Raw genomic sequence first — 110500 nt, forward strand, 5'->3', positions numbered from 1 at the left:
GGTCGATGCCTCTACCGCCGGTAGGTCTAGGCGTTGATGTCCGAGGGGTGCGTCGCCAGCGGCGTGACCTCGACCGTCATGTACGCGAACAGCGGCAGCCCCCAGAGGATCTCGTGGAGCCGCTCGTTGCTCTCGACGTCGAAGATCGAGATGTTGGAGTACTGCCCGGCGCACCGCCAGATGTGCCGCCACTCACCACCGCGCTGCAGGTCCTGGGAGTACGCCTTCTCGCGGGCGATGGTGGCGTCCCGCTCCGCTGGATCCAGGTCGTGGGGGATCGCGACGTCCATCTTCACGGCATACAGCATGGTGGTGCTCCTCGGTGCAGGTGGTGGGTGACGGCAGGGGCGGTCAGGCGCGGACCGGGTCGATCACGAAGTCGTAGTCGACGACCTTGCCCTGGCCGTCGGCCGCCGGCTTGGGGTCGAGCATGAGCTCGGGCTTGACCGCCGTCGCGATGTCGTCCTGGTTGTGCGGGTCGCCGGGGAAGTAGAGCTGCGCGGTGAGCAGCTCGTGGTCGGGCGCCGACACCTTGAGGTGCAGGTGGGCGGGGCGCCAGGCGTGCCAGCCGGCGGCGGCGATGAGCTTGCCGCACGCGCCGTCGGTGGGGATCTGGTAGGGGGCGGGGACGATCGAGTGGATCTCGAAGCGACCCTCGTCGTCGGTGGTGAAGCTGCCGCGGAGGTTCCAGTCCGGCAGGCCTGGGGCGTACTGGCTGTAGAAGCCGTCCGCGTTGGCCTGCCACAGCTCGACCTTGGCGTGGGGGAGGGCGGAGCCGTCCGTCGTGCGCACCTGGCCCTGGAAGGTCATGGCCTCGCCCGGCTCGTCGTCGCGCATCGGGATGGTGCCGTGCGAGCCCTGCTCGGGCGACCCGGGCACGTAGTACGGACCCTCGATGGAGCCCTTGTTGCCCTCGCGGTGGTCGGTGTTGACGTCCTCGACGACGTGCTCGAGCCACACGTCGAGGAAGAGCGGCCACTCGCCGTCCTCGCCGACCTGGATCAGCCAGCTCTTGAGGGCGTCGTACTCCTCGTAGGTGAGGCGGTGCTTGCGGATGACCTCGTGCAGGGCCTGCAGCGCGTCGGTCGCGATGGCGTCCACGCGCTCCGTGGGCACGTCGAGCGCGCGCGGCTTCTTGCGGAAGGCGGCGGTCGCGTTGGCGCCGGAGTCGGCGGCGCGAGCCTCGAGCGTGGCCTGGGAGGTCGGGTTGGTGTCGGTGCTCATGATCTCTCCTTCGGGTGGCGTCGGTGCCACCTGTCCGTGGTGGGTGCGGTGCGGTTCGTATGTCGTGCCCGGCGTGAGCCGGCGTGGCGTCAGAGGTCGACGCGGTAGTGCTCGAGCTTGTCCTCGTCGACGGTGACCCCGATGCCGGGGCGGCCGCTGACGGCGAGGGTGCCGTCCTGGATCTGCAGGGGCTCGGTGAGCAGGTCGTCGCTCATGTCGAGGAAGTTGGACAGCTCGCCCGCCCGCCGCGTGGTCGCGTCGTAGGCCGAGCCGAACGCGACCGCGCAGGCCGTGCCGAGCTGCCCGTCGATCTGGTTGCCCATGACGACCTCGACCCCGAGGCCCTCGCACTGGTGCAGGATCCGACGCGAGTCGGTGAAGCCGGTGCGGGCGGTCTTGATGCTGATGGCGTCGGCCGAGCCGCCGAGGATCTCTCGGGTCACCTCGCCGGGGGTCGTCGCGCTCTCGTCGGCGACGGTGGGGATGGCCGTATGCCGGGCCAGCCACCGCCGTCCGAGCACGTCGTCGGCGGGGCACAGCTCCTCGGCCAGGGTGAGGTCGAGGTCGGCCATGGCGTCGAGGGCGCGGGCGGCCTCGGAGGGCGTCCAGCCGCGGTTGCCGTCGACGTAGAGCTCCACGGCGTCGCCGAAGTGCTCGCGCAGGGCTCGGCACACGTCGACGTCGAGGCGGAAGGGGCGGCGGCCGACCTTGACCTTGAAGGTCGTGATGCCGTAGGTCGAGCGCATCCGCTCGGCCTCGTCGACCATGGCCGCCGGGTCGGCGAAGCCGAGCATGTGGCTGACCCGCATCCGGTCGGAGTAGCCGCCGAGCAGCTCGGTGACCGGGCGTCCGAAGGCCTGGCCGATGACGTCCCACAGGGCCATGTCCAGGGCGGCCTTGGCCGTGGGGTTGCCGACGGTGCGGCGCAGGCGGGCGTGGATCTGCTCGCGGTGCAGGGCGTCGGTGCCGAGGACGGCGGGGGCGAAGATCTGCTGGATGACGGCGACGATCGAGGCCTGGGTCTCGCCATACGTGAAGGGACGAGGCGGAGCCTCGGCCACCCCGACGAGCCCACCGGCGGTGTGGACCCGCACGAGCACGTGCTCGGCCACGGAGACCGAGCCGCTGGCGAAGGCCAGGGGCTTGCGGTAGGGGATGGCGAAGGGGATCGTCTCGACCTCGGTGACCGTGAGATCGGCGGTGGCCGGGCGCGTCGGGCTGGTCGCGCTGGTGGCGCTGGTGGGGCTGGTGGGGGTGCTGGTGGTCATCGGGGGGCCTTCCGGCTCGGGTCGGCCTGCAGGAGGTCGTGCTCCTCGAGGGTCTGCACGAAGGCCTCCACCAGGGGATTCGGCTGGTCTGCGCGCCAGGCGAGCGCCAGGTCGACGGTCGCGGTGCCGGGCAGGTCGGCGAAGGTCACGCCCTCGAGCCCGGAGGCGCGGGTGGACGCGGGGACCAGGGCGATGCCGAGGCCGCCGGCGACCAGCGAGAGCAGGGTCGACATCTCGGTGACCTCGTGCTCGACGGTGGGATAGAAGCCGGCGTCGAGGCAGGTGCGCACCACGGCGTCGGTGACCACGGAGCGCGAGCTCGGCGCGAGGACCACGAAGGACTCCTCGACGAGGTCGTCGACCGTGACGTCCGGGTCGCCGACGAGGCGGTGGCCGGAGGGGAGCGCGAGCACGAGCGGCTCGCGGGCGATCAGGTGGGTGCGCAGCCGGTCGTCGCGGACGGGCAGCCGCAGGATGCCGACGTCGATGCGGCCGGCGTCGAGGTCCTGGACCTGCTGCGGGGTGAGGCGGTCGGTCTGGAGCTGCAGGCCGACGCCCGGCATCCGGGTCTTGACCAGGGCGGCCATGCGGGGGAGGTAGCCGTAGGTGGCGGACCCGGTGAGCGCGATGCGCAGGACCCCGACCTGGCCGCGGGCGATGCGGCGGGTGCGCTCGACGGTGTCGTCGAGGGCCGCGAGGGTGCGTCGGGCGTCGCCGACGAAGACCTCGCCGGCGGGCGTCAGGGCGACGGTGCGGGTGGTCCGCTCGAACAGCTCCACCTGCAGCTCGTCCTCGAGCTGGCGGACGGCCTGGGACAGGGGCGGCTGGGAGATGTGCAGCGATCGTGCGGCGCGGCCGAAGTGGCGGTGCTCGGCCACGGCGACGACGTAGCGCAGGTGACGCAGCTCCATCGGTGACCTCCTCGTCAGCTGTCGGCGGTGCGTTCGACCTCCACGGTAGGCCGGGTGGATTGATCTACACAAATACCTGATTCGGCCTCATTGATAGGCGGTGCGTGTCAATGGCACCCTGGGTCAACCCTGGGCAGATGACCGGGGCGGGGGTGCCTCACGACCGTGAGAGTGGAGAGGAGCACGCGGCCAGAACGCCTCTGCCGCATCGCAGTCCGTGCCGACGACGCCACAGGAGGAACCATGCCGTACCCCACCGGCACCCCGAAGTTCGATCTGGACCAGGCCGTGGTGGAGCGCCCCGAGGAGGGCATCTACCGCGCCAACCGGGCGATCTTCACCGACGAGGAGCTCTTCGAGCTCGAGATGAAGCACATCTTCGAGGGCAACTGGATCTACCTCGCCCACGAGTCGCAGATGGCGAACCCGGGCGACTACTTCACGACCTACATCGGCCGGCAGCCGATCGTCATCACGCGCGACAAGGACGGCGAGCTGCACTGCCTGATCAACGCGTGCGCGCACCGCGGCGCGATGATCTGCCGCCGCAAGACGGACAACCGCACGACGCTGATCTGCCCCTTCCACGGCTGGACCTTCCGCAACGACGGTCGCCTGCTCAAGGTCAGGGACCCCGACGGCGCCGGCTACCCCGAGCAGTTCAACACCGACGGCTCGCACGACCTGACCAAGGTGGCCCAGTTCGAGAGCTACCGCGGGTTCCTGTTCGGCAGCCTCAACCCCGACGTGCCCTCGCTCGAGGAGCACCTCGGCGACGCCACCAAGGTCATCGACATGCTGGTCGACCAGTCGCCCGAGGGCCTCGAGGTCCTGCGCGGCGCCTCGACCTACACCTACGACGGCAACTGGAAGGTCCAGGCGGAGAACGGCGCCGACGGCTACCACGTGTCCGCGACCCACCGGAACTACGCGGCCACCACGTCGCGCCGCTCCACCGGCGAGTCCGCCAACACCACCAAGGCGCTGGACGCCGGCAAGTGGGGCAAGTCCGGCGGCGGCTACTGGTCCTTCGAGCACGGGCACCTGTCCCTGTGGACCTGGGCCGGCAACCCCGAGGACCGCCCCCTGTGGGACCAGATGGACCGGCTCAAGGCCGAGCAGGGCGACGCCAAGGGCGAGTTCATGGTCAAGGGCTCCCGCAACCTGTGCCTCTACCCGAACGTGTACCTCATGGACCAGTTCTCCACGCAGATCCGGCACTTCCGCCCGATCGCGCCGGACCAGACCGAGGTCACGATCTCCTGCATCGCCCCCAAGGGCGAGTCCGCGGAGTCCCGCGAGTGGCGGATCCGGCAGTACGAGGACTTCTTCAACGCCTCCGGCATGGCCACCCCGGACGACCTGGAGGAGTTCCGCTCCTGCCAGAAGACCTTCCTGGCCACCGCGGCCCCCTGGAACGACATGAGCCGCGGCGCCGAGCACTGGCTGACCGGCCCGGACGACGTCGCCCGCTCCCTCGGCATGACCAACGTCCGCAGCAGCGGCATCAAGAACGAGGACGAGGGCCTGTACCCGTCCAGCACGGCTACTGGCTCGAGACGATGCGCCGGGCCGTCGAGACCGAGCGCGAGGCCGCGGCCGCGCGCACCGAGCCCGCCGGCGCCTGAGGAGACGACGATGACCACCACCGAGCTGACCACCACCGCCCAGAGCACCAGCGCCCAGAGCACCATCACCCAGACCAGCATCGAGCAGTTCCTCTACCGCGAGGCCCGCTACCTCGACGACCGCGAGTTCGAGAAGTGGCTGAACTGCTACGCCGACGACGTCGTCTACTGGATGCCCACCTGGGCCGACGACGACCGCCTGACCAGCGACCCGCAGCGCGAGATGTCGCTGATCTACTACGGCAACAAGGGCGGCCTCGAGGACCGGATCTTTCGCATCCGCACCGAGCGGTCCAGCGCCACGAGCCTGCCCGAGCCGCGCACCAGCCACAACATCACCAACGTCGAGGTGATCGAGCGCCGGGGCGACCTGGTGGACGTGCCGCCCCGGCCGAGCCCGGCGAGGGCGGCGACCGGGCACCCGGCGGGACGCCCGCCGACGAGACGGTGACCGACGCGGACGCGGCATACGGCAGTGGCACGGCAGCCGCCGCCGACGGGACCGTGGGTGGAGCAGCCGAGCCGGCCGTCCAGGAGACCGACCCCGAGACCGGCCTCACGCAGGTCGCGGCGCCCACGGTCGGCGTCCAGGTCACGGGCGCGGGCGCGGTCCTGCTCGAGGACCCGAGCGGTCGCGGGCTGGCCGGCCAGGAGATCTTCGCGGCCGACGCCGAGCTCGCCCCGCTGGGCTCCGGCGGGTCTGGTCCGGAGCGCACGGACCCCACCGACCCCTCAGACCCCACCGAGCGAACCGCCACGGCCCGGACCCTCATGGGTCAGGACCTCTGGCCCGCCCGCGAGGGCGACGCGGGGCAGCCCGCCGCGCTCGACGAGGCCTCCACGCTGGTCACCGACCCCGACGCGCGCAGCCTCGCCGGTCAGGCGATCTTCGCCGCCGGGGAGATCGAGCCGCTGCACGAGCCCCGGCCCGTGCCTGCGGCGGCGACGACCGACGCGGGCGGGACCACGGCCGGCGCCGGGAGCACCGACGTCACCGGGACCGGCACCGGTGGCTCCGAGATCGGCGAGGAGCACCCCGACGTGGGGGAGTCCGACGCGATCTTCGAGGCCCGCGAGGCCCTGGAGCTCGGGGCGCTCGCCCTCACCATCGGCCGGCTGTCCACGACGCAGCTCGCGGGCTACCGCCTGCTCGCCGAGGCGACCGTGCCCTACGTCCAGGGCGACCGGTTCGTGGACGCGGCGGCCTACACCGAGACCAACGCGGCCTTCCACGACTACCTGTTCACGCTGACCGGCAACGAGCACCTGCTCCAGGCCTACCAGCGGCTCGGGGTGCGCGGTCACATGGACCAGACCCTGCGCAACGCCACCTGGTGCGACCCCCGCTGCGCCCAGGACCACCTCGACATCGTGACGGCCTTCGAGGGTGGCGACCGGGACGCCGCTCGCACCCTGATCAGCGAGCACGCGGCCCGGTCCAACGAGACCACCCGGCGGGCCATGCGCGAGCAGGCCGCCACGCGCCGTCCGGCGTTCGTCACCCCGGGCCGGTTCGCCGGCCAGGTCGTGGTGGTCACCGGCGCCGCGCAGGGCATCGGCGAGGCCGTCGCCCGGCGGATCCACGCCGAGGGTGGCGCCATCTGGTTCAAGCCGTTCCAGGAGTTCACCCCCGAGCAGATCGACGCGGAGATCGCCCGGTCGCTGATGACCACGCTCTACGGCTGCCGCGCGGTCCTCGAGCCCATGGTCGAGGCAGGCCGGGGCACGATCGTCAACGTCTCCTCGATCGCCACCGGAGGCATCCACCGGGTGCCGTATGCCGCGGCCAAGGGCGGCGTCAACGCCATCACCCGGGCGCTCGCGGTCGAGGCGGCCGAGCACGGCGTGCGCGTCGTCGCCACCGCCCCTGGCGGCACCGAGGCGCCGCCGCGACGGGTCCCGCGCGGTCCCTCGCCGGAGGGCGAGGCCGAGCAGGAGTGGTTCCAGGCGCACATCGACCAGACGCTGGCGTCGGCGCCGATGCACCGCTACGGCACCCTCGACGAGCAGGCCGCGGCGATCACCTTCCTCGCCTCGCAGGAGGCGGGATACATCACCGGCACGGTCCTGCCCGTCGGTGAGGAGACCTGGGCTAGCGCGTGCCCTAGCCTGTGGCAGATGAGCGACGGTGCCACGGCGAGCCGATGGGTCGACCCGGACCAGGCGGCGAGCCTGCGGGACGCCCTCGGTGAGCTCGTGGCCCGCCCGGGAGGACTGGTGGTCGTGATCGGGCCGCTCGGATCAGGACGCGATGCCCTCACCGACGCCGCCGTCGAGCAGGTGTCCCGACGGTCGGGCCAGCAGCCGCACGTGCTGCGGGCCCGACCGGGGGACGAGAGCTGGGCCGTGGGCGAGACCGTCGTCCAGACCGTGGGCGGCGGCGGGACCGTGGGCGGGGACCGCCACGAGGCCCGCCAAGGCGATGCGAACGCCGCCAACCCTCCCTTCGTCGTCGTGCACGACGCCCACCTCGCCGACCCCGACCTCCTGGTCCCGCTCGTGGACCGCGCGGGAGCTCCCGGACCCGACCGCCCCACGGTGGTCCTCGTCCACGACGGCACCCTCGGCCTGCCCCTCGTGCCGGACCACCGGTGCGTCGTGCGCCCCCTCGACGTCCCCCGCGTCCAGGCGAGGATCGACGCGCACGGCCTCGGGCACCGGCTCTCCGCGATGCGCCTGGTCGAGCACACCGCCGGGCTCGCCGACCTGGTCGAGGACCTGCTCTCCCACCTCGCCACCGACCTGACCGCGTCGACCCACGACGTCCGTCTGGGATCGACCCCGACGGCGCGGTCGGACGCTCACGCGGTCGTCTCCCGGCTCGACGGACCCGCCCGCGACGTCGTGGAGCTCGTCTCGGTGCTCGGCACCCTCGACCTGGACGACCTCGCCGCTCTGACGGGCAGGGCCGACCCCACCGCGTCGGTCGACGACGCCGTCCGCAGCGCGCCGGTGCGGCTGGTCGACGACGGCTACCGCGTGCGCGTCGCCCCCGTGGCGCCCATGCTCGCGGCCGCCGTCGTCGAGGCGATGCCGCTCGCCCGACGTCAGGCGGCCCATCGACGGGCAGCCGCCGTCCCGCAGGACGACCTCGAGCGGGCCCGGCACGTGCTGCGCGGCAGCGCGCTCGTCGACGAGGCCGCCGTCGAGGAGGTCGTCCGGCTCGGCCGAGGTGCCGCCCAGCGCGGCGACTGGCGGCGCGCCTCGGCCGCCCTCACCCTCGCCGTCCGCACCACCCGCGAGGCGGACCGGCGCCAGAGCCTGCTGCCCGAGGCGCTCGACGCGGCCGCCGGCGCGGGGCAGCTCGTCACCGCGGACGAGCTGGTCCCCGCAGTCTCGGCCGGCCCGCCGAGCGTGCTGCGCGACGCCGCCCTCGGCTACCACGCGATCATGGTCGGCCGCCCCGACCGGGCCGAGGTCTGCCTCGACCAGGCCTGGCGGCAGTGCAACCCGCGCACCCGCCCCGCCCAGGCCGTCCAGGTCGCCGGTCGTCGCGCGCTGCACGCCCTGTGCAGCTGGGACGGGGCCGAGCTGGAGCAGTGGGGCGCCCGCGCCGCGCTGCTCGGCGGCGACGACCACGCGTCCCGGCTCGAGGCCGAGTGCATCGGCGCGATCGGCACCGCCATCCTCGTCGACGCCGGACGCGCGCGCGCCCGCCTGGCCGAGATCCTGCACGACCACCCCATCGGCCCCCACCGGCAGCGGGTCGCCCTCGCCGCGGGCTGGGTCGAGCTGGCCACGGGCGACGCCGACACCGCCGCCCACCGGCGCGAGGACGCCTGCGGCCGCCCGGGCGACGAGGGCTCCGTCCGCATCGCGATGTGGGCCCTGGGGTGGCTGGCGTGAGCGCGGTTCGACGCCGGGCAGTGGGCCGCCGCCATACGGCTCGTGGAGCGCGGCAGCGCGCTGGGGGACACCACCCAGCTGAGGCTCGGCGAGCCCCTGCTCCACTGGACCGGCGCGCAGGTCAACGCCCTGATGGGGCGGTGGGCGGCCGCCGACCGGCACGCCCAGCGCGCCGCCTGCCCGGTCGACGCCTACCCGGTCATGCGGATCCCCGCGGCGCTGGCCCGCGCGCAGGTCTGCGAGGCGCGCGCCGACGATCTTCGGGGGTGCGGTGAGGGGTCACGGTCAGACGAGGGACACGGTCAGACGAGGGACGCGGTGCGCGAGGCCGCCGCCGCGGCGACCTCCGCCTCGTGGGCCGACGCCACGGCCGCCTCATCCCGCTGCTCGCGCCACCAGCGCTGCCCGCTCTCGGGGAGGGTGTAGATCGGGTCGTAGTAGGCGTAGTCGGTGCTGGTGACGTCGACCTCCTCGCCCTCGATCGAGGTGCGATAGTTCTTGCGCCACAGCGAGATTCCGCGCTCGCGGTCGTACTCCTCGACCTGGTGGACCCACCGCTTGCCGACGAACGGCACGTCGCACACGATGCGCGGCGTGGCGAAGCCCGGCAGGTAGCCCATGATCGCGTGCTGCAGGTGCTGGGCCTCGGACAGGGACAGCCGCCAGTGCTCGCTGAACGGGATCATGTCGCACATGTAGAAGTAGTACGGGTTGATGGCCGCCTCGTCGCGCATGGTGAAGCACAGGTCCAGCAGGGCCTCGGGGGTGTCGTTGATGCCGCGCATGAGGACGCCCTGGTTGCGGATCGAGCGCACCCCGGCCTCGTGCATCAGCCGGGTCGCGTGGGCGACCGAGGGCGTGACGGACTGGGCGTTGTTGATGTGCGTGTGGACGGCGAGCCCGACGCCGCGGCAGGCGGCGGTCCAGGAGACCCGGCCCAGGCCCTCGACGACGTCGGGCGCGGACCAGTGCTGGGGCAGGCCCATGAGCGCCTTGGTGGCGAGCCGGATGTCGCGGATGTTGTCGATCTCCAGCAGGCGCATGAGGAAGGACTCGAGGTTCTTCCACGGCATGTTGGCGACGTCGCCGCCCGAGACCACCACGTCGCGGACCTGCGGGGATCCCTTGAGGTAGTCGATCATCGCGTCCAGCCGGTCGACCGGCTTGCCCGCCAGCTTGAGCTTTGTGACCTGCGCGGTGGAGTTGCCGACGAGGTCCATGCGCGTGCAGTGACCGCAGTACTGCGGGCAGGTGGGCAGCAGCTCGGCCAGCACCTTGGTGGGGTAGCGGTGGGTCAGCCCCTCGGCCACCCACATGTCGGCCTCGTGCAGCGAGTCGCGGGAGGCGTGGGGGTGGCTCGGCCAGTCGGTGCGGCGGTCGGAGTAGACCGGCAGCATGTAGCGGCGGACCGGGTCGGCGAGGAACGCGGCGCTGAACTCCGCGCCGGCCGCCGGCATGGGGGAGTCGACGGCCGGGACCATCGTGTTGAGCATCTGGGGCGGCACGAGCATCGACATCGTGGCGCGCTCGGCCTGGTCGCGCTCGAGGTCGGCGTAGACGTCCTCGGTGAGCAGGTCGCCCATGAGCTCGCGCAGCTGCTTGACGTTCTTGACGCATCGGGTGCGCTGCCACTGGGCGCTCGCCCAGTCCTTGTCGGTCACGTCGCGCCAGCCCGGCAGCCGCCGCCAGTCGGGCTCCACGAGCTCGCGCCGACGGTAGACGTATGGTTGCTCCATCGCACTCATGACCCCTACGGTAGCGGAGAGTTTGCGGCCTGCAACACTGCGGGCAGAAGGTTTTTCATAATCACCCGTCTCAGAGTGGAGAATCGGCATGGAGAGCGCACAGGTCGCCCGCCCCGGCAGCGGTGCCCCCACGCCCCCTGCGACCAGCTCGTCGCCATACGGCCTGCACCGCGTGATCGTCGGCCCGGGGGAGCGCCCGACCCTCCCGCAGGCCGCGCGCCGGCTCGACGACCGGCCGGAGATCTGGCCGGACGAGGTCCGCGTGTCCGTCGAGACCCTCAACCTCGACGCCGCGAGCTATCGCCAGCTGAGAGGGTCGTATGCCGGGAGCGCCCTGCGCCAGGCGGTGCTGGACATCGTCGGCGAGCGCGGCAAGATGCAGAATCCCGTGACGGGGTCCGGCGGCATGCTGATCGGCACCGTGGACGAGGTGGGGCCCCAGAGCCCCCTGGGGCTGCGGCCCGGGGACCGCGTGGCCACCCTCGTGAGCCTGTCCCTGACGCCCCTGCGGATCACCGACGGCCTCGAGCGGTGGGACGGCGAGGACGAGCGCGTCCCGGCGCAGGGCCACGCCATCCTCTTCGGCCGCTCGATCGCCGCGACCCTGCCGGACGACCTCGACCCCGAGCTCGCCCTGATGGTGATGGACGTGTGCGGTGCCCCCGCCCTGGTCGATCGGGTCGTGCGCGAGCACCGGGCCCGCGCGGGGGAGCCGCCCGCCGTCCTGGTCCTCGGCGGTGCGGGCAAGTCCGGCTCGCTGTCGCTGGCCGCCGCCCGGCGGGCCGGGGCCGACCACCTCACCGCGGTGGTGCCCGTCCAGGCCGAGGCGGACCTGCTGCGGGGCACGGGGCTGGCGGACGACGTGGTCCTGGCCGACGCGCGCGACCCGCTCGGGCTGCTCGAGGCGGTCGAGGCCGCGCACGGCCCGGCCGACGTCACGGTGGTCTGCGTCGACGTGCCGGGGTGCGAGCACCCCTCGATCCTCGTCACGCGCGACGGGGGTACGATCATCTACTTCTCGATGGCCACCAGCTTCAGCGCGGCCGCGCTGGGCGCGGAGGGGCTGGCCGCCGACGTGCGCATGCTCGTGGGCAACGGCTACACCCCCGGGCACGCGGCCCTCGCGCTCGACCTGCTCCGCTCCGACGCGTCGGTGCGCGCGTTGTTCGAGGGTCGTCTCGCGCCACGGGCAGACTGAGCCCATGCGACGACGCACCCTCTACCGCAACGGCCACGTCTACGTCCCGACCCGCGGCTTCCCCACGGCCATGCTCGTCGACGACACCCGGGTGCTCTGGGTGGGGACGCAGTCAGAGGCGGACGGGCAGGTCGACGAGGCGGACCGGGTCGTGGACCTGCACGGAGCGCTGGTCACCACGCCGTTCGTCGACCCGGTCCACTTCGTCACCGAGACCGCGGAGTGGCGCGCGGTGACCGGGTCCACGGAAACCCGCTCGTTGACGGAGGCCCTGGACCGGCTCGCGGAGGCCGCCCGCCGGACCGGCGGCCCGGTGACCGGCTTCGGCCACGACGAGGGACGCTGGCCCGAGCAGCGCCCACCGACGCCCGAGGAGCCTGGACCGCGCGGTGGGCGGTCGTCCCGCCGTCATCCTGCGGGCGGACAAGGGGGCCTGCGTCAGCTCGCCGGCCTTCACCGCCGCGGCCGAGCGCCTGGGGGTGGACACGTGCGACCTGTCGGACCGGAGCCGCAGACCCAGCGTCGGGGCCCTGCTCAAGGTGCTCGTCGCCCTGCGCACGCCCGCCCAGCAGCAGGCGATCCTCGACGGCGCCCTGTCCGCCGCCGCCGGCTACGGCATCGGGTGCCTGCACGACCACATCTCCAGCCCCCGGCTCCTGGACGGTTTCACCACCGTGCGCCCGCAGCTGCCGGGGCCCGTCGTGCAGCGCTACCTCCGTCACGTCTGCCGGCCCGGCGAGGACCCCACCGAGCTCCTGCGCGAGCACGACCTGCACGGCTTCACGCTCCAGGTCGACGGGCCGGTCAACAGCCACCGGGCAGCCCTGCACGAGACCTACATCGACCTGCCCGGCCAGCTCGGCCCCGACCCGATGCCCGCCGGCATGATCGCCGAGCACCTCGTCACCGCTTCGCTGGCCGGCGTCCGCACCAGCCTGGTCGCCCTGGGAGACCGCGCGGCCGACGCCATGATGACGGCATGCGCACCGCGGTGCGGACCGTGGGGCTGGACCGGTTCCGCTCGATCCGGCACCGCACCGTCACCTTCGCCCTGGCCGACCCCCGGGTGCTGGGCACCCTCATCGACCTCGGGGTGGTGGCCGTCCGCATGCCCCAGGTGGACAGCAGGTGGGGCGGCCCGGACGGCGAGTTCACCCGCAGCCTCGGCCCGGCCCGGGCCCGCGAGATGATGCGCCTCGGCTCGCTCGGCGTCGACGGCCTGGTCACGGCCCTCGCCAGCTCGTCGCCCTGGCTGGAAGCCGACCCCTGGCAGACGCTGCGCTCCGCCCGCTGGCACCGCTCGGAGGAGGACCAGATCTCGGTGGGCGAGGCCTTCCGGGCCCACACCGTCGGCGGCTGGCACGCGTCCGGCCACGACACCCGGGGCTACCTCGACGTCGGGCTCCCCGCCGACTTCGTGGTGTGGGAGGTGCCGCCGGGCGAGCTCGGCGGGGGATCGCGCTCCCCGCTCGAGACGCCGGGCCTGCCGCGGCTGACCCCGGACGTCTCCACACCCCGAGCCCTGCTGACCGTCGTCGGCGGCCGCACGATCCACGAGAGCGAAGGAGCTCTGACATGACCCGCACGCCCGCGCCGGGTGCGCGCGCCCACCTCGACCTGGACCCCCAGGTCGTGCGTCGCGCGAGGAGCCTCGCCCGCCGGGCTGGTCGACCCGTCGTCCGGCTGGCGCAGGAGCACACCACCGTGTCGGTCGAGCGCGCGACGCTGCGCCTGGCGGGACTCGCGGGCGCCGACCACGAGCGCGTCCCGTGGGTCAACCACCTCGTCCAGGGCGTGCGCGACCAGGTGGGGCTCGAGGCCGGCGTCACCACGCCGGTGCACGACGCCCTGGCGCGGGGGGAGGCACCGGACCTGCTCACCCTCGCCCAGAAGTCCGCGGCCGGCGCCGTGACCTTCCGCCTCCCGGAGGGCAAGGACCGCACGGCGGCGCGCCGCCTGGCCATGCGCTCGGTCAAGAAGGGGATGACGCGCATCGACCGGCAGCGCGCCGCACGGGAGCGCCTGATCGCCAAGGTCGGCGACGCGCCCGCCCGCCCGTGGGTCTACCTCATCGTGGCGACCGGCGACATCTACGAGGACATGCCCCAGGCGCAGGCCGCGGCCCGCGGGGGAGCGGACGTCATCGCGGTGATCCGCTCGACCGGGCAGTCCCTGCTCGACTACGTCCCCGAGGGCGCGACCCGCGAGGGCTACGCCGGGACCTACGCGACGCAGGAGAACTTCCGCCTGATGCGGGCCGCCCTGGACGAGACGAGCAAGGAGCTGGGCCGCTACGTCCGCCTCACCAACTACGCGTCCGGGCTGTGCATGCCGGAGATCGCGGCGCTGGCCGGCCTCGAGCGGCTGGACATGATGCTCAACGACTCGATGTACGGCATCCTCTTCCGCGACATCAACCCCGTCCGCACCTTCGTGGACCAGCGCTTCTCCCGCCAGGTCCACGCCCGCGCCGGGATCATCATCAACACCGGCGAGGACAACTACCTCACGACCGCGGACGCCGTCGAGGCCGCCCACACGGTGACGGTCAGCCAGCTGCTCAACGAGTACTTCGCCAAGGAGGCGGGGCTCGCGGACTGGCAGCTCGGTCTCGGCCACGCCTTCGAGATCAACCCGGACGTGCCCGACTCGTTCCGCATGGAGCTGGCCCACGCCATGCTCGCCCGCGACCTGTTCCCACGCGCGCCCCTGAAGTGGATGCCCCCCACCAAGCACATGACAGGGGACGTCTTCCGCGGCTACCTGCTCGACGGCTTCTTCAACCTCGTCGGGGGGCTCACCGACCAGGGGATCCTGCTGGTGGGCATGATGACCGAGGCCGTCGTCACGCCCTTCCTGTCCGACCGCGACCTGGCGCTGCAGAACGTCCGCTACGCCCTCGAGGCCGGGCGCGGGCTGCGCGAGGACTTCCGCCCGCCGCCCGACGGCTTCGTCCAGACGCGGGCCCGGGCCGTGCTGTCCGAGGCCGTGGACCTGCTCGACCGGATCGCCGACGACACCCTGCTCGACGCCATCGCCGACGGGACCTTCGGCCTGATGAAGCGTCCGGCGGACGCCGGCAAGGGCCTGGACGGCGTGGTCCGCAAGGGCCCCGACTACGACAACCCCGCCACGACCCTGCTCGAGGAGGGAGCCACCCGATGAGCGACATCATCAGGCCGTATGGCGACACCACCGGTGACGGCATGATCCAGGTCTCCTTCACGCTGCCGGTGCCCCACGACAAGCGCGCGGAGGGAGCCGCCCTGCAGCTGGCCGACAAGATGGGGATCCGGCCCGCCCTGCTCGTCCACGCCAAGCCGATCGGTCCGGACTTCACCTTCTTCGTGGTCTACGGCTCCGTGAACCACCTGGTGGACCTGCGCGACGTCCACGTGATGGAGCGCGACTACCCGCTGCTCCCGGCCAAGGACGTCAACGCCGCGATCAAGCGCCAGCTGCGCCGTCCGCTCGTGGTGGTGGGGGCGTGCATCGGCACCGACGCCCACACCGTCGGGATCGACGCGATCCTCAACATCAAGGGTTTCGCGGGGGAGAAGGGGCTCGAGTACTACTCCGAGATCACCGTGGTCAACCTCGGCGCCCAGGTCCTCGTGCCCGAGCTCGTGGAGCGGGCCCGCGCGGAGCAGGCCGACGCCGTGCTGGTCTCGCAGGTGGTCACGCAGCGGGACGCCCACCTCACCAACACCCGGGAGATGTCGGCGGCCTTCCGCGAGGCCTATCCCGCGGGCACCGCGCCGCTGCTCGTCGTCGGCGGTCCGCGCTTCGACGAGGCGGCCGCCGGCGAGCTCGGCGTGGACCGCGTCTTCGGCAAGGGGACGACGCCCGGCGAGGTGGCGTCATACCTCGTCCACGCCATCTCCCAGCGCCACGCCCGCCCCCAGGCACCCACCCGCACCCGGACCGCAGCCGAGGAGCCAGCCCGATGACCACCACCCCCGCGTCCCCGCCCCAGGTCGGCATGACCCTCGTCCACCGCCGCTACGTGCCCTACAGCCACGCGCACTACGCCGGCAACCTCGTGGACGGGGCCTACTCCCTGGCCGCGTTCGGCGACGTGGCGACCGAGATGTGCATCCGCACCGACGGGGACGAGGGGCTGTTCGCGTCCTACAGCGACGTGCAGTTCTCGGCACCGGTGCGGGCCGGCGACTGCCTCGAGATCAGCTGCACCCTGGTCCGGGTAGGCTCCCGGTCGCGGGAGATGGACTTATCGGTGCACGTGGTGGCCCGTGGCACGCCGGACCGGGGCGCCTCGGCGGCCGAGGTGCTCGACCCACCGGTGGTCGCGACGACGGCCCGTGGAGTGGTGGTCGTGCCCCAGCGTCACGAGACCTGACACGCAGGTTCACCCTCCGTCCGGAGCGCTGTGGCACAGGGTCATTGCCTCCGCTCGTTCGGCCGAACGCGCCGATGGTGTCCGCATGCTGGCGACACGCCGACGTCAACCGACTATTTTCGATTCAGGGTCACGCCCCTGACCAGCGGATCTCTGCGTCGTCGCAGGTCAGCGGCTGTTTGACAGCCGCTGTGGGGGAGGCTCTAGGTTGGCCGAGGTTGTCCGACCATTCGAGTGGGGTCCGATCCGGGTCTCCGACGTGGGCGGTGGTGATCACTCCCTGGGGGGAGCGCCCGATCGGGTGAATCCAGGTCATCGTGCGTGCCCGTCGGTGCCACCTCCGCGATCACCCCACCTCGGACAGCAGCACGACCCGCACGCCTAGTAGACAACGGCGCAGCCCCGGCATCCGGTCGGGTCCGCGCCGGCCCCAACGGCCTGCGGGTCGTGCTGTGCCTCAGCGGCGCGCGCTGGCCCCGTGGCGGTGCGCAGGGACCTACCCGCCCGTACGGCTAGGGTGTCGCCGTGCGTCGACTCCTCCTGGCCCTCCCGCTCGCGATCGGCGCGGGTCTGGCCCTGTGGCTGTCCTGGCCGGACCACGACGTCTGGTGGCTCGGCCCCGTGGGGATCGCCCTGCTGGCCCTCGCCACCCACGGAGCCGGCGCCCGTCGTGGCTTCCTCCTCGGCGTCGTGACCGGCCTCGCGGCCTACCTGCCGGCGCTGCACTGGTCCGGGATCTACGTCGGCGACCTGCCCTGGGTCGCCCTGTCGGTGCTGCAGGCGCTCTACGTCGGGATCACCGGCGCCCTGTGCGGGCTGCTCTCGGCCCCCGACGACACCCGGCCACGGGGACGGGCGCCCCGCCGGTTGCCCTACCCCGTCGTCGTCGCGGCCGCCTGGGCCGTGGGGGAGTGGCTGCGGTCCACGACCCCGTTCGGTGGGTTCCCCTGGATCAAGATCGCCTTCGGGATGGCCGACGCACCGATCCTGCCCCTGATCCGGTATGTCGGGACGCCCGGCCTCACCGCGGCGGTGGCGCTCGTCGGCGGCCTCCTCGCGGTGGCCGTCCGCCATGCGCCGGCCACCCGACCCGGCCGGCGCCCGCGCCGCACCGCGGGACGGCATACGGCCCTGTCCCTCGGCTCCCTCGTCGCCGCCGCCGCGCTGGTGTGGGGCCCGCCCCTGCTGCCCGTGCCCACCGACGGCCGGACCGTCGACGTGCTGGCGGTCCAGGGCAACGTGCCGCGAGCGGGGCTGGACTTCAACGCCGAGCGGCGCCAGGTGCTCGACAACCACGTCGGGGTCACCGTCGAGGCGATCCGCTCCCGCACGGCCGCCGGCACCCAGCGCCCCGACCTGGTCGTCTGGCCCGAGAACGCCTCCGACATCGACCCCGTCCGCAACCCCGACGCCGGTCAGGCGATCACCTACGCGGCCCGGACCGCCCAGGCGCCCATCCTGGTCGGCACCCTGCGCACCGACGACCAGGCGCGCATCAAGAACACGACGCTGCTGTGGGACGCCGACCGGGGACCGGTCGCGGACTACGCCAAGCGGCACCCGGTGCCGTTCGCGGAGTACATCCCCTACCGCAGCTTCTTCCGTCACTTCAGCGACAAGGTCGACCTGCTCACCCACGACTTCACCGCGGGCGACACCGTGGGCGTGATGGACGTGCCGACCCGCGCCGGTGCGGTCCGGGTGGGGCTCGGGATCTGCTTCGAGGTCGCCTACGACGACCTGATGCGCGACGCGGTGCACCACGGCGGGCAGATCCTCGCCGTGCAGACCAACAACGCGACCTTCGGCTACAGCGACGAGTCCTACCAGCAGCTGGCCATCTCGCGGATCCGGGCCGTCGAGCTCGGTCGCTCGGTGGTGCACGTCTCGACCGTCGGGGCCTCCGCGATGATCACCCCCGACGGCGTGGCGCACGACCGGACCGGGCTGTTCACCGCGGCCGCGCTCGACGCCCACCTGCCCCTGCGCTCCGAGCTCACCCCCGCGGCCCGGATCGGCGACCTGCCCGTCTGGGTGTGCGTCGCCCTGCTCACACTCGGCCTCGCGCTGCGGCTGCGGCGCCCGCGCCGACACTAGGCTGGCGGAACCATCGGACCCCACGGACGGTTGACTACGACATGCGCACCCTGGTCCTGATCCCGACCTACAACGAGCGGGACAACCTCCCGCTCGTCGTCGAGCGCCTGCGCCGCGCCGTGCCCGGGGCAGACCTGCTCGTCCTCGACGACAGCTCGCCCGACGGCACCGGCGAGGTGGCCGACGCCCTGGCGTCCGCCGACCCCCGGGTGCGGGTGCTGCACCGCGCCGGCAAGGAGGGCCTCGGGGCCGCCTACCTCGCCGGATTCGCCCGCGGGCTCGACGAGGGCTACGACGTGCTGGTCGAGATCGACGCCGACGGCTCGCACCCGCCCGAGACCCTGCCCGCCATGCTGGCGACCCTCGACGACCCCACCGTCGACCTGGTGATCGGGTCCCGGTGGGTGCCGGGCGGCGGCATCGTCAACTGGCCGCTGCACCGCAAGGCCCTGAGCCTCGGCGGCAACCTCTACATCCGGCTGCTGCTGGGCATGCCCGTCCGCGACGCGACGGCCGGGTTCCGCGCCTACCGCGCCTCGACCCTGCGCAGCATCGGCCTGCAGGACGTCGAGTCCCTCGGCTACTGCTTCCAGACCGACCTCACGTGGCGCACCGTTCACGCCGGCCTGACCATCCGGGAGGTCCCGATCACCTTCGTCGAGCGCGAGATCGGCTACTCCAAGATGAGCGGCGACATCGTGCGCGAGTCCATGCTGCGGATCACCCGGTGGGGTCTGCGCTACCGCCAGGGGCAGGTGCGCGACCTGCTCGCCGCCCGCCAGGTCGAGCGATGGGAGTCGTTGTGAGCACCCCGACCCGACGACGCCCGCGCTGGACGTGGATCGCCTTCGTCCTGCTCCTGGTCGTCCCCGTCGCCGAGATCGCCGTCATCATCGGCGTCGGCAAGATCATCGGCGGCTGGCCCACCATCGCGCTGCTGCTCGTCGAGTCCGCCCTCGGCGCCTACCTCGTCAAGCGCGAGGGCCGGGCCGCCTGGGCCGCCCTGCAGCGTGCGCTGACCGGCGGACGCATGCCGGCGGGCGAGCTGTCCGACGCCGCGCTGGTCCTCGTCGGCGGCACGCTGCTGCTGGCCCCCGGCTTCCTCACCGACGTCGTGGGCTTCTTCTTCGTCCTGCCCTTCACCCGGCCGCTGGCCCGGCGGCTGCTGACGACGGTCATCACCCGGCAGCTGCTCGCGAGCGGGCCGGGGGTCGTCCTGTGGGGAGCCGGTATGCCGCCCCGCAACCCGGGCCCGGGTCAGGCGCCGCCGACCTGGCAGCCCGGTCAGCCGTCAGCGGGCCAGCCCGGTCAGCCGTCAGCGGGCCAGCCCCGGCAGCAGCAGCCTCGGCGTGACGGCAGGGACGACGACGTCATCGAGGGCGAGATCCTCTGACCTGGCCCATGCACTCCACCCACCCGCTCCACCCACCACCAAGATCGTGAGGGTTTTGTCCAAGAATGTTGGACAAGACCCTCACGATCTTGGTCTAGCGGGACACGGTGCGGGGATGCGACGAGGCCCGCCTCCCCTGACGGGAGGCGGGCCTCGATGTCGTCCGGCGCTGCTCAGGCGCTGCGCTTGGGCCGCGGCTTCTCGCCACGGGACTGACGCAGCAGCGTGAGGCGCTCCTCGAGCAGCTCCTCGAGCTCCTTGACGGAACGGCGCTCGAGCAGCATGTCCCAGTGGGTGCGGGCGGGCTTGGTGGGCTTCTCCTCGGGGGCGTCGCCGCCCTGGAGCCGGCCCAGCTCACCACAGCGGCACTCCCACGTCGCGGGCACCTCGGCCTCGATGGAGAACGGAAGCTCGGTCACGTGGCCCTGCGGGCAGGTGTAGGACACGAGCTGGCGTTCGCTGGGGACGACGCCGTCATCGGTCTCCATGCTGAAGGACCCGAGTCGCGAACCTCGAAGTGAACGCTCGGCCATGTCTGATCCCCTTTCGTCGGCACCGCGAGCCCGGTGGGACTGACTCGCGGCATACCCCCATCAACGTCGGCTGATCCGGGGGATGTTCCCGGGCGCGGTGGTTGGCACCCAAAGACACCATCCTAGACGACGGCGGGCGCCTCGTTGCCCGCCGCGCGGATCCCCTCGCGCATGTCGACCCGCGACAGGAGCACCCCGCCGATGACGAAGAACGCGACCAGGGCGACGATCGACAGGCGGTAGGAGTGGGTCAGCTGGTGGACGACGCCGAACAGCAGCGTCCCGAACCAGCTCGTCCCGCGCTCCATCGCCTGGTAGAGGCTGAAGAACTCCGACTCGCGACCCCGCGGCACCAGCTGGCTGTAGAGCGACCGCGCCAGCGCCTGCGTCCCTCCCATGACCAGGCCGATGAGGATGCCGAGCGCGAGGAACGCGGTGAAGACCCCGGACGGGACGAAGTAGGCCACCCCGACGACGAGCGTCCACACCACGAGCCCGCCGAGCACCGTGCGCCAGGCGCCGATCCGACCGGCGACCCGGCCGAAGATCAGGGCGCCACCCACGGCGACGAACTGCACGACGAGGAAGGTCAGCAGCACCTGGCTCTGCGACAGGCCCAGCTCGAGCGTGCCGTAGAGGCTGGAGGACCCGATGACCGTCTGGATCCCGTCGTTGAAGAACAGGTAGGCGAGCAGGAACAGCAGCGTCTGCGGGTAGCCGCGCAGCTCGACGAAGGTGTCGCGCAGCTGGGCGAACGCCCCTCGCACGGCGCCGCGCTCGGGAGCGGCCTCGGGCGGGAGCCCCTCGGCGAGCGGCCGGGCCGGCAGGTCGCGCAGACCCAGCACCGGTATGACGGTGAACAGCCCCCACCACAGCCCGGCGCTCAGCAGGCTGATCCGCACGGCGGTCTCCGTGCCGATCCCCACCCGAGGACCGAGGTTGAGCAGCAGGAAGTTCGCGGCCAGCAGCAGGCCGCCGCCGACGTAGCCGAGCGCCCACCCGCGCGAGGACACGCGGTCCCGGTCGTCGGGCGGGGCGACGCGGCACAGGATCCCGTCATACACGACCATCGACGACCCGAGGCACACCGAGGCGACCATGATGAGCACGACGCCGAGCTGCCACGCCGTCCCCTGGACGAGGACCATGGCGCTCGCGGCCGCGGCGCCGACGCCGGCGAACCAGCCCAGGAGCCGCTGGGGACGCAGGGAACGATCGGCGACGGCGCCCACGACGATGAGCAGCAGCGCCGACACGACGGTGGTCACCATGGTGGTGTAGGAGTACAGCGAGCCGGGGGCGACCGGGATGCCCAGCACCGACAGGTGCGCGGTGCAGCTCTGGCCGACGGGCTGGTCGGGGCAGGCGGCCCGGTTGGCGACGGTGGTCAGGTAGGGGCCCATGAGCACCGCGGCGGTGGTGGTGACGTAGGCCGAGTTCGCCCAGTCGTACCAGTACCACGCACGCTGGTGGCGGGTGCTGCGGCGACGACCCGTCGTCCCCTCGGGCAGGTCGGGGGCCTCGGCGCTGCGGTCGGTGCTGCTGGGCATGCGGTCTCTCCTCGGCCGGGGACCTCGCCGTCGAGGTCGCCGGGCCAGAGCCTACTGGCCGGTCGGGCCGGTGACAGCGATCCTGCTCGACGAGGCGCCGGGGCATGATGGGCTCATGCGCATCCCCGGACCCCACGACCTGCTCACCGCCGCCGTCACCGTCAAGGACGGGGTCACCGACGCCGCCGACCTGTGGCCCCGCGCCCTGGACCTGATCGACCGCGTCGAGGCGATGGTCGGCCGCGGGGAGGCCTTGCTGGAGCAGGCCGAGGAGCTGCTCGCCCAGGCCGCCCTCACGCGGGCGCACGTCGACGAGGTCGCGGACGCTGCCGCGGAGACGTCGGCGCGCGCGGCCGCGCTGGTGGCCCGGGCCGAGGCGCTGACGGCGGTGGGGGAGCAGACCCTCCCGAGGCTGCAGCCCATGGTGGAGCCGCTCACGGCGCTGGCCGACAAGGCCCTGCCGATCGCCTCCGAGGTGGTGGCGAGCGTCGAGCGCGACGAGGTCCTGGCCCTGGTGGGCATGATCGACCGGCTCCCGGAGGCACTCCTGCAGATCGACCGCATCGCTCCCGACGTGCACCAGATCCTTGAGTCGGTCACCGACCTGGCTCACGCGGCTCAGGGCCTGCCCGGCATGGGCTCGCTCATCCGCCGGGGCGAGCGCAAGGACGACGACGACTGATGGGTGACGGGCGCCGGCGCGCCCCGTGGTGGATCGCCGCGGGGGTCGCGACGCTGCTCGCCGCGGCCTGGGGGCGGCTCAACCCCACCAGCTCGTTGCTCGTGCACGAGCTCCTCGACCACCCGGTCGTCCTCGGCCTCGCCGGCTACCTGCTCGTCGCGTGGGGCGTCTCGCTGGTGGCGGTCGACGCGCAGCGACGGCTCGTGGTCCGCATCCTGCTCGCCGCGCTGGGCGCCACGGCCTTCGGCCTGATCGGGATGGTCCTCAGCGTGGGGGTCAACCCTGGTCGCGACGAGGTGGTCCTGCCGGCTCCAGCCCAGGCCGGGATCGACCCCTACGAGGCCGACATCGTCAGCGACGGGGACCTGGTGTCGCCCATGACCACCGTCGTCATCCGTCACCGCGAGTGGGGGCCGTCTGCGCGCTGGTGGCCGGCCGCCTGCCTCAACGGCGAGTACGCGGGCGGCACCATGACCTCGGCCCGCTGGACCGGACCCACCGAGCTGGTGGTGGTGCTGGACGGTGGTCGCGAGGTCCCTGTCTCGATCGAGCCGGCGACGGCGGAGCCGCGCGCGGTCGTGCGGCTGGGACGTCGTTGTGGCGCCCCTTCGTCCACAGGCTGACGCGTTCCCGGCGTCGTCGTCCACAGCCTCCGTCGTGGTCCTTGGTCGTATGCCGACCCGCTGCCACCGTGGTCCTCGACCCCGCCATCGGTGGGCGCGGGCAGCAGCGCAGGAGCGGAGATGGTGCAGGTGGACGTGGCGGATGCGGATGGCGCGGGTGCGGTGTGCAACGAGGTCCGGCTGCGGGGGCGGGTGAGCGGAGAGCCCGAGCTCAGGGCGCTGCCGAGCGAGGTCCTCCTCGTGAGCCTGCGGGTGGTCGTGCCTCGGCCGCCCGACCCGCAGGCGGCCGAGGAGGGCCGGCGCCCCCCGACGGTGGACACCATCGACGTGACCTGCTGGCCGGGCGACGTGCAGGAGCGGGCCGTCGAGCTCGTCGATGGGGATCACGTGGAGGTCCACGGCGCCCTGAGACGTCGCTTCTACCGGACACCGGGCGGCGCGCAGTCCCGCTACGAGGTGCAGGCCGCCACGATCTCGCTCCTGCACCGCGAGGAGCACGGGGGCCCGTGCCCCGGCCGGGCGTAGGCTGAGCACGAGGAGGTGCACCATGCAGACCTCGACGAACGGTGCCGCGGTCCACGACCGTGGGAGGCCTCTCACCCGGGCCGACTGGACCGCGGGGGCCGCCATCGTGTGGTTCCTCGCGGTCATGCTCCCCCTGCTCTATCCGATCGCCGTCTCCGGGATGGCCGTGCAACCGTGGTGGCTGCTGGTGACGGTCGCCGGGTGGTGTGCGGTGCTGGTCAACGGGCTGCGCAGGTGGCGCTCCCCGGGGCGGGTCGCGTTCCTCGTGCTGGGCCCGTTCATCCTTCCCGTGTTGCTGGCGGTGGGCTGGTTCCTGCTGCCGGGAGCGGCCTGACCCGCGCTCTCGTCTCGCCTCTCGGGGACGTCGTCTCGCGGGCCGTCTCCTCGGCGTCCCCATCGGCGTTCCCCTCGGCCCGGCCTGCTCGACCGGCGTGATCGGCTGACGTGATCGACGGTGCAGGGTGTCCTGCGGCTCGGCCCATGACTACAGTCGTGCCATGGCGAACCGACCGGAGAAGTTCGACGTCGTCGTCTCGGCCGTGATCCGCAGCGGGCCCCGCGTGCTGCTGACCCGGCTCGAGGACCACGACTACTGGTTCCTGCCCGGCGGCCCGGTGACCCTGGGCGAGTCGGCCAAGGACGCCCTGCACAAGGACATCCTCGAGGAGCTCGGCCTCGAGGCCAAGGTCGCGGACCTGATAGCCGTCGTGGAGAACGCCTTCGAGCTGGACGGGGTCGCTCATCACGAGATCAACCTCGCCTTCGAGGCCAAGGTCAACCGCACCTCCTCCCAGGCACTGGTGCCCGGCATGGAGTTCCGGTGGTTCGACTCGGAGTCCCTCTACGACCTCGACATCCGTCCGGCGAGCCTGGCGACCGTCGTCCGCTACGGCCCCGAGGCCGTGCGACTCCCGTTGCAGAGCAACGGTCTCGGTCACTGACGAGGGGTCACCCGGCAGGCCCGCCCACGCGCTCCGAGAGCCTGTGCAGCTCGAGGGCGAGGCTGAGCTCGAAGGCTCGCTCGGGCTCTCGCCACCGCTCGCCGAGCAGCTCGTCGATCCGGTGCAGCCGCTGGTAGAGCGTGTTGGTGTGCACGCCGAGGCGGGCGGCGGTCGCGGCGTGCGACCGGCCCGCCGACAGGTAGGCGCCGAGCGTCCCCACGAGGTCGCTGCCGGAGGCGGCGTCGCGGTCCAGCAGCGGACCCAGCTGCCAGCGCACGTGCTCCCCGCCGGCCCCCTCGGCCGCGCTCGAGAGCACCGCCGCCAGGACGCCGAGGTCCTCGGCCCGCACCACCGCCGGTGGCCTGCCCAGCGTCGTGAGGACGCCGAGGCCCCGGTCCGCCCGGCGCCAGGCCGCGGCGACGGCCGTCACTCCGGCGGCCGCCGATCCGTTCGCGCCCGCGCTGGTCGGAGCACGCTCCAGGCGAGGTATGGCCGCGCTACCGTGCGCGCCCGGGACGGCGGCGACGACCACGTGATGGGCGACCGCGGGTCCGAGGACGTCCCTGACCTCGTCAGCCGTCTGGTCGAGCAGGGCCACGGTGTTCTCGCCCACCTCGCCCGACCACGCCCTCGGCATCCTCGCGAGCACCCGTTCCGCGCCCGGCCCGCCGGCGCCCACGACGACGACGGTCGCCACGCGCCCCAGGTCCAGGCCGACGGCCTCGGCCCGGCGACGGACCCGTTGCGGATCGGGGGAGTCGACGAACAGCGCCGCCGCCAGCTCGGCCCCGCCCCGGCGGCTCTGCTCGGCCAGCTCGCGCTCGGTCGCCATGGACAGGGCGATCACGAGGGCAGCTCGCTCGGTGCTGCGGACGTCCGCCGGCGTCAGGCTCTGCGCGCGGCATACCCACAGCCGGCCGTGGTCGACGCCGCCCGCCCGGACCGGCACCCAGTGCCAGCCCGCCCCGGCCGAGGGCGCCGTCGTGGACCCTGTCGTGGACCCAGACGAGGACCCAGACGAGGACCCCGTCGAGGACCCCGTCGAGAACCCCGTCGAGAACCCCGCCGTCGACCCCCCGACCCGGTCGGCACGAGGCGGGCGGAGACCCGGGTCGCTGCTCGCCACCACGTGCCCGGAGGTGGTGGTGATGACGACACCCGCCCCGAGGGCCCGAGCCAGCGCGGCCGCCACCTCGGGCAGGCCGCCACGGTTGGCGACGATGCCGGTCAGGTCGTCGTGCAGGGCCGCCGCCTCCTGCTGGGAGCGCAGCGCCGCCTCGCGCTGGGTGATGAGCTGGGCGTTGCGGATGGCGATGGCGGCCGGGGCGGCGAGCGCGCTGAGCCGCACGACCTCGGCGTCGGTGAACGCGCGAGGACGGTGCTCGGCCACGAGCAGCACCCCGGTCACCTCCTCGCCCGTGCGCAGCGGGACCCCGAGGATGCCGCCGAGCCGCTCCTGGGCGGCCACCTCGTCGACCCCGGTCGCGTGCCGGAGCGTCTCGTCGGTGAGGTAGTCCCCGCTCCAGAACGCCTGGCCGGTCTCGAACACGCGACCACCGATGCCCTCGCCCGGCCTCAGACGGGTCCGCCGCAAGCCGTGGCCCAGGGCCCCATCGACGTACTGGATGGGCAGGGTGCCGTCCGTGTCGGGGAGCATGAGGTAGGCCACGTCGGCGCCGAGCTGCAGCCTGGCGCGACGGGCGACCTCGCGCAGGACCTCCGTGGGGTCGTGCAGCCGGGCCAGCTGCTGCGAGAGGTCGTTGACGACCCCGAGCTCGGCGGTGCGCCGCCGGCCCTGCCGCACGAGATCCCGCAGCCTGCGGGCGCGCTCGGCCTCACGATGGGCCAGGGGCTCCGTGCCCGGAGCGGCCTCCGAGAGGCAGGACGCCAGGTGGGCGGCGAGCCGGTCGTCGTCCGCGTCGTCGAGCACGAGGGTCAGCCAGGTGGGTCGCACGGGGCAACGATCCCACACCGCTGTGGGCGTTCCCCACACCTACCGTTGCGGAATGTGGAGGGTTCACCCCTCGTGGTCATGCCTGCAGCAGCCTAGTTTTGCCCGGGTACCCCGTCGCGGATCCCGCGGCGACAACGACGTCGGCCCACCGGAGACCCATGACCATCGCCACCCTGCTGGACCTGCTGCCCGCCGATCGGGTGATCACCGACCCCTCGCGGCTCGTGTCCTACGCCCACGACGACGCGGAGTGGGCGCCGTCAGCGCCTCCGCTGGCCGTCGTGCGGCCCCGGAGCACCGACGAGGTCGCCACGCTGGTCCGCTGGTGCCGCGACCACGCGGTGCCGGTGGTGCCGCGAGGAGCCGGGACCGGTCTGTCGGGCGGGGCCAACGCCACGGCCGGATCGGTGGTCGTGTCCTTCGAGGCCATGACCGCGATCCGTGAGATCGACCAGCGCGAGCGCCTCGCCGTCGTCGAGCCCGGCGTGGTCAACGACGACCTACGGGCCGAGGCGGCGCGCCACGGCCTGTGGTACCCACCGGACCCGGCCAGCTCCCCGTGGTCGACGATCGGGGGCAACGTCGCCACCAACGCCGGGGGCGTGTGCTGCGTCAAGTACGGCGTGACGGGCGACTACGTGCTCGGGCTCGAGGTGGTGACCGGCACGGGCGAGGTCGTCCGGCTCGGGCGCCGCACCGCCAAGGGGGTCGCCGGCCTGGACCTGTGCAGCCTCATGGTCGGCTCCGAGGGGACGCTCGGCATCATCACCGAGATCACCCTGCGATTGCGTCCGTCCCGTCCCGCCGAGCGCACCATCGCCGGCCAGTTCGAGGACGTCTCGGCGGCCGGCCGCGCCGTGGCGGCGATCGGCGCGAGCGGCGTCATACCCTCGGCCCTCGAGCTGGTGGACCGGCACTGCCTGGAGGCCGTGGACCGGTGGAAGAACATGGGCCTCGCGGTCGACGCGGGCGCCCTGCTGCTGGCTCGCGTCGACTCCGCCGGCGCCACGGGCGACCACGAGTCCGCGACGATCCTGGCGGCGATGGAGGGAGCCGGCGCGACCTTCGCGGCCCTGTCCACCGACGACGACGAGGCGGAGGCGCTGTTCGCCGCCCGACGGCTCGCCTACCCAGCCCTGGAGCGCCTCGGCCCGGTGCTCACCGAGGACGTGTGCGTCCCGATGGGTGCCGTGCCCGAGATGCTGGACCGCATCGTCGCGACGGGGGAGCGGCACGGCGTGCTCATCGCCAACATCGCGCACGCCGGTGACGGCAACCTGCACCCTCTGCTCATCGTCCCGGCCGACGACCCCGCGGCCACCTCGGCTGCGCAGGCGGCCTTCGAGGACATCATCGGCGACGCCCTCGACCTCGGCGGCACGGTCACGGGCGAGCACGGCGTCGGCCTGCTCAAGCGCCCCGGGCTCACCCGCGAGGTCTCGCCGGTCGTCGCCGCCATGCAGCACGCCGTCAAGCGCGCCCTGGACCCCCACGACATCCTCAATCCCGGCAAGGCCCTGCCCGACGTGCCGGCCGAGCGAAGCGCTGCACCGACCCCTGCACCGAACCCTGCACCGAACCCTGCCCTGAACGACGACTCCCTGGAGGACCCCCGATGAGCTCGACCGCGCACCGCGCGACCCCGGCGACGGACGACGCGCTGCAGCGTCGCGTCGTGGCCAAGGTCGCCCGTCGGCTGGTGCCCTTCATGGCGCTCATGTACTTCGTGAACTACCTGGACCGCACCAACATCGGCTTCGCCAAGCTGACGATGGCCAAGGACCTCGCCCTCACGGAGACGATGTTCGGCCTGGCCTCCGGGCTCTTCTTCATCGGCTACCTGGTCTTCGAGGTGCCCAGCAACCTGGCCATGCACAGGTTCGGCGCGAGGCGGTGGATCGCGCGCATCCTCGTCTCGTGGGGCATCGTCGCCGCGGCGATGGCCTTCGTCCCCAACCACCAGTGGCTCTACGGCCTGCGCATCCTGCTCGGCATCGCCGAGGCCGGGTTCTTCCCGGGCATGATCCTCTACCTCACCTACTGGTTCCCCGCCCGCGACCGCGCGAGGATCACCGGGATGTTCCTGGTCGCGATCCCGCTGTCCTCCGCCCTCGGGGCCACCCTGTCGGGCCTGCTCATGCAGAACCTGCACGGCTTCTTCGGGCTCGAGGGATGGCGGGCGATGTTCCTCGTCGAGGCCGTCCCGGCCGTCATCCTGGGCGTCATCGCGTGGTTCTACCTCACCGACCGTCCCGACGACGCGACGTGGCTTTCCGCCGAGGAGCGCACCTGGCTGACGGAGCGCATGGCGCACGAGCAGGGCGAGACCGAGCGCGCCCACGGCTGGTCCGTGCGCAAGGCGCTGACGAGCGGTCGCGTCCTGGCGCTGTCGTTCGTCTACTTCGGTGTCTGCTACGGGCTCTACGCGCTCAGCTTCTTCCTCCCCACGATCGTCGCGGGCTTCGCCAAGCAGTTCGGCACGAAGTTCTCCCTCGTCGAGACCGGCATGATCGTCGCCGTCCCGTTCCTGTTCGGCGCCGTGGCCATGGTGGCCAACGGTCACCACTCCGACAAGACGGGGGAGCGGCGCTGGCACGTCGCGGTGCCGGCGGTCGTCGCCGGCGTCTCGATCCCGGTCGCGCTCTACCAGCAGTCGCCGCTCGCCGTCATGGTCGCCATCACCTTCACCGCCATCGGGGTCTGCGCGGCCCTGCCCGTCTTCTGGTCGCTGCCCAGCGCCTTCCTCACCGGCGCGGGTGCCGCCGCCGGCATCGCGCTGATCAACTCGCTCGGCAACATCTCGGGCTTCGCCGCACCCTTCGTCACGGGGTTCAGCATCGACCTGACGGGCAGCGCCAAGCCCGCCCTGTGGATGGTCGGGGCCCTCCTGGTCGGTGCCGCCGTGATCACCCTGAGCCTGGGTCACGCGCCCCGGCGCGCCGAGGACGACGCCCCAGTCTCCGAGCGGTCCGGGAGCACCACGGCCTGACGCGGCACCGCGCCAACTCACCGCAGCGACGCGACGCGCCCGCGATCAGCCCGCCCGGCTGGTCGCGGGCGCGTCCGGCGTCCAGGGGAGCCGCGTACGCTGGACGGATCAGCGCCGACGCGCCGTCGCGTGGGTGCGCGGACGAGAGTGGGTGGCACCGATGAGGCGCGACCAGCACGAGCCCGAGACCGTGAGGCGGGCGGACCTGCCCTTCTCCGAGCGGCTGGCCCAGGCCGGGCACGACCAGCGTGAGCCCTGGCCGGACGACGACTACGTCCCTCACGAGAAGGCCAGGGGTCGCAACCCCGCCGTCGAGGGAGTGGCCACCGGAGCCATGCTGGGCGGTGGCGCCCAGCGCATCTGACGGGACAGACCGGCCGTCAGACCAGGTGAGCCTCGTGGGCGAGCACGACGAGGGCGACCCGGTTCTTGGCCTGGGACGTCGTCTGACGGGCAGGCCCACGCCGTCTGACGGGCGTGACCGCTCAGTCGTGGATGCGGACCCCGCCCAGCGTCTTGGTCATGCCGGGGTCGCGGTGGTCGAAGAACAGCGACTCGCCCGTGTCCAGGCCGGCGATGCGGGCCATCTCGTCGTCGGTGAGGGTGAAGTCGAAGACGTCGATGTTCTGCGCCATCCGCTCGGCGCGCACGGACTTGGGGATCACCACGACGTCCCGCTGCACCAGCCAGCGCAGCACGACCTGCGCGACGGACTTGTCGTGCGCCTCGCCGATCTCGCTCAGCACCGGGTTGGTGAACAGGTCGTTCCTCCCCTCGGCGAAGCCGCCCCAGGACTCGTGCTGGACGCCGAGCTCGCGCATGAGGTCCTGGTCGGCCCGGCGCTGGTGGAAGGGGTGCGTCTCGATCTGGTTGACGGCGGGCACGACCTCGTTGTGCTCGACCAGGTCGACGAGCCGGTCGGGGTGGAAGTTGGAGACGCCGATCGCACGCACCGCGCCCTCGCCCAGCAGCGTCTGCATCGCGCGCCAGGAGCCGTAGTAGTCGCCGTACGGCTGGTGGATGAGGTAGAGGTCGAGCCGGTCCAGCCCGAGCTGCTCCAGGGAGCGCTCGAAGGCCGTGCGGGCGGCCTGGTCGCCGGCGTCCTGGATCCACAGCTTGGTGGTGACGAAGAGCTCGTCGCGGGGGATCCCGCTGGCGGCGATCGCCCGCCCGACGGCCGCCTCGTTGCCGTAGGCCGCAGCGGTGTCGACGTGGCGATAGCCCGCCGCGAGGGCGTCCGAGACGGCCTGCTCGGTCTCCTCCGGGGGGATCTGGTAGACGCCGAACCCGAGGATCGGCATCTCGACACCGTTGTCCAGCGTGACGTTGGGAACCTGGGGGGACATGGGTGGCCTTCTCTCGCAACGGGGGCGGCACCCGGTCCGGCGCCGCATGCTCCATCCAACCGCAGGGTCGTATGCCGCGGGAGGCTCGCCCGAGGGGGGTACTGCCGATGCCCCGCTGCGCGCACGGACTGCGCCGATCGGTGGAGGGCCCCTCGCACGCATTGTTACCAGCCAGTAGGGTGTGCCCACCTGCAGCGCCGCGACGCGGCCCGACGAGAGGCACACGATGGCAAGGACGCCGTTCGCACCCAGGGTCAGCCTGGTCACCGGGTGAGCCGCCGGCATCGGTCGGGCGCTCGCGGTCGAGATCGGGCGACGAGGTTCGCGGGTGGTGATCGCCGACATCGACGCCGCTGCAGCGGAGCGCACCGCCGCGGAGCTCAGGGCGGACGGGCTCACCGTGACGGCGCGGGGCGTCGACGTGGCCGACGCCGCCGCCATGGACGACCTGGTCCGCGAGGTCGTGGCGACGGAGGGTCGCCTCGACGCGATGGTCAACAACGCCGGCATCCTCGTCAACGGCCCGTTCGAGGAGTTCGACGACCACCACTGGCGTCGCGCCCTGGACGTCAACCTGCTCGGCGTGGTCAACGGCTCCCGCGCCGCGCTGGCGGTGATGCGCGAGCAGGGGAGCGGCACCATCATCAACACGGGTTCCCTTGCAGGGCTGATGGTCTCGCCGCGGATGCTGCCCTACACCGTGAGCAAGCAGGCCGTCGTGGCGTTCTCCCGCGGGCTCGCCCTCGAGGTGGCCGCCCAGGGGATCGGGGTGCACGTCTTCTGCCCGGCGTTCGTCGACACCAAGCTGCTGGACGAGCCCTACGACGCCACGACGCACGCGGGCGACTTCCGCCGCTACGCCAGGACCCTGCAGCCGCGGCTCACCACGCCGGAGACGGTGGCGCGCAGGGCGATCCGCGGCGTGGAGGCCGGGAGCACCGTCATACCGGTCGGTCTGCTCGCCCAGGCGCTGTGGCGCTCGGACCGGTTCCTGCCCGGCCTGACCGACCGCGGCTCGCGGCAGGCCTGCGAGCGCCAGGACCGGATCACCCACGAGGGGGAGCGATGAGCACCGTCGTCATCGGCGCGGGCCCCGGCGGGCTGGCGGTCGCGGCGGCCCTGCAGCAGCGCGGCGAGACCGTGACCGTGGTGGACAAGGCTGCAGCAGTGGGGAGCTCGTGGCGCGGTCACTACGACCGGCTGCACCTGCACACCCCGCGCGAGCTGTCCGGCCTGCCGGGCTATCCGTTCCCGCGCAGGTTCGGCCGGTGGGTGTCGCGCGACGACGTCGTGCGCTACCTCGAGCTGTATGCCGCCCACCACCGCCTCGACGTCCGCACCGGCGTCGAGGTGACCGATCTCGCTCAGCAGCACGGCGGTTGGACCGTCACGACGGCGGACGGCGGGAGGTTGGATGCCGAGAACGTCGTCGTGGCAACGGGATACAACAACACGCCCGCCATGCCCACCTGGCCGGGGACGGAGTCGTTCACGGGCGAGATCATCCACGCGTCCGCCTACCGCAACGGCGAACCCTGGCGCGGCAGAAGCGTGCTCGTCGTGGGGATCGGCAACACCGGCGCGGAGATCGCCACCGACCTGGTCGAGCACGGAGCCGGTCCGGTGTGGATCGGCGTCCGCACCCCGCCCTACATCCTGGTGCGCGACCGCGGCCCCATGACCGCCAACCTGCTTGGGATCATGGTGCGGCACCTGCCGGTTCGCGTGGTGGACCTGCTCCAGGACCGCATGCTGCGGCTGGAGACGCCCGACCTGTCCGCCCACGGCCTGCCGCGCCCGTCGGGCGGCCTCTACTCCAAGGTCCTCGCCGGGACCATCCCCGTCCAGGACGTCGGGATCGTCGGCTCGATCCAGAGCGGATCGGTGGTCCCCGTGAAGAGCCCGGCGCGCTTCGAGGGCGACGAGGTCGTGCTGACCGACGGCTCGCGGCTGCGCCCCGACGCGGTGGTCGTGGCAGCCGGCTACCGCCAGAACCTCGAGCCCCTCGTCGGTGACCTCGGCGTCCTGGACGCCCGGGGGCTCCCGCGCTCGCACGGCGCGGAGCCCGCGCTCCCGGGGCTGTACTTCACCGGCTTCACCAACCCCATCTCGGGGATGTTCCGCGAGCTGCGGATCGACGCCACCCGCATCGCCCGCGCCATCCGGCCAGACCGGCGCGCGGCGCGCGGGTCACGAGGAGCCCAGCAGCGCGCTGACCCGGTCGCTGCTGCGCCTGGCCGCGTCCGTGGTGACGAGCAGGGCCACGACGACCAGGGCGATGCCGCACGCCAGCATCACGTGCCAAGCCGTGTGCGAGGCGATCGCGAGGCTGCTCGTCCCTGAGCCCAGCGCGGAGAAGGTCAGCGTCCCGAAGAGCGCGACCCCGAGGGCCGTGCCCACCTGGCGCGAGGTCGACGCCACGGCGGACGCGACACCCGCCTGGTGCCGGGGCATCCCTGTGACGGCGGCGTTGGTGATGGGGGCGTTGAGCAGACCGAACCCGCGGCCGAACAACGCGTAGGCGGCGAGCAGGACGAGCGTGTCGGTGGTCGCCGTCAGGGATCCGAGCACCGCCGCCGATCCGGCGATCCCGATCCCGGCCAGCACCATCGGCGCCCGAGGCCCCCGCGCACCGACCATCCGCCCCGACACCGGCGACAAGAACCCGGTGGCCAGGGCCATGGGCAAGGTCATCAGCCCGGCGTGCAGGGGTGACAGGCCACGCTCGGCCTGGAGGTACAACGTGTTGACCAGCAGAAACCCGGACTGCGCGGCGAACCCGACGACGGCGGACAGGACGGCGCCGCTGAAGGGGATGCTGAGGAAGAACCTCGGGTCGATCAGCGGCTCGGGCAGGTGCAGCTCGACCACCACCAGGGCCATCAGCGACCCGGCCGCCGCGGCCAGGCAGGCCAGCACCACGATCGAGGTCCACCCCGCCTCGCGACCCTCGATCAGGGCGAAGGTCACCGTGGCCAGGACGATCATGACGAGCAGCTGCCCGACCGGGTCGAGGCGACGTGGCCGTGGGGAGCGCGACTCGGGCACGTAGCGCGCAGCCAGGACGAACGCGGTCAGGGTGACCGGGACGTTCATCCAGAAGACCGCCTCCCACCCCAGGGTCTGGACGAGCACGCCGCCGACGACGGGCCCGAGTGCCATCGACAGACCGATCGTGCCGCCCCAGAACCCGATGGCCTGGGCGCGCTCGCGCGCATCGGTGAAGGTGGTGGTGATGATCGACATCGCGACGGGGTTCATCATCGAGCCCCCGACCGCCTGGAGGACGCGGGACGCGATCAGCATGTCCCCCGAGGTGGCGAAGGCGCACCAGGCCGACCCGATGCCGAAGGTCACGAGGCCGGTCTGGAAGACGCGTCGGCGGCCCACGCGGTCGGCGATCGATCCCGACAGCATGAGCAGGCTGGCCAGCACGACCGTGTAGGAGTCGAGGATCCACTGCAGGTGGGAGTCGGAGACGTGCAGGTCGCGCTGGATCGACGGCAGGGCGAGGTTGAGCGCGGAGATGTCGAGCCCGACGACGAAGATGCTCAGGCAGCAGATGGCCAGGACGAGCCATCGGCTGGAGGAGTCCTGACGGGAGCGGCGGGCCGTGGCGGCCGGCGCGCTCACCGGTGTCCCTGCACCTTCGCGAGCAGGGTGTGCAGCGTGGACAGCTCGGTCGGGGACAGGGCCTCCAGGCCGGGGACGGGGCCGGGCAGGGCCCGGATGTCGTCCATGAGCGCGCGTCCTTGCGGCGTGACCGTCACGATCTTGCGCCGGCCGTCCGACTCGTCGGGCTCCTTGCGGACCAGGCCCCGGTCGGCGAGGTCGCTCACGATCAGGCTGGCCGCGGGTGCGTCGACCCCCAGCTCGGCCGCCAGGCCGGCACCGCTCATGGGCCGGCGCTCGATCCGCCGCAGGGCGCGGAACCGGCTGAAGGGAAGCCCCATCCGCTCGACGACCAGCGGCTGCCAGAGGTGCCGATGGTCGGTGAACACCGCCGCCAGCAGGGTCCAGACCTCGGCCGTCGTGACCGTCTTAGTTGTATTCATGCAACCATTGTATACCTACAACCACCGATGACGGCGGAGACGTCATACGGCCAGGTGGGGGACCGGGCTGGAGCGCCGCACCGAGAGGACCCGCCAGCTGGGTGCTCTCGACTGGGCGAGGCGCCACAATGGCGCGTGCGACCTGAGCCCACAGGTCCGACGGACGGAGACCCGATGACGCAGCACAGCGCCGACCACCACGACCTGATCCGCGTGCACGGCGCGCGGGAGAACAACCTCAAGGACATCAGCGTCGAGCTGCCGAAGCGCCGGCTGACCGTCTTCACCGGGGTGTCCGGGTCGGGCAAGAGCTCGTTGGTCTTCGCGACCATCGCGGCCGAGTCGCAGCGCATGATCAACGAGACCTACAGCGCCTTCCTGCAGGGCTTCATGCCCTCCCTCGCGCGCCCGGACGTGGACCACCTCGAGGGCCTGACGACGGCGATCCTCGTCGACCAGGAGCGCATGGGCGCCAACATCCGCTCGACCGTCGGCACCGCGACGGACGCCAACGCCCTGCTGCGAGTTCTGTTCTCCCGGTTGGGGACCCCGCACGTCGGCTCGCCGCAGGCGTACGCGTTCAACATCCCCTCGGTGTCCGGGGCCGGCGCGGTCACCATCCAGACCGGCGCCAAGAAGGGCACCAAGGAGAAGCGCACCTTCTCGATCACCGGCGGCATGTGCCCCGAGTGCGAGGGGACCGGCAAGGTCTCGGACTTCGACCTGACAGCGGTGTATGACGAGACCCGCTCCCTCGCCGACGGGGCGATCCTGGTCCCGGGCTACAGCATGGACGGGTGGTACGGCCGGATCTTCTCGGGCTTCGGCTTCGACATGGACAAGCCGATCGCGCGGTTCACCCAGAAGGAGCTGCAGGACCTGCTCCACAAGGAGCCGACCAAGATCAAGGTCGAGGGCATCAACCTGACCTACGAGGGCATCATCCCGCGCATCCAGAAGTCCATGCTGTCCAAGGACCGCGAGGCCATGCAGCCGCACATCCGGGCCTTCGTCGACCGGGCGGTCGTCTTCCAGGACTGCCCCGCCTGCGACGGCACCCGCCTGGCGCAGCACGCGCTCGACTCGCGCATCGACGGCGTCAACATCGCCGAGTGCTGCGCCATGCAGATCACCGACCTCGCGGCCTGGGTGCGCGGGCTGAAGCACCCCCAGGCGGCGCCGCTCCTCACGGGGCTGCTGCACCTGCTCGACTCGTTCGTCGAGATCGGGCTGGGCTACCTGTCGCTGGACCGGCCCGCCGGGACGCTGAGCGGGGGAGAGGCCCAGCGCACCAAGATGATCCGCCACCTCGGGTCGTCGCTGACCGACGTCACCTATGTCTTCGACGAGCCGTCGATCGGCCTGCACCCGCACGACATCCAGCGGATGAACGAGCTGCTGGTGCGGCTGCGCGACAAGGGCAACACCGTGCTCGTCGTGGAGCACAAGCCCGAGATGATCGCGATCGCGGACCACGTCGTCGACCTGGGCCCGGGCGCCGGAGCCGCAGGAGGCGAGGTGTGCTTCGAGGGCACCGTCGCCGGGCTGCGGCGCAGCGGCACGCTGACCGGACGCCACCTGGACGACCGGGCACGGCTCAAGGAGACCGTGCGGGAGTCGTCGTCGACCTTCCCGATCCGAGGTGCCTCGACCCACAACCTGCAGGACGTCGACGTCGACGTCCCCCTCGGCGTGCTGTGCGTGGTGACCGGGGTCGCCGGCTCGGGCAAGTCGTCGCTGATTCACGGGTCGCTGCGCGGCGACGAGGTCGTCGTCATCGACCAGATCGCCATCAAGGGCTCGAGGCGGTCCAACCCGGCGACCTACACCGGTCTGCTGGAGCCCGTCCGCAAGGCCTTCGCCAAGACGAACGGCGTCAAGCCCGCTCTCTTCTCGGCGAACTCGGAGGGCGCCTGCCCGAGCTGCAAGGGGGCGGGCGTGGTCTACACCGAGCTCGGCTTCATGGACACCGTGTCGACGCCCTGCGAGGTGTGCGAGGCCAAGGGCTTCCAGCCCGAGGTGTTGGAGTACCACCTCGGCGGCAAGGACATCGCCGAGGTCATGGCGATGTCGGTGGCCGAGGCGTGCGCGTTCTTCGCCGAGGGGGACGCCCGGATCCCGGCCGCGCACACGATCCTGCAGCGGCTCGAGGACGTGGGCCTCGGCTACCTGACGATCGGTCAGCCGCTCACCACCCTGTCCGGCGGCGAGCGGCAGCGACTCAAGCTCGCCTCGCAGATGGGGGACAAGGGCACGACCTACGTGCTCGACGAGCCGACCACCGGCCTGCACCTGGCCGACGTCGAGAACCTCCTCGGCCTGCTCGACCGGCTGGTCGACGGTGGCAAGTCGGTGGTCGTCATCGAGCACCACCAGGCCGTCATGGCCCACGCGGACTGGATCATCGACCTGGGTCCGGGCGCGGGGCACGACGGCGGACGCGTCGTCTTCGAGGGCACGCCCGCCGAGCTCGTGCGCCGGCGGGACACGCTGACCGGCAAGCACCTGGCCGAGTACGTCGGCGCCTAGGCTTGATCCATGGACAGCCGCAGCAAGCAGCAGGTCAAGGACGACCTCATCGCCTACCTCCGGACGCGTCTTGCCGCCGGCACCTCGAGCACGGCGCAGCAGGCGGCCGCCGGTGCGGGTGCGCCCGACGAGCGACGGGTCGACGACGACTCCCAGCGGGACGAGGCGGGCGACCTGCACGACATCTTCGGCCGGGCGGACGCCCAGGAGCGGCTCGACCTCAAGGAGGCCCGGTCCCTGGACGTGTCCGAGCGCGACGTCGTGGGGCCGGGCGCGATCGTCGAGCTGGACGGGCAGCACTACGTCATCGGTGTGCCCACGGACGCCTTCGAGTCCGGCGGGATCACCTACGAGGGCATGGCGACCGACGCCCCGATCTATGACCTGATCCACGGGTTGCGGGCCGGCGACACCTTCACCTTCGGCGGGCAGGACCAGACCATCACCTCGGTCGACTGACCCCGCCCGTCGGGCGGTTGCATTCGTCCACGGCGCCCGAGTGGGTTAGGCTGGCCGCGTTGTTGAAGTTGATGTGCACAGCAAGGCGGTGCTGATCCACACGGGATCGAACCGTATTTCTGAGCCTGTCCGTGACAAGCATCATCGACATCGCGCGTCCCCGAGGTCCGGGTGACCGCCCTCAGAAAGAGGTTCTGACATGGCAACTGGCACCGTGAAGTGGTTCAACGGCGAGAAGGGCTTCGGCTTCATCGCCCCCGAGGACGGCTCTGCTGACGTCTTCGCGCACTTCTCCGCGATCAACTCGACCGGCTACCGCTCGCTCGACGAGGGCGCCAAGGTCGAGTTCGACACCGAGCAGGGCCCCAAGGGTCTGCAGGCGTCGAACATCACCGTGATCGGCTGATCACCACGCACCTAGGCTCACCAGCCTGACGAGAGGCCCCCGCCACCACTGGTGTCGGGGGCCTCTTGCTGCCCGGACGTCGTACGCCGATGCCCGGCGGCTCAGCGGCTCCCCGCCTCGGCGGGCGGTTGCGGCATACCCACGCGCAGCCGGTCGCTCAGGAACGCGAGGATCTCGTCCCGCGCGACCACCGTGGGGTGGCCGGCCTCGTCGACGAGGTGGGCGGTGACCACGCTGTGGGGCGTCTGCACCACGTGCTCGAAGAACGGTGGGGGAGCAGGGTTGGCGGCGGCGCCAGGCAGCACGCGCCCGTCGAAGGCGTCCCCCAGCAGCCGGCGGTAGGCCGCGAACCGCTGTCCGGTGCACCACCGGTCGTCGTCGAAGCGGTAGGCCAGGACGGTCAGTCCGTCCCGGTCCACCCGCTCGCGGACAGCGGCCTGGTCCGCCTCGTCCAGCTCCACCCGCCGGGGTCGTCCAGCGGCAGGGACGGGTGGTTGACCACCGGCGCGACCACCGCCGGCTCTAGGGTCATGGTGAGGGCGAAGTTCCCGGTGAAGCACAGGCCCACCGCCCCGACACCCGGTCCGCCGCACTCGGCGTGCGCGACCCGGGCCAGGCCCCGCAGCCAGACGGTCACCGGGCTCGTGCCACCCCCGGCGAACGCCCGGAACTCCTTGCTGACGCAGGCCCGCTGGGCCACCTCGTAGCCCTCCGCCGTGGGGTAGGCGCCGTCCCGCCCGAACAGCGACGGGACGTAGACGGTGAACCCCGCGTCCCGGATCCACCGCGCCAGCCGCAGCACGTCGGGGCTGATGCCCGGCATCTCCGGCATCAGCACGACCGCCGGCCCGCGACCCGCGACGAGGACGCGCTTGACGACGCCGTCCACCGCGACCTCCCGGCGGGCGAAGTCCTCGTGCGGGTCGTCCCGATCGTCCCGGCCGGGCGTGCTGTCACGAGTGTCCGACGTCGTCATGCCTCCAGCCTGAACGAGCGGGCACCGCAAGGACAGCGGCGGGATCGCCATACGCTGGGGTGATCTCGCCACGACGCCGAGGAGGGGCCATGGCCGCACTGCGCATCGGGGTGCTCGCGCATCCGGGCTGCTTCGCGTCCGAGGTGTATGGCGTGCCCGACCTGCTGACGATGGCGAGCCGTGTGGCGCGGGGGAGCGGCGAGGCCGGGTATGCCGTGTCGGTGGTCTCGCCGCGCCGCAGGGTGGTGGCCTCCGGCGGGACACCGATCGCGGTGTCGGGCGACCTGGACGTGGACGTGCTGGTCGTGCCGGGCTTCGAGGCGCCCGACGTCGCCGGGCTCCGGGAGCACGTCACGACGCTCGGTCCGGAGGCCGACGTCGTGTCCGCGCACGCGGCGGCCGGGCGGGCCGTCGTGTCGATCTGCGTCGGTGCCTTCGTGCTGGCCGAGGCCGGCGTGCTGGCCGGTCGTCGGGCCACGACGTCCTGGTTGTTCGCCGACGAGCTCGCCCGGCGCTGCCCGGACGCCGACGTGGTGCCCGCCGAGCTGGTCGTGACGGACGCCGGGGTCACGACCACGGGCGCCTTCAGCGCGATGTACGACTTCGCCCTCGGCCTGATCGCCGAGCACGACGGCCCGCGCGTCGCCCGAGCCACGGCCCGCATCGCCCTGCTCGACGGGGCCAGGACCTCGCAGGCCCCGTATGTCGACACCGCGCTGCTGCCACGACCAGGAGAGACCTTCTCCGACAGGGTGATTCGCCACCTCGAGCAGACGCTGGCGGAGCCGTACGACCTGGCGAGGCTGGCCGACGCCCTGCACGTCAGCACCCGCACCCTGCTGCGACGCGTCGCGGCCGAGACCGGGCAGAGTCCACTGCAGCACCTGCAGACGGCGCGCGTGCAGCGAGCGCGCCACCTCCTGGAGACGACCGACCGCACGGTGGCGGAGGTGGCCAGGACGGTGGGCTACCGCGACCCGGGGGGCTTCGCTTCGGTGTTCGCCCGCAGCACCGGGCTGCGCCCCCGCGACTACCGCGCGGCCTTCGGCCGAGCCACCTCTAGCTGAGCGGATTCGGGCCGAGCACGATCACGCGAAGTCCACCGCCTGCGCGAGGTCGGTGCGCTCCGGGATCGGCAGGTCGTCGACGCCTCCTGCAGCCCGAGCCGCCTGCAGGAGCGCGAGCGCGATGTTGGGTCTGCGTACCGCTGTGGTCACGATGTCGCGGATCTCGGCCTCCAGGGAGCGTCCATGCTCCGCGGCCTGGGCAGCGAGCTGCTCCTGCACTGATTGGTCAAGACCGCGTATGACGATTGATTCCATGGGCCCACCTCCCACGTGTGATGGGGCTGACGATGTCGCTAGCTTCTTGAGACGATCCCGGCATGAGGAACGGCCACAGGCCCGGTGCCTGGCAGACGCTGCTGACCTTCCGGCCCGCGGCGATGAGGCGGCGCAGCACGGCGCTGCTCGTCGCACCTGCCTGGGCGGGCCTGGTCGTCGCAGCGCGATCGGACGGCCGGTCGAGGGACTCCTGGTGGCGCTGGGCAGCTACGTCGTCCTGTTCGGGGGCGGGCGTCCGGTGGGGGAGCGGGTGCGTGCCTACCTGATCTCTGCCATCGGTCTCGTGCTGGCGGTGGCCTCGGGCATGGTGGTCGGTGGCTCGACCTGGTGGACGCTGGCGGCATACCTCGTGGTGTCGGTGGTGGCGGTGCTGGTCACACGGCCGCGTGGCTGCTGGACCAGGACGGCTCGGCCTTCATCGTCCACTCCAGCCCCGACAACTACGCCAACATCCCGACGCGCTACGCGCCGAACGGTCCGGACCAGGCCACCCGGTCGACCGGTGACGCCGGCACCCGCCAGGCCTGCGGGGTCGTGCGTCGACGCTGAGCGCGGGGGCAGGCCTCGCCGTCTCCGTGTTCTCGGCCGCGGGAGTCCGCGACGGCTCGGTCCGAGACGTCGCGGAGCGAGCCGGTATGACGCACGCGGGGCTGCGGCATCACTTCCCGACGAAGCTGGACCTGCTGCAGGCCGTGCTCACGTGGCGGGACCAGGACGCCCTGCAGCGCCTCGACGCGCTGCACGTGGACGGGGTGGACGTCATACGGGCCTGGCTGGCCGAGGTGGGACGAAGCCGGGACACGCCCGAGCTCGTCGACCTGCACGTGACCCTGTCGGCGGAGGGGACCTCCGTCGACCACCCGCTGCACGAGTACTTCGTCCGGCGCTACGACCGGCTCGTGGTCGGGTTGCGGCAGGCCCTGGAGCTGGCCGAGTCGCGCGGGGAGCTGCTGCCCGACGTGGACTGCGAGCACGCCGCGCGCATCCTGATCGCCGTGACCGACGGGCTGCAGGTCCAGTGGCTCCTGGACCGGGAGTCGGTCGACATGGTCGCGATGCTGCGCCGCCACCTCGGATCGATCGTCGCCGTCCCCTTGTGAGCGCGACCGGCGTCAGGGCTGGCGTCTCCCCCTGCACCTCCTTACTCTTGTGTAAGGAGGTGCACATGTCGACTGCCACGATGACGAGCAAGGGTCAGATCACCATCCCCAAGGACGTCCGGGAGGAGATGGGCCTGACGCCCGGCACCACGGTGACGTTCACCCGCAACGAGAGTGGGGACTACGTCCTGACGACGCGACGGCACAGCGTCCTTGATCTGTTCGGGACGTTGAGGGGTGACGGACCGCCGGCCACCCTGGACGACATGGACGAGGCGATAGCCGCCGCAGCGGGGGAGTCCATGCCGTGATCGCCGTTGACACCAACATCCTCGTCCGGTTCCTCGCCGGCGACGATCCGCACCAGAGTCAGCTCGCCCGAAGGGTGATCGCAGACGCGTCACCGCAGGATCCGCTCTTCGTGGGCTCCGTCGCGCTGGTGGAGACGTGGTGGGTCATGCGGCAGGTCTACCGAGCGTCCGCGGACCAGATGCTCGACGCCATCCGCCGCCTGTCCATCGATGACGCTCTGGTCCTGCAGGACCGGAAGGCACTGGCCTCCGCGTTGGCGGCCGTCGCCGAAGGCGCGGACTTCGCGGACGCGCTCATCGCCGCCGTCGCCCGCACGCACGGGTGTCGAGAGACCCTGACCTTCGATCGCAAGGCGGCAGCACGAGCCGGCATGACGCTCCTGGAGGACCTCGACAAGACCTAGGGCTTGCGAACCCCGCCGACCGCGTCATACGGGCAAGCGGTTCAGATGCGCCGCACAGCGGACATGTCGGCGCAGACGACGCCCGGGTTTCCGTCCTGGTCGGCGAGCACGGTGAGACCAGGCGCATCGGTGTCGTCGACGACGGTTCCCCCTGCAGCGATGGCGGCGGCGACCCGTCTCTCGACCACCTCGGGCGCCACGTAGACCTCGACATGGAAGCGCTGCTGCGGCTCCTTGCCCTCGTCGACGTCCTGCTTGGTCACCCATTGGACGACGTGCTCGGTGCCTTCGTCGTCCCGATAGATGGCGTCGTCGCTGACCAGCCTGAGGTCGACGTAGCCGGGGCCGATCGACACGATCGGGTGATGCCCAAGCTCATCGCCGGCCCGGCCAGCGGCCACGACAAAGCTTGCGCCGGTGGAGAATTCGCTGACCAGATAACGGGCGTGGAGGCCCTGGGCGAGCTTGCGCCCGTCGGTGAGGTCGGCCTGGGCGATCTGCTCGCCGCGCATCATGTCCATGAGCAGACGCTAGCGATGGCGCAACAAAGATCAAGGCTTGACCGGATCACCGGGCTGTGCGGCCGGCCCCACACCGATGGTGACGGCGCCACGTCGGTGCTCGATGCACAGGACCAGGACGTCGTGATAATCAGCCCTTGGGCGCCAGCGGTGATGGCGCCCCTTCCAGCCTCACACTCAAAACGCCGATAATCCACATTATGTCACAAGGGACTTTCATGTTGCACTTGAGGTGGCTCTCGACGACGGCGACGATTCGGCTGGGCGGGGTGATCGTCTCGATCAATGCCTGGCCGACCTGGAGGCTCGCCATCTGGCCAAGCAGCGCGGGAGCTGGCGAGCGAGCGATGTCAGCCACGCATGACGGGTCGGTGAGCAAGGGCGCCAACCACACGGCTGGCACGGAGCCGTCGGCCGCCCACGCTGCGGCATACGTACCGAGGGACTTGCCGATCACGAGGCGGTGTGTGGCGAAGGTCGTCCTCTCCCCTAGCTCACGCACCGCGGTCGCGACCACTGCACGGCGAGCCGCGTCGTCGAGGTCCTACAGCTGCCAAACAGCATGGACGGTCCAGCCCGCGAGCGCGAGGGCCCGGAGGGGAAGAGCCAGACCTGGCCTGTCGACCGAGTAGCCACGACCTGCAGGACCAATGCACACCGGCGCGGATCCGCTGCGGGCTGGTTTCCCTTCCACGACTGGGTCTTCACTGTCGCCAACCGAGCAGGCTACTCGCCGTCTGTGGGTGGCAGCACAGGTGAGTCGAGGCGGGCCATGGCGTCGTACTCCGGGCTGCCCGGCTCGGCGTGGTAGGTCATCATCGTCAGCCCGCCCTCCCCCTCGATCCGCAGGACCTGGTAGTCGACGGTGAGCTCGCCGACGAGGGGGTGGAGCAGCCGCTGCGAGCCCGTGACGTAGAGGCCGACGTCATACCGGTCCCACAGTCGGCTGAATTCGGGGCTCGTCCGGCGAAGGTCGGTCACCAGGGCGGCCACGTCGGCAGCGTTGGGCTCGGTCGAGGCCAGACGCCGCAGGGCCGACACGAGTCCCGCAACCTGAGCCTCCCAGTCGACGTAGAGCTCACGCGCCGCCGGGTGCAGGAAGCCGTAGCGCGCCGCATTGCGCTCGGCCTCGGGCCAGTCGGACAGTCCGGCGAGCAGGCGCAGGCCGGACGGGTTCCACGCCAGGTAGTCGCCGATGCGGTTGGTGACGAACGACGGGAGTGGACGCAAGGCGTCAAGCATGCGGATGACACCCGCCGGGACGTCGGACCCGACGGTGACGTTGTCCGCGAGGTCCATGCGGTCGGCCTGCTGCGCCAGCTCGCGCAGGTGGTCGCGCTCGGCGTCGTCGAGCAGGAGCGCCCGCGCCAACGACTCGACCACCGCCGGGCTCGGGCGCCGCTCCTTGCCGCGCTCCAGGCGGATGTAGTAGTCGTTGCTGATGCCGGCCAGCGCAGCCAGCTCCTCGCGTCGCAGACCGGGGGTACGGCGCATCCCGATTCCTCGGCGCAGCCCGGCCTGCTCGGGAGCCAGGCCGTCGCGGCGTGCCTTGAGGAAGGCGCCGAGCGGCGACTCGTGGCGGGGGCGTGAGGGCATGCCAGCCATTCTCGCCGTGGCTGGGGAGGTGTGCCACTCCCCCGAACACGCCGGTCTTCCTCGACTCCACGAGCGACGGGAGGCTCGAGTCATGACGACCACATCCACTCGCGGGGCTACGGCGATGCTCGTCACCGTCCTCACGATCGGCGCCGGAGTCCGGTGACCAGGCCACCACGGCGGCACCAACCAGCGCGAGCTCCAGCCCCAGCACCAGTACTGCTTCGAGCCAGGAGCCGACACCCGAGGAGACGTCGATGTCCGAGAACCTGAGTCAGCGCGACCGCGAGGCGATCGCGGCCAATGTCCAGGCCCGCCAGCGTGCCATGGTCGACGGGGACACAGCAGAGCTCCGGGAGCTATCGGCGCCCGACTCCCGCTCCGAGCACATCTCGGGCTATGACCAGCCGCGCGAGGAGTGGTTCGACCAGATCGAGTCGGGCTACTTCGACTACCACACCATCGACGACGACTCGATCGACATCACGCCGGTCGCAACGGACGCGGTGAGGGTGGTGACCCGCAGGACGATCGACGTCACCATCGCTGGGTCGCGGAACACGTGGCGGCTCGAGTCGACCGCCGACTACGTCAGGGTGGACGGTCGCTGGCTGTCGGGCAACAGCCGCTCGCGGATGCTGTAGGACTCCCCTGGCCAGACCCCGCGAGTCAGCCGCGCTTGGGGTGGATCGCCTTGTCGACCTGGCTCGCCGGATTCTCAGCGGCCTTCTTCTCGCGCCGCTTCTCCTTGAGGGACTTGGTGCTCTTCTGCGACAACGAGTGCCGCGGGGACTTGTCGGACATGGCCACTCCCTAGCGGAGCCAGCGGCTCCTTCCCCTGACCGTACGCCTGTCATGGGTCAGGCGGTACCCCCGACGCGCGGCGCACCCGCCTCGCCCCAGCGCGGTCCCTCGATGGGCACACCTCTTGCGCTGAATACGACCGTATGCAGCAGGGCGAATACGCTCGTATTCACTAGCCAAGGTGGTCACCACCGCCACCACTCCCCTGGCCGGCGTCGCGGCGTGACTACCCTGGACGTCATGCCCCTCACGCAGCGGCAGGCGGAGCTCGCCGACGCCGCCCTCGCGATCGTCGCGCGGGACGGCAGCGCGGCGGTCAGCTTCCGCACGATCGCCGCGGAGTCCGGCTGGTCCCTCGGGGCGGTGCAGCGAGCCTTCGCCAGCAAGGGCGAGACTGAGGCCGCCATGCTCGAGCGGCTCCGCGCCGGGGTCGGCACGCCTCCGGGGGAGCCCGGCCGGCCGACGCTGCAGACCTGGCTCGTGGAGCTCGTCGTCTCGACCCTCCCCCTGGACGAGCGGCGACGAGCCCTGACGCTGCAGGGCGCTGCCTTCGCCGAGCGTGCGGCACACGACAGCTCCATCGGTGCCACCATCGCCGCCGGCGACGACGAGATCCGTGGGCTGCTCGCCTCCCTCGTCAGCCGCGCCACGGCGGAGGGCGAGATCGGCCGCGACATCGATCCGGACGCCACCGCTCACCTCGTCCTCGCCCTGGCGCAGGGCCTCGCGGCTCAGCTGCTCTACCAGCCTCTCGACGAGGACGAGGTGCGCCCGCTCGTCCACACCGCCGTCGGGCGCCTCCTCGGGCACCCCTCCTAGCAGCAGGGTCAGCCCCACGACGTCCTCAGCGGGGCGAGGGTCGTTCCTGCCGCAGCTCGGAGGCCGCCGCCCTGACGGCAGTCATCAGGTCCTGCAGCACCGCCTGCACCTCGTCCGGATCACGCTCCAGGTGAGCAAGGACGCGCACGTAGCCCAGGCCGAAGGCGTCATACGCGCGGTCGTGGATCCGCTGCCCCGCACGGGTCAGCCGCACCTCCTGCCGGCGCTGGTCCGTCCGGCCGCGCTCCTTGACGACCCACCCCCTCCTGGCGGCCGACGCCAGCCAGTCGGACATCGTCGTGAGCGGTATGCCGAACCGCCCCGCCAGCTCGGTCGCCGTCGTCCCCGGGGTGAGCAGGATCGCGCTCAGCATCGCGTAGTCGGGACCATCCAGCTCCAGGTCGGCCAGGGCCACGGCCATCAGCTCGCCGACCGCTCGATCCAGCACGAATGCGTCGAGGAGCGGAGTGCTGCGGAGCGGCCTGACCTGCATGGACGGATGCTACCCCGAGACAATGCTACGGATCCGGAGTATCTTGTCGGCATGTCGCGACGCCGCCGTTCGACCCTGGCCGTGATCACCCTGGCCCTCGTGGCCGCGTGCGCGGACGGCGCAGGCTCGGCCGGCCCCAGCACGGGCCCGTCCTCCAGCGGAGCGGGCGGAGGATCGACGAGCACCACTGCGGCGCAAGGCCCCTCGGCCCTCCCCACGCTGTCAATCCCCGGCCTCCGGACGGCCGTCGTGACGGACCAGCTGGCCGTGCCCCGCCGGGTCGTGCGCCTCGACCGGACCCGCCGCCTCGTCCAGGACCAGGTCGGCACGATCCGCGTGCTGCAGGGCGACGTGCTGCGCGCCCAGCCGTTCCTGGACGTGCGGGCCAGCACGCTCGGCCCCAGCTCGAGCTCGCTGGAGCTGGGCCTGGCGGGGTTCCAGCCGGCACCCGACTTCGCGACCTGGACCACGATCAGCCTGCCGATCACGACGGGCGGCAAGCTGTGGGACCTCACCACCGACGGGGAGCACCTCTATCTCATGCTGGCCACCCCCGGTGGGCCCGCTGGGACGATGCTGCGAATCGAGCGGGCCTGACGTCGCCGTCATCACCGTCCCGCCTCGCGCAGGGCATCCTGGACCAGACACCCAGGAGGCAGAGGCACCGTGCCCGACGACACCAGCTCCCGCGAGCACAGGCCGGGGCGGCGCGCCGTCCTCGTCGGCGGCGCCGCGACGCTCGCGACCGCCGCGGCCCTGTGGGCAGCACGAGATCCCTTGCAGGAGACCGTGGACCAGCTGTCAGAGAGCGACCCGTCGACGCCGTCGGGCGATCCGACCGGCGTCGCGTCCGAGCAGCTGCCGCGCCTCGATCGGCTGGCTGGCGCCCGCCTCTACTACGAGGTCTCCGGGACACCGACGGGGTTCCGGATCGAGCCTGCGTTCGCCCAGCGGCTGTCCGACACCCTGGCCCGGCACTGGACCTACCTGCCCGCACCGCCACCGGCCCAGCTCTGGTCGTATGGCGCCTGGGTCAGGGCCGAGGACCGCCCTCGCCTCTCGTGGCACCACGCCGGACGCGCCTTCGACCTGGCCCGGGTCCGCACCGGTGCAGGTCAGGAGCTGGTCAGCTGCCGCTACGACCTGTGGCAGAGCGCCACCGGCGGGGAACGGGCCGCGCGCGAGCGCTCGTACTGGCGCCTCGCCGCCAGCCTGCACCACGACTTCGCCTCGGTCCTGACCTATCTCTACGACCAGGCGCACCACAACCACATCCACGTCGACGACGGCCGCTCCGGTCCCGCCGGCAGCGCCTTCTCCCCCGGCTCGCGCGTGCAGGTCCAGGCCGTACAGGCCATGTGCCGTCACGTCTGGGGCCTCGACATACAACCGACCGGGTCCTGGGACGACGACACGCGGTCGGCGACGCAGGACGTCCTCGAGCGCGTGGGCGTCGGCGGCCGGCTCACGCAGGGGCAGAGCCACTGGCGGGCCTTCCTCGACGCGACGGCGCGGCAGGCCTGACGCGCCTGCCCCTCCCCGCACCGGCAGGCGGTCACACCTGGGCTGATCCCGGAGTCACTACCCATGACGGACCACGTGATGGGAGTGTGACGACCATGGACCAGACGGACGCCTTCGAGGCGGTGCGGCCGCGGCTGCTGCGGATCGCGGGCGGGGTGCTCGGGGACCGCGCCGAGGCCGAGGACGTGGTGCAGCAGGCGTGGATCCGACTGCAGGGCACCGACGCCGACATCGACAGCCTGACCGCCTGGCTCACCACCGTGACCACGCGACTGTGCCTGGACCGGCTGCGGGCCCGCACCCCCCTGCCCGTCGACGACCTCGAGCTCACCGCCACCGCGCCCGACCCGGCCGACGAGGTCGCCCTCGCCGACACCGTCGGTGTGGCGCTGCAGGTCGTCCTCGACCGGCTGACCCCGGCAGAGCGGGTGGCGTTCGTGCTGCACGACACCCTCGCGATCGACTTCCCCACGATCGCGGCGATCCTCGGCACGACCCACGCGGCCGCTCGCAAGCTGGCCTCCCGTGCGCGACGCAAGGTCACGCAGCCCCGGGCCGAGGAGCGACGCGCCGACTGGGAGGTCGTGGACGCCTTCCTCGCCGCGGCCCGCGAGGGTGAGTACGCCCGGCTCCTCGAGCTGCTCGCGCCCGACGCGGTCGTGGCCGCCGACGCGGCCGCCATCACCGCGGGCACCCCCACCCGGCTGGAGGGCCGCCGGGCCGTGGCGGAGATGTTCGACGGGGCCGCCAGGGCCGCGCTGCCCACCCTCCTCGAGGGCCGCCCCGGCGCGGCGTGGTACCACCGCGGCGAGGCGCGGGTCGCCTTCGACTTCACGATCGTCGACGGGCTGGTGCACCGCATCGACTTCCGGGCCGACCCGGCCGTCCTGGCAGCCCTGACCCGTCGTTGACGCCCGGCGGTCACACTCGGCCGCCGCCTGTCGTCACCAGAGCATCACCGCACCATCACAGCGACCAACAAGGAGCACGATCGTGAAGACCGTGAAGAACATGACCTGCCGCCAGCTCGGCGGACCCTGCGACACCACCCACACGGGCGAGACCGCCGACGACGTCATCCACGCCCAGGACCAGCACCTCAAGGACGCCGTCGCCGGCGGCGACACCGCCCACGAGGAGGCCGCCCGCGAGATGCGGGGACGCTGGAAGAACCCCGTCAAGGGCATGGGGTGGTACCGCGACGCCAAGAAGGCCTTCGCCGCGCTTCCCGAGGGCTGAGCCCTGCGCCGCAGCTGTTGCTAGCGTCGGAGGCGTGACCCTGCTGCGTCCGATGACGCTCGCGCGGCGGCCTGCCACAGGTGCATGACGGCGTAGGACCGCCATGGCGCCCAGGACTCCGCCCGCCGGGCCAGGACCCGGTGCGCCTCGCGTGTGGGCACGGGGGCCCGGAGCATGCCCAGCGAACGGGCGCCGGCCACCAGGGCCACGTCGGTGGAGAGCCAGGCGTCGGGGTCGCCCAGCACGCGCATCGCGACGTACGCAGCGGTCCACGGACCGATCGACGGTCGCTGGACCAGGCTCTCCCGCAACAGGACCGGGTCCGTCGCGCGGTCGATCACGAGTGCACCGGAGGCCAGGTCACGAGCGGCCGTCAGGACAGCTGCCGTGCTGCGTCCCGGCAGCCGGAGCGGACGCTGCGGGTCCGGAGCCGTCCCGGGCACCGGATCGGGGACGACCTCGGCGATCTGGGTCGGGGTGGGAAACAGCCTATCCAGACCCGGGACTCGCGCGTCGTATGCCGAACCGCCCGCCTGGACAAGGCGACTCAGGTGCGTCCGGGCCGCGGCGACGGAGATCTGCTGGCCCACGACGGCACGCACCAGCAGCTCGGCGGCGTCGACCGAACCGGGTACCCGGATGCCCGGCACGTCTCGAACCGCCAACGACAGCAACGGGTCTCGCGCCAGCGCAGCGTCGGCGGCGATCGCGTCGTGGTCGAGGTCGAGCAGTCGCCGTGCCGCGTCCACGAGCTCGGACTCCTGCGCTCCGCCGGACGTATCGACCTGCACCTCGAGTCGCCAGCCCGCGCCGGCGGCACGGGCCGAGACGCCGAGAGTGCCTGTGCCAGAACGTGTCCGGAGCGTCCGGGCATAGGTCAGCCGGTCGCCCGCCAGGTGGGCGACCTCCACGCCCGGCACGGCGCGAGCGGCCAGGAAGGCGAAGACGCCGGGCGCGTCATACGGCTCGTGCACGCCCAGGTCGACGACCGCTCCCCCGGTCATCCCACGGGCCATCCCGTCGGCCGCGCCCCTCCCGGCCGTCGTCACCCGGGGGTCACCACGCCGTTCTCGTAGGCGAACACGACGGCCTGGGCGCGGTCGCGCAGCGCGAGCTTGGTCAGGACCTTGCTGACGTGCGTCTTGACCGTCTGGTCCGAGAGGTAGAGGCGGGCGGCGATCTCGGCGTTGGACATGCCGGTGGCGACCAGCTCGAGGATCTCGCGCTCGCGGCCGGTCAGCCGCGCGAGGGAGCCCGTGGCGGCCCGTCGCGGGGGTCGGCGCCGGGTCACCTCCTCGATCAGCCGGCGGGTGATCGAGGGCGCGAGCAGCGACTCCCCCGCCGCGACGACCCGCACGGCGCGGACCAGCTCGTCGGCGGGGGCGTCCTTGAGCAGGAAGCCGCTGGCGCCCAGCCGCAGCGCCTCGTAGACGTAGTCGTCGATGTCGAAGGTCGTGAGCATGAGGATCCTCGACGGCGGGTCAAGTCGTCGCGAGACGATCTCGGCGGTGGCCTCGAGGCCGTTGAGCACGGGCATGCGGACGTCCATGAGGACGACGTCGGGCCGCAGCCGCACGACCTCGGAGACCGCCTCCCGGCCGTCCGCGGCGTGGCCGACGACCGTGAGGTCCCGCTGGGCGGCGAGCAGCGCGCCGAAGCCCTCGCGGACCATGGCCTGGTCGTCGGCGATCAGCACGGTGACTGGCACGGTCACAGCCTAGGCCTCGTCCCGGACGGTGGCCCGGGCCGGCAGCGTGGCCCGCACCTCGAACCCGCCGTCCTCCGACGGCCCGGCGCTCAGGGAGCCCCCGACCGAGGCGGCCCGGAACTGCATGCCCAGGATGCCGTTGCCCGCGTGCGTCCCCGGCTCCGGCGTGCGGGACGAGAGCCCGTTGCGGACGCGCACGACGACGGTCGGACCGAGGTCCAGGTCCACCTGCACCTCGGCGCCCGGTGCGTGCCGCGAGGCGTTGGCCAGAGACTCCTGCAGGATGCGATAGGTCACCATCGCGGTGGCCGTCCCGCACCCGTCCGGATCGCCCTCGACGTCCCAGCGCAGGTCCAGCCCCGCCTCGCGCGCCTCCCGCAGCAGCTCGAGGGCGTCGGCGATGCCGGGCTGCGGGACGTCCTCGGCCAGCTGCCCGTCGCTGCGCAGCACGCCCAGCAGCCCACGGACCTCGTTGAGGGCCTCCCGGGCCTGGTCGGCGATGGCGGTGAACTCGACGGACACCTGCGGATCCACCCCGCCGAGCCGGTATGGCGCGCTCTGGGCCTGCACGACGACCATCGACATGCGGTGGGCGACCACGTCGTGCAGGTCGCGGGCGATGCGGGTGCGCTCCTCGGCGATCGTGCGGCGAGCGCGCTCGAGCTCGCCGAGCTCGGTCTGCTGGGCCAGCTCGCGCTGGGACCGCAGCAGCCAGCGGGCGAGCAGGCCCACGCCGAGGACCGCCGTCAGGCCGAAGACCCAGCCGGGGGCGAGCTCTCCCGGCAGGAAGGCGATGCACAGGGCGGTGGTGGCGACCCAGGTCGTGACCAGGGCACGCCGGCTCTCCCGGACCCCGACGGCCACGAGCAGGGCCAGCAGCACCAGGAACGCCGTGACCTGCCACGGGAAGTCGTAGCCGGGCTGGCGGCGGAACAGCACCGGCACCACCATGCCGCCCGCGCACCACAGCGCCCACCCCAGGAAGGGATGGCGTCGCAGCAGCAGGAGCGGTGCGACCCCGGCAGCGGCGACGACCGGACGCAGGCTCGTCGGCACGTCGTGCGTGAGCGACAGGGTCGGCCACGCGATCGTGAACAGCAGCAGGGTGAGGGCCCACAGCCAGTAGGACAGGGCCCGCACGCTGACCGCCGAGATCCGACGGATCCCGCCGCGGGCCAGCCTCGCCGGGGCGCGCGGCGGCGCTGGGCGCCTCCACGGCCGTTCACGCGTCCTGGTCACGCTTCGACAGTACGCACGGACGGCGGCCGCGTCGTCATACCGGCGGGTGAGACAGGACCGACCCTCCACGGTGAGAGGGCTCGCCCACCCCGCCGCAGCGGCGGGCCGCTCACGGCACTCGCGGGCGATCCGCCGCTCGGTCGCGAATTCCTAGCGTCACAGCCATGACTCGTCCTCCGCCCCGTGTCCTCGCCGTCCTGCTGGTCGTCATCGCCGCCGCGCTGGCCCTGACGCTCGTCAACCTCGTGCGGGGAGGCTCCGACGTCGCCCCGCCGTCGTCGCCCGCCGGCCGAGCCGTGACGGCCCTCACGACCAGCACCGGCACCCAGGCGCTGCGGGCGGTCCCGGACGACTTCGAGGCCACCCTCGGCTACCAACCGGTCCTGCAGGACGGCGAGCTGGTGCGTCCCGACGGCGACTGCTCGTCCCCGGTCCCGCTCCCCCGCACGTTCGAGCCGGCCTGCCGCCAGCACGACCTCGGCTACGACCTGCTGCGGCACGCCGCGCTGACCGGGCGCCCTCTCGGCGGCTGGGCCCGCACCTCGATCGACGAGCTGCTCCGCGTCCGCCTCCAGCGGGCCTGCGCGGCCACGGGGAACCCTGCGTGCGACGTGAGCGCGCAGGTCGCCTCGTCGGTGGTCGCCCTGAACTCCTGGCGGCAGCTCGGAGGCGTGCCCCAGGAGACGCCGGCCGTCCAGGCGTCCCTGGCGGCGTCGACCGCCGGCGTGCTGGGTGTGGGGACGCTGACGCTGCCGGGTCGGCGCCGTCGCGCGGTGGCGGCTGCGCTGCGGGCCCGCCTGCCGGGCGCCCTCACCTCCGCGCTGGTCGCGGTGGCGGTCCTGGTGTCCCTGGCCCCCTCGCTGCTCCCTCGCCCCGCCGTCGTGCAGGGGCCGCTGACGGGGGTGCTGGTGGCCGTTGCCCTCGGGGTTGGTGGGGTGGTGCGGCTCGTATGGCGCCGCCTGCCCCCTCGCCGCCTGCCCCCTCGCCGGCCGCTGCCGATCGGCCGGGGCCGCGCCCTGGCGGTCGGCAGCGGTCTCGCGGCGGTGGGCGTCGGGTCAAGCCACCGCTACCAGGAGAGCCTCGCGCTGCGCCTGGACATGGCGGGTCCTGACGGGACCTACTGGCCGGCGGTCGTGACCCTGGCCGTCGTCGTGGCGCTCCTGCTGACGGGGCTGGCTCGTGGGGTCGGGCTCGGGGTCAGGGTCGGCGTCTCCCAGTTGCGCGCCCTGCGGCCTCGGGTGCGGCTGCGCGTGACGGGGGGGGTGCGGCGTCATCATGCTCGTGCTGGGGCTGGCGGCGGGGTCGGGGGCGGTGCAGGGTCCGGTGCTCGGCCTGCTGGACAAGGACCTCGACGCCCATCACGTGATGCTGCACCGGTCCTCGGTGGGGGCGGGTCGCGTCTTCGTGCGGGTGTCGGACGTCGGCGAGGCAGCCGCGCCCGAGCAGGCAGCCCGGCTCGCCGCGTCCCGCCTCGTGGAGGCCGGCGTCCGGGGACGCCGCGCGGTGGTGGTCGTGGTCCCGACGGGGAGCGGCTGGGTCAACCGCAACGCGATCGAGGGCTTCGAGCGCCAGCTCGGCTCGGGCGTGGCGACGGTGGCCGTGCAGTACGACCGCTCACCGAGCTGGCTGAGCCTGCTCGCCGAGCGAGACGTGAGCGAGGCGTCGGCGCGGGCGGTCGTCGACGCCGTCGCCGCGCGGATCGACGAGCTGCCGGCCGGGGAGCGCCCCGCCCTCTACGTCTACGGCGAGTCGCTCGGCGCCCTGGCGGGTCAGGCGGCCCTCGCCGATCACGCGCGGGCCGCACACGTGTGCGGATCCCTGTGGAGCGGGGTGCCGGGCGGGGGCAGGCTCGGCATCGCCCGCGAGCGCGCCCTCGCCAACGCGGACGACCCCATCGTGCACCTCGTCCCCGGCACGGCCACCCACCGACCGCTGCGCTGGGCCGGTGCGGTGTGGCTGCCGTGGGTGAGCTACGGCGGGGCCGCCGTGGACACCCTGTCCTCCCTCGCGCCCGGGGACGGCCACGGCCACCGGTACGGACCCGAGCAGGACTGGACCCTGCCGACGTGCAGCACCCCCGTGGCGGCCGGGGCCCGGCATACGGGCTGACCGGGGGTCCGGCCAGGGTCGTCCCCGAGTGCGAGCCCCCAGGCCCCCTGCCTAGGTTGGAGGCATCACCACCGACAACCTCCAGGGGGAGCAGATCATGAGCGACGCACCGCAGGACAAGCAGACCTTCACCGAGCGGATGGACGTGGCCAGCCACCAGCTGGTCGGCAAGGTCCGCGAGCTGGTCCAGGACGGCAACGCCAAGCGCGTCGTCATCAAGGACCAGGACGGCAAGGAGCTGCTGACCGTGCCGCTGACCATGGGCGTCGCCGCGGGTGGCGTCCTGACGCTGGCCGCCCCGATGCTCGCCGCCATCGGAGCCGTCGCGGCCCTGGTGACCAAGGTGCAGCTCGAGGTAGTGCGCGAGGGCACGCCCGGCGAGGCTGCCGCGACCGGCTCGGACGAGCCCGGCGCCGGTCAGCCCGACGTCACGCCCCTCGGCGACGGCAGCTGATCAGCCGCACCGCGACCCACCCGAACCACCCAGCGCGAGGGCGCCCGTGTCAGCGGGCGTCCTCGTCGGGCTGGTGGATGCCGAAGACGTTGCCCTCGGTGTCGAGGTAGTAGCCCTGCCACGCCATCCCGGGGAGGGCGTACTTGGGCAGGGCCAGCGTCCCGCCCGCCTCGAGGATGCGCTGCTCGGACTCGTCGTAGTCCTCGACGCCCATGGTCAGCACGGCGCCCTTGACCGCGCCGTCGGCCGCCGGCGACGGGCCCTGTCGCTGCATGAGGGCACCGTTGATGCCGAGCGTGCCCTCCTCGCCGGTCGTGACGCCGGCATAGGGCAGGCCGGCGAACTCGCTCCAGTCCTCGTAGCTCCAGCCGAACGCCGCGGCGTAGAACGCCATCGCGCGGTCGAGGTCGTCGACGTGGATCTCGAAGTGCACAGGACGGGACATGGTGGCCTCGCTGGTTCGTCGGTGGGCGACGGTGGACGTCGGTGGACGTCGTCGGTGACGTCGGACCGGCACGAGTCTGCCGGACTAGGGTGGCCATGGCCAGACTCTCGACGACGAACGGCGCCCACCATGACGGATCACGTCGACACCCCTCCCCTGCACTCCTTCACCCGCGCCGGGCTGACCTTCGAGGTCATCGACAGCGGGCCGCGCGACGGCGAGGTGGTCGTGCTGCTGCACGGCTTCCCCGAGGACGCGACGGCCTGGACGGCGGTCTCGGAACGCCTGCACGCCAAGGGTTTCCGGACCCTCGCGCCCAACCAGCGGGGGTACTCCCCCGCCGCGTCGCCGGCCGGCAACGACGCCTACCGCGTCAGCGAGCTCGTGCGCGACGTGCTGGCCCTCGTCGACGCGTCGGGCGCCGGGCGCGTCCACCTGGTCGGGCACGACTGGGGAGGTGCCGTCGCCTGGGCCACCGCGCTGTCGGCACCCGACCGCCTGCTGTCCCTGACCGTCCTGTCCACGCCCCACCCCGCGGCGACGGAGCGAGCCATGCGGACGCCGGACCAGGCACGACGCAGCTGGTACATGCTGGCGTTCCAGGTGCCCGGCCTGCCCGAGCGGGTGCTGTCCCGGTCGATGCTGCGGTTCCTGACCAGCGCCGGCCTGCCCGCCGACCACGCCCAGCGGTATGCCGCCCGCTTCGCCACCCCGGCGAGCCTGCGCGGCCCGATCGGCTGGTACCGCGCGAGCGCCCCCTGGCGGTCGCTGACGTCCGGCGGTCTCGGCTCGAGGAAGGCTGCTGGCGGGCGTGGGGCCGCGGCGAGGAGTGCCGGCTCGACGAACGGTGCTGCCGCGCAACGGTCCTCGCAGGTCCAGGTCCCGACGACCTACGTGTGGGGACGCCGCGACGTCGCCCTCGGCCGCGCCGCTGCGGAGGCCACTGCCGCGTTCGTCGACGCGGACTACCGGTTTGCTGAGCTCGACGCCGGGCACTGGCTCCCCGAGTGCAACCCCGACGACGTCGCCGACGCGATCACGGACCGAGCGCGAGGCGGGCGCGGCACGCATGACTGACGCGCCGGCTCCACGCAGCTCGGGCGGCTCGCGTCACCGATCGTGACGTCGGGCCGGACGGGCAGCGGTGACCAGCTCCGTCATACGGGCTGAGCCTGGGTCCTGCTGAGCCTCAGGGCATCTGGATCTCACCGAGCTCGTCCCAGCCGGTGCCGGGCTTCTCGAACGAGATGACCTTGGGGCGCGTGGCGGCGTACTTCCCCTGCGTCTTCATGGCCTCGGCGAAGTGGCCGGACTCGACGTGCTCCTTGCCGGCCTGCGCGTCCTTGTAGGCCTCGATGAGGACGTACTCGTTGGGGTTGTCGCACGAGCGCGACCACTCGAACCACAGGCAGCCCGGCTCGGCGCGGCACGCCTCGGTGAACTCCCGGGTCAGCTCGAGGAAGTCGTCGGCGTACTCCGGCTTGACGTCCCACTTGACGGTGATCGTGATCATCGGGCGCTCCTCGCAAATCGGGTTTGTCGTCGCCCCATTGTGGGCCAGGCTGGCCCCCATGACGGACCCCTCCCCCGCGGACCTGCTCGCCCGGTACGACGCCCAGCTCCGCGACGAGGCCGAGCTCGTCTCGGCCGGCACCAAGGAACGGCACGGGCCCGTCCTCTGGGGGGTGTATCGCGGGGTGCGCGGCTTCGTCACCTACCGGGACCTGGGCGGGCTCGACGCGGCCAGGATCGAGCAGCTGGTGCAGAAGACGCTCGAGCACTATCGCTCGGACGAACGAATCACCAGGGTGGAGTGGAAGACTCGCGGCCACGACGTGGCGCCAGGACTGCACGACGCCCTGGTCACCCAGGGGTTCGTCCCGGGCGCACCGGAGTCCGTGATGATCGGCGAGGCTGCGAAGCTCGCGGTGGACGTGCCCCTGCCTGACGGGGCGGCCGTCGAGCTGCGGCGGGTCGAGTCGGAGGCCGACGTGCGGCGTCTGTGCGAGGCCGCGGACGAGGCCTTCGGGGAAGCCGTCCCGGGGATGGCCGATGAGCTGCTCGACCGCCTGGCGCTCGGGCGCGACGACCTGGAGCTGTGGATCGCCGAGATCGACGGGCTGGTCGTGTGCACCGGGCGGATCGAGCCTGTCGTGGGCACCGAGTTCGCCGGCCTCTGGGGCGGGGCGACGCTCGCCCAGTGGCGTGGGCGAGGGATCTATCGAGCCCTGACGGCGGCGCGGGCACGCTCGGCGCTGCGGCGCGGCGCGACCTTGCTGCACAGCGACTCGACCGAGCACTCCCGCCCCATCCTCGAGCGCTCCGGCTTCGTGAAGGTCACCACGACGACGCCGTACGTCTGGCGGCGGCCGTGAGCCTCTGGCGCTGGGGCCCTCGCCTCGCGGGTGCGAGATGACGTCGACCTCACAGGTCGTGGCGGCTGATCGGCATACGGTCAAATGATGGCTATCAGGGTCAAACGCTCTATATTTTCGATGTATCGTTCGATACCGTGGTCGTATGACGTACACCGACGTTCTCGCGGCAAGGGGCACCCTCGACGGGGCCCTGGAGGCGTTGCGCATGCTCGGTGCTGGGGTGAGCTCGGTCCAGTCCATGGATCTGGCCGGGTTGGCGGTGACCGCGACGCAGGTCGCTGCGGCGGCGCGGGGCCTGGCGTGCGCCGTCACCATCGAGGCCGGCGAGCGGGGTGTGATCCGCGAGTCGGGGTCGACTGGCGCGGCCGCCTGGCTGACCGATGCCGGCGCCGCGCTCACCGAGACCGACGCGCACGCCATCCGACGGGCGATCGACACGACGACCCGGCCGGTACTGTCCGGGCTCCGCGACGCGCTCAGGACGGGTGACGTGACTCCGAGCGACGCGGGCCGCGCCGCCTCTGTCTTCGACGAGCTGCGCACCGCCACCGACCCGGCCATGCACGACGAGATCGCCGAGGCCGCCACGACCCTCGCCCGCCAGTGCACCAGCCGGCGCTCGCTGGCCCGGTTCAAGACCGACATGCTCGCCCGCTACGGCACCCTCGACAGCGAGGAACGCACCCGCAGCCACCACGCCGCCCAGCGCGGCCTGTCCGGATTCACCGAGATGCCGGACGGGCTCTATCGCCTCGAGGGCCTGCTCTCCCCGACCGACAAGGCCACCTTGGACGCCGCCCTCACGGCTCTGTCGGCGCCGGTCCCCAACCCCGAGCCCGGCCAGATCGACACCCGGCTCCCCCGCGAGCGCCGCTTGGACGCTCTCATGCGGATGGCGGAGCTCGTCGGCGCCTCCACGGTGACCGGACCCATGGGTGCCGGCACCAGGGTCAACCTCACGCTCCCGCTGGATGCGCTCGCCCGGCCGTGCGAGCATCGGGCCAAGGACATGTTCGGGCTCTGGCGGCCCACCGGGGAGCCGTGCGACTGCACCACGCCCGTGGCCGCCGTCGACGACCTCGGCACCCACCTGCTTCCGGCCTACGCCCGCGAGCTCTCCTGCGATGCCGAGGTCACGCCCGTCTGGCTGGGTGAGGGTGGCCAGCCCCTGACCCTTGGACGGACGGAGCGTCTGGCCAGCAAGGGGCAGCGGAGCGCGCTCGAGGTGCGCGACGGCGGATGCAGCTTCCCCGGCTGCGACAACCCCGCCTCCTGGTCACGGGTCCACCACATCGTCCACTGGGCCGACGGTGGCGCCACCGACGCCGACAACCTCGCCCTGCTGTGCGGACCGCACCACCGGTTCGTCCACCGGCACGACATCACCGGACGCGTCACCCCCGACGGCGGCCGGGTCGAGTGGGACGTGGTCAACGTCCTGGGCGGGTGGCGCCCCGCACCCCGACCTGCAGACGCAACTGGCCCGCCCGACCCGGCGGACGCCACAGGCACCCCTGACCGGACACCACCGGCAGGCGACTCCGTCGAGGCGCACGGGGAGACGCCGGGCGTGAACCGGCCGGAGACCGATCCGCCCGGCGACCACGACCTGGCGACCTGACCCGTTGCCGTGTGCCCTGGTGCCTCCGCGCCGGGGTCAGGCGGCCATGCCCACGCACAGCTGCCAGGTCACGCCGTAGCGGTCCCCCACCCACCCGAAGTACGGCGCGAATCCGTAGTCACCGCGCGGCATGTAGACCTGCCCGCCATCGACCAGGACGTCCCAGACCCGATCGAGCTCGGCCTGGTCCGCGCAGTCGACCCACAGCGAGATCGACGGGGTCAGGCCGAACGCATGGGAGACCCCCGAGTCCACCACCATGACGCGGTGGCCCTTGAGCTCGGCGGACGCGTGCAGGACCGGCCCGGTCGCCTGCCCCAGATCACCCTCACGACGAGCCAGCAGCCCCGCGACCCAGTCACCCCCGAAGGCCTCGGCATACAGGTCGAGGGCGCCCTCGGCGCCTCCCTCGAGCATGATGAGCGTCGCGGCACCCTGGGTCTGCGTCATGACGCCACCCTAGACGGGCATGACGGGCCGGAACAGGCATGATGACCCGGTGCCTCCCCGCTCCCCGCTCCCGCCCCGCCACGGGCTGCAGTCGGCCTGGGTGCGTACTCCGGACCGGGATCCGGGCCGGGTCGCCCCCTGGGAGACGATGCGAGACTGGTTACGGCACAAGCTCCCTGACGAGGTCGATGTCGAATCGATGCTGGCCGCAAAGCGATTCGTGGACGACGATGGTCACCCCTGGACCGGAGACGAGCCCTACCGCCCGCACACCTTCGTGTGGTTCCACCGTGACCTGCGCGAGGAGCCTGTCGTGCCAGGCGAGCTCACCGTCCTGCACCAGGACGAGCGGATCGTCGTGGTGGACAAGCCGCACTTCCTCTCGACCATCCCGCGCGGGCGCCACGTCACTCAGTCGGTGGTCGTCCGTGCGCGCGGCACGCTCGATCTACCCGAGCTCGGACCCGCTCACCGGCTCGACCGACTGACCGCCGGGGTGCTCGTCCTCACGACCGAGCGACGCTGGCGGGCGCCCTACCAACGGATGTTCGAGCAACGGATCCCGGTCAAGACCTACGAGGCCATCGCCCCGCTCCGCCCTGATCTGACCCTGCCTCTCACGCTGCACAGCCACATCGTCAAGGACCGGGGTGTCCTGACGGCCCGCGAGGTCCCGGACGCGCCACCCAACGCCGAGACCGCGGTCGAGCTGGTCGAGGTGCGTGGCGGATTCGGACGCTACCGGTTGTCGCCCCGCACGGGACGGACGCATCAGCTGCGCCTGCACCTGGCGTCCCTCGGCATCCCCATCGTCGGCGACCCGCTGTATCCCACCGTCCTGCCCGACGCCGTCGACGACGTCAGCGAGCCCTTGCGCCTCCTGGCCCGGACGCTGGCGTTCGTCGATCCCGTGGACGGGACGCGGCGCAGGTTCGACAGCGAGCGCGAGCTGGCCTGGCCTAGCTGCCCGTAGCCTTGCCGCCATGCAGTGCGACTACTTCGACGCGGGGCGGTGCCGGTCGTGCACCTTCATGGGCGTTCCCTACACCGAGCAGCTCGCCGACAAGCAGCGCACCGTCGCCGACGTCCTGGCGGGCCACGTCCCCGAGGACGCGTGGCTCGACCCCCGACCCAGTCGCGAGAGCGAGTTCCGCAACAAGGCGAAGCTCGTCGTGGCGGGCACCACGGCAGCGCCGACCTTCGGCATCCTGGACGCCGGCGGGGCGGGGGTCGACCTGCGCGGATGCGGGCTCTACGAACCCGGGCTGCACGAGGCGGCGCTGGCGCTCGCCGAGGTCGTCCCCCGTCTCGGGCTCCAGCCGTATGACGTGCGCGGACGCCAGGGCGAGCTCAAGCATCTCCTCGTCACCCACTCCCCCACGGGCGAGCTCATGGTGCGCTTCGTGCTGCGCTCGACCAACCAGCTGGGTCGTCTGCGACGCGGCGTCCCGGTGCTGCTCGAGGCCCTGCCGCAGATCCGGGTCCTGTCGGCCAACCTCCAGCCCCGCCACGCCGCCGTGCTCGAGGGTGACGAGGAGGTCCTTCTCAGCGAGGCCGATACCCTGCCGATGCCTGTCGCCGGCGTGACGCTCCACCTCGGCACCCGCAGCTTCTTCCAGACCAACACCTCTGTCGCGGAGTCGTTGTACGCCCAGGCGGGCGACTGGGTCCTCGACGCGCAGGTCGGCACGTTGTGGGACCTCTACTGCGGCGTGGGCGGATTCGCGCTCCACGCGGCCGACCGGGCCTGCGCGTCCGGTCGGTCGATCCAGGTGCTGGGCATCGAGGTCTCACCCGAGGCGATCAGCAGCGCCCGCCGCAGCGCCGACGAGCTGGGTCTCGGCACAGCCCGATTCATCGACGGCGACGCGACCAGCCTTGCCCCGGAAGCGGACTCGCGTCCGGATCTGGTCGTGGTCAATCCCCCACGACGCGGGATCGGTGGCCCGCTCGCCCGCTGGCTCGAGGAGTCTCCCGCCTCCACCGTGATCTACTCCAGCTGCAACCCCGCCACGTTGGCGCGCGACCTGGCGGACATGCCCTGCTGGCAGGTCACCGCGGCAAGGCTGTTCGACATGTTCCCCCAGACCGCGCACGCCGAGGTCCTCGTGCGCCTGCAACGCCCCAGACCTCGCTGAGATGATGGCCCCATGACCGTCATCCGGCCCCTCGACCTGGCGGACGTGCCCGCTCTGACCGAGCTGGTCCTCACGAGCCGAGAGCACCTGGCGCCGTGGGAGCCGGCGCGCCCGGAGCGCTTCTACACCGAGGAAGGCCAGCGCGAGATGGTGCGCCTGGCCCTCGCCGAGCGCCATGGTGGCCGCATGGGCCCCTATGTCGTCACGGACGAGCGCGGGCGGATCGCGGGACGCATCACCCTCAACAACATCGTCCGGGGCGCCGGGCAGTACGCGAGCGTGGGGTACTGGCTCGGCGCGGGATTCACCGGACGGGGGCTGGCGACGCGTGCCGTGGCCGAGCTGTCGGACCTTGCCTTCGGCGAGTGGCAGCTGCACCGCCTCGAGGCCGGCACCCTGCTGCACAACCTCGCCTCGCAGCAGGTCTTGGAGCGCAACGGATTTCAACGCTACGGCCTGGCGCGCAAGTACGTCATGATCGCGGGCACCTACCAGGACCACCAGCTCTACGAGCTGCTCTCGCCGGACCTTCGCTAGCTCACCGCCGGTCGTTCACGGTCGGCCCTGGGGGCAGGGGTCTTGTGCGGCATCGTCACGGATGTATACGGTGTTCACATGATGAGCATGGATGCTACCCAGCTGATCTCCTCCTACGAGCAGGCGGTCGCCTCGATCGACGTCGACGGGCTGCTGGAGCTCTACGCGGACCACGTCCGGGTCTTCGACGGCACGTCGGCCTGGCAGTATCCCTCCAAGGACGAGTGGCGGGCCGCCGTCGTCGAGTGGTTCGGCTACCTGTCCGGCAACGGGATCTGCGAGATCCGCGAACCACGGGTCGCCGGCTCCGACGACCTCGTCGTCATCTCCGGGCTGGCGTTCTACGCCGCCGACGATCGCCAGGGCGGGCGCGCGGAGATCGTCTCCCGGTTCACCCAGGTGTGGGAGCCCGGCGATGGCGGCCCGCGCATCACGCACGAGCACACCTCGCTCCCGCTCGACGACCAGTGCCAGCACCCGCTGCCGCAACCCACGACCTGACCCGGACCGCGAGCGCGTCCCGAGCACGACACATCTCCCCGCCGGCCACGAGCCCGGCCTACGCTGGGACGCATGGCAGTGCGACGACCCGCCGTCGCGGGCACGTTCTACCCCGCCCAGCCCGCGGTCCTCGAGCAGCTGGTGGACCAGCTGCTGGCCGAGGCCGGCACGTCGGGCACGTCACGAGTGCCGCACACGGACCCGCTGCGTGCTGACTCGCCGCCCACTGAATACTCCGGCCCGAACCCGTCACGCACCGCCTCGCCTGCGGCCACCGCACCGATCCGGCTCGGCGCGTGGTCGGTCATCGCCCCGCACGCCGGCTACGTCTACTCCGGGTCGACGGCCGCGGTCGCCTACCGCCACCTCCGTCGCGACGGCATCGAGCGGGTCGCGGTGCTGGGCCCGACGCACCGCGTGCCCCTCCGTGGTGTCGCGACCTCGAGCGCCTCGGCGTGGAGCACCCCTCTCGGGGAGGCCCGGGCGATCGTGCCACCCTCCGTGGCAGCGCTGCCCCAGGTCGTCGTCAGTGACGAGGCCCACGCCCCGGAGCACTCCATCGAGGTCCACGTGCCCTTCCTGCAGCGGCTGCTCCCCCAGGCCGACCTCGTCCCGCTCGCGGTCGGTCGCGCCACTCCCTCCGAGGTCGCCGACGTCGTCGACGCGCTGCTGGACGATCCGGCGACAGTCGTCGTCATCAGCTCCGACCTGTCCCACTACCTGCCGTATGACGCCGCCCGTCGCCTCGATCGCGACACCATCGACCAGGTCACCGCCCTGAGGGGCGACCTCGACCACGAGCAGGCCTGCGGCGCGACCCCCATCAACGGCCTCATGGAGCACGCCCGCCGCCGAGGGGGCACGATCCGCGCGCTGGCGTCGTGCTCGTCCGGCGACACGGCAGGCGACCGCGACCGGGTCGTCGGCTACGCGGCCCTCGCGCTCGAGGAGAAGGCGTTCGAGGAGACGGCATTCGTGGAGGCCGGGCCATGACCTCCACCGTCCCGGCCGACGCCGGCCCCGTCCTCCTCGCCGTCGCACGCGGCGCGATCCACGGCCGCCTCGGCATCGCCGCCCGGCAGTCCGACGCCGACTTCCCCGACCCGCTGGACGGCCCCACCCGGGAGAGGTGGCTGCTCGACGACGGCGCCTCGTTCGTGACCCTGCACCTCGACCGCCGCCTCCGCGGCTGCATCGGCACGCTGACGGCATACCGACCGCTCCTCGACGACGTCCGCGCCAACGCCGTGGCGGCGGCCAGCACGGACCCGCGCTTCCCGCCGGTCGGGCCCGACGAGGCGCCGCACCTCGCCATCGAGGTGTCGGTCCTGTCGGTCCCCGAACCGATCCAGGTCACGTCGGAGCGCGACGCGGTGCTCGCCCTGCGGCCGCGGGTGGACGGGGTGGTCCTCGAGGCAGCTGGTCGTCGCGCGACCTACCTGCCACAGGTGTGGGACCAGCTCACCGACCCCCTGGACTTCCTGCGCAGCCTGCGCGCCAAGGCGGGCCTGCCCCGGGACCACTGGGACGATGGCGTGCGCCTCTCCCGATACAGCGTCACGTCCTTCGAGGAGGAGCCGTGAGCAGCCTCGCCCGCTACTGGCACGCCACCGACGACGGGCGGGTCCGTTGCGTCCTGTGCCCCCGCGAGTGCACGCTGCGCGAGGGGCAACGCGGCTACTGCTTCGTGCGTCGCAACGAGGGCGGCGAGCTGCACCTGACGACCTACGGGCGCTCCAGCGGGTTCTGCCTCGACCCCGTCGAGAAGAAGCCGCTGCGTCACTTCTACCCCGGCACCAGCGTCCTGTCCTTCGGGACCGCGGGGTGCAACCTCGGCTGTCGCTTCTGCCAGAACTGGGACATCTCCACGTCCCGCGAGATGGACCGCCTGCAGGACGACGCCTCCCCCGCACAGATCGCCGACGCGGCCCGCGACTGGCAGGCCGCCTCGGTGGCCTTCACCTACAACGACCCGGTGATCTTCGCGGAGTACGCCATCGACGTCGCGCACGCCTGCCACGAGCGCGGGGTCCGGACGATCGCCGTGACCGCGGGCTACGTCCAGGGCGAGGCACGTCGCGACTTCTTCGCGCCCATGGACGCCGCGAACGTCGACCTCAAGGGCTTCTCCCCCGAGTTCTACCGCGGGGTCACCGGCGCGCGTCTCGACACGGTGCTCGCGACCCTCACCTATCTGGTCCACGAGACCGACGTGTGGGTCGAGCTGACCACGCTGCTCATCCCGGGGCACAACGACAGCGACGACGAGATCGAGCGCATGTGCCGGTGGGTCGTGGCAGAGTTCGGCCCGGACCTGCCGCACCACTTCACGGCCTTCCACCCCGACAACCGGATGCGAGACGTGCCGCGCACTCCGGTCGACACCCTGGAGCGCGCCAGACGCATCGCGACGGACGCCGGCGAGCACTTCGCCTACACCGGCAACGCGCGCAACCCTGAGGGCGACACGACGCGATGTCCCGGATGCGGCTCAGCGGTGATCGAGCGCGCCGGCTACACCATCACGGGCTACCGGCTCGACGAGCAGGGCCGGTGCGAGCGCTGCGGCATCTCTCTCCCGGGCCGGTATGCCGACCAGCCCGGCGACTTCGGCACCCGCCGCATCCCGCTGAGGATCACGCCCGCGGGGCGCTGACACGTCGGGTGCGGCGAGGTGAGGCGGCTTGCTCTCCAGGGCCTTGAGACGGCCCGCTCGTCGTCGGCCCGGGCTCACTAGGCTGTTCGCATGAAGCTCGGCGTGGATCTCGGCACCACTCGCACCATCGTCGCCACGGCCGACCGCGGCAACTATCCGGTCGTCACCTTCTACGACGGAGACGGCGAGGCGCACGAGCACCTGCCGTCGGTGGTCGCGCTGGACGATGACCGGCTCGTGTTCGGCTTCGAGGCGCTGGCGGCCGCTCGAGCCGGGGCACCGCTGACGCGGTCCTTCAAGCGGGTGCTGGCAGCCCCGGACGTGACAGCCGAGACACCCGTCACCGTCGGCACCAGGCAGGTCCCCGTGCTGGAGCTGCTGACGGCATACGCCGCTGCTCTGCGCACGGCCCTGGTCGAGCAGTCGAGCCTGTCCGAAGAGCTGACCGTTGACTCCGAGCTGCAGGCGGCCGTCGGGGTCCCCGCCCACGCTCACGGACCGCAGCGCTTCCTGACGCTGGAGGCCTTCCGGCGGGCGGGCTTCACCGTGGTCGCCATGCTCAACGAGCCCTCGGCCGCGGGGTTCGAGTTCACGCACCGCAGACGCCGGGAGATCACCCGCAACCGCACCCGCGTCGTCGTCTACGACCTCGGCGGCGGGACCTTCGACGCCTCGGTGGTCGACGTCGCGGGCACCCACCACGAGGTGCTCGGGACGGTGGGTCTCAACCACGTGGGTGGCGACGACTTCGACCTGCTCCTGGCCGACCTGGCCGCCGAGTCGATCCACCAGCGGGTGGACGACCTCTCGGCCCCCGACCGCGACGACCTCCTGGAGCAGGCCAGAGAGCTCAAGGAGCACCTGTCACCCCAGACCCGGCGCCTGACCCTCGAGGTCGCCGGGACCGAGGTCGGTGTCCCTGTCACCGCGTTCTACGGCCGTGCCACACCGCTCGTTGAGCAGACGGTGGACGCCATGGGCCCGCTGATGGGAGACGCCGACGACCACGTCGACGAGCTGCACGACGTGGCCGGCATCTATCTCGTCGGGGGTGCGAGCGGCCTGCCTCTCGTCCCGCGGCTGCTCAAGGAAAGGTTCGGTCGGCGAGTTCACCGCTCACCGCTGCCCGCGGCGTCCACCGCCATCGGGTTGGCCATCGCGACCGACGACGACGCGGGCTACTCGCTCCGGGACCGGCTGTCGCGCGGTTTCGGCGTCTTCCGAGAGCTGCGCGACGGGGAGGCCGTCGGCTTCGACCCCATCCTCGGGCGCACCGACGTCCTCGAACCGAGCGGCTGCCGCACGGCCACCCGTCGATATCGCGCGGCCCACGACGTCGGGTGGTACCGCTACGTCGAGCACACCGACCTCGACGAGCACGGTGGCCCCACCGGAGATCTCGTCCCTTTCGCCGAGGTTCTCTTCCCCTTCGACCCCGTCCTGCGCGACGGCCGTGACCTGACCCGCGTCCCCGTGCAGCGTCGGGACGACGGCCCGCTGGTCGAGGAGCGCTACACCCTGGACGAGCACGGGATCGTGCAGGTGCGCATCACCGACCTCGACAGTGGCTACAGCCAGGTCCACGCCCTGCGCGCGGACGGGTAGGTCCGGCCGTGGTGGACGGATCGAGTGCTGGTGATCGCACGGGGGACCCCGGCCACCCCGGCCACCCGGATTACACCGAGTACGACACCCGGCTCGCGGCCTACTGCGTGATCGTCGACGATGAGGGCCGCCTCCTGCTCGCGCTCTGGAACGAAGGGACGCGCCCGATGTGGACGCTGCCCGGAGGCGGGGTCGAGCTGCACGAGACGGTGGCCGAGGCGTCCGTGCGCGAGGCCGCGGAAGAGACCGGGCTCGAGGTCGAGCTCGGTCCCCTCCTGGCCGTGGACACCCGCGTCATCCCCGCCGAGCAGCGGTGGAGCGGATCCGGTCGCCCGCTCAGAGCGGTGCGGGTCCTGCACGAGGCCACGGTCGTCGGTGGCATCCTCACCAACGAGGTCGCGGGCACCACGGACGAGGCCCGGTGGTTCCCCATGGCCGAGGTGCACGCCCTCGACCACGTCTCGCTGGTCGACGTCGCCCTGGCACACCTAGCAGGCCCACCACAGCGGCGTGCGGGCGCCTGAACCTCCGCGCACCTGAACCTAGGGGCACCTGAACCTCGGTGCAGCTGAACCTCGGTGCGACTTGGGCGCCTGATCCTCTCGATCGCTCGCCGTACATGCCTCAGGGCGGCTGGGCGTCACTTCAGACGCTTGAGCACCGCCTTGGCGACGCTCTCCGCGCTCTGGGGGTTCTGCCCCGTGATGAGGTTCTTGTCGCGCACCACGTTGTCCTTGAAGGGCAGCAGCGCCTTGGAGTACTTGGCTCCCAGCGCCTTGAGCTCCTCGTCCAGGCGGAAGGGCACGGCATCCTGGCGCTTGGCCAGCTTCTCCTCGGGCCAGGAGAAGCCCGTCACCTTGCGTCCCTTGATGACGGGTGTGCCGTCCTCGCGACGGGCGCCGAGCAGTCCGGCAGGGCCGTGGCACACCGCAGAGACGACCTTGCCCTGGGCGTCGAGATCGGCGACCAGGGCGCCGAGTGCCTCGCTGGTCGGGAAGTCGAACATCACGCCGTGGCCGCCGGTCAGGTAGATGGCGTCGAACTCGTCCGCCGTGAGGTCCTCGACCCGGACGGTGTCGTCCAGCAGGGACATGAAGGCCGGGTCGGCGTAGCGCTCACCGGTGCCCCCGCTCTTGAGCATCATCGTGGACAGGCTCTCGGGGTCGAGCGGCACGGCCCCTCCGCCGATGCTCGCGATGGTCACCTCGTGGCCGGCGTCGGTGACGACGTCGTAGAAGTGGGTCAGCTCCCCCAGCCACAGCCCGGTGCGGTAGCCGGCAGAGGTGTAGCGGGGGGTGCTCGTGACGACGATCAGGATGCGCTTGGGGGTGCGTGTCATGCGGCTCGGCATACCCACGATGGTCACGAGGCAGTCCCGGGGCCGGCGTCCGGCGCCTCCGGGGAGCCCTCGCCACGGGTGTGCCCCGATGGCGCCTCGTAGGGCGCCTCCGCCACCGGCTCCCGGGTCTGCCCGAGGTGGCTGTTGTTCTCCGGGGTCGACGCCAGGTGGCTGTCGTCGCCGGTCAGCGCCGCCAGGATCCGACGTTGCGTGGCCGCCTCGACCCCTCGCCCCTGACGCTCGAGCGTGCGGGCGAGCAGCAGCCGGACGTAGTCGTCCGTCGGGGCTCGGTCGACGAGCTCGGTGAGCTGCTCCTCGGCCCGACCGAGCTGGGCCGAGTGGTAGTAGGCGCGGGCGAGGAGGAGTCGGACGGCGACGTTGTCGGGCTCGGACTCCAGCAGGTCGGACAGCGAGTGGGCGGCCGAGGTGTACTTCTTCTGCTCGAACAGGTGCTCGGCCATCGACAGCTGCAGGTAGCGCAGGTCCTCCACGGGTGCTCCTTCGGTCAGGACGATGTCGGCCTAACACGTCTGCGGCGCATGACATTCCCCCGCCCACCAGTTGCGCTGCGCCAGGCGCCAGAGGCGGCACGGCTGCGTCGATCCCGCCCGGACCTCGAGGCAGTGACCGACCGACGCGATCGGGCCGTCCCAGGACACGGCGAGCGCTCGTGGCTCCACCTCGTAGGCCCGCAGCTGCAGCTCGCAGTCGCACGACGCCCCGCGCGCGCCGAGCCGACGCTCGAGACGGCTGGCGCGCGGTGCCCGCTGCTCGCGCCACGTCTCGACCCACCGCCACGACCCGTCGCAGTCGAACCGCTGCACCATGCGTCCCACGTAGCACACGACGCACTCGTGCGGGTGCGCGCCCATCAGCTCGCGCACGACCTCCGTCGGGTCGATGTCCGCCACCGTCATCTGGGGTCTCCTCCCTCGCCGGGCCCAGTCTGGCGGGCGAGGGGCGGGCCGTCGGACGATCGGCGGCCGCCTGTGGACGACGGTCAAGGAGACGAGACGAGCTGTGGACAACTCGTCGTTCAGACGCGGACCACGGCCACCGGTGCGTGCGAGGCCTGCAGGACCTGCCGGCTGGTCGACCCGAGCAGCATGCCCGCGAAGCCACCCCGCCCGCGGCTGCCCACGACGACCATTGAGGCGCTGCGGGACTCCTCCGCGAGTGCCTTGACCGACGAGCCGCGGCGGATGCGGGCCTCGACGACCACCTCCGGGTGCTGCTCACGGCCTTGGTGGAGCACGTGCTCCACCAACTCGGTATGACGCCGGCTCATCTCGTCGTGCGCGGAGGAGCCCTGCTCCGTCGGGACGACGCCGCCCTCGAACTCCATCGTCCAGGCCCGGACGGCCACCAGCGGCACACCTCGACCGTCGGCCTCCCCGAAGGCGAACGCCGCGGCCCGGTGCCCCTCGGCCGAGTCGTCGACGCCGAGCACCACCGGTCCGTCTGCCGGGGCTCCGGCCGCACGGTCGGGGACGACGACCACGGGACAGTGCGCGTGCGCAGCGACAGCACCCGAGACGCTGCCGAGCAGCAGCCCCTCCCAGCCGCCCGCCCCGCGGCTTCCCGTGACCACGAGCTGCGCGTGCCGGGACGCCTCGATCAGCGCCGCCGAAGGGCTGCCCCAGACTGCCTGCGTCGTCACCTCCAGCTCGGGGTTGGACCCATGGACGGCAGCCTGGGCCTCGTCCAGGACCCGCTCCGTGCCCTGCTGGACGAGCTCCTCGAGCCCGTAGGACCACCCCAGCTCGTGCGGCCCAGGCTGCGCGACCTCTTGAGCCATCACGAGCAGCAGTCCCGCCCTGCGTCCCTCAGCCTCGCGAGCCGCCCACTCCAGGGCCGGGCGCGCGAGCGCTGAGCCGTCGACCCCGACGACGATGCGGTCAGTGGGGATGGTGTCGTGGGTCATGACAGGCTCCTTCGCTCGTCGGCGGAGCCCGCGTCGTGGGGTCACTCGGCGTCCGGTCGCACCTGCTCCCGGCGAGGCTCCTCACCTGACTCGATGTTAGCGATGGGGGTCCCCACCTCGACGGTGCGCCCCACCGTGCAGAGCCGGTCGTGCGACATACGGATCGCGTCAGGGAGCACCCGGCGGGCCGCGTCGCCCTCCGCTCCCTCCGGGAAGGTGACCTGCCAGGTGATCGTCAGGCCCTCGAGGCGCGACTCGCCGTCGACCTTGACCTTGTCGCCACCCACCTCCACCGAGAACCGCGCAGGCTCGGCACGCCGCGAGGTGAGGTGGTCGACGTCGACCATTGAGCAGCCTCCGATCGCGGCCAGCAGGGCCTCGACGGGGGTGAACGCCGCGTCCTCGCCGGTGCCCAGCTCGAGCGTCCCGCCGCGAGCGTTGGTGGCGGCATACCGCCCGAGGCTGGTCCGCTCGAGCTGGACGGAACGGCGGTGGTCAGGCTGCTGGGAGGTCGTCATGACCGCTAGCCTGCCACCGTGAGCAACGACACCGGTAGCCCCACCGTCCGCCCCGTCCCCGAGGGCCGACTCGTCCTGATCCGTCACGGCGAGACGGAGTGGTCCAAGGCCATGAAGCACACCGGCACCACCGACCTGGACCTCACCGAGCACGGCGAGGAGGCGGCGCGCCGCACCGCTCCCCTGCTCGAGGAGTTCGACTTCGCACTGGTCCTGTCGTCCCCCATGCGGCGAGCGCGACGCACCGCCGAGCTCGTGGGTCTGCCCGAGCCCGAGATCGACCCCAATCTCGTGGAGTGGGACTACGGCGGCTACGAGGGCCGCACGACGGCCGAGATCCGCGAGGAGCTCGGCTACGACTGGACGGTCTGGCAGGACGGGGTCGCCGCCGGCGACAGCCCCGGCGAGTCGATCGAGCAGGTCGCCGCCCGGGCGCGCGCGGTCATCGACCGCGTGATGCCCGTCCTCAAGGAGGGCAAGGACGTCGTGCTGGTCGGGCACGGCCACACCACTCGGATCCTCACCAGCGTGTGGCTGCGCACCGAGCCGAGGTTCGGAGCCCAGCTGGAGCTGCACGCCGGGTCGATCAGCGTGCTGGGCTACGAGCGGGCCTTCCCCTCGATCCAGCGCTGGAACCAGCCCGCACCGCGCTGATCAGCGCGGCAGCGACCACGTGTGCACGGGCTCACCCTCGTGCATGTTGTCGACGTAGCGGTGCAGCATCCGCCGCAGGGCCTCGTCGCGGTTGGCGCCCCGGTCCTGCAGCCGGTCCACGCAGCGCACCTGCCAGGCCGCGCCGTTCATCTCGGCCTTGCACCGCTCCTCGATGATGCCGAGGTAGCGGTCGCGCACGGCTGTCGCCACCCCCCACGACTCCAGTCCCGAGTCGGCCAACGGCAGCAGCTGGCGCAGGACCAGCTCGTCCACGGGGACGTCACCGCGACCCGGCCAGTAGAGGTTGGCGTTGAAGCCTCGGCGGGCACCGGCGAAGAAGTTCTCCTTGGCCGAGGCGAAGCTCATCTTGGACCACAGCGGCCGCTCCATGCTGACGAGAGCGTTGACGAGGCCGTAGTAGAAGGCCGCGTTGGCCATCGTGTCGGCCACGGTGGGGCCGGCCGGCAGGACGCGGTTCTCCACCCGCAGGTGCGGCTTGCCGTTCACGGTGTCGTAGATGGGGCGGTTCCAGCGATAGACGGTGCCGTTGTGCAGCTTGAGCTCGGACAGCTCGGGAGCCGTGCCCGACTCCATCACACCCACCGGGTCCTCCTCGCTGACCTCGGGGATGAGCGCGGGGAAGTAGCGGACGTTCTCCTCGAACAGGTCGAAGATCGAGGTCACCCACCGCTCACCGAACCACACTCTCGGCCGCACCCCCTGGTTGCGCAGCTCGATCGGGCGGGTGTCCGTGGCCTGGTGGAACAGCTGGATCCGCGTCTCTGCCCAGAGCTGGGAGCCAAAGAGGTATGGCGAGTTGGCCCCCACCGCCATCTGCACCCCCGCGATGGCCTGCGCGGCGTTCCAGAAGTTCGCGAAGTCCGCGGGCGCGACCTGCAGGTGGCACTGCACCGACGTGCAGGCGGCCTCGGGAGCGATCGTGTCCACGAAGGTGGCCACCCGCTCGCCGCCCCGTCCCTCCATGTCCAGGAGCAGGTCCTCGCCCCGCGCCTCCATGATCGCGTCGTTGAGCCCGAGGTAGCGCGGCGTCGGCGTCAGCGCGTCACGCCCCAGGTGCTCCTTGGTCAGCGTGGGCAGGATGCCGATGGTGACGATGTCCGTGTCACCGGTCTTGTCCCGGGCCGCGCGCAGGTGCTCGCGCAGCGTCTGCTCCAGCGCGTGGAGGCGATCGCCCGCGAGCGGCTCCGGCTCGACGTTGAGCTCGATGTTGAAGCGCGCGAGCTCGCTCTGGAAGAAGGGGTCGTCGATGGCCTCGAGAACCGCCTCGTTGGTCATGCTGGGTCGCAGGTCCTGGTCGACGAGGTTCATCTCGATCTCCAGTCCTGCCATCGGCTCGCTGGTCTCGAAGTCCTGCTGCCCGAGCATGCGCTCCAGCACGTCCAGGCACTGCTGGACCTTTTCTCGATAACGTTGACGCAGCTCGCGGGCGTTCAGCCCGGCGGAGATCTCTTGACCCATGCGGACTAGCGCACCACATGCGGGGCCGCGGCGCGCACCATGACCGGTCCGCGGCGCGTCCGGTCTGCGATCTGCCGCTCGAGGGCGCGTCCCCGAGGGTCTGTCGGTGGTCGCTCCTAGGGTGTCGACCATGCGGATGCTCCACACCTCGGACTGGCACCTGGGCCGTTCCTTCCACCAGGTCGGGCTGCTGCCTGCCCAGGAGCAGTTCCTCGACCACCTTGTGGAGGTGGTGCGCTCGGAGGGCGTCGACGTCGTGGCGATCGCGGGCGACGTCTACGACCGGGCGCTGCCGGCCCCGCAGACCGTGTCGCTGCTCTCGGAGGCCCTGCGCCGCATCACCGACGCGGGGGCCCAGGTGGTGCTGGCGAGCGGCAACCACGACTCCGCGGTGCGGCTCGGCTTCGGTGGCCCGCTGCTCGAGCGGGCGGGGGTCCACCTGCGCACGTCGGTCGCCGACCTGTCGCGGCCCATCACGATCGGCGCCACCCGCATCTATGCCCTGCCCTACCTCGAGCCGTCGGTGGTGGCGGACGAGCTCGACGGCGCCGAGCGGTCCCACCACGGGGTCATCGAGCGGGCGCTGGCTCGGGTGACGGCCGACGCCGAGCGGCACCAAGGGCCGGTGGTGGTGCTGGCGCACGCCTTCGTCACCGGAGGCGAGGCGAGCGACAGCGAGCGGGACATCAGCGTGGGCGGGGTGGGCGACGTGCCCCTCTCCCTGTTCCGCGAGGCCGACTACGTGGGCCTCGGGCACCTGCACGGCGCCCAGACGCTCGACGAGCGGGTGCGCTACTCCGGGTCCCCCGTCGCCATGAGCTTCTCCGAGGCTCGGCACACCAAGTCGTCGTGGCTGGTGGACCTCGGCGACGCGCGCTCCGGCGACGTCCGGACCGAGCGGATCGAGGCCCCCGTCCACACGCCTCTGGCGGTCCTGCGAGGCGACCTCGAGGACCTGCTGCGCGACCCGGCGCACCAGGCCGCCGAGTCCGCCTACTGCCAGGTCACGCTGACCGACGCGGTCCGTCCGCTCGATGCCATCGACAAGGTCCGCCGACGTTTCCCCCACACCTTGTCCCTGCAGCTCGACCCCCAGGGGATCGAGCCGTCGCAGAGCCGGTCGTATGCCGCCCGCATCCGCGTCGCGTCCGACCCCGAGCTGGTGGACGGCTTCCTGGAGCACGTCCGCGGCGGGGCGACCCCCAGTGCCGAGGAGCACGCCGTGGTCGTCGAGGCTCTCGAGGCCGTCCGCGTCGCCTCCAGCGGGGAGGGATCGACGTGAAGCTGCACCACCTGCGGGTCACCGCCTTCGGCCCCTTCGCCGGCACGGTCGAGGTCGACCTCGACGAGCTCGGCGCGGCCGGGCTGTTCCTCATCAACGGCCCGACCGGCGCAGGCAAGACCAGCCTGCTCGACGCCGTGTGCTTCGCCCTCTACGGCGACGTCCCGGGCGCCCGGCAGAAGGGGTCCCTGCGCTCGGACCATGCGGCTGCCGAGGCGGTCCCCGAGGTCGAGCTCGAGTGGTCGGTGGGCTCCCGGCGGTTCCGGACCACCCGCTCCCCGGAGTACGAACGCCCCAAGAAGCGCGGCACCGGAACGACGAGGCAGCAGCACAAGGTCGTCATGGTCGAGCGCGTCGAGGGCAGCTGGATCGACCGTGGGTCCGGTCGCGCCGACGAGGTCGGCGGGATCGTCCGCGAGGTGGTGGGCCTGGGCCTCGAGCAGTTCGCCACGGTCGTCCTGCTCCCCCAGGGCGAGTTCGCCCGCTTCCTGCGGGCCTCGACGGACGAGCGTGCCGCGATCCTGCAGCGACTGTTCGACACCACGCGGTTCGAGCAGGTGCAGCGTTGGCTGGAGGCCCGGCGCCGCGAGGTGGAGGCCGAGGTCAAGGAGGCGCGTGCGCGTCTCACGAGCACGCTCACCCGCGTCAACGACGCCGCGGGCCAGGCGCTGGCCGTTGCACCAGCGCCCGCATCGAGCAACGCCGTCCACGACCCCACCCAGCCCGAGAAGTCACCCCACGACGACCGGCGGCAGCCCGTGGGCGCGGACCTCGCGCACGGGCAGGCGACGAGCCCGACGCCCGAGGCGACGGATGCCGTGGAGGACCTGCTCGTGGACACCACGGCGTCCGACGCTGACGCCATCAGGCAGGCACTCACGACGCTCCGCGCCCGGGTCGAGAGCGTGGTCGCCGCGCTCGGCGCTGCGGCCGCCGACGCGGACGCGGCCCGCCGAGGCGCCGCGAGCGCCGACGAGACCGGGCGCCGGGTGCACGCCCTGCGCGCCAAGGCGGCGACGGCCACAGCCACGCTCGCCGGCCTCGAGGCGCAGGCCGACGACATCCGGTCGGTGCGGGCGCAGGTTGGTCGCGCGGCGGCGGCGGCCGAGCTCATCGCCTACGTCACCACCGCCTCCCAGCGGTCTGCGGCCGCGGTCGAGGCGGCGGCCGCTCATGGTCAGGCGGTCGAGGCCCTCCCCGCGGGACTGGGCTCGGGCCTCGGCCTGCGGCCACGGGCTGCACCTGACGACGCGGGTCTCGACGTACAGCCGGGAGGCGCCGAACAGCCCGACGAGCCCGAACAGCCCGACCAGCCCGACGAGCCCGACCAGCTCGACGAGCTCGACGAGCAGGTGCTGCGGGACGTCACCCGCCGCGTCGACGCTGCGGCGGACCTCGCCACCCGCATCGCGGTCCAGGTGTCCCACGCGGACAGCGCTCGGGAGGAGGCCGAGACCAGCGCGGCAGCCGTCACCGGGCACGCCGCCGCGGTGGCGGAGTCACGGACGCGCCTGGAGCGCGCCCAGGGCACCCGGACCGAGCAGGCCGAGGCCATGGCTGCGCTGACCGCGACGGCAGAGGGAGCGGAGTCGGCCCGGCTCAAGGTCGAGCGGCTTCGAGACGCGGCGGCGCGCATCAAGACGCTGACCGCGGACGAGGGACGGGTTGACGCGCACGCGCGCGCTGCCGCGTCCGCTGCGGCGGAGCGCAGTGCCCGGCAGGAGGACGCCGCCCGGCTCCACCGCCGACGCGCCGACGGCCTGGCGGCCGAGCTGGCGCTCGGCCTCGAGACGGACGAGCCCTGCCCGGTGTGCGGGGCGACCGAGCATCCGGACCCTGCCACGGGCGAGGCCGGCGACCTGGTCACGTCCGAGGACGTGGAGGCCGCCGAGGCGGTCCTCGCCCAGGCCCGGTCCGCGGAGGTCGAGGCGGTGTCCGCGCTCGAGTCCGCTCGCGCCACCCGGGCCGCGCACGCCGACGAGCTGCGCGACCGGCTCGCCACGCTCGACGACCTGCCGGCGGAGGAGGTCGCGCCGGCCCTGGCCACGGCCCAGGCGCATCACACCGCGGCGCAGCGGGCCGCTGCCGCTCTGGTCAAGGCTGAGGCGCGCCTGCACGAGGCGGACCTCGACATCGAGCGCCGGCGGACCGCGCTCGGCGCCGCTTCCGAGCAGCTGGCGGCGGCCCGCTCACGCGTCGAGCTGGCCCGCAGCCGCAGCGAGGCCGAGCGCGCCGAGGCCTGGAGGCTGCTCGACGAGCTCGGTGAGGAGGAGACCCTGCAGCTCGTGCTCCCCCCGGCCGACTCCCCGCAGCGGTCCTCGGTCCCGCGTGCGTCACTGGTCCGTGAGCTCCTCACGAGCGTTCGCTCTGCGGTCGAGTCACTGGGAGTGCTGCACGAGACCCGCTCCGCCCACGCACGGGCTCGACGCGACCTGCTCCGAGCCGAGGAGACCCTGGCCGAGAGCCTGCAGGGCTCAGACTTCGAGGACGCGCAGGAGGTGCGAGCGGCCGCGCTGCCCACCGAGCAGCGGCGCCGGCTCGAGACCACCCTGGCGCGCCACGACCAGGCCCTCCTGCAGGCACGCGCCGTCCTCGACGACCCCGAGGTGGCCGACGCGATGGCCACCGACACCCCTGACCTGGAGGCCCTGGCGATCAGGGTGGAGCGCGCCAGGGCGGCTGCGCGCGAAGCGACCGGCTCCGCGCGGGTCGCGGAGGACGCCGGCGCGCTCCTCGCCCGGCACACCGCCGAGGTGCTCGGCCTCCTCGAGTCGCTGGCTCCTGCCGTGCGTCGTGCCGACACCATCCGTGAGGTCGCGGACACGGTGGCCGGGACCGGTGCCAACAACCTGCGCCGGATGAGCCTGCCCACCTACGTGCTGGCGGCCCGTCTCGAGGAGGTCGTCGTGCTGGCCAACGAGCGGCTCGCCGTGATGACCGACGGCCGCTACGAGCTGCGCCACTCCGACCGGCTGGCGGCGCGCGGTGCTCGCAGCGGGCTGGGTCTGGAGGTCGTCGACGCCTGGAGCGGCAAGGCACGCGACACGACGACGCTGTCCGGCGGTGAGACCTTCATGGCTTCCCTGGCGCTCGCGCTCGGGCTGGGCGACGCAGTACGGGCCGAGGCCGGCGGTGTCGACCTGGACACACTGTTCGTCGACGAGGGGTTCGGCACGCTCGACGAGGCGGCTCTGGAGCACGTGATGGAGGTCCTCGACGGCCTCCGAGCAGGCGGTCGCAGCGTCGGCATCATCAGCCACGTCGCCGAGCTCAGGCAGCGAATTCCAGCCCAGGTCAGGCTGATCCGGACCCAGAACGGCTCCTCCCTCGAGGTCCGCGCCCTGCCGGAGGCCGTGTGACTCGCCTCGTGTGCCCCTGGGATCACGCCTTCCGCCGCGGCGAGACCCGACGTCAGACGGGCCATCGGTGGAACAGAGCCCTCACCCACGGAGCCTGACCTCGATCCACGGATGACGGCCGAGGTCGTCCGACGACAGGTCCCCCACCGCGACGTAGGCAGGGTCCGGCAGGAACCGCACGCTCGTCCCCGTCCCCTCACCGGGGGACGGCGTGACGTCCTCCAAGATCGTCGTCGGCACACCGTGCTCGTAGCGCTGCGACCAGGCGCCCTCCTCCCGGCGGTTGGTGTGCACGAGCCAGCGCGAGACGGCGGCTACGGACGACATCCCCGCCCTCGGTCGACCGTCCGCGAACCGTGGCGCGGACCCGGGATCGGCGAAGCGCACATCCTGCGTCGCCATCACGGGCTTGCGCACGATCCTCCCGGCGTCGTCGCGGCGGGTGTCCGTCCCCCGTCCGTCGTCACGGATCTCCACGGACCCGTCCGGGTGCAGCGTGACGACAGCCAGTCCCTGGCGAACCAGCTCCTCGGCCTCGTCGTTCGCGTAGGCCAGCACCTCCAGCACCAGGTGGCGCAGGCTGACGCCCCCGAGCGCCCGTGCACGGGAACGCAGCTCGGCGAGATGCCCGTGGTCGACCGAGGTGCCCCAGTCGTGCGTCGTCGTCCGCCAGTCATGGACCGGACGACCGAACCTCGCCGTGAGGTGCCAGACCTGCTTGAGGCTCTGCGGATGGTGCAGTCCCGTGCGCGCGGCCTCCCCGATGATGGCGGCATCGAGCAGCCCGTCCCGCGCTACCGCCACCACCACCTCGTACGCGCCAGGGTCGCGGTAGTGCCGACGCCGCCCGAGCTCCTCGACCATCAGCACCCGGCCCTCGTGCCACTCGACCGGCACCCCCAGCGCGCCGGCTGCTTCCTCGGCCTCGGTTCCCCGGTATGACGGATCCAGCACCACCGCCTCGACGTCGTCCGGGATCGCGACGACGCCGTGGACGTGGGCCTCCACGTAGTCGTCCAGCAAGCCGCCCTGCTCGGCCTCCTCCCGCTCCGAGGTGCACGCCGCCGCAGCGAGGTCGAAAGCGTCCGACAGACGCAGCAGGTCGAAGCGACGGGCCGTCCCGAAGTCCGCCGGTTCGCGGAACGAGTCCGGGAAGCAGAAGGTCGTCCGGTCCAGGACAGGCTCGGCCAGGCGCAGGTGGGACGACCCGAAGCGCACCGCTCCCCCGACCCCGCGGCGACGGTGGTTCAGCGCGCCGTACCGAGGCCGCTCCGAGAAGGGCGCGTCGTCATACGCACCCCCGAACATCCTTGTCTCCCAACGGAACCGATCACCACCAGGATGTGCGGTGAGGCCGCCGTTGCTGGTGCCCGTCTCGAACTGGCTTCGATAGATGCCGTCACGAGCGAGGCGGTCCATGACCGTGTCGCCGCGGGGTCCCCGGTCCGGGTGGAAGTTCACGGTGACGCGCAGCGAGCGGTCCAGAGCCCCACCTCTGCTCAGGCCGTCCACGTGCGCCACCGCGGACCGCGCCCAGCGGCTTGCCTCCGTCACCGCCTTCGCTCCGCGTGGGCACCGCGCTCGTGGGACGTCATACGACGACCCTAGCCAGCCCGCTCACCCGGCGTCACCGGCGTCACCGGGGCAGCCGGTTCCTGGGCGCGGGCCTGCAGCCAGGCCTTGACCTGCGCGACGTACTCGTCGAACTGCGACGCGGCCTGGGGAACGGCCCTCGCCACCAGGTCCAGGTCGACCTGCACGTACTCGTGGATGACGATGTCGCGCAGGCCGACGCTGGGGCCGAGACGTCTCGCCAGCTCGTCAGTGATCAGTCCAGCGCGCGCAGCCTGGCGGAAGGACGAGCGGTAATCCGTGGGCTCAGCGATCCCCGCGACGGCCACGACGTGCGAGTTGACGTCGCTGGCCAGGTCGACCAGCTGAGACAGAGCGCGCTCCACGGCCAGGCGCAGCACGAGGTCGTCCCGCAGCTGCGCCCCGCTGACCTCCCCCTGGCGGGCCAGCAGGTCCACCAGCTCACGGATGGCGGTCAGCCGTCGTACGACCACCTGGTCGTCGAGGTCGCGAGGGGGCATCAGAGCCGCTCCAGGGCGCGATCGCGCATCCACTGCGTGTCCCGATAGGCGCCGACGGCCGCCAGGTGCTGCTCGGCGTAGAGGTGTGGCTCCGCCTCGTGCAGCAGCTCCCCCCGCTGGAGGGCGGCCAGCCGCGCGACCGGGTCGGCTCGGCCCAGGTCCATCAGGTCCAGGTGGTCGCCCGGCACGAGCTCGTGGAACCGGTTGACCAGGGTGAGCTCGTCCGACGCCGGCTCACCGAGCACGGCGTAGGCCAGGTCGACGTCGCGGGCCCGGTCAGGGCGCGTCAGCACGGATCCATGGACCACGAGGAGCGCCACCCCGATCTCCAGGCAGGCGCTCGCCAGGCTGCCGTCGTCGGCGACGCGTCGCAGCCGGGCGAGGCTGTCCTGGACCGTGATCACGATCCCCACGATAGCCGGGAGCGTGCCTGGGTTGCCGAGGCAATGTGCTTGTCACGCGCGTCCGTCGCCACGCACAGTGGGCTCGTGTCCGCCCCCGACTTCACCCGCAAGCCCGTCCTGGACGGTCGACTCGTGCGGTTCGTCCCCACGACCCGCGACAGCGTCGATCACCTGTGGCCCCTGCTCGCCGACCCCGAGGTCGGTCGGCTCACCGGGTCCGTCCACTCAGGCGCCCCCGACCAGCCACACCGGTTCACCCGGGACCGGCTCGAGGACATCTATGACGCCTGGTCGACGGCCGACGACCGCACGGTATGGGTGATCGAGGAGCGTGAGACGGGACGCGTCGTGGGCGAGTCGGTGCTCAACGACGTCGACGTCGAGAACCTGTCGTGCGGCTTCCGGATCTGGATCTCCGGTGCGACCGGCCGGGGCCTGGGGACCGAGGCCACGTGGCTGACGGTGCGCCACGCCTTCGAGGAGCAGCACCTGCACCGGGTCGCCCTCGAGGTCTACGCGTTCAACCCGCGCGCCCGTCACGTCTACGACACGGTGGGGTTCCGGCACGAGGCACCCTGCGTGACGCCCTCCGGTTCGACGACGGCTGGGTCGACGCCCACGTCATGGCCATGACCGCAGCTGACTGGGCGTCCCTCGGCGACGGGCCGGGACAGGCTCGGTGAGCACGACGGGCGGTACCTGCGGGTAGCACGAGGTGGCCCCCGGAGGGGTCTAGCGTGGCTAGATGACGGCACCCGCGCCGCCCGCACCCGAGGTCTACCGAAAGTGGGTCCCTCCATGACCGCAGCCCCGTCCCTGACCACCCAGGCCGATGCCGGGACGCTGGCGCCTGGCCGTCACCGCCCGCGGCCGGTGATCATCCAGGGCGGCATGGGCGTGGCGGTGTCCGGCTGGCGGCTGGCTCGCACGATCTCCACCAACGGTCACCTGGGTGTGGTCTCCGGAACGGCTCTGGACGCGGTCCTGGCGCGGGTCCTGCAGCACGGTGACCCGGGCGGGCACTACCGACGGGCGCTGGCGCACTTCCCCAACCTCCCCGTCGCCCAGCGCGTGCTCGACACCTACTTCATCGATGGTGGGCGACCCGACGACGCCCCCTATCGCCCGGTCCCCAAGCTGACGCTGTCGACCAGCCGCGAGGGGCAGGAGCTCGCCGTCGTCGCCAACTTCGCGGAGGTCTGGCTGGCCAAGGAGGGCCACGACGGGGTCGTGGGCGTCAACCTGCTGGAGAAGATCCAGATGGCCACGCCGACCGCGGTGCTCGGAGCGATGCTCGCGGGGGTGGACTACGTCCTCATGGGTGCCGGCATCCCCCGCGAGATCCCGGCGCTGCTGCGCGCGCTCGCTGCCGGGCAGGTCGGCCGGATCACCGCCGACGTCGTCGGGGCCAGCACCACGCGGTCGATCGAGGTCGATCCGGTGGACCTGGTCGGACCCGAGATGCCCACCCTCACCCGACCCGACTTCCTCGCCATCATCTCGATCAACCAGCTCGCGTCCTACCTGCACCGTGACCCCGAGATCCGCCCCGACGGCTTCGTCGTCGAGCGGCCCCCTGCCGGAGGCCACTCCGCCCCTCCCCGGGGCAGGCTGCAGCTCGACGAGTCGGGCGACCCGGTGTACGGCCCCCGTGACGAGGCCGACCTCGCCAAGCTGACCCAGCTCGGGCTGCCCTTCTGGATGGCCGGCGCAGCAGCGACCCCGGCGCACCTCGCCACGGCGATCCGGTCCGGAGCGGTGGGCGTCCAGGTGGGGACGCTGTTCGCGCTCAGCCTGGACTCCGGCCTCAGCGACGACAATCGCAACCAGCTGCTGGCGCGCCTGCGCGATGGCGACCTGACCGTGCGCAACGACCCGCGTGCCAGCCCCACCGGGTTCCCGTTCAAGGTGGCGGTGCTCCCCGGCACGGCCAGCGATCCCGACGTCTATGCCGCTCGCCCGCGCCTGTGCGACCTGTCCTACCTGCGCCAGCCCTACGAGCGATCGGACGGCAAGGTCGGATACCGGTGCCCGGCGGAGCCGGTGCACATGCACCTGCGCAAGGGCGGCAGCCTGGAGGACACCGTCGGACGGCAGTGCCTGTGCAACGGGCTGATGGCCGACATCGGCCTGGGGCAGCACCGCACCGACGGGTATGCCGAGCGGCCGCTCGTCACCCTCGGCCAGGACCTCACCGGGGCCGTCGAGCTCATCGCGCGTCACCCGCGGGGATGGACCGCGCGCCAGGCGCTGGCCTATCTCCAGGAGTCGGTGGCCTAGGTCGACGTCGAGCACCCACAGGCATCTGCCGGTGGAGATCCCACCGAGTCTCGCCGCGGCCAGGGGGCTGACTCAGGCGAGCGTCTGCGTGATGCACGCGGTGTCCGGCCCCTGCTCCACCCTGGCGAGGGCGCCGTTGACGAGCGACAGGTAGGGGGCCCAGTGTCCGCACTCGACGTCCGCGACGATGGGGATCCCGAGCATCCCCAGGGCGTCGACCACCGCCTCGTGCTGCGTGAGGGTCTCCCCCGGTGGCGCATAGGTGCGTCCGACCAGGATGGCGCGGGCGTGATCGAACGCCCCGTTGAGCCGCATCCCGTGCAGGTTGCGGCAGATCGCCGGGGCGTCGTCTCCGGCCGCCTCCACGTAGACGAGGAGGCCGTCTCCCAGCTCCGCCAGCCGGCTGGTGTCGAGATATCTGGTGCCGGCCAGGTTGGCCAGCGTCTCGATGCAGCCCCCCACGAGCCGACCGGTGACGTCGACCTCCCCGCCCAGAGAGTCCAGCCGCGTCCAGGATCCGGGGACGTCGAGCAGGTACTCGTCGGCGCCCGGATGCTCGACGTAGTCGACGAATCCCCGTCGGTGCCGACCCGGCGGCGTCTGGACGACGGTGGCCCCCTGGCCGAGGGTGACGATGTCCAGCCACGACACGAGGCCCTCGGGAGTGCGGTAGGGGGTGTCCATGAGGTTGTTGCCGTGGATGGTCGCCCAACCCGCGACCAGCGTCAGCGGGGTGATGAGCGTGGCGATGTCGGAGAACCCCACGACCCATGTCGGCTCCGCCCGGCCGATCCTCTCCCAGTCCAGCAGGTCGATCAGGTCGATCGCCGTCTCACCGCCCCATGGCGGCACCACGGCCCGGATCGACGGGTCCAGCAGCATGCCTTGCAGCTCGGCAGCCCGTTGGGCGGCGGGCGCGCTGATGTGGCCCGAGCCGTCCATGCAGTCACCGACGACGACCTGGTAGCCCCGGTCACGCACCGTCGCCAGGGCGACGTCGAGACGCGCCTGCAGCGGCCCCGACGCCCCTGACGAAGGGCTGGTCACCCCGACGGTGTCGCCGGGTCGCAGCGGGGCGGGGAATCGCAGGTTCATCGGTCTCCTCGAGCACGGGGGTCGGATGGTCAGGCGGGCCGGGCGCTCGCGTGGCTGGCGCTGCGGTCGAGGTCAGGCCCGCCACTCGCGGGCGAGCAGGCCGTATGCCGCGCCGTCCACCCAGCCGTGGTCGGGATGCCACGAGTCGCGGACACCGTACTGCTCCAGGCGCATCCCGAGCCCGGACAGCAACCGGGCCGACGCCACGTTGTCGGCATACAGGCCGGCGGTCACCCGACGCACCCCGAGCTCGCGGAAGCAGCGGTCCAGGCCGGCAGCGGCGATCTCCCGCCCGTAGCCCTCTCCGTGGAAGGCCGGGTCCAGCACGTAGCCGAGCTCCGCCTCGCAGCCCTGCACGGGTCCGCCCGGCTGGCCGCTGCCGTCCCGCACCGCGATCGAGCAGGTGCCGACCACCCGGTCCCCGAGGCGGGCGACGAACGACCGGTCGCGCTCCCCCGGCTCGAGCCACGCCCGTCGAAGAGCCTCCGGCTCCACCCGTGCTCGCAGCATCCAGCGCCCCACGTCGGGACGGTTCCGGTAGCGCAGCATCTGCTCGACGTCGTCCGGTGCGGCGTCGCCCAGGGACAACCTGGCCGTATGCCGCTCGCCCGTCTCCCACGCGACGGCCGGTCGCAGGGCTCGTCGGGGCTGCACGGCCGCCGACGCGTCACGGATCTCACGAAGGCCACGCACCTCACCCCGCCACTCCTCCGCGAGGATCGCGTAGCCGTAGCCGTCGACCCACCCGTGCTCGGCGTGCCAGGAGTCCTCGACGCCGTGCTCCTCGCGCCGCATCCCGGCCTTCTCCAGGACGCGGGAGGAGGCGGGGTTGTCGCGGTTGCAGCAGGCCCTGACGCGCCGCAGCCCCAGGTCGTCGACGGCCGCCGCCACCAGGCCGCGCGCGAGGTCGGTCGCCACCCCCTGACCGGCCCGGTGCGGGTCGACGATGTAGCCGATCAGCGCCTCGACGCCGCGCGGTGTGGCCTCGTGCAGGCCGTCGTCCACGATCTCCAGGAAGCCCATGGCCACCACGACACCGTCGCGCTCGGCCACGCACGAGTGGTCGGTGTCGCTACCGGGCGCCGCGGCCCACCAGCGCCGGAACTCCTTGGGATCCACGGAGGTCCGCATCATCCAGCGGTTGACCTCGGGGTCGTTGCGGTAGGTCAGCAGCTGCTCGACGTCACCGGGCGTCGCGTCCCGCAGGACGAGGGAGCCGCTGCGGCGCGGCCAGGGAGAGGGCATGCGACCCACGCTAACGAGCGAGGATCCGCCCGTCGTCCAGGTTTCGCGAGGAGTGGCTTCGCGGGGAGCGACTCAGCCCCAGCTCTTGGCCTCGGTCAAGCAGAACAGGTGCCCGGCCGGGTCGCGCAGCACCCGCCAGGTCCCCTCCTCGTGATCGGCCGGCTGCTCGTCCGGCACGGTCGCACCCAGCTCGACGCAGCGCCGCTCGGCGGCCGCGATGTCCTCCACCGCCAGGTCGAGGTGGAACTGCTTGGCTCCTGCTGTGTCCGGCCAGGCGGGGGGCTGCCACCCCTCGACCTTCCCGAAGCCCAAAGCGTGCGACGGACCCGTCAGCATGGCGTAGCTCTCGTCGCCGTACGCCTTGTCCCACCCGAGCACCGCGGCCCAGAAGTCGGCGACCGGACCGGGGTCGGCGCAGTCGAGGGTCACCATGGCGAGGCGCGCCATGGGTGTCGTCGGGGAGGGGCTGGTCGAGTCGTTGGTCGTCATGCCCCCACGCTCCTACGATCGAGCGGTGCCGGCTTGGACGAACCCGTCAGCACCCCCACCCCCGCCGGGCGTGGTGCTGCACCCCCGCGCCCAGGACCGGGTGGCTCCCCCGCGGAGCATCGCGCCCGGCCACGAGCTCGCGCCCCTCGTCGAGCGCCACTGGCTGCTCTCCTGGGACCTGCCTGCTCAGCAGCGTTTCCCCGGCTCGCTCGTCCCCCAGCTCTCGCACAACCTCACCCACGAGGTGGGCTCGGGTCGTCCCGGGATCCCGTATGACGCCGTCGTGGTCACCGGCGTCCCGACGCGGCGGTTCGACGCCGACCTCGCCGGGCGCGGCTACGTGCTGGGCACGAAGTTCCACCCCGGAGCCCTCGCTGCCGTCAGCGACGTCCCCGCGCGCGCCCTCACCGACCGCACCGTCCTCGCCGACGAGGTGCTGCCGCGCGCGGTCGTGGACGCGTATGCCGCCGCCGACGATCCGGGTGACCCCGAGGCCTTCCGGCATACGGTCGAGCAGGCCCTGGTGAGCCTCCTGGACCGCGTCGACCCGGCCTGGGTCGAGGTCCACGAGGCCGTCCTCCGCATCGCGGCGGACCCCTGGCTGACCACCGTCGCACGTCTGGTCGCCGAGACCGGGAGCGGCGAGCGCACCCTCCAGCGGCAGTTCGCGCGGTACGTCGGCGTCGCCCCCAAGCGGGTCATCACGCGCTACCGCCTGCACGACGCGGTGGCCGCCCTGGACGCGAGCACCGACGAGTCCCTGGCCGACCTGGCCGCCCGGCTCGGGTTCTTCGACCAGGCCCATCTGGCACGGGAGTTCACGCGCTTCGTGGGGATCGCGCCCAGCGCCTACCGCGCCGGACGTCCCATCCGTGACTGACCGGACCGACCGGACCGACCGGACCGACCGGACCGAACGGACTCACCGCCGGTAGTCACACCTACCGGCCCTGGCCTCCCAGGCCGATGCGACTACCGGCGGCGGGTTCGTGCGCTACGCGTCAGTCGTTGTCGGCGAACGCCTCGGGGGGCGGGCACGTGCAGATCAGGTTCCGGTCGCCGTACGCGCCGTCGATCCGCCGCACCGACGGCCAGTACTTCGACCGCGGGTCCACGCCGGCCGGGAACGCCGCCGTGCGGCGGTCGAACCCGTAGTCCCAGTCCCCCGCCAGCGACTCCGCGGTGTAGGGCGCGTGCCGGAGCACCGACGCGTCCGCCGCCACCTCGCCCGACCCGACCTGGTCGATCTCGGTCTTGATCGCGATCATGGCGTCGCAGAACCGGTCCAGCTCCACGAGGTCCTCGGACTCCGTCGGCTCGACCATCAGCGTCCCGGCGACCGGGAACGACATCGTGGGCGCGTGGAAGCCGTAGTCGATGAGCCGCTTGGCGACGTCGTCCACCGTGACGCCCGTGTCGTGGGTGATGCCCCGCAGGTCCAGGATGCACTCGTGCGCCACGAGCCCGTCCTGGCTGTAGAGCACCGGGTAGTGGTCGCGCAGCCGCGCCGCCACGTAGTTGGCGTTGAGCACGGCCGCGAGCGTCGCGCGGCGCAGCCCCTCGCCGCCCATGAGCCGGATGTACGCCCACGAGATCGGCAGGATCGACGCCGAGCCGTACGGCGCGGACGCCGCAGGTCCGGTCGCCGTGTCCGGCCCGGCCTCGGGGGCGAGCGTGTGGTTGGGCAGGTATGGCGCCAGGTGGGACCGCACGCCGATGGGGCCGACGCCCGGGCCGCCGCCACCGTGGGGGATGCAGAAGGTCTTGTGCAGGTTGAGGTGCGAGACGTCCGCCCCGAACTTGCCGGGACGCGCCACGCCGACCAGGGCGTTCATGTTGGCGCCGTCGACGTAGACCTGGCCGCCGGCCTCGTGGACCAGCTCGCACAGCTCGACGATGGTGTCCTCGTAGACGCCGTGGGTCGAGGGGTAGGTCACCATGATCGCGGCGAGCACCTCGCAGTGCTCCTTGACCTTGCCGCGCAGGTCCTCCATGTCGACCGAGCCGCCGGCCGTGGACTTGACCACGACGACCTTGAAGCCCGCCATCACCGCGGACGCCGCGTTGGTGCCGTGGGCGCTGGACGGGATGAGGCAGACGTTGCGCTCCTCCTGACCGTTGGCGCGGTGGTAGGCGCGGATCGCCATGAGGCCGGCCAGCTCGCCGGAGGCGCCGGAGTTGGGCTGCATCGACACGGCGTCGTAGCCGGTGATCTCGACCAGCCACTGCTGCAGGTCCGAGACGATCTGGCGCGAGCCCGCCGACTGGTCGGTCGGCACGAAGGGGTGCAGGGACGAGAACTCGGGCCAGGTGATGGGCTCGAGCTCGGTGGTGGCGTTGAGCTTCATCGTGCACGAGCCCAGCGGGATCATGCCGCGGTCGAGCGCGTAGTCCTGGTCGGCGAGGCGGCGCAGGTAGCGCATCATCGCCGTCTCGGAGTGGTGCGCGCTGAAGACGGGGTGCGTGAGGTACTCGCTCGTGCGGGTCAGCGCCTCGGGCCAGGACGGGGCCAGGTCGCCGGGCACCGCACCCGAGAAGCTCGCGCCGAAGGACTCGACGACCGCCGCGACCTGCGCCCGGTCCGTCGTCTCGTCGAAGGACAGCTGCACCGTGTCGGCGTCCACGCGCCACAGGTTGAGGTCGCGCTCGAGCGCGGCCGCCATGACGGCGTCGGCGCGGCCGGGCACCGAGACCGTGAGGGTGTCGAAGTGGCGCTGGGTGCGCACGTCGACGGACGCGGCGACGAGGGCCTGGCGCGCGGCGGCGGTGTGCCGCTGGACGCGCTCGGCGATGCGCCGCAGCCCCTCGGGACCGTGCCAGACGGCATACATGCTGGCCATGACGGCCAGCAGCACCTGGGCGGTGCAGATGTTGGAGGTGGCCTTCTCCCGCCTGATGTGCTGCTCTCGCGTCTGCAGGGCGAGCCGGTATGCCGGAGCGCCCACCTCGTCGACGGACACCCCCACGAGGCGGCCGGGCATGGACCGCTCGAGGCCCTTGCGGACCGACATGAAGCCGGCGTGGGGACCACCGAAGCCCATCGGGACCCCGAACCGCTGGCTGTTGCCCACCGCGATGTCGGCGCCCCACTCGCCGGGCGGCGTCAGCAGGGTCAGGGCGAGCAGGTCGGTGGCGGCGGTCACGAGGGCCTTGGCCTCGTGGGCGGCCTCGGCCAGCGCGCGCCAGTCGCGCACCTCGCCGTCGGCCCCGGGGTACTGCACGAGGACGCCGAAGACGCCCTTGCCGCCGGAGGCCTCGACCAGCCCCTCGGCCGTGGTCACGGACGACAGGTCCAGCCGCTCCACCTGGATGCCGAGCGGCAGGGCGCGCGAGGCGATCACGGCGTAGGACTGCGGCAGCACTTGCTCGTCGACCAGCAGCACGGCGTCCTTGGCCGCCTTGCTGGACCGCCGCATCAGGGTCATGGCCTCCGCAGCCGCCGTGCCCTCGTCGAGCAGGGACGAGTTGGCGATGTCGAGCCCGGTCAGGTCGTTGACCATGGTCTGGAAGTTGAGCAGGGCCTCGAGCCGGCCCTGGCTGATCTCGGGCTGGTAGGGCGTGTAGGCGGTGTACCACGCGGGGTTCTCGAGCACGTTGCGCCGCACGACGGGCGGCGTCACGGTGCCGTAGTAGCCGAGGCCGATCAGCGAGGTCTTGACCTGGTTGCGGTCGGCGATCGCGCGCAGCTCGTCGGTGACGGCCTGCTCGGTGGGGGCTCCCTCGAGCGCGAGGGACGGGCCCCCGAGGATGGCGGCCGGTGCGGTGCGGGCGATGAGCTCCTCGACGCTGGGCTGGCCGATGACCTCCAGCATGCGCGTGACGTCGTCCTCGCGCGGGCCGATGTGGCGGGAGACGAACTCCGGCACGGTGGTGGTGCTGTCTGTGCTCACGGCAGGCTCCTCGTGGCAGGGGGGCGTAGGTCGGGCTCGCCGCTGCGGCGGGTCCGTCCCCTCCAGTCTGCGACGCCGGGGCGACGCATCCAGGGTGCCTGCCCACGCGGTCCGGGTGCCTGAGAGGTTCCGGGGTAGTTGCCCCTTCGGCGCCCCGCCGACGTCGACCTGCGGCACTTCGTCGCCTCGTCGCGACGGAGCATCATCGGCCTTCGCCGCGCAGGATCTCTCCCGCGTGAGGTGATCAGCGCTGCAAACCCTAGCAGCAGGGTGCCGCCCCGGCCGGCGCGACCCGGGTCGTCACGACCCTGGCGCGAGGGGTGGTCAGCCGGCGGAGCGGGTGCGGCGCCGGGCGGTGAGCTCGTCGCCCGGGAAGTCGGGCTGCTCCTCGTCCTCGAAGCGCTCGCTCGGCAGCGAGGACAGCTCGCCCTCGATCTCGCGCCACACGCGTCCGACCGCGATGCCGAAGACGCCCTGACCACCCTGGACGAGGTCGATGACCTCGTCGGCGGACGTGCACTCGTAGACGGAGGCGCCGTCGCTCATGAGGGTGATCTGCGCGAGGTCCTCGACGCCGCGCTCGCGCAGGGTCGAGATGGCCACGCGGATCTGCTGGAGGGACACGCCGGTGTCGAGCAGCCGCTTGACGACCTTGAGCACGAGGATGTCGCGGAAGCCGTAGAGCCGCTGCGTGCCCGATCCCGTCGCGCCGCGCACGGACGGCTCCACCAGGCCGGTGCGGGCCCAGTAGTCGAGCTGGCGGTAGGTGATGCCGGCGGCCTTGCAGGCGGTGGGTCCGCGGTAGCCGATGTCCTCGGACAGGTCGGGAAGGTCGTCGGTGAAGAGCAACCCCTGCGAGGCGGTCGGCACGACCGGGCGGTCGGTGTGCTCCGGTCCCACGGCCCCTCCCCCTTCGCGCTGCTCGTCTCGGCTGTCGGGCGTCGCGCGCAGTCGCGTGACGTGGTGCCGGGCTCGAGTTCGACGGTACGTCCCGGCCTGGGGGTCGTCAATCACATCAGCCCCCACCCGGCACGTGTGTCGGGCTGCGTCGGCGGCGGCGCGCCCAGGGGCTACCCGAACGGCCTACCGGGTCGCCCACCTTCTCTGCGACCCGGCTGACCGGCTGACCGGCTCGTCGGACCCCGGGGCGCGGGCCGGCCCAGACGTGGCACCTGGTCGTCAGGCCTCGTGAGGGCCCTCGTCCTGGCGTCCCTCGAAGTCCTCGGGCGTCACGTGGTCGAGGAACTCGCGGAAGCGCTCGACCTCGTCCTCGGCGGCCACCTCGCCGTCCTCGCCGGTCTCCCCGGAGATCGTCACGCCCGCCTCGTCGAGGATGGCCTCGGTGGTCACGAGGCCGGTGCCGGTGCGCAGCGCGATCGCGATGGCGTCCGACGCGCGGGAGTCCACCTCGATCGTGCCGTCGAAGACGAGCGTGGCCCGGAAGTAGCTGTCTTGCAGCGAGCTGATCCGGATCTCGGTGAGCCGGTGGCCGAGCGCGGGGATCAGGCTGGCGATCAGGTCGTGGGTGAGCGGCCGCGGCGGCTCGACCCCCTGCTGCGCGTAGGCGATCGCGGTGGCCTCGGCCGCTCCGACCCAGATGGGCAGGAAACGACTGCCGTCCGTCTCCTTGAGCAGCACGATCGGCTTGTTGGTCGGCATCTCGACCCGGACCCCGAGCACCTCTAGTGACCTCACCTCGCCACCGTACCTCGCGATCGGCGACCCGTCGCCGATGGCGCTCGTGGTGCTCAGTCCCCGAGACCGCCTCGGACCAGGGCGGCGTGCAGGGACAGGCAGGACCGCAGTATGTCGACCGCGGGGTCGTCGTCACGGCGTCGGGCCGCAGGCCCACGCACCTGCTCGACGAGGGCCAGCTCACGGTCGGCCGCCGTGCGGAACGGCCGCAGGTGCCGCGGCTCGATCCCGTGGGACGCGAGCTGGCCGGCCGCCCGGGCCACCGCCAGGTCGTCCTCGTCGAAGTGGCCGTGACGGTCGGGGCGCAACAGGCCGTAGGTCAGCAGCCCGGTGAGCGTGGCCTCGTCGATGCCGGCGGAGCGACGCACCTCGCGCTCGGTGAGCCGCAGCGAGGAGGCGGGAGCCGTGAGCAACGAGTCGACCGCGTCGGCGGCGACCGTCTCGGGGACGGTCGGGAGCGTGGACTCCCCCGGCCCCGACGGGGTGAGCCCGCGGTCGATGGCGTCCAGCGCGTCACGGATCACCTCGAGCGGCCAGAACCGGTCGCGCTGCGCGGTGAGGATGTAGCGCAGCCGCTCGACGTCCTCCTGGGAGAATACGCGATAGCCCGACGGGCGACGCTCCGGGGTGAGGAGCCCCTTGGACTCCAGGAACCTGACCTTGCTGATCGACAGGTCGGGGAAGTCGTCGACCAGCGCAGCGACGACGGCGCCGATCGTGAAGGTGCTGCGGGAGGAGGAGCCGTCGCTCACCGGCATCAGCTGGACGACGGGGCGTAGAACACGAGGCGGAACTTGCCGATCTGCACCTCGTCACCGGCCTGGAGGCGGCCGGCGTCCGTGCGCTCACGGTTGACATAGGTGCCGTTGAGCGACCCCACGTCCCGCACCTCGAAGGTGTCGCCCATCCGAACGAAGACTGCGTGCCGACGGGAGACGGTCACGTCGTCGAGGAAGATGTCGCTGTCGGGGTGACGACCGGCGCTGACCTCCTCGGCGTCGAGGAGGAAGCGGGCGCCGGTGTTGGGTCCACGCAGGACCACCAGCAGCGCCGTGCCGGGACGCAGCGCGTCGACGGTGGCCTGGTCGTGCGGCCCCTGCGTGCCGCCCCCGTCGGCGGTGAGGTCCGGCTCCTGACCGACGCCCTGGAACTGCTGCGTCGACGGGCCCTCGGGGAGAGGGCGACGGCCCTCCTGCTCAGGGTGGCTCATGATGCAGTCCCTCCTTGGCGATCAATCGGTGTCACCCGCGTGCCCGTCACGCGAACGTGCGGGTCACCGCGGGTGACACCGTATGAGAAATGTGTCCGAGGCACCAGCCTATCGGTCAGTCGAGCTGGGCCTTGTAGGCGCTCACGTCCATGAGACCGTCGAGCTGGCCGGGGTCGCTGACCTTGACCGTGAACATCCAGCCGCTGCCGTAGGGGTCGGAGTTGACCGACTCGGGGGTCCCGTCGAGCTCCTCGTTGACCTCGACGACCTCGCCGGACACCGGGGAGTACAGGTCGGAGACGGACTTGGTGGACTCCACCTCGCCGCACGAGTCGCCGGCGGAGACGGTGTCGCCCACGGCAGGGAGGCTGACGTAGACGACGTCGCCCAGCGCGTCCTGCGCGTAGGCGGTGACGCCGATCTTGGCGAGGTCGCCCTCGACGGCGACCCACTCGTGCTCGGCGGTGTAGCGAAGGTTCTCGGGGTAGGACAGCTCCGACATGGCGCTCCTTGTAGGTCGCGGATGACGTCCGGCTCGGACGGGCCTCCGTGGACGGGTGCTACGGAGCTGGTCCCGTCGTCGGGGCCGGCACGGGTTGAGCGTGACGTGGCTGCGCCGGCGTCGCCAGCGCGTCCACGGTGATGCTATCTGCCCGTGCCACGGCCGCGTCAGCGCCCTCCTGCCTCATGCTCTCGACGACGCCGCCCGGGATCCGCATGGCGGCATCCATGGTGGCCGGGTCGCCGATCGCCTTGACGACGTAGGGGGCGCTGAGCGGCTTGCCGTCGGCGCGCAGGGCGCCGTCCTGGGCACCGAACCACGTCGACGCGACGACCCGCACGTCACCGACCTGGATCGCCTCGGCGCCCGCGTCGCGCAGCTCCTGGACGACGTCCAGCAGCATGGGGGCCTTGACCTTGCCCTGCGGGTCGGTGATGCGGATCGTGACCCCGGGCCCCTTGGCCTTGGCGGTGCCCGCGAGGATGCCGAGCGTGTCGAGCCGCTCCCGGGCCGCGGTGACGGCGGCCTGTCCCTGCTGCGACCCGTTGACGAGCTCGTCCCGCTGGGCCTGCAGCTGACGCGCCTCGGCGTCGAGCCGGTCCGAGCGCGCGTTCTGGTCGTCGAGGATGCGCACGAGGTCGCTGGTGCGCAGGGACTCCAGACCGCGTCGTGACTGCGACTGCAGCTGGGTGGCGAGCGCGAACCCCAACAGCACCGCGAGGGCCGTGGCCATCGCGTTGGCCTTGGTGAGGCGGGGGCGGCCGACGCGGGCGAGCCGCCGCCACGCGGAGGGAGGGGTGGCGGTCGTGGGCGCGGTGGAGTCCGACGGAGAGGTGGAGGGCTGCGAAGCGGTGGAGGGCTGCGAAGCGGTGGAGGGCTGCGAAGCGGTGCGGGGCTCCGGCGTGGTGCCGTCGCCGTCGGGCGGGTCGGGGAGGCGCGTGCTCATGCGTGGAAGAGGTGTCGGCGGATCGACGCGACGTTGGAGAAGATGCGGACGCCGAGGACCACGACGACCCCGGTGGAGAGCTGGGCGCCGACGCCGAGCTGGTCACCGAGGAAGACGATGAGCGCCGCCACCACCACGTTGGACAGGAACGAGATGACGAAGACCTTGTCGTTGAAGATGCCGTCGAGGACGGCGCGCAGACCACCGAACACGGCGTCGAGCGCCGCGATGATCGCGATCGGGAGGTAGGGCTGGAGCCACACCGGCACCGAGGGGTCGAGGAAGACCCCGATCACGATGCCGATGAGCAGTCCGAGTGCGGGGATCACGGGTTGGCCTCCGTCGTGCTGGGCGTGGTGCTGGCTGGCTTCGTGCTGGTCGTCGTGCTGGCTGGTTTCGTGCTGGCGGGCTTCGCGCTGGTCGTCGTGCTGGTGGCTGGCTTCGCAATAGCAGCGGGTATGGCGGAGGCGGGCACCGGGGTCGCGTGGCGCAGCCGCACCCCGCTGTCGCCCTGCAGCACGAGCCGTTCCTGCGTCGCGACGTCGTGACGGATGCCGACCTCACGGCCGAGCGCGTCCAGCCAGCGGCCGCCCTCGGTGGCCTGGAACCGCGTGCGCAGCTGCTGCGGGTCCCCGATGGCATGGATCACGTAGGGCCGGGTCAGGGGACGGTAGTCGACCAGGATCGCCTCGCCGGCGAAGCGCACCGCCGAGGTCGACGTCAGCCGGTGCCCGTTGACGTCGACCGCCTCGGCGCCCGCCTCCCACAGCCCGTTGACGACGAGCTGCAGGTCGCTGGACTGCACCCGCCCCGGGTCCTGCTCGGACGTGCGGGGGTTGCCGTCGGCGGACGCCTCGGTGCTGGTGCGGGCGTCGTCGACGGTGACCGCCAGCCCCGGCCCCGTGACGGGGGTGGCCGCCGCTCCGAGCTCGGCCTGCCGCAGCCGGTCGGTCAGTCCCTGCTCGGCCTGGCCGGCCAGGACCTGCTCGCGGACGCGGGTCATCTCGGCCTCCCACGTCGCCATCTGCGCCTGGGTCCGGTCGGCCTCGGTCTGGCGGCGCTCGATCTGCGCCACGAGCGCGGACTTCTCGGCGGTGACGGCGGCCTTGGGCTGACGCAGGGCCATGCCGGCGCTCGCCACGAGCACCCCGATGAGCAGGAGATAGACGGTGGTGCGCCACGTGCGCCCGGACGGTGTCGGCGTGAGACCCGCCGCGACCCGGCGGTCGGCCTCGGCGGCATACCCGGGGTCCAGGGGACGGTGCATCATCTCCGTGAGCAGGGTCATGCTCTCGTCGGGACGACGCTGCCGTGGTGTGGGTGCTGACGGTGCCGGCCGTGCCCCTGGTGGCGTGCTCATGGTGCCTCCTCCCCCGACGGACGGCGCACGACCTGCTGCGCCTGGATGTAGTACATGATCGCCGACAGCCAGTACAACCCGGCACCCCACCAGGCGAAGGCCCACGCCACGGCCCGGACGACGGCCGCGGGGGTGCCCGGACCGTGCCCCAGCAGCATGAGCGGGAAGGCGGTGAGCAGGGCGAAGGTCGCGGCCTTGCCGATGAAGGACACCGGCAGCGTGCGCAGGCCGTGGCGTCGCAGGCGCACCATCTCGGTGACGCCCCACAGGTCGCGGGCGAGCAGCAGGGCCACGAACCACCACGGCACGACGCCGTGCACCATCAGGCCCAGCATCGTGGTGAGCACGAACAGCCGGTCCGCGACGGGGTCCAAGGTCTGCCCGAGCCGGCTGACGAGGTCGTAGCGGCGGGCCACCACGCCATCGACCCAGTCCGTCGCGGCCGAGACGGCCAGCACCCAGAACGCCTCGAGCTCGGCGTGCCGCACCAGCAGCAGCCAGAGGAAGACGGGGATCAGCACGAGCCGCAGGAGCGTGAGGGCGTTCGGCAGCGTGAGCACGCGCGTCGAGACGGCGGGCTCGGGTCCGCTCGGCATACCTGGGTCCCCCACGGGCTCCAGGCTAGGACCTCGGCAGACTCGGCCGGGCTGACGCGCCGACGCGTGGACGGGTCACCTGCGAGAGTGCGCCCGCTGCTGCGCTGCTCACCGGGGCTGACATGTCAGGATGCTGGCATGACGACGTCGCAGCGCCACGCCGCCCTCACCGACCGAGGGCGCGTCAGCGACCACAACGAGGACGCGTATGCCGTCGACGACGACCTGTGGGTCGTGGCGGACGGGATGGGCGGGCACGCCGGCGGGGAGATCGCCAGCCAGGTGGCCGTCGACGCCGTCGTGCGGATGGCCGGTGGCGGCGCGGTCGGACGCAGCGCGGACGTGCAGGGACTGCTCGAGGATGCCGTCGCCGCCGCGCGCGGCGCGGTCGTCGACCGGTCCCGTCAGGACCCCGCGACGGTCGGCATGGGGACGACGCTCGTCGTCGCCGCCCGCAGCGGGGACGGGCAGCTCGTGGTCGCGTGGGTGGGCGACAGCCGGGCCTACCTGCTCGTCGACGGGGACCTGGTGGCCCTCACCAGCGACCACAACGTCGCCCAGGAGATGGTGGACCTCGGGATGATCACGCTCGAGCAGGCACGCACGCACCCGGGGCAGTACCGCATCACGCGCGCGATCACCGACGACCCGCAGAGCGAGGCGACCCCCGGCGTGGCGGTCGTGCCCGCGGCCGGACGCCTGCTCCTGTGCTCGGACGGCCTCAACGGCGAGCTCGAGGACTCCCGGATCGCCGCCCTGCTCGCCGACCACGACCCCGGCACCGCCAGCCGGGCCCTGGTCCACGAGGCCCTCGACGCCGGCGGCCGCGACAACGTCACCGTGGTGGTCGTCGACCTGTGAGCAGGCTGCGCCGTCCAGTCGATGTCGCCGCTCTCGCCACCCTGCTGATGGGCGCGACCGGCCTCGGTGCCTGCGCCCCGCCGGACCCGGAGCCGACGCCCACCCGGCTCGAGCTGTCCACCCCCGGGGACACCCCGCCGGCCGCGCGTGACCTCTCGACCGTCTCGCCGACGGCATCGTCGAGCGGGTCGGCACCCACGAGCCCTGGTATGACGACCCCGGCGACCCCCGCGACCGCTGACGGCACCGGTTCGCCCACGGCGGCGACGACGACGGCGGCTCTGCCGGCCGGGCTCGACCCGGGCAACCGCTTCTACGACACCGACCGTTCGCTGCAGCGATCACCCTGGTTCGCGGGGGCCTGGCCGGTGATGGTGCCCTACGGCTGCACGAGCGCTCCGTACTACGACGCCGACGCGCGGTGCCCCGCCAGCCGGGGCTTCCACCACGGGGTCGACGTGGCCCTGCCGTGCGGCACCGTGATCACGTCCGGCGTGGCCGGCACCGTCGTCGACCCCGCCACCCCGAGGCGGCCGGGTCCGGCATACGGCCCGAACGCCCTCCGCGTCCGCACGACGGACGCGACCCGGGACGTGCTGGTCGGGCATGCCCGCCGGGTCCTGGTCTCCCCCGGTCAGCGGGTGGAGCCGGGCACGCCGCTGGCCGAGGTCGGCGACCTGGGGGCGCCGGACGGCTGCCACCTGCACCTGGAGGTGCGGGCCGCCGGTGGCGCGGTCGACACGGCGACGGACCCTGCTCCGGTGCTGCGGCTCAGCGCGAGCGACCCGGTCGGTGGCTGACCCGGTCCCACCGATCGGCCCCGCGCCGCAGCTGGTAGCGCGACGCCCTCCCCACGAACCACGCCCCGCGGGCGATGCTCGACCCGACGACCAGACCCACGGCGATGGCGCAGATCACGCCCACGGACAGGGCGATCGTGTCCGCCGCGAAGGGCGTGTCCAGCCCGAGCTGGGTCACCGACATCAGGCCGAGCGACCCGGGCACCAGCAGCCAGAAGCTCGGGAGGAACACCACGAGGCGCGGCAGCCGGGGCCGCAGCAGCTCGACCGCGCTGGCCCCGAAGCTCGCCGCCACCGCCCCGAGGAAGGCCCCGAACCACGGGCTCGGCACCAGCGTCTGGCCCACCACCTGCGAGGAGAAGGTGGCGGCCAGGATGAGCAGCACCCAGGGCACGAGCCGCGGCGGGACGGCCTCCATCAGGCTGATGCCGATCGTGAGCAGCAGCAGGCCGAGCAGGGCCGCCCACCAGCCGAGCTCGTGGCTGCGCTCGTTGGCGAGCATGTCCGGTGGCACGCGCAGCAGGACCGCGGCCGCCCCCGCGCCGAGCCCGAAGAGCACGAGCTGGCTGGCGCCGAAGACGAGCCGTGAGGTCCCCGCGACCATCGCGCCGGCAGCCAGCTCGGACAGACCGGTGACGATGAGGGCGCCGGGCAGCAGGACGGCCAGGGGTGGCAGCAGGCTGCGCAGGGGGCCGGGGACCCAGCCGTGCTCCCCCGCCCAGAACGCCAGCACGCTCACCAGGAAGGCCGCCACGCTGGGGAACAGGATCGTGAGCAGCCGGTGCCGTCCGCTGACCCGCATGAGCGCCACGACCAGCGGGCTGCACAGGAGGGCGAAGAGCACGCTGCGTGGTGACGGCTGCAGGATCAGGGCGATGCCGGCGGCCACGAGCGCGCCTCCGGCATACATGCCCGGGACGTCGTAGCGGTGCGGGCGGGCGCGGAGGGTGACCAGTCGCTCGAGCGCCTCCGTCGCGGTGACCGAGCCGTCCTCGAGGCCGCGCTGGATGGCGTTGACCTCGGCGCTCTGGTCGAGGCGCAGCGAGCCCTCGACGGCCTCGAAGGTCGCCGGCGAGCCGTAGCCGAGCGACAGGACCACCCCGGTGGGCAGCGCGGACAGCTGGCAGCCGGACTGGCCCAGCGCCCGCGCGCACCGCCGCACGTCGGCCTCGACCTCGTGGACCGGCATGCCACCCGCGACCAGCGCCGCAGCGAGGTAGGCCAGCAGCCGACGCGTCTGACGCTCGTCGGGGGCGCCCGCGGGCGCGGCCTGCTCGTGTGGCACGAGCGAAGACTACCGTCGGTGACGGCTCCGGCCCTGTGTCTGCCGAGGACCTGCGGGGGTCTGTCGGACGTCGGAGTTACGCTCGTCGCGCCGAGCCCGCACCCCGGACAGGGGCAGGCGGGCGGCATACGACCCGTCCGGAAGGACCCACGTTGAGACTGCGACTCCCCAGGCGACCGGCGACCGAGCCGGCGCCGGCCGACGAGCTGGCGTCGCCCGCGCCAGGGCCGGCCGACGCCTCGGTGTCGTCCGCTCCGGCGGGGCCGACCGGGGCGACGGTGCCCGAGCGCTCGCGGGCGTCGGTCGAGCCGCCCACCGCCACGGTCGCCCTCGACCAGCAGTCGGTATGGCGGGCCGCCTGGGTCGTGGTGGCCGTGGTGGCCCTGGCGCTGTTCGCACGATTCGTGCTCAAGGACGGCGCGCAGGTGCTGTTCACGGTCGTCATGGCCTTCTTCGCGGCCTGCGCGATGGAGCCCGCCGTCTCGCGGCTGGCCACCCGGATGCCTCGCCCGGTCGCCACGGCTCTGGTGATGCTGGGGGTGGCGCTGCTCGCCGTCGCGTTCTTCCTCGCCTTCGGCGGGATGCTGCGCGACCAGCTGACCAGCCTCGTGACCCAGGCCCCCAGCCTCGTCCAGTCGGCCGTCGAGCAGGCCAACCAGCGCTTCGGCCTCGACATCGACCAGAGCTCGATCATGGACCGGCTCAACCTCACCTCCGAGCGCATCACCGCCCTGGCTGGCCAGGTGGCGACCGGGCTGCTGGGCTTCGTCACGAGCCTGCTGTCGGCGCTGCTCAGCACCTTCGCCTTCCTGCTGTTCACCTTCTACCTCTCCGCCGACTCGCCGCGGCTGCGCACCTGGCTGGCCCGGCTGTTCCCGCCCCGGCTGCAGGGCGTCGTCCTCAGCATGTGGGAGATCGGGCTGGTCAAGGTCGGCGGCTACGTCTCGAGCCGGCTGGTCCTCGCCGCCATCAACGCCACGGCCATGGGCCTGTTCATGTGGTTCATCGACCTGCCCTACTGGCTGCCGCTGGCGCTGTGGACCGGCCTGGTCGCGCAGTTCGTGCCCAACATCGGCACCTACGTGTCCATCGTGCTGCCGGTCCTCGTCGGCCTCGTGAGCAGCGAGCCGCGCGACGGGCTCTGGGTGCTGATCTACGCGATCGCCTACCAGCAGGTGGAGAACGTCTTCGTCGAGCCCCGCATCAGCGCGCGGGCCGTCGACGTCCACCCCGCCGTGGCGTTCGCGTCGGCGATGATGGGTGGCGCGCTGTTCGGAGCCTCCGGTGCCCTGCTCGGCGTGCCCGTCGGCGCCACGATCATGGCGCTGTTCGACCTCTACAAGCGCAGGTACGAGTTCTCCGAGGCCGCCGAGGCGGTGGCCGTCGCCGCGGCCGCGGGCGAGCCGGTCCAGGAGTCGGTGCGGGCCGAGCTCGACCACTACGACATCTGACCACGACGACATCTGAGGGCGACGCAGCCTGACGGACCTCCCGCCCCCCGGCATACGGTGGAGGCATGACGAGCACGCGCACCGAACGAGACAGCATGGGCACCGTCGAGGTGGCCGAGGACCGCTACTGGGGGGCGCAGACGCAGCGCAGCCTGGGCAACTTCGACATCGGGCGGGACACCTTCGTGTGGGGCTCCCCCATGATCCGGGCCCTCGGCATCCTCAAGAAGTCGGCGGCCCTGGCCAACGCCGAGCTGGACCAGCTCCCCCAGGACGTCGCCGACCTGGTCGTCCGGGCCGCCGACGAGGTGATCGCCGGGCGACTCGACGACCACTTCCCCCTCGTCGTCTTCCAGACCGGGTCCGGCACGCAGTCCAACATGAACGCCAACGAGGTGGTCTCCAACCGCGCCATCGAGCTGGCCGGCGGGGTCATGGGGAGCAAGGAGCCGGTGCACCCCAACGACCACGTCAACCGCGGCCAGTCCAGCAACGACACCTTCCCCACGGCCATGCACATCGCCGTGGCCCTCGAGCTGACCGAGCGGCTCTATCCCTGCGTCGAGGCGCTGCGCGACGAGCTCGCCCGCAAGAGCGAGGAGTTCGCCGACGTCGTCAAGGTCGGACGCACCCACCTGCAGGACGCCACCCCCATCACCCTCGGGCAGGAGATCGGCGGCTGGGTCGCCCAGGTCGACCAGGCCCTCGACGCCGTCCGCCAGTCCGAGGGCCGCGTCCTCGAGCTCGCGATCGGGGGCACCGCGGTCGGCACCGGGCTCAACGCCCACCCGGAGTTCGGCGCGCTCGCGGCCCGCAAGATCGCCGACGAGACCGGCCTGGACTTCGTGCAGGCGCCCAACCTCTTCGCGGCGCTGTCCGCGCACGACGCCCTCGTCGGCGTGAGCGCGGCGCTGCGCACGCTGGGCGGCGCGCTGATGAAGATCGCCAACGACGTCCGCTGGCTCGCGTCCGGCCCCCGCAACGGCATCGGCGAGATCACCATCCCCGAGAACGAGCCCGGGTCGAGCATCATGCCGGGCAAGGTCAACCCCACCCAGTGCGAGGCGCTGACCATGGTCGCCACCCGCGTCTTCGGAAACGACGCGACCGTCGCCTTCGCCGGGTCGCAGGGCAACTTCCAGCTCAACGTCTACAAGCCCGTGATGGCGCACGCCGTGCTCGAGTCGATCCGGCTGCTCTCCGACGCGTGCGAGTCCTTCCGGGTGCACTGCGCCGTCGGCATCGAGCCGCAGCGCGAGCGCATCGAGGCCAACCTCGAGCAGAACCTCATGGTGGTGACCGCGCTCAACCGGCACATCGGCTACGACAAGGCCGCCGCCATCGCCAAGCGCGCCCACAAGGAGGGCACGACCCTGCGTGAGGCGGCGATCGCCAGCGGCGACGTGGGCGAGGCCGACTTCGACCGCTGGGTCGTGCCGATGGACATGACCCACCCGTCCGCCTGACCCGCTCCTCCCCTAGCACCACCCCCCGACACAGCCCGCAACATCGTGAGGGTTTGGTCCAACATCCTTGGACCAAACCCTCACGATCTGCGTGGGTCCGGGGCAGCGGGCTAGGCGGGCGCGTGCAGCAGCTCGAGCATCTCGGGCAGGTCGAAGTACTCGCAGATCGCGATCGCCGAGCGTTCACCCGTCGCCGGGTCGGCCCCGGCGTCGAGCAGGAGACCCACGATCGTCGCGTTCCTGCGGAAGCACGCCGACGCCAGCGCGGTCTGCCCGTTGTCGTTGACCCGCTCGGTGTCGGCGCCGCGCGCGAGCAGCGCCGACACGAGCTCCGCGTGCTGGTGGTACGCCGCGAGGATCAGCAGCGTGTCGCCCTTGGAGTTGGTCAGGTTGACCGGCAGACCCTCGTCGACGAGACGAGGCAGCTGCGGGTCGCCGTCGCGAGCCAGGTCGAAGCATCCCTGCAGGAAGGCCAGCTCCTCCTCGGTCAACGGCTCCATCAGCAGGGGCGGCCCTGCGGGGCGCGGGCCGCGGTCTGGCCGGCGTCGCGCTGCACGACCCCGCCGAGCGCGTCGTCGATGCGTCGCAGGATGTCGTCGTCGAGACGCACCCCGGCGGCCTTGACGTTGTCCTTGATCTGCTCCGGGCGGGAAGCCCCGACCAGGGCGGCGGCCACGTTGTCGTTCTGCAGGACCCACGCGACGGCCAGCTGCGGCATCGTCAGCCCGGCGTCCTTGGCGACGGGGACCAGCTGCTGCACGGCCTCGAGCACGTCATCGCGCATGAGGTCGCGCATGCTCTGGCCCGCCTCGGAGTGTCCGGCGCGGGTGTCCGAGGACGGCTGCTGACCGGGGAGGTACTTGCCGGAGAGGACGCCCTGCGCCATGGGGCTCCACACGATCTGGGAGATGCCGAGCTCCTCGCAGGCGGGGACGACCTCGGGCTCGATGACGCGCCACAGCATGGAGTACTGCGGCTGGCTCGAGACCAGCGAGATGCCGAGGTCCTTGGCGAGGGCGTGACCAGCGCGGATCTGGTCGGCGGTCCACTCGCTCACGCCGATGTAGAGCGCCTTGCCCTGCCGGACGATGTCGGCGAAGGCCTGCATCGTCTCCTCCAGCGGCGTCTCGGTGTCGAACCGGTGCGCCTGGTAGAGGTCGACGTAGTCGGTCTGCAGGCGGCGCAACGAGCCGTCGATCGACTCCATCACGTGCTTGCGGGACAGTCCGCAGTCGTTGTGACCGCCGGGCCCGGTCGGCCAGTAGACCTTGGTGAAGATCTCCAGCGACTCGCGCCGCTCGCCCTTGAGGGCCTCGCCGAGGACGGTCTCGGCCTTGGTGTTGGCATAGACGTCGGCGGTGTCGAAGGACGTGATCCCCTCGTCGAGGGCGGCGCGCACGCACTGCTTCGCCGTCTCGTTCTCGACCTGGGAGCCGTGGGTGAGCCAGTTGCCGTAGGTGATCTCGCTGATCTTGAGACCGCTGTTGCCGAGGTATCGAAACTCCATGCCAGCCACCGTAGGCCGCATCGGCGGCTCGTGGGGAGTCGCGCTTAGGCGCAGTGCACGCAGCGGGCGGTCGTGGGGCGGGCGACGAGCCGTCCGGCGGGGACGGGCTCGCCGCACACCTCGCAGCGCCCGTCCCACCCGCCGTCGAGCCGGGCCGTCGCGGCGTGGATCTCGGCGAGCCGGGCACGCACGTCCCGCAGGAGCGCGGCGGTCTGCTCGCGGTCCCAGGCGATGGTCTGGCCCTCGGGGTCGTGCTCGTCGTCGGCGTTGCTGGACCGGCTGGCGTCGACGATGCGCGACCGGTCCTGCTCCAGGTCCCGGACGCGCTCCAGGGTCTGTCGGCGCAGGGCGTCGAGGGCGGTGCGCACCTCGGGAGGGACCATCCCAGCAGTATGCCGGTCACGCCTGCCTGGCGTCGGCAGCGCGACGCATCCTGAATCGTATGATATTTGCGTCATGACGCCGGGCTTCGTCATACTTGTCAGTGGTGACACAACGGGGTGCCCGCACCATGCACACCGACGACAGGAGGTCACCCGATGACTCGCATGAAGACCTGGCTCCGTTCCTTCGACCGCTGGACGCTCGCCGCGTTCAACCCGGAGGTGCCGGGCTACCGGGGTCGCTGACCGACCCCGACCGCTCACGACCGAAGGCCCCGCCGCGTCCCCCGCGTGGCGGGGCCTTCGGCGTCCGAGTACGCCGAGGACGCAGAAGACGCAAGGTGCGCATCGGTCCTCGATAGGGTCGACGGATGGATCCGAGCCCGCTGAGATATCTGTCCGACGCCGAGGTCCAGGGGCTGCTCCCCGAGCCGAGGACCGCCGTCTCGCTGGCGCGCCGAGCCCTCGTGGCGCGGGCCGAGGGGCGCGCGCAGGTGCCGCCCAAGCCGGCCGTCCGCCTCGCCGGTGACGGCTTTGCCAACGCGATGCCCGCGGCCGTGCTCGACGAAGACCTGCTCGGGTGCAAGTGGGTGACCCTGGTCCCCGACAACCCCGCCCGCGGCCTGCCCACCGCCCAGGGCGTGATGATCCTCAGCGACGCCCGCACCGGCGAGACGCGGGCCCTGATGGGGGCCGCCGCCCTCACCGCTCAGCGGACCGCCGCCGTCAGCGGCGCCTGCCTCGACGCGCTCGGTGACCGGTCGTCGCCCGTCGCGTTCCTCGGCGCGGGGGTCCAGGCGCGGTCGCACCTGCTGGTGCTGGAGGCCCTGGGGTATGCCGAGACCCGGGTCTACGCCCGCCGCCCCGAGGCGCGCGAGGACCTGTCGGCGTGGGCGGCCGAGGCCGTGCCCACCTTGAGGCTCGAGGTCACCGACGACCCGAGGGCCGCGGTCGAGGGCGCCGGCACCGTCATCACGCGGTTGAGCATCGGCCTGCGCGGCCAGGAGCTGGACCCGGGGTGGGTGCGCGAGGACGCGCTGCTGCTGCCGCTGGACTACTCGAGCAGCGTCGGCAGCCGGCTCGCCCGCGAGGCGACCCTGGTCTCGGACGACGTCGAGCAGCTGGCCGCCGTCGCCCCGGCCAAGCTCGCCGCCGACTATCCGCCGGCCACCGGGTGGACGGGCGACGCGATCCGTCAGCCTCGGCCTGCCGGACGGCTCGTCTGCCAGAACCTCGGCATCGCGGCGACCGACGTCGTCTTCGCGGCATACGTCGCGGACCGGGCCGCCGACCGCGGGGCCGGCACGGTGCTCGCCCGCTGACCGCGGGCGTCGAGCGACCGTCGAGTCTCCCGGCTGACAACCTCCCCCCGGCCCGGCCGCCCTGGTGGGATGAGAGCGTCAGCCCACGACCAAGGAGACGCGACCGTGAAGCGCATCGGCTACTTCCTGTCCTGCGAGGAGTACTCCCCCACCGAGATCGTCGAGCAGGCCCGCCTCGCCGGGGAGGCAGGCTTCGACGCCCTGTGGATCAGCGACCACTTCCACCCCTGGACCAACGAGCAGGGCGAGTCCGCCTTCGTGTGGTCCGCGATCGGCGCGATCAGCCAGGTCTGCGACCTCCCGGTGACGACGGCCGTGACCTGCCCGACCGTGCGCATCCACCCGGCGATCATCGCGCAGGCCGCCGCCACCAGCGCCGCGCTCCTCGGCCCCGGCCGCTTCACTCTTGGCGTCGGCTCCGGCGAGGCGCTCAACGAGCACATCCTCGGCGACGTCTGGCCGCACGCCGACCTGCGCCTGGAGATGCTCGAGGAGGCGATCGGCCTGATCCGGCGCCTGTGGACCGGCGAGGTCGTGTCCCACGAGGGCGTCCACTACACGGTCGACACGGCCCGGATCTACTCCCTGCCTGAGGAGCTGCCGCAGATCTACGTCTCGGCGTTCGGGCCCAAGGCGCTGGACCTGGCCTGCCGCGTCGGCGACGGCTTCATCTCGGTCATGCCCGACGCCGAGGGGGTCTCGACCTTCCGCCAGGCCAAGGGCGCCCACGCCCCGACCCAGGCGGGCTTCAAGGTCGGCTGGGGCTCGGACAAGGAGCAGGCCATCGACGACGCCTACCGCCTGTGGCCCAACGCGGGGGTGCCGGGCGAGCTGAGCCAGGTGCTGCCGAGCCCCCAGCACTTCGAGCAGGCGGCCGAGCTCGTGACCCGCGACAAGATCGCGGGGTCGGCGACCTTCGGCGACTCCGTGCAGGAGCACGTCGACGCGTTCACGCCGTTCGTCGAGGCCGGGTTCGACGACGTCTACGTCGCCAACATGGGGCCGCGCTACGCCGAGATGATCGAGGCGTACGGCAAGGAGGTCCTGCCCGAGCTGCGGTCTCGTCACGTGCGCGCCTGACCGCTGCGCCCACCCGTCCCGTCATACCGCCCTCGACCACCAGGAGTCCTCATGACCCACGACACCAGCCGGACCGACCAACCGACGACCCGGCCACGCACCCCGCTCGCCGCACCCCTCCACGCGATCGAGAGCTCCACCGCGCTCGATCCCGTCGTGGCGGTGGGCGATCGCGTCTCCGGGGCGATCGTCGCCGACGACCTGCGGCGCCAGGTGCTGCAGGGCGCCTGGCTCGGCCACGCGCTGCACCCCCTGCTCGTCGAGGTGCCCATGGGCACGTGGATGAGCGCGAGCCTGCTCGACCTCGCCGGCGACGACGCCTCGCGCGACGGGGCCCGCCTGCTGACGGGCGTCGGCGTGCTGGCGGCCGTTCCGGCCGCGCTGTCGGGCTGGTCGGAGTATGCCGAGACCGACACCCGCTCCCGTCGCGTCGGGGTGGTCCACGCCATCGCCAACGGCGCCGGTGCCGGGCTGCAGGTCGCGTCGTGGGTGGCGCGTCGCAACGGTCAGCACCGGCTCGGCGCGGCCCTGGGGCTCGTCGCCCTCGGCGCCGTGGGGGCGGGCGGCTTCCTCGGCGGGCACCTCGCGGCGGCGCGCAAGGTCGGCACGCACGACCCCTCCTTCATCCCCGAGCAGCCCTACCTCAGGTAGTCACGTCCGCCCGGGTTGGCACGCCAGGTCGATGTGACGACCTCAGGTAGGCACATCCACCCGGGTTCGCACGCCTGGCCGATGTGTCGACCTGAGGCAGGCACATCCGCCCAGGTTCGCACGCCAGGCCGATGTCTCGACCTCAGGCAGATCCGGCGGAGCCGCCGTCGGGGCACTCTCGGGCATGCCGGTCGCGACCGCTCGCCTAGGACGCGACGACCCGGACGGCCGATCGGTAGACCCACGGCACGTGGGCCGCAGCCGTGACCAGGTGTCGTCGCACGAACGCCGATCGCGTGGCCACGACGAGCCCGCCCGTGAGCGCCCGGGCGGGCAGCCCGATGGTGTGCCAGTGCGCCTCGTAGCGGCTGGGGTCACCGGCCGCGACGGCCTCCACGGCGGCCCTCGCCTGTCGCCACCCGAGCGTCAGCCCCTCCCCCGTCAGCGCGTCGACGTAGCCCGCGGCGTCGCCGGCCAGCAGCACCCGACCGGCAACCTGACGCGCCGCGCGCTGCCGCAACGGTCCCGCACCGCGCACCTCGTCCAGAGGCTCGGCGCCCGCGAACCTGTCTGCCAACCTAGGGATCTCGGCGAGGTGCTCCAGGAATCCCCCGACGCGACCGGTCAGCACCGCGACCCCCACGACGTCCTCGGCGACCGGCGTGACATAGGCCTCGCAGGACCGCCCCCAGTGGACCTCCACGTGGTCCGTCCACGGCGCGACCCGGTAGTGCCGTCGCAGCCCACGCCTCCGCGGCGCCCGCGACGGACGGTCGAGCCCGAGCAGCCGTCGCGTCGGCGAGAGCAGCCCGTCGGCCGCCACCACGTGCCCGGCGCGCACCTCGCCTCCCCCGGCCAGCCCCACCGTGACCCCGCCGTCGTCCTGGGCCAGGTCCACGACTCGATCCTGCACCTGCCGTATGCCGTCCCCCGCCGCCTCCGTGGCCCGGGTCAGGGCGGCGTGCAAGGTCGTGCGGCGCACGCCGAGCCCAGGCCGCGGCCCGACCGGTGCGTCGGCAGATGGGCCGCGCCCGTCGAGGGACCTGCCGTCGACATACCGGATGCCCCGGATCGGGTGACCGTCCGGGTGGACCCCGAGAGCCGCGAGCTCGGCCACGCCGGCCGGCATGATGCCCTCGCCGCAGGCCTTGTCCACCGGCGACGGGCGGGGCTCGACGACGACGGCGCTCATCCCGAGCCGCGCCGCGTGCAGCGCCGCGACGAGCCCGACCGGCCCGCCGCCGACGACGACCAGATCCACGTCCGCCCTGGCGTGAGCGTCGGCCCCGGTGCCTGGTGCTCGGGGGTCCCTCGCCACCGTCAGGCCGTCTCGTCCAGCGCGCGCAGCGCCTGCTCCTCGACCCGGATGCGGCGAGCCAGCAGGGCGGCGTTGGCGATCGTGAATCCCGCTGCAGTCCAACGGGACCCGTGCACCATCGGCAGGGCGACGCCCTCGACGACGACGGCGACGTAGTTGGGGTGGTCCAGGTAGCGGTAGGGGCCGCCCGTGACCCGGGAGGCGCCGGGCACCACGATCACGCGCGTGTTCCACTGCGGACCGAGGGTGCGGATGCACCACCAGCGCAAGGCCTGGGCGGCGCCGACGCCGGCGAGGGCGACCCACCCGCCGCGCCCGAACCGCCGCCCGCCCCAGTGCATCTCGGCGAGGCACGCCCCGAGCAGCCCGGTGTGCAGGGCCACCATGGCCGGGTAGTGCTCGCGCCCCACCTCGTGCCCGCTCTGGGCGAGGGACCAGGCAGCGTTGCGGCGCGACACCACCAGCTCCGCGAGGCGCTCGGCCGCGACGACGGCGACCAGTCCGGCATACGCCGTCTGGCTCCTCATCGGGCGTCCTCGGGCGCCCGCAGCAGGACCATCTCGAGGCAGAAGCCGGGGCCCATGGCGAGCAGCATCCCCAGCGACCCGGGCCGTGGTGGGCGGGTCCGGAGCGTGTCGGCGAGGACGTGCAGCACCGACGCCGAGGACAGGTTGCCGATCGCGGCGAGGGAGTCCCAGGTGACGCCGAGGGCGTCGCGGGGCACCTCGAGCGCCTCTTGCATGGCCTCGAGGACCTTGGGGCCGCCGGGGTGCGCGACCCACCACTCGATGTCGTCACGCGTGAGGTCGTGCAGCGCCAGGAACCCGTCGACGTCCTCGCGGACGTGCGAGCGCACCAGCTCGGGCACCTCGACGCCGAGGACGATCCGCAGCCCCGTGGCGCCGACGTCCCAGCCCATGGCGCGCTCGGTGTCGTCGTAGAACCGCGAACGGGTGTCCAGCACCTCGGGCCGGGTGGGCGTCGAGCCGGACGACCGGTCTGGTGCTCCCTGGTCGGTCGCCCGCTCGGCGGCCCGGTCGGCGCCGAGCATCACCACGGCCGCTGCTCCGTCCCCGAAGAGGCCGCTGGCCACCATGTTGGCGGGCGTGGTGTCGTCCCGCTGCACGGTGAGGCTGCACATCTCCGTCGCGACCAGCACGGCCACGTGCGCGGGATGACCGACGAGATGGTCGTGCACGCGGGCGATCCCGGCCGCTCCCGCGACGCACCCCAGGCCGACGAGCGGCACGCGCCGCACGTCGGACCGCATGCGCAGGCGCGCGGCGATCCGCGCGTCGATCGACGGCACGGCGAGACCCGTGACGGTGGCGCTGACGAGCAGGTCCACGTCGCGCGGTGCGAGCCCCGCCTCGGCGAGGGCCGCCTCGACGGCCTGGCACCCGAGCTCGACCGCCGCCTCGATGAAGGCGTCGTTGGCCTCGCCGAAGTCCGCCAGTCCCACGTAGCGCTCGAGCGGCAGGGCCAGGTGCCGTGTCCGCACCCCCGCGTTGGCGTGCACCTGGTCGAGCATCCGACGCCGGGCACCGGACGCGGCACCGGTGAACTCCGCCACCGCGTCGGTGATCTCGTGCTGAGAGTAGCGGTGCGGCGGCAGCGCCCCGCGGACGGCCACCACGGCGCTGGGGAGCGCAGGCCTCCGCCCGAGGCCGCCCGGGCCTAGCGTGGGCTCATGCCCGCTCCCCTGCTGTCCTTGCTGGCGACCACCTGCCATCCGGGCCCGACCGCGGTCGTCACCGGCCTCACCACGGCCCTCGCGGTCGGCTGCGGTCTGCCCCGCCGACGGGTCCTGCTCGTGGGCGCGACCGTCCTGTCCGGGCAGCTGACCATCGGTTGGAGCAATGACCTGCTCGACGCCGGGCGCGACCGGGTCGCGGGACGCGTCGACAAGCCGCTCGCCGCCGATCCGGGGGCGGCGAGGGTGGTCCGCCGGGCCCTCGGGGTGGCCGCTGGTGCCTGTCTGCTCCTGTCGAGCAGGTGCGGTGGTGCTGCCGGAGTCGTCCATGTGGTCCTCGTCGTCGGGTCGGGCTGGGCATACAACGCTGGTCTCAAGCGCTCGACCGCCTCGATCCTGCCGTATGCCGTGGCCTTCGGGGGGCTTCCGCACGTGCCGCATCTGACCAGAGGTGGTCCGCGCCAGGGCCCGGCGCCGTTGTGGCAGACGGTCGCCGGCGCGCTTCTCGGCTGCTCCGCCCACCTGCTGAACGTCCTGCCCGACCTCGACGACGACGCCGCCACCGGGGTGCGCGGCTACCCGCACCGGTGGTCCCCGGCGTCGCTGCGGGCCCAGGCCGTGGCTGGGCTGGCCGGCGCCCAGCTCGCCGTGCTGGCCGGGGCGCGCCCACCCGCTCGATCCGCACGCGTCGCGGTGGGGCTCGGTGCTGCGCTCGCGGCGGGCGTCCTCGGCGGTCGTGGCAAGGCACCGTTCTGGTGCGCGGCCGGGATGGCCGTCTGCGACGTGGCACTGTGGGCGGTGGCGGGGCGAGGATGGGACGGAGGCACCCCACCGTCGTGGACGCCACCACCATCGACAGCTCCAGCAGCTGCGCCATCACCAGCAGGACGAGGAGAGATCGCATGAGGTTCACGCGGAGCGGCGGGCAGTCCGCCCCCGGGCCGCAGGACTGGTTCAGCGGCGCGGTCTACATCGACGGGATCCGCAACCCGGACGAGCAGTCCGCGGTGGGCTGCGCGCACGTGCGGTTCACGCCGGGCGCCCGCACCGCGTGGCACACCCACCCCAAGGGCCAGACGCTCTACGTCAC

General features: G+C 72.5%; 116 protein-coding genes, 4 pseudogenes and 1 riboswitch (1 of these 121 only partly in view). Of the genes and pseudogenes, 66 read left to right on the top strand and 54 right to left on the bottom strand.

The window, feature by feature from the left end:
- Nucleotides 1–26 precede the first annotated feature (26 nt).
- From catC to B4E97_RS08090, 4 genes are all read right to left on the bottom strand, one after another.
- Nucleotides 27–308: a muconolactone Delta-isomerase gene (catC, locus tag B4E97_RS08075; RefSeq protein WP_019284929.1), complete on the bottom strand. Its 282-nt coding sequence runs from the start codon at nt 306–308 to the stop codon at nt 27–29.
- A 43-nt stretch (nt 309–351) separates the two neighbouring features.
- On the bottom strand, nt 352–1224 hold the full coding sequence (gene catA / locus B4E97_RS08080) for a catechol 1,2-dioxygenase (RefSeq protein ID WP_286959439.1): 873 nt from the start codon (nt 1222–1224) through the stop codon (nt 352–354).
- 89 nt (nt 1225–1313) lie between these two features.
- Complete coding sequence (locus B4E97_RS08085) at nt 1314–2492, bottom strand: mandelate racemase/muconate lactonizing enzyme family protein (protein WP_286959441.1); 1179 nt, start codon at nt 2490–2492, stop codon at nt 1314–1316.
- Entirely contained in the window at nt 2489–3403 is a 915-nt protein-coding gene (locus B4E97_RS08090; RefSeq protein ID WP_286959443.1) for a LysR substrate-binding domain-containing protein, read from the bottom strand. Before B4E97_RS08090 ends, B4E97_RS08085 begins: the two co-directional genes overlap by 4 nt.
- 417 nt (nt 3404–3820) lie before the next feature.
- Between B4E97_RS08090 and B4E97_RS18980 the strand changes: the two are divergent.
- The 3 genes and pseudogenes from B4E97_RS18980 to B4E97_RS08100 form a co-directional block, all read left to right on the top strand.
- Nucleotides 3821–4738, top strand: a pseudogene (locus B4E97_RS18980) (Rieske 2Fe-2S domain-containing protein); the annotation flags it as partial.
- A 303-nt stretch (nt 4739–5041) separates the two neighbouring features.
- Nucleotides 5042–5413: pseudogene (locus B4E97_RS18985) on the top strand (aromatic-ring-hydroxylating dioxygenase subunit beta); the annotation flags it as partial.
- A 65-nt stretch (nt 5414–5478) separates the two neighbouring features.
- The gene (locus B4E97_RS08100; protein WP_286959445.1) at nt 5479–8877 is read left to right on the top strand and encodes an SDR family NAD(P)-dependent oxidoreductase; all 3399 of its coding nucleotides are present in this window, start codon (nt 5479–5481) and stop codon (nt 8875–8877) included.
- 302 nt (nt 8878–9179) lie between these two features.
- Here B4E97_RS08100 and B4E97_RS08105 read toward each other — a convergent pair whose 3' ends face one another.
- On the bottom strand, nt 9180–10622 hold the full coding sequence (locus B4E97_RS08105) for a KamA family radical SAM protein (RefSeq protein ID WP_239266426.1): 1443 nt from the start codon (nt 10620–10622) through the stop codon (nt 9180–9182).
- Nucleotides 10623–10710: 88 nt separating this feature from the next.
- Between B4E97_RS08105 and B4E97_RS08110 the strand changes: the two genes are divergently transcribed.
- The 9 genes from B4E97_RS08110 (at nt 10711) to B4E97_RS08150 (ending at nt 19670) form a co-directional block, all read left to right on the top strand.
- Complete coding sequence (locus B4E97_RS08110; RefSeq protein WP_286959447.1) at nt 10711–11820, top strand: L-erythro-3,5-diaminohexanoate dehydrogenase; 1110 nt, start codon at nt 10711–10713, stop codon at nt 11818–11820.
- A 389-nt stretch (nt 11821–12209) separates the two neighbouring features.
- Nucleotides 12210–13010, top strand: coding sequence for a hypothetical protein (locus B4E97_RS08115; RefSeq protein ID WP_286959448.1), 801 nt, complete (start codon nt 12210–12212; stop codon nt 13008–13010).
- The gene (locus tag B4E97_RS08120) at nt 12938–13399 is read left to right on the top strand and encodes an amidohydrolase family protein (protein WP_286959450.1); all 462 of its coding nucleotides are present in this window, start codon (nt 12938–12940) and stop codon (nt 13397–13399) included. Before B4E97_RS08115 ends, B4E97_RS08120 begins: the two co-directional genes overlap by 73 nt.
- Nucleotides 13396–14985, top strand: coding sequence for a lysine 5,6-aminomutase subunit alpha (locus B4E97_RS08125; RefSeq protein ID WP_239264928.1), 1590 nt, complete (start codon nt 13396–13398; stop codon nt 14983–14985). The genes B4E97_RS08120 and B4E97_RS08125 overlap by 4 nt, the downstream gene beginning before the upstream one ends.
- Nucleotides 14982–15770: an OAM dimerization domain-containing protein gene (locus B4E97_RS08130; protein ID WP_286955905.1), complete on the top strand. Its 789-nt coding sequence runs from the start codon at nt 14982–14984 to the stop codon at nt 15768–15770. The genes B4E97_RS08125 and B4E97_RS08130 overlap by 4 nt, the downstream gene beginning before the upstream one ends.
- The gene (locus tag B4E97_RS08135) at nt 15767–16180 is read left to right on the top strand and encodes a hotdog domain-containing protein (RefSeq protein ID WP_286959454.1); all 414 of its coding nucleotides are present in this window, start codon (nt 15767–15769) and stop codon (nt 16178–16180) included. The genes B4E97_RS08130 and B4E97_RS08135 overlap by 4 nt, the downstream gene beginning before the upstream one ends.
- Nucleotides 16181–16705: 525 nt before the next feature.
- Nucleotides 16706–18277 (top strand): apolipoprotein N-acyltransferase, encoded by a 1572-nt coding sequence (lnt, locus tag B4E97_RS08140; protein WP_286959456.1) that lies wholly within the window; start codon nt 16706–16708, stop codon nt 18275–18277.
- 41 nt (nt 18278–18318) lie between these two features.
- Nucleotides 18319–19083: a polyprenol monophosphomannose synthase gene (locus B4E97_RS08145; RefSeq protein ID WP_029210636.1), complete on the top strand. Its 765-nt coding sequence runs from the start codon at nt 18319–18321 to the stop codon at nt 19081–19083.
- Complete coding sequence (locus B4E97_RS08150; RefSeq protein WP_286955900.1) at nt 19080–19670, top strand: FxsA family protein; 591 nt, start codon at nt 19080–19082, stop codon at nt 19668–19670. The genes B4E97_RS08145 and B4E97_RS08150 overlap by 4 nt, the downstream gene beginning before the upstream one ends.
- Before the next feature lie 173 nt (nt 19671–19843).
- Here the strand turns inward: B4E97_RS08150 and B4E97_RS08155 are convergent, their stop codons facing one another.
- Together B4E97_RS08155 and B4E97_RS08160 are read right to left on the bottom strand one after the other, a co-directional pair.
- The gene (locus B4E97_RS08155) at nt 19844–20203 is read right to left on the bottom strand and encodes an RNA polymerase-binding protein RbpA (RefSeq protein ID WP_019285870.1); all 360 of its coding nucleotides are present in this window, start codon (nt 20201–20203) and stop codon (nt 19844–19846) included.
- 122 nt (nt 20204–20325) lie between these two features.
- Nucleotides 20326–21753, bottom strand: a complete 1428-nt coding sequence (locus B4E97_RS08160) for an MFS transporter (RefSeq protein WP_286959458.1) — start codon at nt 21751–21753, stop codon at nt 20326–20328.
- 115 nt (nt 21754–21868) lie between these two features.
- Between B4E97_RS08160 and B4E97_RS08165 the strand changes: the two genes are divergently transcribed.
- The 5 genes from B4E97_RS08165 (at nt 21869) to B4E97_RS08185 (ending at nt 24524) form a co-directional block, all read left to right on the top strand.
- On the top strand, nt 21869–22435 hold the full coding sequence (locus B4E97_RS08165) for a hypothetical protein (RefSeq protein WP_286955896.1): 567 nt from the start codon (nt 21869–21871) through the stop codon (nt 22433–22435).
- Nucleotides 22435–23058 (top strand): hypothetical protein, encoded by a 624-nt coding sequence (locus B4E97_RS08170; protein ID WP_286955895.1) that lies wholly within the window; start codon nt 22435–22437, stop codon nt 23056–23058. The genes B4E97_RS08165 and B4E97_RS08170 overlap by 1 nt, the downstream gene beginning before the upstream one ends.
- 120 nt (nt 23059–23178) lie before the next feature.
- Nucleotides 23179–23583, top strand: a complete 405-nt coding sequence (locus B4E97_RS08175) for a single-stranded DNA-binding protein (protein ID WP_019285866.1) — start codon at nt 23179–23181, stop codon at nt 23581–23583.
- Nucleotides 23584–23605: 22 nt separating this feature from the next.
- Nucleotides 23606–23917 (top strand): hypothetical protein, encoded by a 312-nt coding sequence (locus B4E97_RS08180; protein ID WP_286955893.1) that lies wholly within the window; start codon nt 23606–23608, stop codon nt 23915–23917.
- A gap of 163 nt (nt 23918–24080) precedes the next feature.
- Nucleotides 24081–24524, top strand: coding sequence for an NUDIX hydrolase (locus B4E97_RS08185; protein WP_239264949.1), 444 nt, complete (start codon nt 24081–24083; stop codon nt 24522–24524).
- 7 nt (nt 24525–24531) lie between these two features.
- On the opposite strand, the gene B4E97_RS08190 is transcribed toward B4E97_RS08185, so the two are convergent.
- Complete coding sequence (locus B4E97_RS08190) at nt 24532–26478, bottom strand: helix-turn-helix domain-containing protein (protein ID WP_286955890.1); 1947 nt, start codon at nt 26476–26478, stop codon at nt 24532–24534.
- A 158-nt stretch (nt 26479–26636) separates the two neighbouring features.
- On the opposite strand from B4E97_RS08190, the gene B4E97_RS08195 reads away from it, so the two are divergent.
- From B4E97_RS08195 to B4E97_RS08205, 3 genes are all read left to right on the top strand, one after another.
- Nucleotides 26637–28097, top strand: a complete 1461-nt coding sequence (locus B4E97_RS08195; protein ID WP_286959461.1) for an FAD-binding oxidoreductase — start codon at nt 26637–26639, stop codon at nt 28095–28097.
- The gene (locus B4E97_RS08200; protein ID WP_239264955.1) at nt 28094–29467 is read left to right on the top strand and encodes an MFS transporter; all 1374 of its coding nucleotides are present in this window, start codon (nt 28094–28096) and stop codon (nt 29465–29467) included. Before B4E97_RS08195 ends, B4E97_RS08200 begins: the two co-directional genes overlap by 4 nt.
- Nucleotides 29468–29618: 151 nt before the next feature.
- Nucleotides 29619–29831 (top strand): hypothetical protein, encoded by a 213-nt coding sequence (locus B4E97_RS08205; protein WP_029210625.1) that lies wholly within the window; start codon nt 29619–29621, stop codon nt 29829–29831.
- Between the two features lie 121 nt (nt 29832–29952).
- Here B4E97_RS08205 and B4E97_RS08210 read toward each other — a convergent pair whose 3' ends face one another.
- Nucleotides 29953–30813, bottom strand: coding sequence for an aldo/keto reductase (locus tag B4E97_RS08210; RefSeq protein ID WP_029210624.1), 861 nt, complete (start codon nt 30811–30813; stop codon nt 29953–29955).
- Between the two features lie 283 nt (nt 30814–31096).
- On the opposite strand from B4E97_RS08210, the gene B4E97_RS08215 reads away from it, so the two are divergent.
- Both B4E97_RS08215 and B4E97_RS08220 read left to right on the top strand, forming a co-directional pair.
- Nucleotides 31097–31882 carry an SDR family NAD(P)-dependent oxidoreductase gene (locus B4E97_RS08215; protein ID WP_286955966.1) on the top strand — a complete coding sequence of 262 codons (786 nt, stop codon included), beginning with the start codon at nt 31097–31099 and terminating at the stop codon, nt 31880–31882.
- Nucleotides 31879–33156, top strand: coding sequence for a flavin-containing monooxygenase (locus B4E97_RS08220; protein WP_286959464.1), 1278 nt, complete (start codon nt 31879–31881; stop codon nt 33154–33156). Before B4E97_RS08215 ends, B4E97_RS08220 begins: the two co-directional genes overlap by 4 nt.
- Nucleotides 33157–33186: 30 nt before the next feature.
- On the opposite strand, the pseudogene B4E97_RS08225 reads toward B4E97_RS08220, so the two are convergent.
- Together B4E97_RS08225 and B4E97_RS08230 are read right to left on the bottom strand one after the other, a co-directional pair.
- Nucleotides 33187–34446: pseudogene (locus B4E97_RS08225) on the bottom strand (MFS transporter); the annotation flags it as partial.
- Complete coding sequence (locus tag B4E97_RS08230; RefSeq protein WP_034251664.1) at nt 34443–34868, bottom strand: MarR family winged helix-turn-helix transcriptional regulator; 426 nt, start codon at nt 34866–34868, stop codon at nt 34443–34445. The pseudogene B4E97_RS08225 and the gene B4E97_RS08230, both read right to left, overlap by 4 nt.
- A 174-nt stretch (nt 34869–35042) precedes the next feature.
- On the opposite strand from B4E97_RS08230, the gene B4E97_RS08235 reads away from it, so the two are divergent.
- The 3 genes from B4E97_RS08235 to B4E97_RS08245 all read left to right on the top strand — a co-directional run bounded on the left by B4E97_RS08235 (nt 35043) and on the right by B4E97_RS08245 (nt 38262).
- Nucleotides 35043–37397 carry an excinuclease ABC subunit UvrA gene (locus B4E97_RS08235; RefSeq protein ID WP_286959465.1) on the top strand — a complete coding sequence of 785 codons (2355 nt, stop codon included), beginning with the start codon at nt 35043–35045 and terminating at the stop codon, nt 37395–37397.
- 9 nt (nt 37398–37406) lie between these two features.
- On the top strand, nt 37407–37856 hold the full coding sequence (locus tag B4E97_RS08240; RefSeq protein WP_286959467.1) for a hypothetical protein: 450 nt from the start codon (nt 37407–37409) through the stop codon (nt 37854–37856).
- A 199-nt stretch (nt 37857–38055) separates the two neighbouring features.
- Entirely contained in the window at nt 38056–38262 is a 207-nt protein-coding gene (locus B4E97_RS08245; RefSeq protein WP_019285853.1) for a cold-shock protein, read from the top strand.
- Between the two features lie 101 nt (nt 38263–38363).
- Here the strand turns inward: B4E97_RS08245 and B4E97_RS08250 are convergent, their stop codons facing one another.
- Together B4E97_RS08250 and B4E97_RS08255 are read right to left on the bottom strand one after the other, a co-directional pair.
- Nucleotides 38364–38723, bottom strand: coding sequence for a hypothetical protein (locus B4E97_RS08250; RefSeq protein ID WP_286959468.1), 360 nt, complete (start codon nt 38721–38723; stop codon nt 38364–38366).
- On the bottom strand, nt 38663–39238 hold the full coding sequence (locus B4E97_RS08255; RefSeq protein ID WP_286959469.1) for a dienelactone hydrolase family protein: 576 nt from the start codon (nt 39236–39238) through the stop codon (nt 38663–38665). The genes B4E97_RS08250 and B4E97_RS08255 overlap by 61 nt, the downstream gene beginning before the upstream one ends.
- 89 nt (nt 39239–39327) lie before the next feature.
- Here B4E97_RS08255 and B4E97_RS08260 point away from each other — a divergent pair, with 89 nt between their 5' ends.
- Nucleotides 39328–40305 carry a GlxA family transcriptional regulator gene (locus B4E97_RS08260; protein WP_286959471.1) on the top strand — a complete coding sequence of 326 codons (978 nt, stop codon included), beginning with the start codon at nt 39328–39330 and terminating at the stop codon, nt 40303–40305.
- 21 nt (nt 40306–40326) lie between these two features.
- On the opposite strand, the gene B4E97_RS08265 is transcribed toward B4E97_RS08260, so the two are convergent.
- The gene (locus B4E97_RS08265; protein ID WP_239264970.1) at nt 40327–40560 is read right to left on the bottom strand and encodes a FitA-like ribbon-helix-helix domain-containing protein; all 234 of its coding nucleotides are present in this window, start codon (nt 40558–40560) and stop codon (nt 40327–40329) included.
- Between the two features lie 348 nt (nt 40561–40908).
- Here B4E97_RS08265 and B4E97_RS08270 point away from each other — a divergent pair, with 348 nt between their 5' ends.
- The 4 genes from B4E97_RS08270 (at nt 40909) to B4E97_RS08285 (ending at nt 42396) form a co-directional block, all read left to right on the top strand.
- Entirely contained in the window at nt 40909–41130 is a 222-nt protein-coding gene (locus B4E97_RS08270; protein WP_286959472.1) for a superoxide dismutase family protein, read from the top strand.
- A 26-nt stretch (nt 41131–41156) separates the two neighbouring features.
- Nucleotides 41157–41681 (top strand): TetR/AcrR family transcriptional regulator, encoded by a 525-nt coding sequence (locus B4E97_RS08275; RefSeq protein WP_029210613.1) that lies wholly within the window; start codon nt 41157–41159, stop codon nt 41679–41681.
- 65 nt (nt 41682–41746) lie between these two features.
- Nucleotides 41747–41992 carry an AbrB/MazE/SpoVT family DNA-binding domain-containing protein gene (locus B4E97_RS08280; RefSeq protein WP_029210612.1) on the top strand — a complete coding sequence of 82 codons (246 nt, stop codon included), beginning with the start codon at nt 41747–41749 and terminating at the stop codon, nt 41990–41992.
- Nucleotides 41989–42396, top strand: coding sequence for a PIN domain-containing protein (locus B4E97_RS08285; protein WP_019285841.1), 408 nt, complete (start codon nt 41989–41991; stop codon nt 42394–42396). The genes B4E97_RS08280 and B4E97_RS08285 overlap by 4 nt, the downstream gene beginning before the upstream one ends.
- A gap of 41 nt (nt 42397–42437) precedes the next feature.
- Here B4E97_RS08285 and B4E97_RS08290 read toward each other — a convergent pair whose 3' ends face one another.
- The 3 genes from B4E97_RS08290 to B4E97_RS08300 form a co-directional block, all read right to left on the bottom strand.
- Nucleotides 42438–42917 carry a VOC family protein gene (locus B4E97_RS08290; protein ID WP_286959475.1) on the bottom strand — a complete coding sequence of 160 codons (480 nt, stop codon included), beginning with the start codon at nt 42915–42917 and terminating at the stop codon, nt 42438–42440.
- Nucleotides 42918–43047: 130 nt separating this feature from the next.
- The gene (locus tag B4E97_RS08295) at nt 43048–43374 is read right to left on the bottom strand and encodes a hypothetical protein (RefSeq protein ID WP_286959476.1); all 327 of its coding nucleotides are present in this window, start codon (nt 43372–43374) and stop codon (nt 43048–43050) included.
- 269 nt (nt 43375–43643) lie between these two features.
- Nucleotides 43644–44513, bottom strand: a complete 870-nt coding sequence (locus tag B4E97_RS08300) for a helix-turn-helix transcriptional regulator (RefSeq protein WP_286959477.1) — start codon at nt 44511–44513, stop codon at nt 43644–43646.
- A 257-nt stretch (nt 44514–44770) separates the two neighbouring features.
- On the opposite strand from B4E97_RS08300, the gene B4E97_RS08305 reads away from it, so the two are divergent.
- Nucleotides 44771–45157 (top strand): nuclear transport factor 2 family protein, encoded by a 387-nt coding sequence (locus B4E97_RS08305; RefSeq protein ID WP_286959453.1) that lies wholly within the window; start codon nt 44771–44773, stop codon nt 45155–45157.
- A gap of 25 nt (nt 45158–45182) precedes the next feature.
- On the opposite strand, the gene B4E97_RS08310 is transcribed toward B4E97_RS08305, so the two are convergent.
- Nucleotides 45183–45317, bottom strand: coding sequence for a hypothetical protein (locus B4E97_RS08310; protein WP_019285838.1), 135 nt, complete (start codon nt 45315–45317; stop codon nt 45183–45185).
- A gap of 240 nt (nt 45318–45557) precedes the next feature.
- Here B4E97_RS08310 and B4E97_RS08315 point away from each other — a divergent pair, with 240 nt between their 5' ends.
- Entirely contained in the window at nt 45558–46136 is a 579-nt protein-coding gene (locus B4E97_RS08315) for a TetR/AcrR family transcriptional regulator (RefSeq protein ID WP_286959446.1), read from the top strand.
- A 25-nt stretch (nt 46137–46161) separates the two neighbouring features.
- Here the strand turns inward: B4E97_RS08315 and B4E97_RS08320 are convergent, their stop codons facing one another.
- A complete protein-coding gene (locus B4E97_RS08320) occupies nt 46162–46629 on the bottom strand; it encodes a MarR family winged helix-turn-helix transcriptional regulator (RefSeq protein WP_286959438.1) in 468 nt (155 codons plus the stop codon).
- A 51-nt stretch (nt 46630–46680) separates the two neighbouring features.
- On the opposite strand from B4E97_RS08320, the gene B4E97_RS08325 reads away from it, so the two are divergent.
- The 4 genes from B4E97_RS08325 to B4E97_RS08340 all read left to right on the top strand — a co-directional run bounded on the left by B4E97_RS08325 (nt 46681) and on the right by B4E97_RS08340 (nt 49392).
- Nucleotides 46681–47226 (top strand): hypothetical protein, encoded by a 546-nt coding sequence (locus tag B4E97_RS08325; RefSeq protein WP_286959437.1) that lies wholly within the window; start codon nt 46681–46683, stop codon nt 47224–47226.
- A 69-nt stretch (nt 47227–47295) separates the two neighbouring features.
- Nucleotides 47296–48153: a hypothetical protein gene (locus B4E97_RS08330; RefSeq protein ID WP_286959479.1), complete on the top strand. Its 858-nt coding sequence runs from the start codon at nt 47296–47298 to the stop codon at nt 48151–48153.
- A gap of 95 nt (nt 48154–48248) precedes the next feature.
- Nucleotides 48249–49064, top strand: coding sequence for a sigma-70 family RNA polymerase sigma factor (locus B4E97_RS08335; RefSeq protein ID WP_019285836.1), 816 nt, complete (start codon nt 48249–48251; stop codon nt 49062–49064).
- An 82-nt stretch (nt 49065–49146) separates the two neighbouring features.
- Nucleotides 49147–49392 (top strand): hypothetical protein, encoded by a 246-nt coding sequence (locus B4E97_RS08340; RefSeq protein WP_286959480.1) that lies wholly within the window; start codon nt 49147–49149, stop codon nt 49390–49392.
- Between the two features lie 20 nt (nt 49393–49412).
- On the opposite strand, the gene B4E97_RS08345 is transcribed toward B4E97_RS08340, so the two are convergent.
- From B4E97_RS08345 to B4E97_RS08355, 3 genes are read right to left on the bottom strand one after another with little or no spacing between them, the layout of a single operon-like run.
- On the bottom strand, nt 49413–50396 hold the full coding sequence (locus B4E97_RS08345) for a DNA-3-methyladenine glycosylase family protein (RefSeq protein ID WP_286959481.1): 984 nt from the start codon (nt 50394–50396) through the stop codon (nt 49413–49415).
- A 41-nt stretch (nt 50397–50437) separates the two neighbouring features.
- Entirely contained in the window at nt 50438–51100 is a 663-nt protein-coding gene (locus B4E97_RS08350; RefSeq protein ID WP_029210605.1) for a response regulator, read from the bottom strand.
- 9 nt (nt 51101–51109) lie between these two features.
- Nucleotides 51110–52339 (bottom strand): sensor histidine kinase, encoded by a 1230-nt coding sequence (locus tag B4E97_RS08355; RefSeq protein WP_084412469.1) that lies wholly within the window; start codon nt 52337–52339, stop codon nt 51110–51112.
- A 164-nt stretch (nt 52340–52503) separates the two neighbouring features.
- Here B4E97_RS08355 and B4E97_RS19130 point away from each other — a divergent pair.
- From B4E97_RS19130 to B4E97_RS08365, 3 genes and pseudogenes are all read left to right on the top strand, one after another.
- Nucleotides 52504–53583 (top strand): annotated as a pseudogene (locus B4E97_RS19130) (alpha/beta-hydrolase N-terminal domain-containing protein); the annotation flags it as partial.
- Nucleotides 53584–53614: 31 nt separating this feature from the next.
- Complete coding sequence (locus B4E97_RS08360; protein WP_286959482.1) at nt 53615–54448, top strand: alpha/beta-hydrolase family protein; 834 nt, start codon at nt 53615–53617, stop codon at nt 54446–54448.
- Nucleotides 54449–54545: 97 nt separating this feature from the next.
- Nucleotides 54546–54902, top strand: a complete 357-nt coding sequence (locus tag B4E97_RS08365; protein ID WP_029210602.1) for a DUF4342 domain-containing protein — start codon at nt 54546–54548, stop codon at nt 54900–54902.
- Nucleotides 54903–54951: 49 nt separating this feature from the next.
- Here the strand turns inward: B4E97_RS08365 and B4E97_RS08370 are convergent, their stop codons facing one another.
- Nucleotides 54952–55347, bottom strand: a complete 396-nt coding sequence (locus B4E97_RS08370) for a VOC family protein (protein ID WP_037214151.1) — start codon at nt 55345–55347, stop codon at nt 54952–54954.
- Between the two features lie 129 nt (nt 55348–55476).
- On the opposite strand from B4E97_RS08370, the gene B4E97_RS08375 reads away from it, so the two are divergent.
- Nucleotides 55477–56424: an alpha/beta fold hydrolase gene (locus tag B4E97_RS08375; protein ID WP_286959483.1), complete on the top strand. Its 948-nt coding sequence runs from the start codon at nt 55477–55479 to the stop codon at nt 56422–56424.
- Nucleotides 56425–56536: 112 nt separating this feature from the next.
- Here the strand turns inward: B4E97_RS08375 and B4E97_RS08380 are convergent, their stop codons facing one another.
- Complete coding sequence (locus B4E97_RS08380) at nt 56537–56860, bottom strand: putative quinol monooxygenase (RefSeq protein WP_029210599.1); 324 nt, start codon at nt 56858–56860, stop codon at nt 56537–56539.
- A 58-nt stretch (nt 56861–56918) separates the two neighbouring features.
- On the opposite strand from B4E97_RS08380, the gene B4E97_RS08385 reads away from it, so the two are divergent.
- Nucleotides 56919–57722, top strand: coding sequence for a GNAT family N-acetyltransferase (locus tag B4E97_RS08385; RefSeq protein WP_286959484.1), 804 nt, complete (start codon nt 56919–56921; stop codon nt 57720–57722).
- A 145-nt stretch (nt 57723–57867) separates the two neighbouring features.
- Entirely contained in the window at nt 57868–59346 is a 1479-nt protein-coding gene (locus B4E97_RS08390) for an HNH endonuclease signature motif containing protein (protein ID WP_286959485.1), read from the top strand.
- 36 nt (nt 59347–59382) lie between these two features.
- On the opposite strand, the gene B4E97_RS08395 is transcribed toward B4E97_RS08390, so the two are convergent.
- Complete coding sequence (locus B4E97_RS08395; protein ID WP_286959486.1) at nt 59383–59796, bottom strand: VOC family protein; 414 nt, start codon at nt 59794–59796, stop codon at nt 59383–59385.
- A gap of 199 nt (nt 59797–59995) precedes the next feature.
- Here B4E97_RS08395 and B4E97_RS08400 point away from each other — a divergent pair, with 199 nt between their 5' ends.
- The 9 genes from B4E97_RS08400 to B4E97_RS08440 all read left to right on the top strand — a co-directional run bounded on the left by B4E97_RS08400 (nt 59996) and on the right by B4E97_RS08440 (nt 67757).
- Nucleotides 59996–60769, top strand: a complete 774-nt coding sequence (locus tag B4E97_RS08400; RefSeq protein ID WP_275442116.1) for a pseudouridine synthase — start codon at nt 59996–59998, stop codon at nt 60767–60769.
- Between the two features lie 10 nt (nt 60770–60779).
- A complete protein-coding gene (locus tag B4E97_RS08405; protein WP_286959487.1) occupies nt 60780–61934 on the top strand; it encodes a methyltransferase domain-containing protein in 1155 nt (384 codons plus the stop codon).
- 12 nt (nt 61935–61946) lie between these two features.
- Nucleotides 61947–62471 carry a GNAT family N-acetyltransferase gene (locus tag B4E97_RS08410; protein ID WP_029210594.1) on the top strand — a complete coding sequence of 175 codons (525 nt, stop codon included), beginning with the start codon at nt 61947–61949 and terminating at the stop codon, nt 62469–62471.
- Between the two features lie 78 nt (nt 62472–62549).
- Entirely contained in the window at nt 62550–62972 is a 423-nt protein-coding gene (locus B4E97_RS08415; RefSeq protein WP_084412465.1) for a YybH family protein, read from the top strand.
- Nucleotides 62973–63044: 72 nt separating this feature from the next.
- Nucleotides 63045–63965, top strand: a complete 921-nt coding sequence (gene amrB, locus B4E97_RS08420; RefSeq protein WP_286959488.1) for an AmmeMemoRadiSam system protein B — start codon at nt 63045–63047, stop codon at nt 63963–63965.
- Nucleotides 63962–64555 carry an AmmeMemoRadiSam system protein A gene (gene amrA, locus B4E97_RS08425; RefSeq protein WP_019285817.1) on the top strand — a complete coding sequence of 198 codons (594 nt, stop codon included), beginning with the start codon at nt 63962–63964 and terminating at the stop codon, nt 64553–64555. Before amrB ends, amrA begins: the two co-directional genes overlap by 4 nt.
- Nucleotides 64552–65628: an AmmeMemoRadiSam system radical SAM enzyme gene (gene amrS / locus B4E97_RS08430; protein ID WP_286959489.1), complete on the top strand. Its 1077-nt coding sequence runs from the start codon at nt 64552–64554 to the stop codon at nt 65626–65628. The genes amrA and amrS overlap by 4 nt, the downstream gene beginning before the upstream one ends.
- Nucleotides 65629–65718: 90 nt before the next feature.
- Nucleotides 65719–67233, top strand: coding sequence for an Hsp70 family protein (locus B4E97_RS08435; protein ID WP_029210590.1), 1515 nt, complete (start codon nt 65719–65721; stop codon nt 67231–67233).
- Between the two features lie 8 nt (nt 67234–67241).
- Entirely contained in the window at nt 67242–67757 is a 516-nt protein-coding gene (locus tag B4E97_RS08440; protein WP_019285814.1) for an NUDIX hydrolase, read from the top strand.
- Between the two features lie 116 nt (nt 67758–67873).
- Here B4E97_RS08440 and B4E97_RS08445 read toward each other — a convergent pair whose 3' ends face one another.
- From B4E97_RS08445 to B4E97_RS08465, 5 genes are all read right to left on the bottom strand, one after another.
- A complete protein-coding gene (locus tag B4E97_RS08445; protein ID WP_286959491.1) occupies nt 67874–68572 on the bottom strand; it encodes a type 1 glutamine amidotransferase domain-containing protein in 699 nt (232 codons plus the stop codon).
- A gap of 23 nt (nt 68573–68595) precedes the next feature.
- Nucleotides 68596–69063, bottom strand: a complete 468-nt coding sequence (locus tag B4E97_RS08450) for a tetratricopeptide repeat protein (RefSeq protein WP_286959492.1) — start codon at nt 69061–69063, stop codon at nt 68596–68598.
- A 30-nt stretch (nt 69064–69093) separates the two neighbouring features.
- Nucleotides 69094–69489, bottom strand: coding sequence for a DUF2695 domain-containing protein (locus B4E97_RS08455; protein ID WP_029210588.1), 396 nt, complete (start codon nt 69487–69489; stop codon nt 69094–69096).
- A 119-nt stretch (nt 69490–69608) separates the two neighbouring features.
- Complete coding sequence (locus B4E97_RS08460) at nt 69609–70496, bottom strand: universal stress protein (protein WP_286959494.1); 888 nt, start codon at nt 70494–70496, stop codon at nt 69609–69611.
- Between the two features lie 41 nt (nt 70497–70537).
- Nucleotides 70538–71014, bottom strand: a complete 477-nt coding sequence (locus tag B4E97_RS08465; protein WP_286959495.1) for an OsmC family protein — start codon at nt 71012–71014, stop codon at nt 70538–70540.
- Nucleotides 71015–71032: 18 nt separating this feature from the next.
- Between B4E97_RS08465 and B4E97_RS08470 the strand changes: the two genes are divergently transcribed.
- The gene (locus B4E97_RS08470) at nt 71033–71668 is read left to right on the top strand and encodes a histidine phosphatase family protein (protein ID WP_239262357.1); all 636 of its coding nucleotides are present in this window, start codon (nt 71033–71035) and stop codon (nt 71666–71668) included.
- On the opposite strand, the gene B4E97_RS08475 is transcribed toward B4E97_RS08470, so the two are convergent.
- Nucleotides 71669–73147 carry a hypothetical protein gene (locus B4E97_RS08475; RefSeq protein WP_019285807.1) on the bottom strand — a complete coding sequence of 493 codons (1479 nt, stop codon included), beginning with the start codon at nt 73145–73147 and terminating at the stop codon, nt 71669–71671. It lies immediately after the preceding gene.
- Nucleotides 73148–73277: 130 nt separating this feature from the next.
- On the opposite strand from B4E97_RS08475, the gene B4E97_RS08480 reads away from it, so the two are divergent.
- On the top strand, nt 73278–74429 hold the full coding sequence (locus B4E97_RS08480; RefSeq protein WP_029210587.1) for an exonuclease SbcCD subunit D: 1152 nt from the start codon (nt 73278–73280) through the stop codon (nt 74427–74429).
- Nucleotides 74426–77788 carry an AAA family ATPase gene (locus B4E97_RS08485; RefSeq protein WP_286959496.1) on the top strand — a complete coding sequence of 1121 codons (3363 nt, stop codon included), beginning with the start codon at nt 74426–74428 and terminating at the stop codon, nt 77786–77788. Before B4E97_RS08480 ends, B4E97_RS08485 begins: the two co-directional genes overlap by 4 nt.
- Before the next feature lie 81 nt (nt 77789–77869).
- On the opposite strand, the gene B4E97_RS08490 is transcribed toward B4E97_RS08485, so the two are convergent.
- From B4E97_RS08490 to B4E97_RS08500, 3 genes are read right to left on the bottom strand one after another with little or no spacing between them, the layout of a single operon-like run.
- Complete coding sequence (locus B4E97_RS08490; RefSeq protein ID WP_286959497.1) at nt 77870–79342, bottom strand: DUF3626 domain-containing protein; 1473 nt, start codon at nt 79340–79342, stop codon at nt 77870–77872.
- A 50-nt stretch (nt 79343–79392) separates the two neighbouring features.
- A complete protein-coding gene (hepT, locus tag B4E97_RS08495) occupies nt 79393–79881 on the bottom strand; it encodes a type VII toxin-antitoxin system HepT family RNase toxin (protein WP_286959309.1) in 489 nt (162 codons plus the stop codon).
- Complete coding sequence (locus tag B4E97_RS08500; RefSeq protein WP_019285800.1) at nt 79881–80285, bottom strand: nucleotidyltransferase domain-containing protein; 405 nt, start codon at nt 80283–80285, stop codon at nt 79881–79883. The genes hepT and B4E97_RS08500 overlap by 1 nt, the downstream gene beginning before the upstream one ends.
- Before the next feature lie 84 nt (nt 80286–80369).
- Here B4E97_RS08500 and B4E97_RS08505 point away from each other — a divergent pair, with 84 nt between their 5' ends.
- The gene (locus tag B4E97_RS08505) at nt 80370–80918 is read left to right on the top strand and encodes a GNAT family N-acetyltransferase (protein ID WP_286959499.1); all 549 of its coding nucleotides are present in this window, start codon (nt 80370–80372) and stop codon (nt 80916–80918) included.
- A gap of 165 nt (nt 80919–81083) precedes the next feature.
- The gene (locus B4E97_RS08510; protein ID WP_349681173.1) at nt 81084–82565 is read left to right on the top strand and encodes a nitronate monooxygenase; all 1482 of its coding nucleotides are present in this window, start codon (nt 81084–81086) and stop codon (nt 82563–82565) included.
- A 72-nt stretch (nt 82566–82637) separates the two neighbouring features.
- Here B4E97_RS08510 and B4E97_RS08515 read toward each other — a convergent pair whose 3' ends face one another.
- From B4E97_RS08515 to B4E97_RS08525, 3 genes are all read right to left on the bottom strand, one after another.
- Nucleotides 82638–83660 (bottom strand): S66 family peptidase, encoded by a 1023-nt coding sequence (locus B4E97_RS08515; RefSeq protein WP_286959500.1) that lies wholly within the window; start codon nt 83658–83660, stop codon nt 82638–82640.
- Nucleotides 83661–83732: 72 nt separating this feature from the next.
- Nucleotides 83733–84905 carry a GNAT family N-acetyltransferase gene (locus tag B4E97_RS08520; RefSeq protein ID WP_286959501.1) on the bottom strand — a complete coding sequence of 391 codons (1173 nt, stop codon included), beginning with the start codon at nt 84903–84905 and terminating at the stop codon, nt 83733–83735.
- Between the two features lie 72 nt (nt 84906–84977).
- Nucleotides 84978–85394: a VOC family protein gene (locus B4E97_RS08525; RefSeq protein WP_286959502.1), complete on the bottom strand. Its 417-nt coding sequence runs from the start codon at nt 85392–85394 to the stop codon at nt 84978–84980.
- Between the two features lie 25 nt (nt 85395–85419).
- Between B4E97_RS08525 and B4E97_RS08530 the strand changes: the two genes are divergently transcribed.
- Nucleotides 85420–86274, top strand: coding sequence for an AraC family transcriptional regulator (locus B4E97_RS08530; RefSeq protein ID WP_286959503.1), 855 nt, complete (start codon nt 85420–85422; stop codon nt 86272–86274).
- Between the two features lie 121 nt (nt 86275–86395).
- Here B4E97_RS08530 and gcvP read toward each other — a convergent pair whose 3' ends face one another.
- From gcvP to B4E97_RS08580, 10 genes are all read right to left on the bottom strand, one after another.
- Nucleotides 86396–89350, bottom strand: a complete 2955-nt coding sequence (gene gcvP / locus B4E97_RS08535; protein ID WP_414632789.1) for an aminomethyl-transferring glycine dehydrogenase — start codon at nt 89348–89350, stop codon at nt 86396–86398.
- Between the two features lie 31 nt (nt 89351–89381).
- A riboswitch (glycine riboswitch) is annotated at nt 89382–89528 on the bottom strand.
- Between the two features lie 80 nt (nt 89529–89608).
- Nucleotides 89609–90184 carry a MerR family transcriptional regulator gene (locus B4E97_RS08540; protein WP_019285791.1) on the bottom strand — a complete coding sequence of 192 codons (576 nt, stop codon included), beginning with the start codon at nt 90182–90184 and terminating at the stop codon, nt 89609–89611.
- Between the two features lie 279 nt (nt 90185–90463).
- Nucleotides 90464–90979: a bifunctional nuclease family protein gene (locus B4E97_RS08545; RefSeq protein ID WP_037214111.1), complete on the bottom strand. Its 516-nt coding sequence runs from the start codon at nt 90977–90979 to the stop codon at nt 90464–90466.
- 53 nt (nt 90980–91032) lie between these two features.
- Complete coding sequence (locus B4E97_RS08550; RefSeq protein WP_019285789.1) at nt 91033–91737, bottom strand: MerR family transcriptional regulator; 705 nt, start codon at nt 91735–91737, stop codon at nt 91033–91035.
- Nucleotides 91737–92189, bottom strand: coding sequence for an FHA domain-containing protein (locus tag B4E97_RS08555; RefSeq protein ID WP_019285788.1), 453 nt, complete (start codon nt 92187–92189; stop codon nt 91737–91739). The genes B4E97_RS08550 and B4E97_RS08555 overlap by 1 nt, the downstream gene beginning before the upstream one ends.
- A gap of 115 nt (nt 92190–92304) precedes the next feature.
- On the bottom strand, nt 92305–92691 hold the full coding sequence (gene gcvH, locus B4E97_RS08560; protein ID WP_239262375.1) for a glycine cleavage system protein GcvH: 387 nt from the start codon (nt 92689–92691) through the stop codon (nt 92305–92307).
- Nucleotides 92692–92749: 58 nt separating this feature from the next.
- On the bottom strand, nt 92750–93637 hold the full coding sequence (locus B4E97_RS08565) for a DUF881 domain-containing protein (protein WP_286959222.1): 888 nt from the start codon (nt 93635–93637) through the stop codon (nt 92750–92752).
- Nucleotides 93634–93966 (bottom strand): small basic family protein, encoded by a 333-nt coding sequence (locus B4E97_RS08570; RefSeq protein WP_019285785.1) that lies wholly within the window; start codon nt 93964–93966, stop codon nt 93634–93636. The genes B4E97_RS08565 and B4E97_RS08570 overlap by 4 nt, the downstream gene beginning before the upstream one ends.
- Nucleotides 93963–94997: a DUF881 domain-containing protein gene (locus B4E97_RS08575; protein ID WP_286959212.1), complete on the bottom strand. Its 1035-nt coding sequence runs from the start codon at nt 94995–94997 to the stop codon at nt 93963–93965. The genes B4E97_RS08570 and B4E97_RS08575 overlap by 4 nt, the downstream gene beginning before the upstream one ends.
- Nucleotides 94994–95608 (bottom strand): CDP-alcohol phosphatidyltransferase family protein, encoded by a 615-nt coding sequence (locus tag B4E97_RS08580; RefSeq protein ID WP_239262377.1) that lies wholly within the window; start codon nt 95606–95608, stop codon nt 94994–94996. The genes B4E97_RS08575 and B4E97_RS08580 overlap by 4 nt, the downstream gene beginning before the upstream one ends.
- Nucleotides 95609–95731: 123 nt before the next feature.
- On the opposite strand from B4E97_RS08580, the gene B4E97_RS08585 reads away from it, so the two are divergent.
- Nucleotides 95732–96454, top strand: coding sequence for a PP2C family protein-serine/threonine phosphatase (locus B4E97_RS08585; protein WP_019285782.1), 723 nt, complete (start codon nt 95732–95734; stop codon nt 96452–96454).
- Nucleotides 96451–97254, top strand: coding sequence for a M23 family metallopeptidase (locus B4E97_RS08590; RefSeq protein WP_029210573.1), 804 nt, complete (start codon nt 96451–96453; stop codon nt 97252–97254). Before B4E97_RS08585 ends, B4E97_RS08590 begins: the two co-directional genes overlap by 4 nt.
- Here the strand turns inward: B4E97_RS08590 and B4E97_RS08595 are convergent.
- The gene (locus B4E97_RS08595) at nt 97226–98539 is read right to left on the bottom strand and encodes a threonine/serine ThrE exporter family protein (protein WP_019285780.1); all 1314 of its coding nucleotides are present in this window, start codon (nt 98537–98539) and stop codon (nt 97226–97228) included. The genes B4E97_RS08590 and B4E97_RS08595 overlap by 29 nt on opposite strands.
- Before the next feature lie 152 nt (nt 98540–98691).
- On the opposite strand from B4E97_RS08595, the gene B4E97_RS08600 reads away from it, so the two are divergent.
- Nucleotides 98692–99990 carry an AI-2E family transporter gene (locus B4E97_RS08600; protein ID WP_239262386.1) on the top strand — a complete coding sequence of 433 codons (1299 nt, stop codon included), beginning with the start codon at nt 98692–98694 and terminating at the stop codon, nt 99988–99990.
- Between the two features lie 65 nt (nt 99991–100055).
- Nucleotides 100056–101456 (top strand): class II fumarate hydratase, encoded by a 1401-nt coding sequence (fumC, locus tag B4E97_RS08605; protein WP_286959514.1) that lies wholly within the window; start codon nt 100056–100058, stop codon nt 101454–101456.
- Between the two features lie 110 nt (nt 101457–101566).
- Here fumC and B4E97_RS08610 read toward each other — a convergent pair whose 3' ends face one another.
- From B4E97_RS08610 to B4E97_RS08620, 3 genes are read right to left on the bottom strand one after another with little or no spacing between them, the layout of a single operon-like run.
- Complete coding sequence (locus B4E97_RS08610; RefSeq protein WP_205621812.1) at nt 101567–101956, bottom strand: ankyrin repeat domain-containing protein; 390 nt, start codon at nt 101954–101956, stop codon at nt 101567–101569.
- Nucleotides 101956–102963, bottom strand: a complete 1008-nt coding sequence (locus tag B4E97_RS08615; RefSeq protein ID WP_029210568.1) for an aldo/keto reductase family protein — start codon at nt 102961–102963, stop codon at nt 101956–101958. Before B4E97_RS08615 ends, B4E97_RS08610 begins: the two co-directional genes overlap by 1 nt.
- 44 nt (nt 102964–103007) lie before the next feature.
- Entirely contained in the window at nt 103008–103346 is a 339-nt protein-coding gene (locus tag B4E97_RS08620; protein WP_286959517.1) for a TraR/DksA family transcriptional regulator, read from the bottom strand.
- 371 nt (nt 103347–103717) lie between these two features.
- Here B4E97_RS08620 and B4E97_RS08625 point away from each other — a divergent pair, with 371 nt between their 5' ends.
- The 3 genes from B4E97_RS08625 (at nt 103718) to B4E97_RS08635 (ending at nt 106399) form a co-directional block, all read left to right on the top strand.
- The gene (locus tag B4E97_RS08625; protein WP_286959519.1) at nt 103718–104668 is read left to right on the top strand and encodes an ornithine cyclodeaminase family protein; all 951 of its coding nucleotides are present in this window, start codon (nt 103718–103720) and stop codon (nt 104666–104668) included.
- A gap of 105 nt (nt 104669–104773) precedes the next feature.
- Nucleotides 104774–105748, top strand: coding sequence for a TIGR03557 family F420-dependent LLM class oxidoreductase (locus B4E97_RS08630; RefSeq protein WP_286959521.1), 975 nt, complete (start codon nt 104774–104776; stop codon nt 105746–105748).
- A 51-nt stretch (nt 105749–105799) separates the two neighbouring features.
- Entirely contained in the window at nt 105800–106399 is a 600-nt protein-coding gene (locus B4E97_RS08635; RefSeq protein WP_286959524.1) for a DUF2231 domain-containing protein, read from the top strand.
- 205 nt (nt 106400–106604) lie between these two features.
- Here the strand turns inward: B4E97_RS08635 and B4E97_RS08640 are convergent, their stop codons facing one another.
- From B4E97_RS08640 to B4E97_RS08650, 3 genes are read right to left on the bottom strand one after another with little or no spacing between them, the layout of a single operon-like run.
- A complete protein-coding gene (locus B4E97_RS08640; protein ID WP_019285769.1) occupies nt 106605–107660 on the bottom strand; it encodes an NAD(P)/FAD-dependent oxidoreductase in 1056 nt (351 codons plus the stop codon).
- Between the two features lie 59 nt (nt 107661–107719).
- A complete protein-coding gene (locus B4E97_RS08645) occupies nt 107720–108244 on the bottom strand; it encodes an isoprenylcysteine carboxyl methyltransferase family protein (RefSeq protein WP_286959526.1) in 525 nt (174 codons plus the stop codon).
- A complete protein-coding gene (locus tag B4E97_RS08650; protein ID WP_029210563.1) occupies nt 108241–109353 on the bottom strand; it encodes a type III polyketide synthase in 1113 nt (370 codons plus the stop codon). The genes B4E97_RS08645 and B4E97_RS08650 overlap by 4 nt, the downstream gene beginning before the upstream one ends.
- Nucleotides 109354–109407: 54 nt before the next feature.
- Between B4E97_RS08650 and B4E97_RS08655 the strand changes: the two genes are divergently transcribed.
- Both B4E97_RS08655 and B4E97_RS08660 read left to right on the top strand, forming a co-directional pair.
- Nucleotides 109408–110316, top strand: a complete 909-nt coding sequence (locus B4E97_RS08655) for a UbiA family prenyltransferase (RefSeq protein WP_286959156.1) — start codon at nt 109408–109410, stop codon at nt 110314–110316.
- Nucleotides 110313–110500, top strand: the 5' end (the start) of a protein-coding gene (locus tag B4E97_RS08660) for a (R)-mandelonitrile lyase (RefSeq protein WP_239262400.1). 208 nt of this gene lie beyond the right edge of the window; 188 of the gene's 396 nt are visible here — the first part of the coding sequence; it begins with the start codon at nt 110313–110315; its stop codon lies off the right edge, out of view. The genes B4E97_RS08655 and B4E97_RS08660 overlap by 4 nt, the downstream gene beginning before the upstream one ends.

Origin of the sequence: Arsenicicoccus sp. UBA7492 (assembly GCF_002479615.1) — a bacterium.
Classification (GTDB): Bacteria; Actinomycetota; Actinomycetes; order Actinomycetales; family Dermatophilaceae; genus Arsenicicoccus; species Arsenicicoccus bolidensis.

Excerpts from the sequence above, each read along its gene's own strand:
- B4E97_RS08475 (WP_019285807.1), bottom strand. The coding sequence starts at position 73,147 with ATGGGTCAAGAGATCTCCGCCGGGCTGAACGCCCGCGAGCTGCGTCAA.
- B4E97_RS08280 (WP_029210612.1), top strand. The coding sequence starts at position 41,747 with ATGTCGACTGCCACGATGACGAGCAAGGGTCAGATCACCATCCCCAAG.
- B4E97_RS08520 (WP_286959501.1), bottom strand. The coding sequence starts at position 84,905 with ATGCCCTCTCCCTGGCCGCGCCGCAGCGGCTCCCTCGTCCTGCGGGAC.
- B4E97_RS08315 (WP_286959446.1), top strand. The coding sequence starts at position 45,558 with ATGCCCCTCACGCAGCGGCAGGCGGAGCTCGCCGACGCCGCCCTCGCG.
- B4E97_RS08300 (WP_286959477.1), bottom strand. The coding sequence starts at position 44,513 with ATGCCCTCACGCCCCCGCCACGAGTCGCCGCTCGGCGCCTTCCTCAAG.
- B4E97_RS08395 (WP_286959486.1), bottom strand. The coding sequence starts at position 59,796 with ATGACGCAGACCCAGGGTGCCGCGACGCTCATCATGCTCGAGGGAGGC.
- B4E97_RS08460 (WP_286959494.1), bottom strand. The coding sequence starts at position 70,496 with ATGACCCACGACACCATCCCCACTGACCGCATCGTCGTCGGGGTCGAC.
- B4E97_RS08345 (WP_286959481.1), bottom strand. The coding sequence starts at position 50,396 with ATGACCGGGGGAGCGGTCGTCGACCTGGGCGTGCACGAGCCGTATGAC.
- B4E97_RS08290 (WP_286959475.1), bottom strand. The coding sequence starts at position 42,917 with ATGGACATGATGCGCGGCGAGCAGATCGCCCAGGCCGACCTCACCGAC.
- B4E97_RS08310 (WP_019285838.1), bottom strand. The coding sequence starts at position 45,317 with ATGTCCGACAAGTCCCCGCGGCACTCGTTGTCGCAGAAGAGCACCAAG.
- B4E97_RS08240 (WP_286959467.1), top strand. The coding sequence starts at position 37,407 with ATGGACAGCCGCAGCAAGCAGCAGGTCAAGGACGACCTCATCGCCTAC.
- B4E97_RS08130 (WP_286955905.1), top strand. The coding sequence starts at position 14,982 with ATGAGCGACATCATCAGGCCGTATGGCGACACCACCGGTGACGGCATG.
- B4E97_RS08465 (WP_286959495.1), bottom strand. The coding sequence starts at position 71,014 with ATGACGACCTCCCAGCAGCCTGACCACCGCCGTTCCGTCCAGCTCGAG.
- B4E97_RS08415 (WP_084412465.1), top strand. The coding sequence starts at position 62,550 with ATGATGAGCATGGATGCTACCCAGCTGATCTCCTCCTACGAGCAGGCG.
- B4E97_RS08235 (WP_286959465.1), top strand. The coding sequence starts at position 35,043 with ATGACGCAGCACAGCGCCGACCACCACGACCTGATCCGCGTGCACGGC.
- hepT (WP_286959309.1), bottom strand. The coding sequence starts at position 79,881 with ATGCCCCCTCGCGACCTCGACGACCAGGTGGTCGTACGACGGCTGACC.
- catA (WP_286959439.1), bottom strand. The coding sequence starts at position 1,224 with ATGAGCACCGACACCAACCCGACCTCCCAGGCCACGCTCGAGGCTCGC.
- gcvH (WP_239262375.1), bottom strand. The coding sequence starts at position 92,691 with ATGTCGGAGCTGTCCTACCCCGAGAACCTTCGCTACACCGCCGAGCAC.
- B4E97_RS08480 (WP_029210587.1), top strand. The coding sequence starts at position 73,278 with ATGCGGATGCTCCACACCTCGGACTGGCACCTGGGCCGTTCCTTCCAC.
- B4E97_RS08515 (WP_286959500.1), bottom strand. The coding sequence starts at position 83,660 with ATGAACCTGCGATTCCCCGCCCCGCTGCGACCCGGCGACACCGTCGGG.
- B4E97_RS08555 (WP_019285788.1), bottom strand. The coding sequence starts at position 92,189 with ATGAGCCACCCTGAGCAGGAGGGCCGTCGCCCTCTCCCCGAGGGCCCG.
- B4E97_RS08335 (WP_019285836.1), top strand. The coding sequence starts at position 48,249 with ATGGACCAGACGGACGCCTTCGAGGCGGTGCGGCCGCGGCTGCTGCGG.
- B4E97_RS08610 (WP_205621812.1), bottom strand. The coding sequence starts at position 101,956 with ATGGAGCCGTTGACCGAGGAGGAGCTGGCCTTCCTGCAGGGATGCTTC.
- B4E97_RS08615 (WP_029210568.1), bottom strand. The coding sequence starts at position 102,963 with ATGGAGTTTCGATACCTCGGCAACAGCGGTCTCAAGATCAGCGAGATC.
- B4E97_RS08125 (WP_239264928.1), top strand. The coding sequence starts at position 13,396 with ATGACCCGCACGCCCGCGCCGGGTGCGCGCGCCCACCTCGACCTGGAC.
- amrB (WP_286959488.1), top strand. The coding sequence starts at position 63,045 with ATGGCAGTGCGACGACCCGCCGTCGCGGGCACGTTCTACCCCGCCCAG.
- B4E97_RS08260 (WP_286959471.1), top strand. The coding sequence starts at position 39,328 with ATGGCCGCACTGCGCATCGGGGTGCTCGCGCATCCGGGCTGCTTCGCG.
- B4E97_RS08185 (WP_239264949.1), top strand. The coding sequence starts at position 24,081 with ATGGCGAACCGACCGGAGAAGTTCGACGTCGTCGTCTCGGCCGTGATC.
- B4E97_RS08175 (WP_019285866.1), top strand. The coding sequence starts at position 23,179 with ATGGTGCAGGTGGACGTGGCGGATGCGGATGGCGCGGGTGCGGTGTGC.
- B4E97_RS08320 (WP_286959438.1), bottom strand. The coding sequence starts at position 46,629 with ATGCAGGTCAGGCCGCTCCGCAGCACTCCGCTCCTCGACGCATTCGTG.
- B4E97_RS08365 (WP_029210602.1), top strand. The coding sequence starts at position 54,546 with ATGAGCGACGCACCGCAGGACAAGCAGACCTTCACCGAGCGGATGGAC.
- B4E97_RS08575 (WP_286959212.1), bottom strand. The coding sequence starts at position 94,997 with ATGAGCACGCCACCAGGGGCACGGCCGGCACCGTCAGCACCCACACCA.
- B4E97_RS08165 (WP_286955896.1), top strand. The coding sequence starts at position 21,869 with ATGCGCATCCCCGGACCCCACGACCTGCTCACCGCCGCCGTCACCGTC.
- B4E97_RS08385 (WP_286959484.1), top strand. The coding sequence starts at position 56,919 with ATGACGGACCCCTCCCCCGCGGACCTGCTCGCCCGGTACGACGCCCAG.
- B4E97_RS08655 (WP_286959156.1), top strand. The coding sequence starts at position 109,408 with ATGCCCGCTCCCCTGCTGTCCTTGCTGGCGACCACCTGCCATCCGGGC.
- B4E97_RS08220 (WP_286959464.1), top strand. The coding sequence starts at position 31,879 with ATGAGCACCGTCGTCATCGGCGCGGGCCCCGGCGGGCTGGCGGTCGCG.
- fumC (WP_286959514.1), top strand. The coding sequence starts at position 100,056 with ATGACGAGCACGCGCACCGAACGAGACAGCATGGGCACCGTCGAGGTG.
- B4E97_RS08180 (WP_286955893.1), top strand. The coding sequence starts at position 23,606 with ATGCAGACCTCGACGAACGGTGCCGCGGTCCACGACCGTGGGAGGCCT.
- B4E97_RS08145 (WP_029210636.1), top strand. The coding sequence starts at position 18,319 with ATGCGCACCCTGGTCCTGATCCCGACCTACAACGAGCGGGACAACCTC.
- B4E97_RS08620 (WP_286959517.1), bottom strand. The coding sequence starts at position 103,346 with ATGGTCCCTCCCGAGGTGCGCACCGCCCTCGACGCCCTGCGCCGACAG.
- B4E97_RS08645 (WP_286959526.1), bottom strand. The coding sequence starts at position 108,244 with ATGAGGAGCCAGACGGCGTATGCCGGACTGGTCGCCGTCGTCGCGGCC.
- B4E97_RS08160 (WP_286959458.1), bottom strand. The coding sequence starts at position 21,753 with ATGCCCAGCAGCACCGACCGCAGCGCCGAGGCCCCCGACCTGCCCGAG.
- B4E97_RS08265 (WP_239264970.1), bottom strand. The coding sequence starts at position 40,560 with ATGGAATCAATCGTCATACGCGGTCTTGACCAATCAGTGCAGGAGCAG.
- B4E97_RS08210 (WP_029210624.1), bottom strand. The coding sequence starts at position 30,813 with ATGTCCCCCCAGGTTCCCAACGTCACGCTGGACAACGGTGTCGAGATG.
- B4E97_RS08325 (WP_286959437.1), top strand. The coding sequence starts at position 46,681 with ATGTCGCGACGCCGCCGTTCGACCCTGGCCGTGATCACCCTGGCCCTC.
- B4E97_RS08455 (WP_029210588.1), bottom strand. The coding sequence starts at position 69,489 with ATGACGGTGGCGGACATCGACCCGACGGAGGTCGTGCGCGAGCTGATG.
- B4E97_RS08585 (WP_019285782.1), top strand. The coding sequence starts at position 95,732 with ATGACGACGTCGCAGCGCCACGCCGCCCTCACCGACCGAGGGCGCGTC.
- B4E97_RS08550 (WP_019285789.1), bottom strand. The coding sequence starts at position 91,737 with ATGCCGGTGAGCGACGGCTCCTCCTCCCGCAGCACCTTCACGATCGGC.
- B4E97_RS08380 (WP_029210599.1), bottom strand. The coding sequence starts at position 56,860 with ATGATCACGATCACCGTCAAGTGGGACGTCAAGCCGGAGTACGCCGAC.
- B4E97_RS08565 (WP_286959222.1), bottom strand. The coding sequence starts at position 93,637 with ATGAGCACGCGCCTCCCCGACCCGCCCGACGGCGACGGCACCACGCCG.
- catC (WP_019284929.1), bottom strand. The coding sequence starts at position 308 with ATGCTGTATGCCGTGAAGATGGACGTCGCGATCCCCCACGACCTGGAT.
- B4E97_RS08410 (WP_029210594.1), top strand. The coding sequence starts at position 61,947 with ATGACCGTCATCCGGCCCCTCGACCTGGCGGACGTGCCCGCTCTGACC.
- B4E97_RS08375 (WP_286959483.1), top strand. The coding sequence starts at position 55,477 with ATGACGGATCACGTCGACACCCCTCCCCTGCACTCCTTCACCCGCGCC.
- B4E97_RS08635 (WP_286959524.1), top strand. The coding sequence starts at position 105,800 with ATGACCCACGACACCAGCCGGACCGACCAACCGACGACCCGGCCACGC.
- B4E97_RS08230 (WP_034251664.1), bottom strand. The coding sequence starts at position 34,868 with ATGAATACAACTAAGACGGTCACGACGGCCGAGGTCTGGACCCTGCTG.
- B4E97_RS08435 (WP_029210590.1), top strand. The coding sequence starts at position 65,719 with ATGAAGCTCGGCGTGGATCTCGGCACCACTCGCACCATCGTCGCCACG.
- B4E97_RS08370 (WP_037214151.1), bottom strand. The coding sequence starts at position 55,347 with ATGTCCCGTCCTGTGCACTTCGAGATCCACGTCGACGACCTCGACCGC.
- B4E97_RS08445 (WP_286959491.1), bottom strand. The coding sequence starts at position 68,572 with ATGACACGCACCCCCAAGCGCATCCTGATCGTCGTCACGAGCACCCCC.
- B4E97_RS08525 (WP_286959502.1), bottom strand. The coding sequence starts at position 85,394 with ATGACGACCAACGACTCGACCAGCCCCTCCCCGACGACACCCATGGCG.
- B4E97_RS08255 (WP_286959469.1), bottom strand. The coding sequence starts at position 39,238 with ATGACGACGTCGGACACTCGTGACAGCACGCCCGGCCGGGACGATCGG.
- B4E97_RS08510 (WP_349681173.1), top strand. The coding sequence starts at position 81,084 with ATGACCGCAGCCCCGTCCCTGACCACCCAGGCCGATGCCGGGACGCTG.
- B4E97_RS08085 (WP_286959441.1), bottom strand. The coding sequence starts at position 2,492 with ATGACCACCAGCACCCCCACCAGCCCCACCAGCGCCACCAGCGCGACC.
- B4E97_RS08360 (WP_286959482.1), top strand. The coding sequence starts at position 53,615 with ATGCTCGTGCTGGGGCTGGCGGCGGGGTCGGGGGCGGTGCAGGGTCCG.
- amrA (WP_019285817.1), top strand. The coding sequence starts at position 63,962 with ATGACCTCCACCGTCCCGGCCGACGCCGGCCCCGTCCTCCTCGCCGTC.
- B4E97_RS08105 (WP_239266426.1), bottom strand. The coding sequence starts at position 10,622 with ATGAGTGCGATGGAGCAACCATACGTCTACCGTCGGCGCGAGCTCGTG.
- B4E97_RS08170 (WP_286955895.1), top strand. The coding sequence starts at position 22,435 with ATGGGTGACGGGCGCCGGCGCGCCCCGTGGTGGATCGCCGCGGGGGTC.
- B4E97_RS08200 (WP_239264955.1), top strand. The coding sequence starts at position 28,094 with ATGAGCTCGACCGCGCACCGCGCGACCCCGGCGACGGACGACGCGCTG.
- B4E97_RS08090 (WP_286959443.1), bottom strand. The coding sequence starts at position 3,403 with ATGGAGCTGCGTCACCTGCGCTACGTCGTCGCCGTGGCCGAGCACCGC.
- B4E97_RS08245 (WP_019285853.1), top strand. The coding sequence starts at position 38,056 with ATGGCAACTGGCACCGTGAAGTGGTTCAACGGCGAGAAGGGCTTCGGC.
- B4E97_RS08400 (WP_275442116.1), top strand. The coding sequence starts at position 59,996 with ATGCTGGCCGCAAAGCGATTCGTGGACGACGATGGTCACCCCTGGACC.
- B4E97_RS08135 (WP_286959454.1), top strand. The coding sequence starts at position 15,767 with ATGACCACCACCCCCGCGTCCCCGCCCCAGGTCGGCATGACCCTCGTC.
- B4E97_RS08195 (WP_286959461.1), top strand. The coding sequence starts at position 26,637 with ATGACCATCGCCACCCTGCTGGACCTGCTGCCCGCCGATCGGGTGATC.
- B4E97_RS08305 (WP_286959453.1), top strand. The coding sequence starts at position 44,771 with ATGTCCGAGAACCTGAGTCAGCGCGACCGCGAGGCGATCGCGGCCAAT.
- B4E97_RS08155 (WP_019285870.1), bottom strand. The coding sequence starts at position 20,203 with ATGGCCGAGCGTTCACTTCGAGGTTCGCGACTCGGGTCCTTCAGCATG.
- B4E97_RS08405 (WP_286959487.1), top strand. The coding sequence starts at position 60,780 with ATGCAGTGCGACTACTTCGACGCGGGGCGGTGCCGGTCGTGCACCTTC.
- B4E97_RS08390 (WP_286959485.1), top strand. The coding sequence starts at position 57,868 with ATGACGTACACCGACGTTCTCGCGGCAAGGGGCACCCTCGACGGGGCC.
- B4E97_RS08625 (WP_286959519.1), top strand. The coding sequence starts at position 103,718 with ATGGATCCGAGCCCGCTGAGATATCTGTCCGACGCCGAGGTCCAGGGG.
- B4E97_RS08110 (WP_286959447.1), top strand. The coding sequence starts at position 10,711 with ATGGAGAGCGCACAGGTCGCCCGCCCCGGCAGCGGTGCCCCCACGCCC.